90 protein-coding genes and 2 pseudogenes (1 of these 92 running past the window's edge) are annotated in these 115,343 nt (G+C 73.8%); 49 read left to right on the forward strand and 43 right to left on the reverse strand.

Annotated elements, in window-relative coordinates; translation table 11 throughout:
* Positions 1-1,707, reverse strand: a 1,707-nt coding sequence (locus ACZ6W9_RS07505; RefSeq protein WP_470116894.1) for a DUF4082 domain-containing protein, incomplete at its 3' end; no start/stop codon positions are given.
* Between the two features lie 698 nt (positions 1,708-2,405).
* On the opposite strand from ACZ6W9_RS07505, the gene ACZ6W9_RS07510 reads away from it, so the two are divergent.
* The gene (locus ACZ6W9_RS07510; protein WP_389960794.1) at positions 2,406-3,665 is read left to right on the forward strand and encodes a nucleotide sugar dehydrogenase; all 1,260 of its coding nucleotides are present in this window, start codon (positions 2,406-2,408) and stop codon (positions 3,663-3,665) included.
* A gap of 97 nt (positions 3,666-3,762) precedes the next feature.
* Here the strand turns inward: ACZ6W9_RS07510 and ACZ6W9_RS07515 are convergent, their stop codons facing one another.
* From ACZ6W9_RS07515 to ACZ6W9_RS07525, 3 genes are all read right to left on the reverse strand, one after another.
* Positions 3,763-4,191 (reverse strand): carboxymuconolactone decarboxylase family protein, encoded by a 429-nt coding sequence (locus ACZ6W9_RS07515; RefSeq protein WP_389960796.1) that lies wholly within the window; start codon positions 4,189-4,191, stop codon positions 3,763-3,765.
* A gap of 305 nt (positions 4,192-4,496) precedes the next feature.
* Entirely contained in the window at positions 4,497-4,739 is a 243-nt protein-coding gene (locus ACZ6W9_RS07520) for a DUF397 domain-containing protein (RefSeq protein WP_389960798.1), read from the reverse strand.
* Between the two features lie 9 nt (positions 4,740-4,748).
* Positions 4,749-5,576, reverse strand: coding sequence for a helix-turn-helix domain-containing protein (locus ACZ6W9_RS07525; protein ID WP_389960800.1), 828 nt, complete (start codon positions 5,574-5,576; stop codon positions 4,749-4,751).
* Positions 5,577-5,766: 190 nt separating this feature from the next.
* On the opposite strand from ACZ6W9_RS07525, the gene ACZ6W9_RS07530 reads away from it, so the two are divergent.
* Positions 5,767-6,174, forward strand: coding sequence for an ATP-binding protein (locus tag ACZ6W9_RS07530; RefSeq protein WP_389960802.1), 408 nt, complete (start codon positions 5,767-5,769; stop codon positions 6,172-6,174).
* 271 nt (positions 6,175-6,445) lie between these two features.
* Positions 6,446-7,450: pseudogene (locus ACZ6W9_RS07535) on the forward strand (M14 family metallopeptidase); the annotation flags it as partial.
* Positions 7,451-7,611: 161 nt separating this feature from the next.
* On the opposite strand, the gene ACZ6W9_RS07540 reads toward ACZ6W9_RS07535, so the two are convergent.
* The 3 genes from ACZ6W9_RS07540 to ACZ6W9_RS07550 form a co-directional block, all read right to left on the reverse strand.
* On the reverse strand, positions 7,612-8,421 hold the full coding sequence (locus tag ACZ6W9_RS07540; RefSeq protein ID WP_389960804.1) for a class I SAM-dependent methyltransferase: 810 nt from the start codon (positions 8,419-8,421) through the stop codon (positions 7,612-7,614).
* 355 nt (positions 8,422-8,776) lie between these two features.
* Positions 8,777-10,312, reverse strand: a complete 1,536-nt coding sequence (locus ACZ6W9_RS07545) for an aldehyde dehydrogenase family protein (protein WP_389960806.1) — start codon at positions 10,310-10,312, stop codon at positions 8,777-8,779.
* Between the two features lie 110 nt (positions 10,313-10,422).
* Positions 10,423-10,854, reverse strand: coding sequence for a cupin domain-containing protein (locus ACZ6W9_RS07550; protein ID WP_362929474.1), 432 nt, complete (start codon positions 10,852-10,854; stop codon positions 10,423-10,425).
* 232 nt (positions 10,855-11,086) lie between these two features.
* On the opposite strand from ACZ6W9_RS07550, the gene ACZ6W9_RS07555 reads away from it, so the two are divergent.
* The 13 genes and pseudogenes from ACZ6W9_RS07555 (at position 11,087) to ACZ6W9_RS07615 (ending at position 26,105) form a co-directional block, all read left to right on the forward strand.
* On the forward strand, positions 11,087-12,580 hold the full coding sequence (locus ACZ6W9_RS07555; protein ID WP_470116895.1) for an SWIM zinc finger family protein: 1,494 nt from the start codon (positions 11,087-11,089) through the stop codon (positions 12,578-12,580).
* Between the two features lie 73 nt (positions 12,581-12,653).
* Positions 12,654-14,195 (forward strand): DUF5691 domain-containing protein, encoded by a 1,542-nt coding sequence (locus tag ACZ6W9_RS07560; protein WP_470116896.1) that lies wholly within the window; start codon positions 12,654-12,656, stop codon positions 14,193-14,195.
* On the forward strand, positions 14,192-15,259 hold the full coding sequence (locus ACZ6W9_RS07565; protein ID WP_470116897.1) for an ATP-binding protein: 1,068 nt from the start codon (positions 14,192-14,194) through the stop codon (positions 15,257-15,259). Before ACZ6W9_RS07560 ends, ACZ6W9_RS07565 begins: the two co-directional genes overlap by 4 nt.
* A gap of 30 nt (positions 15,260-15,289) precedes the next feature.
* The gene (locus tag ACZ6W9_RS07570; RefSeq protein ID WP_470116898.1) at positions 15,290-17,914 is read left to right on the forward strand and encodes a DUF5682 family protein; all 2,625 of its coding nucleotides are present in this window, start codon (positions 15,290-15,292) and stop codon (positions 17,912-17,914) included.
* The gene (locus tag ACZ6W9_RS07575; protein ID WP_470116899.1) at positions 17,911-19,101 is read left to right on the forward strand and encodes a VWA domain-containing protein; all 1,191 of its coding nucleotides are present in this window, start codon (positions 17,911-17,913) and stop codon (positions 19,099-19,101) included. Before ACZ6W9_RS07570 ends, ACZ6W9_RS07575 begins: the two co-directional genes overlap by 4 nt.
* 252 nt (positions 19,102-19,353) lie before the next feature.
* The gene (locus ACZ6W9_RS07580; protein WP_470116900.1) at positions 19,354-20,358 is read left to right on the forward strand and encodes a polysaccharide deacetylase family protein; all 1,005 of its coding nucleotides are present in this window, start codon (positions 19,354-19,356) and stop codon (positions 20,356-20,358) included.
* Positions 20,355-21,188, forward strand: coding sequence for a formyl transferase (locus tag ACZ6W9_RS07585; protein WP_470116901.1), 834 nt, complete (start codon positions 20,355-20,357; stop codon positions 21,186-21,188). The genes ACZ6W9_RS07580 and ACZ6W9_RS07585 overlap by 4 nt, the downstream gene beginning before the upstream one ends.
* Positions 21,189-21,329: 141 nt before the next feature.
* On the forward strand, positions 21,330-22,682 hold the full coding sequence (locus tag ACZ6W9_RS07590) for an MFS transporter (protein WP_470116902.1): 1,353 nt from the start codon (positions 21,330-21,332) through the stop codon (positions 22,680-22,682).
* A gap of 108 nt (positions 22,683-22,790) precedes the next feature.
* A complete protein-coding gene (locus tag ACZ6W9_RS07595) occupies positions 22,791-23,804 on the forward strand; it encodes an enolase C-terminal domain-like protein (protein ID WP_389960826.1) in 1,014 nt (337 codons plus the stop codon).
* A gap of 155 nt (positions 23,805-23,959) precedes the next feature.
* Positions 23,960-24,217, forward strand: a pseudogene (locus ACZ6W9_RS07600) (type II toxin-antitoxin system RelE/ParE family toxin); the annotation flags it as partial.
* A 115-nt stretch (positions 24,218-24,332) separates the two neighbouring features.
* On the forward strand, positions 24,333-24,665 hold the full coding sequence (locus ACZ6W9_RS07605) for a helix-turn-helix domain-containing protein (protein WP_470116903.1): 333 nt from the start codon (positions 24,333-24,335) through the stop codon (positions 24,663-24,665).
* A gap of 54 nt (positions 24,666-24,719) precedes the next feature.
* Positions 24,720-24,968, forward strand: a complete 249-nt coding sequence (locus ACZ6W9_RS07610) for a DUF6221 family protein (protein WP_389960830.1) — start codon at positions 24,720-24,722, stop codon at positions 24,966-24,968.
* Between the two features lie 117 nt (positions 24,969-25,085).
* A complete protein-coding gene (locus tag ACZ6W9_RS07615; RefSeq protein WP_389960831.1) occupies positions 25,086-26,105 on the forward strand; it encodes an alpha/beta hydrolase in 1,020 nt (339 codons plus the stop codon).
* Positions 26,106-26,198: 93 nt separating this feature from the next.
* Here ACZ6W9_RS07615 and ACZ6W9_RS07620 read toward each other — a convergent pair whose 3' ends face one another.
* Complete coding sequence (locus tag ACZ6W9_RS07620) at positions 26,199-27,689, reverse strand: alpha/beta hydrolase family protein (RefSeq protein ID WP_470116904.1); 1,491 nt, start codon at positions 27,687-27,689, stop codon at positions 26,199-26,201.
* A gap of 177 nt (positions 27,690-27,866) precedes the next feature.
* Here ACZ6W9_RS07620 and ACZ6W9_RS07625 point away from each other — a divergent pair, with 177 nt between their 5' ends.
* Together ACZ6W9_RS07625 and ACZ6W9_RS07630 are read left to right on the forward strand one after the other, a co-directional pair.
* Positions 27,867-28,994 carry an exonuclease SbcCD subunit D gene (locus ACZ6W9_RS07625; protein WP_362929447.1) on the forward strand — a complete coding sequence of 376 codons (1,128 nt, stop codon included), beginning with the start codon at positions 27,867-27,869 and terminating at the stop codon, positions 28,992-28,994.
* Entirely contained in the window at positions 28,995-33,281 is a 4,287-nt protein-coding gene (locus ACZ6W9_RS07630) for an AAA family ATPase (RefSeq protein ID WP_470116905.1), read from the forward strand.
* A gap of 90 nt (positions 33,282-33,371) precedes the next feature.
* Here ACZ6W9_RS07630 and ACZ6W9_RS07635 read toward each other — a convergent pair whose 3' ends face one another.
* The 6 genes from ACZ6W9_RS07635 to ACZ6W9_RS07660 form a co-directional block, all read right to left on the reverse strand.
* Positions 33,372-34,721 carry a threonine/serine exporter family protein gene (locus tag ACZ6W9_RS07635; RefSeq protein ID WP_470116906.1) on the reverse strand — a complete coding sequence of 450 codons (1,350 nt, stop codon included), beginning with the start codon at positions 34,719-34,721 and terminating at the stop codon, positions 33,372-33,374.
* A 40-nt stretch (positions 34,722-34,761) separates the two neighbouring features.
* Positions 34,762-37,779 (reverse strand): coiled-coil domain-containing protein, encoded by a 3,018-nt coding sequence (locus tag ACZ6W9_RS07640; RefSeq protein WP_470116907.1) that lies wholly within the window; start codon positions 37,777-37,779, stop codon positions 34,762-34,764.
* A gap of 98 nt (positions 37,780-37,877) precedes the next feature.
* On the reverse strand, positions 37,878-39,170 hold the full coding sequence (locus ACZ6W9_RS07645; protein WP_389960841.1) for a helix-turn-helix domain-containing protein: 1,293 nt from the start codon (positions 39,168-39,170) through the stop codon (positions 37,878-37,880).
* On the reverse strand, positions 39,167-40,513 hold the full coding sequence (locus ACZ6W9_RS07650; protein WP_389960843.1) for a hypothetical protein: 1,347 nt from the start codon (positions 40,511-40,513) through the stop codon (positions 39,167-39,169). Before ACZ6W9_RS07650 ends, ACZ6W9_RS07645 begins: the two co-directional genes overlap by 4 nt.
* Positions 40,514-40,660: 147 nt before the next feature.
* Positions 40,661-41,497, reverse strand: coding sequence for an SDR family oxidoreductase (locus ACZ6W9_RS07655; protein WP_389960845.1), 837 nt, complete (start codon positions 41,495-41,497; stop codon positions 40,661-40,663).
* A 108-nt stretch (positions 41,498-41,605) separates the two neighbouring features.
* A complete protein-coding gene (locus ACZ6W9_RS07660) occupies positions 41,606-42,256 on the reverse strand; it encodes a TetR/AcrR family transcriptional regulator (RefSeq protein ID WP_389960847.1) in 651 nt (216 codons plus the stop codon).
* Positions 42,257-42,313: 57 nt separating this feature from the next.
* Between ACZ6W9_RS07660 and ACZ6W9_RS07665 the strand changes: the two genes are divergently transcribed.
* A complete protein-coding gene (locus ACZ6W9_RS07665) occupies positions 42,314-42,820 on the forward strand; it encodes a cupin domain-containing protein (RefSeq protein ID WP_389960849.1) in 507 nt (168 codons plus the stop codon).
* Between the two features lie 16 nt (positions 42,821-42,836).
* Here the strand turns inward: ACZ6W9_RS07665 and ACZ6W9_RS07670 are convergent, their stop codons facing one another.
* Positions 42,837-44,045 (reverse strand): sensor histidine kinase, encoded by a 1,209-nt coding sequence (locus tag ACZ6W9_RS07670; RefSeq protein WP_470116908.1) that lies wholly within the window; start codon positions 44,043-44,045, stop codon positions 42,837-42,839.
* Positions 44,046-44,339: 294 nt separating this feature from the next.
* Here ACZ6W9_RS07670 and ACZ6W9_RS07675 point away from each other — a divergent pair, with 294 nt between their 5' ends.
* Positions 44,340-45,797, forward strand: coding sequence for an MFS transporter (locus tag ACZ6W9_RS07675; protein WP_470116909.1), 1,458 nt, complete (start codon positions 44,340-44,342; stop codon positions 45,795-45,797).
* A 237-nt stretch (positions 45,798-46,034) separates the two neighbouring features.
* Positions 46,035-46,718, forward strand: coding sequence for a response regulator (locus ACZ6W9_RS07680; protein WP_389960855.1), 684 nt, complete (start codon positions 46,035-46,037; stop codon positions 46,716-46,718).
* Here the strand turns inward: ACZ6W9_RS07680 and ACZ6W9_RS07685 are convergent.
* The 8 genes from ACZ6W9_RS07685 to ACZ6W9_RS07720 form a co-directional block, all read right to left on the reverse strand.
* The gene (locus ACZ6W9_RS07685; RefSeq protein ID WP_470116910.1) at positions 46,706-48,820 is read right to left on the reverse strand and encodes a prolyl oligopeptidase family serine peptidase; all 2,115 of its coding nucleotides are present in this window, start codon (positions 48,818-48,820) and stop codon (positions 46,706-46,708) included. The two genes, ACZ6W9_RS07680 and ACZ6W9_RS07685, sit on opposite strands and share 13 nt — an antisense overlap.
* Positions 48,817-50,613: an ATP-binding cassette domain-containing protein gene (locus tag ACZ6W9_RS07690; protein WP_470116911.1), complete on the reverse strand. Its 1,797-nt coding sequence runs from the start codon at positions 50,611-50,613 to the stop codon at positions 48,817-48,819. The genes ACZ6W9_RS07685 and ACZ6W9_RS07690 overlap by 4 nt, the downstream gene beginning before the upstream one ends.
* A complete protein-coding gene (locus ACZ6W9_RS07695; RefSeq protein ID WP_389960861.1) occupies positions 50,610-52,322 on the reverse strand; it encodes an ABC transporter ATP-binding protein in 1,713 nt (570 codons plus the stop codon). The genes ACZ6W9_RS07690 and ACZ6W9_RS07695 overlap by 4 nt, the downstream gene beginning before the upstream one ends.
* A gap of 118 nt (positions 52,323-52,440) precedes the next feature.
* Positions 52,441-52,572, reverse strand: coding sequence for a SapB/AmfS family lanthipeptide (locus ACZ6W9_RS07700; RefSeq protein WP_362929415.1), 132 nt, complete (start codon positions 52,570-52,572; stop codon positions 52,441-52,443).
* A 42-nt stretch (positions 52,573-52,614) separates the two neighbouring features.
* The gene (locus ACZ6W9_RS07705; protein WP_389960863.1) at positions 52,615-52,743 is read right to left on the reverse strand and encodes a SapB/AmfS family lanthipeptide; all 129 of its coding nucleotides are present in this window, start codon (positions 52,741-52,743) and stop codon (positions 52,615-52,617) included.
* Positions 52,744-52,777: 34 nt separating this feature from the next.
* Positions 52,778-52,909, reverse strand: a complete 132-nt coding sequence (locus ACZ6W9_RS07710) for a SapB/AmfS family lanthipeptide (protein ID WP_362929411.1) — start codon at positions 52,907-52,909, stop codon at positions 52,778-52,780.
* A 7-nt stretch (positions 52,910-52,916) separates the two neighbouring features.
* Positions 52,917-55,625: a class III lanthionine synthetase LanKC gene (lanKC, locus tag ACZ6W9_RS07715; protein ID WP_470116912.1), complete on the reverse strand. Its 2,709-nt coding sequence runs from the start codon at positions 55,623-55,625 to the stop codon at positions 52,917-52,919.
* A gap of 365 nt (positions 55,626-55,990) precedes the next feature.
* A complete protein-coding gene (locus ACZ6W9_RS07720) occupies positions 55,991-56,680 on the reverse strand; it encodes a M50 family metallopeptidase (RefSeq protein WP_470116913.1) in 690 nt (229 codons plus the stop codon).
* 235 nt (positions 56,681-56,915) lie between these two features.
* On the opposite strand from ACZ6W9_RS07720, the gene ACZ6W9_RS07725 reads away from it, so the two are divergent.
* Positions 56,916-58,058 (forward strand): magnesium and cobalt transport protein CorA, encoded by a 1,143-nt coding sequence (locus ACZ6W9_RS07725; RefSeq protein ID WP_470116914.1) that lies wholly within the window; start codon positions 56,916-56,918, stop codon positions 58,056-58,058.
* A gap of 51 nt (positions 58,059-58,109) precedes the next feature.
* On the opposite strand, the gene ACZ6W9_RS07730 is transcribed toward ACZ6W9_RS07725, so the two are convergent.
* The gene (locus tag ACZ6W9_RS07730; protein WP_470116915.1) at positions 58,110-58,619 is read right to left on the reverse strand and encodes a hypothetical protein; all 510 of its coding nucleotides are present in this window, start codon (positions 58,617-58,619) and stop codon (positions 58,110-58,112) included.
* Between the two features lie 176 nt (positions 58,620-58,795).
* Positions 58,796-61,015, reverse strand: a complete 2,220-nt coding sequence (locus ACZ6W9_RS07735; protein WP_470116916.1) for a thiamine pyrophosphate-dependent enzyme — start codon at positions 61,013-61,015, stop codon at positions 58,796-58,798.
* Positions 61,016-61,212: 197 nt separating this feature from the next.
* Here ACZ6W9_RS07735 and ACZ6W9_RS07740 point away from each other — a divergent pair, with 197 nt between their 5' ends.
* Positions 61,213-62,283 (forward strand): hypothetical protein, encoded by a 1,071-nt coding sequence (locus tag ACZ6W9_RS07740; RefSeq protein WP_470116917.1) that lies wholly within the window; start codon positions 61,213-61,215, stop codon positions 62,281-62,283.
* Between the two features lie 449 nt (positions 62,284-62,732).
* Positions 62,733-63,233 carry a hypothetical protein gene (locus tag ACZ6W9_RS07745; protein ID WP_470116918.1) on the forward strand — a complete coding sequence of 167 codons (501 nt, stop codon included), beginning with the start codon at positions 62,733-62,735 and terminating at the stop codon, positions 63,231-63,233.
* 66 nt (positions 63,234-63,299) lie between these two features.
* On the opposite strand, the gene ACZ6W9_RS07750 is transcribed toward ACZ6W9_RS07745, so the two are convergent.
* Complete coding sequence (locus ACZ6W9_RS07750; protein WP_389960880.1) at positions 63,300-63,938, reverse strand: SACE_7040 family transcriptional regulator; 639 nt, start codon at positions 63,936-63,938, stop codon at positions 63,300-63,302.
* A gap of 101 nt (positions 63,939-64,039) precedes the next feature.
* Here ACZ6W9_RS07750 and ACZ6W9_RS07755 point away from each other — a divergent pair, with 101 nt between their 5' ends.
* From ACZ6W9_RS07755 to ACZ6W9_RS07775, 5 genes are all read left to right on the forward strand, one after another.
* Positions 64,040-65,608: a carboxyl transferase domain-containing protein gene (locus ACZ6W9_RS07755; protein ID WP_389960882.1), complete on the forward strand. Its 1,569-nt coding sequence runs from the start codon at positions 64,040-64,042 to the stop codon at positions 65,606-65,608.
* Between the two features lie 73 nt (positions 65,609-65,681).
* The gene (locus ACZ6W9_RS07760) at positions 65,682-67,706 is read left to right on the forward strand and encodes an acetyl/propionyl/methylcrotonyl-CoA carboxylase subunit alpha (RefSeq protein WP_470117188.1); all 2,025 of its coding nucleotides are present in this window, start codon (positions 65,682-65,684) and stop codon (positions 67,704-67,706) included.
* Positions 67,703-67,843: a hypothetical protein gene (locus ACZ6W9_RS07765; protein WP_470116919.1), complete on the forward strand. Its 141-nt coding sequence runs from the start codon at positions 67,703-67,705 to the stop codon at positions 67,841-67,843. The genes ACZ6W9_RS07760 and ACZ6W9_RS07765 overlap by 4 nt, the downstream gene beginning before the upstream one ends.
* Positions 67,843-68,796, forward strand: a complete 954-nt coding sequence (locus ACZ6W9_RS07770) for a hydroxymethylglutaryl-CoA lyase (RefSeq protein WP_470116920.1) — start codon at positions 67,843-67,845, stop codon at positions 68,794-68,796. Before ACZ6W9_RS07765 ends, ACZ6W9_RS07770 begins: the two co-directional genes overlap by 1 nt.
* Positions 68,796-69,959 carry an acyl-CoA dehydrogenase family protein gene (locus tag ACZ6W9_RS07775; protein WP_470116921.1) on the forward strand — a complete coding sequence of 388 codons (1,164 nt, stop codon included), beginning with the start codon at positions 68,796-68,798 and terminating at the stop codon, positions 69,957-69,959. Before ACZ6W9_RS07770 ends, ACZ6W9_RS07775 begins: the two co-directional genes overlap by 1 nt.
* Positions 69,960-70,064: 105 nt before the next feature.
* On the opposite strand, the gene ACZ6W9_RS07780 is transcribed toward ACZ6W9_RS07775, so the two are convergent.
* Together ACZ6W9_RS07780 and ACZ6W9_RS07785 are read right to left on the reverse strand one after the other, a co-directional pair.
* Positions 70,065-71,210 (reverse strand): DUF5685 family protein, encoded by a 1,146-nt coding sequence (locus ACZ6W9_RS07780; protein ID WP_470116922.1) that lies wholly within the window; start codon positions 71,208-71,210, stop codon positions 70,065-70,067.
* A 97-nt stretch (positions 71,211-71,307) separates the two neighbouring features.
* On the reverse strand, positions 71,308-71,457 hold the full coding sequence (locus tag ACZ6W9_RS07785; RefSeq protein ID WP_470116923.1) for a hypothetical protein: 150 nt from the start codon (positions 71,455-71,457) through the stop codon (positions 71,308-71,310).
* Between the two features lie 126 nt (positions 71,458-71,583).
* On the opposite strand from ACZ6W9_RS07785, the gene ACZ6W9_RS07790 reads away from it, so the two are divergent.
* Positions 71,584-72,945: a glycoside hydrolase family 6 protein gene (locus ACZ6W9_RS07790; RefSeq protein WP_470116924.1), complete on the forward strand. Its 1,362-nt coding sequence runs from the start codon at positions 71,584-71,586 to the stop codon at positions 72,943-72,945.
* 124 nt (positions 72,946-73,069) lie between these two features.
* Here ACZ6W9_RS07790 and ACZ6W9_RS07795 read toward each other — a convergent pair whose 3' ends face one another.
* Positions 73,070-73,594: a MarR family winged helix-turn-helix transcriptional regulator gene (locus ACZ6W9_RS07795; RefSeq protein ID WP_470116925.1), complete on the reverse strand. Its 525-nt coding sequence runs from the start codon at positions 73,592-73,594 to the stop codon at positions 73,070-73,072.
* A 78-nt stretch (positions 73,595-73,672) separates the two neighbouring features.
* On the opposite strand from ACZ6W9_RS07795, the gene ACZ6W9_RS07800 reads away from it, so the two are divergent.
* Positions 73,673-74,101: a DoxX family protein gene (locus ACZ6W9_RS07800; RefSeq protein WP_389960904.1), complete on the forward strand. Its 429-nt coding sequence runs from the start codon at positions 73,673-73,675 to the stop codon at positions 74,099-74,101.
* A 47-nt stretch (positions 74,102-74,148) separates the two neighbouring features.
* On the opposite strand, the gene ACZ6W9_RS07805 is transcribed toward ACZ6W9_RS07800, so the two are convergent.
* The 3 genes from ACZ6W9_RS07805 to ACZ6W9_RS07815 form a co-directional block, all read right to left on the reverse strand.
* On the reverse strand, positions 74,149-75,951 hold the full coding sequence (locus tag ACZ6W9_RS07805) for a hypothetical protein (protein WP_470116926.1): 1,803 nt from the start codon (positions 75,949-75,951) through the stop codon (positions 74,149-74,151).
* 64 nt (positions 75,952-76,015) lie between these two features.
* On the reverse strand, positions 76,016-76,966 hold the full coding sequence (locus ACZ6W9_RS07810) for a carbohydrate kinase family protein (protein ID WP_389960908.1): 951 nt from the start codon (positions 76,964-76,966) through the stop codon (positions 76,016-76,018).
* Positions 76,967-76,973: 7 nt separating this feature from the next.
* A complete protein-coding gene (locus tag ACZ6W9_RS07815) occupies positions 76,974-77,912 on the reverse strand; it encodes a pseudouridine-5'-phosphate glycosidase (RefSeq protein ID WP_470116927.1) in 939 nt (312 codons plus the stop codon).
* A 400-nt stretch (positions 77,913-78,312) separates the two neighbouring features.
* Here ACZ6W9_RS07815 and ACZ6W9_RS07820 point away from each other — a divergent pair, with 400 nt between their 5' ends.
* Positions 78,313-79,830, forward strand: coding sequence for a phytoene desaturase family protein (locus tag ACZ6W9_RS07820; protein ID WP_389960912.1), 1,518 nt, complete (start codon positions 78,313-78,315; stop codon positions 79,828-79,830).
* Positions 79,831-79,992: 162 nt separating this feature from the next.
* Here ACZ6W9_RS07820 and ACZ6W9_RS07825 read toward each other — a convergent pair whose 3' ends face one another.
* Positions 79,993-80,553 carry a TetR/AcrR family transcriptional regulator gene (locus ACZ6W9_RS07825; RefSeq protein ID WP_389960914.1) on the reverse strand — a complete coding sequence of 187 codons (561 nt, stop codon included), beginning with the start codon at positions 80,551-80,553 and terminating at the stop codon, positions 79,993-79,995.
* Between the two features lie 114 nt (positions 80,554-80,667).
* Between ACZ6W9_RS07825 and ACZ6W9_RS07830 the strand changes: the two genes are divergently transcribed.
* The 4 genes from ACZ6W9_RS07830 to ACZ6W9_RS07845 all read left to right on the forward strand — a co-directional run bounded on the left by ACZ6W9_RS07830 (position 80,668) and on the right by ACZ6W9_RS07845 (position 84,360).
* Complete coding sequence (locus ACZ6W9_RS07830) at positions 80,668-81,885, forward strand: cytochrome P450 (RefSeq protein ID WP_389960916.1); 1,218 nt, start codon at positions 80,668-80,670, stop codon at positions 81,883-81,885.
* Positions 81,882-82,103 carry a ferredoxin gene (locus ACZ6W9_RS07835; RefSeq protein WP_389960918.1) on the forward strand — a complete coding sequence of 74 codons (222 nt, stop codon included), beginning with the start codon at positions 81,882-81,884 and terminating at the stop codon, positions 82,101-82,103. Before ACZ6W9_RS07830 ends, ACZ6W9_RS07835 begins: the two co-directional genes overlap by 4 nt.
* A 113-nt stretch (positions 82,104-82,216) precedes the next feature.
* The gene (locus ACZ6W9_RS07840) at positions 82,217-82,939 is read left to right on the forward strand and encodes a response regulator transcription factor (RefSeq protein ID WP_389960920.1); all 723 of its coding nucleotides are present in this window, start codon (positions 82,217-82,219) and stop codon (positions 82,937-82,939) included.
* The gene (locus ACZ6W9_RS07845; RefSeq protein ID WP_470116928.1) at positions 82,936-84,360 is read left to right on the forward strand and encodes a HAMP domain-containing sensor histidine kinase; all 1,425 of its coding nucleotides are present in this window, start codon (positions 82,936-82,938) and stop codon (positions 84,358-84,360) included. The genes ACZ6W9_RS07840 and ACZ6W9_RS07845 overlap by 4 nt, the downstream gene beginning before the upstream one ends.
* Before the next feature lie 77 nt (positions 84,361-84,437).
* Here the strand turns inward: ACZ6W9_RS07845 and ACZ6W9_RS07850 are convergent, their stop codons facing one another.
* Positions 84,438-85,652: an ROK family transcriptional regulator gene (locus ACZ6W9_RS07850; protein WP_389960924.1), complete on the reverse strand. Its 1,215-nt coding sequence runs from the start codon at positions 85,650-85,652 to the stop codon at positions 84,438-84,440.
* Positions 85,653-85,795: 143 nt separating this feature from the next.
* On the opposite strand from ACZ6W9_RS07850, the gene ACZ6W9_RS07855 reads away from it, so the two are divergent.
* The 10 genes from ACZ6W9_RS07855 (at position 85,796) to ACZ6W9_RS07900 (ending at position 97,868) form a co-directional block, all read left to right on the forward strand.
* Positions 85,796-87,505 (forward strand): ABC transporter substrate-binding protein, encoded by a 1,710-nt coding sequence (locus ACZ6W9_RS07855; protein WP_470116929.1) that lies wholly within the window; start codon positions 85,796-85,798, stop codon positions 87,503-87,505.
* Positions 87,502-88,494, forward strand: coding sequence for an ABC transporter permease (locus ACZ6W9_RS07860; protein ID WP_470116930.1), 993 nt, complete (start codon positions 87,502-87,504; stop codon positions 88,492-88,494). The genes ACZ6W9_RS07855 and ACZ6W9_RS07860 overlap by 4 nt, the downstream gene beginning before the upstream one ends.
* A gap of 13 nt (positions 88,495-88,507) precedes the next feature.
* Complete coding sequence (locus ACZ6W9_RS07865; RefSeq protein WP_389960930.1) at positions 88,508-89,404, forward strand: ABC transporter permease; 897 nt, start codon at positions 88,508-88,510, stop codon at positions 89,402-89,404.
* Complete coding sequence (locus tag ACZ6W9_RS07870; RefSeq protein ID WP_470116931.1) at positions 89,397-90,434, forward strand: ABC transporter ATP-binding protein; 1,038 nt, start codon at positions 89,397-89,399, stop codon at positions 90,432-90,434. The genes ACZ6W9_RS07865 and ACZ6W9_RS07870 overlap by 8 nt, the downstream gene beginning before the upstream one ends.
* Positions 90,431-91,393: an oligopeptide/dipeptide ABC transporter ATP-binding protein gene (locus ACZ6W9_RS07875; RefSeq protein ID WP_389960934.1), complete on the forward strand. Its 963-nt coding sequence runs from the start codon at positions 90,431-90,433 to the stop codon at positions 91,391-91,393. The genes ACZ6W9_RS07870 and ACZ6W9_RS07875 overlap by 4 nt, the downstream gene beginning before the upstream one ends.
* Positions 91,390-92,430 (forward strand): sugar phosphate isomerase/epimerase family protein, encoded by a 1,041-nt coding sequence (locus ACZ6W9_RS07880; protein ID WP_470116932.1) that lies wholly within the window; start codon positions 91,390-91,392, stop codon positions 92,428-92,430. Before ACZ6W9_RS07875 ends, ACZ6W9_RS07880 begins: the two co-directional genes overlap by 4 nt.
* Positions 92,431-92,472: 42 nt before the next feature.
* Complete coding sequence (locus tag ACZ6W9_RS07885; protein WP_389960938.1) at positions 92,473-93,309, forward strand: PIG-L deacetylase family protein; 837 nt, start codon at positions 92,473-92,475, stop codon at positions 93,307-93,309.
* A 114-nt stretch (positions 93,310-93,423) separates the two neighbouring features.
* Positions 93,424-94,647: a bifunctional glycosyltransferase family 2/GtrA family protein gene (locus ACZ6W9_RS07890; RefSeq protein ID WP_389960940.1), complete on the forward strand. Its 1,224-nt coding sequence runs from the start codon at positions 93,424-93,426 to the stop codon at positions 94,645-94,647.
* Positions 94,644-97,046, forward strand: a complete 2,403-nt coding sequence (locus ACZ6W9_RS07895) for a glycosyltransferase family 39 protein (RefSeq protein ID WP_389960942.1) — start codon at positions 94,644-94,646, stop codon at positions 97,044-97,046. Before ACZ6W9_RS07890 ends, ACZ6W9_RS07895 begins: the two co-directional genes overlap by 4 nt.
* A gap of 111 nt (positions 97,047-97,157) precedes the next feature.
* The gene (locus ACZ6W9_RS07900; RefSeq protein ID WP_389960944.1) at positions 97,158-97,868 is read left to right on the forward strand and encodes a TetR/AcrR family transcriptional regulator; all 711 of its coding nucleotides are present in this window, start codon (positions 97,158-97,160) and stop codon (positions 97,866-97,868) included.
* Between the two features lie 125 nt (positions 97,869-97,993).
* Here the strand turns inward: ACZ6W9_RS07900 and ACZ6W9_RS07905 are convergent, their stop codons facing one another.
* The 7 genes from ACZ6W9_RS07905 to ACZ6W9_RS07935 form a co-directional block, all read right to left on the reverse strand.
* Complete coding sequence (locus ACZ6W9_RS07905; RefSeq protein ID WP_362943149.1) at positions 97,994-98,257, reverse strand: hypothetical protein; 264 nt, start codon at positions 98,255-98,257, stop codon at positions 97,994-97,996.
* Positions 98,258-98,324: 67 nt separating this feature from the next.
* Positions 98,325-99,176 carry a helix-turn-helix domain-containing protein gene (locus ACZ6W9_RS07910; protein WP_389960946.1) on the reverse strand — a complete coding sequence of 284 codons (852 nt, stop codon included), beginning with the start codon at positions 99,174-99,176 and terminating at the stop codon, positions 98,325-98,327.
* 146 nt (positions 99,177-99,322) lie between these two features.
* Entirely contained in the window at positions 99,323-99,535 is a 213-nt protein-coding gene (locus tag ACZ6W9_RS07915; protein ID WP_362943143.1) for a hypothetical protein, read from the reverse strand.
* Between the two features lie 266 nt (positions 99,536-99,801).
* Entirely contained in the window at positions 99,802-101,616 is a 1,815-nt protein-coding gene (locus tag ACZ6W9_RS07920; protein ID WP_470116933.1) for an acyclic terpene utilization AtuA family protein, read from the reverse strand.
* Between the two features lie 102 nt (positions 101,617-101,718).
* Positions 101,719-102,525, reverse strand: a complete 807-nt coding sequence (locus ACZ6W9_RS07925) for an enoyl-CoA hydratase-related protein (RefSeq protein WP_470116934.1) — start codon at positions 102,523-102,525, stop codon at positions 101,719-101,721.
* The gene (locus ACZ6W9_RS07930; protein WP_470116935.1) at positions 102,522-104,627 is read right to left on the reverse strand and encodes an acetyl/propionyl/methylcrotonyl-CoA carboxylase subunit alpha; all 2,106 of its coding nucleotides are present in this window, start codon (positions 104,625-104,627) and stop codon (positions 102,522-102,524) included. Before ACZ6W9_RS07930 ends, ACZ6W9_RS07925 begins: the two co-directional genes overlap by 4 nt.
* Positions 104,628-104,798: 171 nt before the next feature.
* Positions 104,799-106,331, reverse strand: a complete 1,533-nt coding sequence (locus ACZ6W9_RS07935) for an acyl-CoA carboxylase subunit beta (protein WP_470117190.1) — start codon at positions 106,329-106,331, stop codon at positions 104,799-104,801.
* 320 nt (positions 106,332-106,651) lie between these two features.
* Between ACZ6W9_RS07935 and ACZ6W9_RS07940 the strand changes: the two genes are divergently transcribed.
* Positions 106,652-106,879, forward strand: coding sequence for a hypothetical protein (locus ACZ6W9_RS07940; RefSeq protein WP_362943131.1), 228 nt, complete (start codon positions 106,652-106,654; stop codon positions 106,877-106,879).
* A 58-nt stretch (positions 106,880-106,937) separates the two neighbouring features.
* Here ACZ6W9_RS07940 and ACZ6W9_RS07945 read toward each other — a convergent pair whose 3' ends face one another.
* Together ACZ6W9_RS07945 and ACZ6W9_RS07950 are read right to left on the reverse strand one after the other, a co-directional pair.
* A complete protein-coding gene (locus ACZ6W9_RS07945; protein WP_389960952.1) occupies positions 106,938-108,878 on the reverse strand; it encodes a serine/threonine protein kinase in 1,941 nt (646 codons plus the stop codon).
* A 250-nt stretch (positions 108,879-109,128) separates the two neighbouring features.
* Positions 109,129-110,490, reverse strand: a complete 1,362-nt coding sequence (locus tag ACZ6W9_RS07950) for an FAD-binding oxidoreductase (protein WP_362943125.1) — start codon at positions 110,488-110,490, stop codon at positions 109,129-109,131.
* Between the two features lie 290 nt (positions 110,491-110,780).
* Between ACZ6W9_RS07950 and ctaD the strand changes: the two genes are divergently transcribed.
* Both ctaD and ACZ6W9_RS07960 read left to right on the forward strand, forming a co-directional pair.
* Positions 110,781-112,454 (forward strand): aa3-type cytochrome oxidase subunit I, encoded by a 1,674-nt coding sequence (gene ctaD, locus ACZ6W9_RS07955; protein WP_389960954.1) that lies wholly within the window; start codon positions 110,781-110,783, stop codon positions 112,452-112,454.
* A gap of 495 nt (positions 112,455-112,949) precedes the next feature.
* Positions 112,950-115,343: the 5' portion of an immune inhibitor A domain-containing protein gene (locus tag ACZ6W9_RS07960; protein WP_389960957.1), read on the forward strand. Its footprint extends 378 nt past the window's final position; 2,394 of the gene's 2,772 nt are visible here — the first part of the coding sequence; its start codon is at positions 112,950-112,952; its stop codon lies beyond the right edge, outside the window.

Below are 115,343 nucleotides of genomic sequence, written 5' to 3' on the forward strand. Positions count from 1 at the left end.
TGTGGCGAAGTTCACCTGCTGCCAGCCGGAGGTGGTCTCGTTGGTGAAGGTCGCGTTCGCGAGCAGGGTGCCGCCGCTGGTCCACAGGCTTCCGATGTGGGTTCCGTTGTTCTGCGGCGCCTTGTAGAAGCGGATGCCGGTGATGACGCCGTCCGTGGCGGGCTTGAACTTCACCCCGATCGTGACGTCCTGGGAGTCGGGCTGGGCCGGGACCGCCGGTGTGGCCGAGGCGTCCCACAGGCTGTTCGACGGTCTGAACACCACGTCGACCCAGTAGTTGGAGGACTGGAAGGTGCTCGTCGGGAAGGCGTTCGCCGGGCTGTAGGTGTACACGCCGTTGCCGCCCTCGGCGCCGTCCGCCAGACCGGTGAGCAGGCCGTTGACGTACGGCGCGGTGAAGTAGGGCCTGGTCACCGAGTAGCGGCCGCCGGTGTGGTAGGAGGCGACGTAGGTGGTGCCCGCGGTGACCGGGACCGGTGTGGCGAAGTTCACCTGCTGCCAGCCGGAGGTGGTCTCGTTGGTGAAGGTCGCGTTCGCGAGCAGGGTGCCGCCGCTGGTCCACAGGCTTCCGAAGTGGGTTCCGTTGTTCTGCGGCGCCTTGTAGAAGCGGATGCCGGTGATGACGCCGTCCGTGGCGGGCTTGAACTTCACCCCGATCGTGACGTCCTGGGAGTCGGGCTGGGCCGGGACCGCCGGTGTGGCCTTCTTGTCCCACAGGCTGTCCGACACGGACTGGATCAGCTCGGGCGACGTGCTCGGGGCGAAGTGGATCACGGCCTCGTGGTCGAAGGTGTCCCCGCCCAGGTAGACGGCGGTGATGTGATGGTCTCCCGCCGACAGGCCCGAGGTCGTGAACGTGGCCGGCGCCAGACCGCTGTGGTAGGCCGAGCCGATGATGGTCGGGCCGTCCTTGAAGACCACCTCGCCGGCGGGGACGACCGTGCCGCTGGTCGCCGCCACCGTGGCGGTGAAGGTGACCGGCCGGTCCACCCAGACGGGGTTGGGGGACGAGGCCAGGGTCGTGGTGGTCGGCGGGTCGTTCGGCACGGTGATGCGGGTGGCCGGCGGGCTCGTGGTGCCCTGGGTGCTGATCGTGCCGTTGAGGGCGAACACGCGGCCGAAGACGGCCGCGCCGCCGTTCACCGTGACCGAGTTCCGGTCCAGGAGGTTCCCCCGGAAGGTGGAGTACGTGCCCAGGGTCGTGTTGCCGCTGACCTGCCAGAAGAGGTTGTTCGCCTGCGCGCCGCGAAGGAGGCTGACGTTGCTGACGTTCGCCGTGGTGAGACTGGACGCCTGGAAGATGAAGACGGCGTCCGGGTCACCCTGCGCGTCGAGGGCGAGCGTGCCGTTGATCGCGAAGGTCCCGTCGGTGGAGTTGTAGACGCCCGGGTTCACGGTCGTCCCGCCCAGTTGCGGGGCCAGGGTGGCGTCGGGCGTCCGCCCGGCCGCGTTGTTGTAGGCGGCGACCAGATCGGCCCTGGCCTGGGCCGCGACGGCGTCGGCGCCGTGGATGGTGCCCGACACGGTGCCGGGGGGAAAGCCGACCACCGACGAGCCCGGGCTCACCCCGAGGTCCCCGGTGATCGAGGTGAGGTTGGTGTTGACGACCGCGGTTCCGGCCAGCGTCGCGAAGGGCGTGGCGCTGCCGATGCTCAGGGGCGGTGTCGCCGCCGCGCCGGACTGCGTCCCGGCGACCACGCCCAGCACGAGAGCGGCGGTGACGGACGTCCTCAGCCAGGCGCGGGGACCGTTCCGCGGCAGGACCTTCGACCGGCCGGCTCTCCCCCCGGGCGCGGTGGCGACCCGCCGCGCGGCGCGGCCGGCCGTCCGGCCTGGGCGCGCCAGTGGCCATCGGCGGCTCCTTCCGCGCCGTGGCTCCTGTGGCGCGGCGGTCATCCCGGTCCGCGGGTCGACGGCATCGCGATAGGGATCGGACATACGACACAACTCCTCGCTGGCTCCGTGCCGGGTCAGGCGTCCGGTGTGCCCCGTGGCCTGAAGCCGGCTGTGAGATCTCGCGGCGCCCGCCGGCTCGTGTGTCGTTCGCCGTGTCCGCGGTCCGGCGCGCCCACGGCGGGCGGTGCGGGAGAACGCGCGGATACGCCGTGCCGGCGGAGGGCGCCGCGCCGTACGCTGACGACTGTGCCTCGGTGCAGGTGCGTCCAGGTCTCCGGAAAAGCACGAAAGACGTCTTTTGGTGCGTCGATGGAATATAATTTACCCACCCGCCATTCCGCCCATTATTTGGTTTATGCGTTATGAATGGTGGTCTTTCCGCCGCGCCTCCGGCATCGTCCCGGTCCCGCCGGGGTACGACACGCCCGGGCCGCGGCCGAAACGGCGTCGCAAGCGCACCGGACTCTTACAGTCAGGGGTATATCGCTCTAAGTGACGGGGGTGCGGATATGGGGGAGAAGCTGGTCGTTGTCGGCCAGGGATACGTAGGGCTGCCGCTGGCGATGCGGGCGGTCCAGGCGGGGTTCGACGTGGTGGGCGTCGACGTCGACGACTGGCGGGTCAAACGACTGAACGCCGCCGAGTCGTACGTCGAGGACGTCGAGGACGAGACGCTGTCCGCGGCCCACCGCTCCGGCCGCTACGTCGCCAGCACCGACTACGCCGACGCCGAGGGCTTCGACGTCTGTGTGATCACGGTTCCGACACCCCTGCGCGAAGGTGTCCCCGACCTCAGGCACATCGGCTCGGCCGGCGAGTCGATCGCCCCGCTCCTGCGGCCCGGCGCCACGGTGATCCTGGAGTCCACCACCTACCCCGGGACCACGGAGGAGTACCTGCGGCCGCTGCTGGAGGAGGGGTCGGGACTGTGCACGCCGGAGGACTTCTTCCTCGGCTACAGCCCCGAACGCATCGATCCCGGCAACCCGCGCTGGCACCTGGAGAACACCCCCAAGGTCGTGTCCGGGATCGACCAGGCGTCCCTGCGGAAGGTCTCCGAGTTCTACGGGTGCATCGTGCGGGACGTCGTCTGCGTCTCCTCGCTCCAGGTGGCCGAGCTGTGCAAGCTCCTGGAGAACACCTTCAGGCACGTCAACATCGCCTTGGTGAACGAGCTCTCCATCTTCGCGCAGCAACTCGGGATCGACGTCTGGGAGGCCATCGACGCCGCCTCCACCAAGCCGTTCGGCTACCTGCGGTTCACCCCCGGCCCCGGCGTCGGCGGGCACTGCCTGCCGATCGACCCCTCCTACCTGTCGTGGAAGGTCAAGCGCGCCCTGGGGCACAACTTCCGCTTCGTGGAGCTGGCCAACGACATCAACGACCACATGCCCGACCACGTCGTGCACCGGCTCATCCTCGCGCTGAACCGGCAGGGCCGGCCGCTGCGGGACAGCCGGGTGCTCCTGCTCGGCCTGGCCTACAAGGCCAACGCCGGGGACTGTCGCGAGTCACCCGCGATCGAGGTGGCCAGGGCCCTGGTCAAGCTGGGCGCGGACGTGCGGGCCGCCGACCCCCATGTGGACGCCTACCTCGCGCCGCCCGGGATCGAGCTGGTCGCGGCGACCGAACGGGAGCTGTCGGAGGCGGACGCGGTGGTCGTCCTCACCGACCACGACCGCTTCGACTACGAGCAGGTCCAGCGGGTGAGCCCGTTCGTCTTCGACACGCGCCGCCGCTGCCGGGGGCCCAACGTCGAGCACCTCTGAACCGTCCCGGCCGTTCCCGTACGGCCCGCGCGGGCACGGGCGGCCGGGCTTCGCCGTCTCGCGCGGTGGGCCGTACGGCATGCCGCCGCGCGGTCCGCTACGCGCGCATGACGCGGGCGATCAGCTCCTCGACCTGGGTGTTGAGCCGGGAGCCGCGGGGCCACCCGGCGTAGTGGGTGAGGAAGATGACGATCTCGCGGAGCTCGTCCGGGGTCAGCTCGCCGGTCCGCAGCGCCGCGTCGAGCTGGATCTCCACCAGGTCGTCCATGCCCTGGCCGACGAGGAGGCCGAGCAGGAGGAGCCTGCGGTCGCGCATGCTCAGCCCCTCCCGGGACCACACCTCGCCGAACAGGTGCTCCACGGTCATGCCGAAGAAGTCACCGGCGCCTTCACCGGAGCCCCCGTCCCGCCCCGCACCGGCCGCCGCGGAGCCGTCGCCGGCGTCGTCACCGCCGTGGACCCGTCTCATGATCTCCAACCCGCGCGCCTGGCGGTCACAGGTGCTGTCGTCCGGACACTGGTTCATGCCGCCCTCCGGTCCGTCGCCAGCCGGCCGGGGACGAGCACGATGGATGGCGTCTCACCCCGTCCATCGTTGGTCATTTTCCGCGCCGGGAAAAGCCGTTGCCGACTTTCCATCCCAACATTTATCACTATGTCGTTTAAACGGGCGGTGGACGTTACATAACGATTGTCCCTTCCGTTTGCCGACGGTGGGAACGGAAGGGCCGGGAGCCCCCGAGGGGACTCCCGGCCCTGTTCATGGTGCCGGAGGGAACCTCCGGCCGGGCCGGGGGGACCGGCGGACCGGTCCCCCCGGAGGGAGATCTGTCAGCCGAACTCGCCGTCCTTGACCCCGCCGAGGAAGGCGTCCCATTCACCCTGGGTGAACGCCAGGGCCGGGCCGTCCGGATCCTTGGAGTCACGGACGAGGTAGAGCTCGTCCTCCTGGGCCTTGTGGGCTGCCACGACCGGGTCGCCGGGCACGATCGCCACTTCGACGCAGTTCCCTCCGGTACTGCGGCTGCTCTTGCGCCACGCGACGCTGGACAGATCCATGGTGGACCTCTGCACTCTTTCTTCCTATCGCTGGTTGGAACATTTCTTCGCCAGCTCCGCGATGAAGGCGGCCGAGGCGTCCGCCCTGAGAGCCATCGCGGTGAGGCTCCCGAACATGAGCGTGTACCGGCGCACCTCGTCCGGATCCTCCAGGACGAGCCCGCTCGCCGCCTGCTCCAGATAGACCAGGTCGAGATCGCCGGGCTCGGGAAAGCCCAGCAGGCAGAACGGGCCGTCCATCGCGGCGTGCGCCCCCGCGGAGAACGGGATGACCCGGATCTCCACGTTGGGCAGCTTGCCGAGATCGACGAGGTGCTCCAGCTGCTCACGCATCACCTTCGGTCCGCCGACCTGGCGGCGGAGCACCGCTTCGTCGAGCACGGAGACGAGCTGGATCGGCTCGCCGGGGCCGTGCAGCAACTGCTGGCGTGAGATGCGTACGGTGACCTTCTCGTCGACTTCAGGAGGGGCATGGGTCACTGTGGTCACCTCGATGACGGCACGCGCGTAGGCCTCGGTCTGCATCAGGCCGGGGACGACCAGTGGCTCGTAGGAGCGCACCACCGACGCCTCCGCCTCCAGTCCGATGTAGGAGTCGAAGCCAGGCTTCAGAGCCTGCCGGTGGCGATGCCACCAGCCACGCTGCCGGGCCTCCCTGGCCATCTGCACCAGGGTCTCCCGTGCCGCGCCCGTCACGCCGTACACATCGGTGAGGGCTGCCACGTCGGAGGGTTTGGGACGGGTGAGACCCGTCTCGTATCTCCATACGGTGGTGTCGGTGGAGCCGATCCGCTCCGCCACCTCCGCCCGTGACAGCCCGCTGTCCTCCCTCAACCGAGCCAACTCGGCCATGAGACGGCGATGCCGAGCTGTCGGGCTGCGCCGGGTAGCCATGCACGTATCTCCGTCCTTGGACAAGGAAACTGTGGAATTTCAATATGAGCTATTGAAGTCCCTGGTAGAACAGTTCACCGTGAGTGAGTGTGCCATCTCAGAGCGCGACGCGCATGGGAATGCGCGGGTCCGGGGAGCGAGGCCGATCATGACAACGCGGCAGCAGACGGTTCAACCTCGATTAACGCTCACCCTGCGGGGCGTCCCGGAGTCGGTGTCGGTGGCCCGGCGCCGGGTCCGGGAGCTCCTGGGGGAGTGCCATCCCGCGTACGAGGACGTCGTCCTCCTCGTCAGCGAGGTGGTCACCAACTCGGTCGTGCACTCCGGGTCGGGCGGCGGCGGCGCGGTCACGATGACCATGCAGGTCGGGGCCGGGGTCGTCCTCGTCGAGGTCTCCGACGCGGGCTCGGGCGCCTCGGCGCCCCACGTCCGCAACGACCCCGACGCCGAGAGCGGCCGCGGGATGTTCCTGGTCGACCTGCTCGCCGGCCGGTGGGGCGTCGACGACGGCTGCCACGGCGACCCCCGGACCCTCTGGTTCGAGGTCGACTTCTGACCGGTGACCGGCGGCGGGCGACCGGCGGTCACGTTCCGTGACCGTCTCGCGCGCCGGACCCCCGGTCGCCACCCGTGCCTGCGATCCGGGACCGTTCCCGGCTCCCCCCGAGCCGGTACGCCGGGGTCCGATGGTCCGGAGCCGCCCTTCCCCGGGCCCCGGACCGGGTACGCCGGAGCCGAAATCGGGGTCATCACCCGTCAACGACCCCGCCCGTCTCCCGCCGTGGACGCGTGACGACCGCTTGGATCGGGTGTCCGGGGGGAGACCGATGAGACACCGGCCGATCGTGGCATGCGCGCTCGTGGCCCTGACATGCCTGGGCGGAAGCGTCCTCCCCGCGCGGACTCCCCAGGCCCCGGTCCTCCGCGCGTCGCACGGCTCCCGGGCGGCCCCCTCCGGTTACCACTCCTACGCCGAGACGGCGGCGGAGGTCGCCCGGATCGTCGCCGCGCACCCCGGCATCGCCCGCAGCTCCGTCTACGGCACCTCCTACGAGGGCCGCGACCTGGTCGTCGTCAAGATCAGCGACAACGTCGCCGTGGACGAGGACGAGCCGGAGGTCCTGTTCACCCACCACCAGCACGCCCGGGAGCATCTCACCGTCGAGATGGCGCTCTACCTCCTCCGCCTGCTCACCGAGGGTTACGGCCGGGACCGGCGGATCACCGGACTGGTCGACGGGCACGAGATCTGGATCATGCCGGACCTCAACCCCGACGGCGGCGAGTACGACCTCGCGGGCGGCTCCCGTCGCGGCTGGCGCAAGAACCGCCAGCCCACCCCGGGCTCCTCCGCCGTGGGCACCGACCTGAACCGCAACTGGCCCTACCTCTGGGGCTGTTGCGGGGGCTCCTCCGGCTCGCCCGCCGCCCAGACCTACCGGGGCCCGGCGAACGGATCGGCCCCCGAGGTCAGGGCGGTCGCCGACTGGGTGCGCGGCCGCGTGGCGGACGGCGTCCAGCAGATCAGGGCGCACATCGACTGGCACTCCTACGGCGAGCTGGTCATGTGGCCGTACGGGCACACCCGCGCCGACACCGCCCCGGGCCTGACCCGGGACGACCGGGAGGCGTACGCCGCGCTCGGCCGGAGCATGGCCGCCGTCAACGGCTACACCCCCCGCCAGGCCGGGGACCGCTACATCACGGACGGCTCGCTCGGCGACTGGATGTGGGGCGTCTTCAAGATCTTCAGCTACACCGTCGAGATGTACCCGGCGCGCGGCGCCCCCGGTTTCTACCCGCCCGCCGGGCGGATCGGCCCGCAGACGGCCCGCAACCGGGAGGCCGTGCTCCGCTTCCTGGAGTACTCCGGCTGCGTCTACCGGATCATCGGCGAGGCGGCGCGGTACTGCGGCGCGGGAACGGACCCGGCCGCCGCCCCGGCTCCGGCCCGCGTCCCGGGCGCGCGTCCCGGCACGGGACGCGCCGACGTTCAGGCGCGGCAGACCAGCTCGCCGTGGAGCAGCGACAGCCAGCCGTCCTCGTCGCCCGCCCACCTCAGCCAGCCCTCGGACAGGCGGCGCAGGTCCTCCTCGGTGGCGGCCCCCGAGGAGAGGGCGTGACGGGCCATGTCCGAGCGCAGGATCCGTTCGGCCCACATCCCGCCCCACCAGGCCCGGTCCTCGGGCGTGGCGAAGCACCAGGTCGAGGAGGAGGGGGTGATGTCGGTGAAACCGGCCGCGCGCGCCCACGACAGCAGCCGCCGTCCCGCGTCGGGCTCGCCGCCGCACGCCCTGGCCACCCTCTGGTAGAGGTCCATCCACTCGTCCAGCTCGGGGAGCCGGGGGAACCAGGCGAACGCGGCGTAGTCGCTGTCGCGCACCGCCACGATCCCGCCCGGACGGCACACCCTGCGCATCTCCCGCAGGGCCCGGACCGGGTCGCCGACGTGCTGCAGGACCTGGTGGGCGTGGACGACGTCGAAGGCGTCGTCGGGGAAGTCGAGCGCGTGCACGTCGGAGACGGCGAACTCGACGTTGGACACGCCCCGCCGTCCGGCCTCCGCGCGGCCCAGCGCCAGCGCCTCCGCGGTGACCTCCACCGCGGTGACCGTCCCCGGCGCGACCCGCTCGGCCAGGTCCGCAGTGATGGTCCCGGGGCCGCAGCCGACGTCCAGCACGGACATCCCGGGCCTCAGGTGCGGCAGGAGAGGGGCGGCGGAGTTCTCGGCGGTCCGCCACCTGTGGGACCGCAGCACGGACTCGTGATGGCCGTGGGTGTAGACCGTGTTCTCGGCTGTCATGGGAGATCACTCTTTCGGTCGTCCGGACGCCGGATGGACCGACCGTAACAGGTATCTCATATGCCAAGAAAGAATGTCTCAGATAGTGAAATCACGACCGGCTGGGACAGGCTCGCGGGCCGTGCCGTACGGGTCGGTGGGCTGTGCCGTACGGGTGGGCGGGGGTGCCGTACGGGCCGTGAGAGGCCGCGCCGCAGCTCACGGCCCCCCACGTCTCCCGGCGCGCCTGACGGCCGCCGGGTGCGCGATGGCCCGGCCGTTTTCCGGACGTTCCCGGAGTACGGCACGGGCCATCGTGTCCCTCGCAAAGGGGATGCCGCTCTTCCGATGGGGAGAACCCCCCGGAACGGCAAAGTCAAAGACGGAAGTTCACATCCGGCACGATGTCCGCCACGTCCATCTGGGCCTTCTGTAGCCTGCCGGAGTGGTCCCAGTTCATCGCCTGCCAGCGGGTGAACTGGTCCAGCACCCACATCCCCGACTGGCGGCTGCCGTTGCCGGACCTGCCGTTCCCGCCGAAGGGCAGGTGAGCCTCGGCCCCGGAGGTGGAGTTGTTCACGCTGACCATGCCCGCGCCGATGCCCTCGCGGAACCGGAACGCCGTCGCGGGATCGGTGGTGTAGACGGAGGAGGAGAGCCCGTACCCGGGGCGGTTGGCCAGCTCCAGCGCCTCCTCCAGGGTCGAGAAGGAGGTCACGCCGATGATCGGGCCGAAGGTCTCCTCCAGGAACAGCCGGTCGTCGGGGCGCACGCCGTCCACGATCACCGGGTGGTAGTACAGGCCGCCCTCGCCGGTGAAGTCCCCGCGCGGATTGCCGGCGGTGATCCGCCCGGTCGCGCCGGAGACGACCTTGTGGTGCGGCCGGATCCAGCCGAGGTACTCCTCGTAGCGGGAGGCGAACCTGTGGTCCAGGAGCGGTCCGCACAGCACGTCGCCCGCCGGGTCGCCGATCTCCGCCGCGGCCAGCGCGCGCGTGAGACGGCCGAGGAACTCGTCGTGGACGCTCTCGTGCACGATGGCCGTGCCGAGGGAGGTGCAGCGCTGCCCGGCCGTGCCGAACCCGGAGAACAGCGCCCCCTCCACCGCCAGGTCGAGGTCGGCGTCGGCCGCCACCACCATCGGGTTCTTGCCGCCGAGCTCCAGGCAGGGCGACTGCAGGTGGCGTCCGCACAGCTCGCCGATCCTCCGGCCCACCTCGGTGGAGCCGGTGAACCCGACCTTGTGCACCGTGCCCTCGCCCAGCGCCGCCTCGAGGCCCTCGAACGCCGCGGCCCCGTCGGCGAACACCAGGTTCAGCACGCCGTCGGGCAGTCCCGAGGCGGCGAACAGCCGGTACATCGCCTCGGCGGACGCCGCGGCGTACTCGGCCGGCTTCCACACGACCGCGTTCCCGGCCAGCAGCGCGGGCACGAGATACCACGACGGCACCGCGACCGGGAAGTTGCCCGCCGTGATCACCGCGGCCACCCCGACCGGGACCCGGAAGGTGAACAGGTTCTTGTCCGGCATCTCCGAGGGCACCGTCTGCCCGTACAGGCGCCGCCCCTCGCCCAGGAAGAAGTCGCAGGTGTCGACGATCTCCCGGACCTCGCCCAGCGCCTCGGCGTACGGCTTGCCGATCTCGCGCGTCACCAGCCGGGCCAGGGACTCGGCGTTGGCCTCCACCAGCCGCCCGATCGACGCGATCACCCGCCCCCGGACGGGCGCGGGGACCCGCGCCCACTCCCGCTGCGCCGCCGCCGCCGTACGGCAGGCGGAGGAGAACGTCTCCGCGTCGGCCAGCCGGACCCGCGCGACCACCTCGTCGACGCGGGAGGGATTGATCGAGTCGTATTCCGTGCCGCCCGCCGCCTGCTCGCCACCGATCACGGAGCTGATCTCGCCGGTCACCGTCGACCTCCTCGTCTGGGTTCCTCTGACGGCATTCTCCCCGCGGCCGGCCGCGCCGTCACACCCCGGCGGGCACGCCGAGCCGCGGAGACCGGCCGGAAGGCCGCCGGTCAGATCATCCGGAAGTCGGCGAAGTCGAAACCCGGGGAGACCACGCAGCTCACCAGGACCCCCTCGTCCCCGGCGGGCCGGGCCGCCTGCCAGGTGCCGCCGGGGACCACCGCCTGGGGGACCTGGCCCTCCTCCACCCTTGGTCCGAGGACGACGGTTTCGGACGGCTGGCCCTCGTGGCCGCCGAGGACGAGGAGCAGCGGGCCGCCCCGGTGCCACAGCCACACCTCGTCGGAGCGGACCACGTGCGGGCGCGACTCCTCGCCCGGCTCCAGCAGGAAGTAGATCCCGGTGGCCGTGGCCCGGGGCCCGCCGTACCCGGGAGGGGCGACGTCGAGGGAGGACCGCCAGGTCTCCCGGTACCACCCGCCCTCCGGGTGCGGCAGCAGCCCGAGCGTCTCGGCGAGCGGCGGACGGGCGGGAACGGTCATCGGGCACCTCCGGCGCGGGACGGGCCCCGGCCGCTTCGCGGCGCGGGCGACGGACAGTCTGCCATCCCGGCCGCCGTCCCGGCGGCGCGGCGGCACGGGACGGGCGAACCGGGCCGCAGGCCGGGGCGGGGGAGCGCGGAGAAAGGGGGTGCCCCGGGGGAGGGGGACGCACCGGTGAAGGGACGAGTTCCCGGGGCGGGATTTGTCGGTGGGGCTGGCTAGCGTTCGAGGCGTGACCGAACGGTGGAACCGGGACCAGGTGCTGGCGCTCGCGCCCGACGCGTCGTCCCAGAAGGCGGCCCAGGGGGTCTCCTCGCCCGGGAAGTGGTCGGGCGCCGGGGCCACGGCGGGCGCGCTGTGGGGAGAGTGCAGGGGCAGCGGCTCCAAGCCCTACCTGGCGTGCGTGGACCTGTCCGAGCCCGCCTACCGCTGCAGCTGCCCGAGCCGGAAGTTCCCCTGCAAGCACGCCCTCGGGCTGCTCCTGCTGTGGTCGGCCGGCGGCGTCCCGGACGCCGCCGGACCCGCCGACTGGGCCGCGGAGTGGCTCGACCGGCGGCGCGACCGCGCGGCCAGGGCGGCGGTTCGTCCGCCCGCCCCCGCGGACGGCGACGGGACGGAGGCGTACGGCGACGCGGCCGAGGCCGGTGACGAGGCGGCGGAGGCCGGTGGCGGGGCCGCGGAGGCCGGCGGTCAGGCGGCCGGCGGTGGCCGGGCGGCCGGCGGTGCCACGGCGGGCGGCGCGGGCCGGGCGGGCGGCGCGGCCGTGGCGGCCGGGCCGGGCGGTCCCGCCGACGCCCGGCGGGCCGCGCAGCGCGAGCGGCGCGTGGCGGCGGGCCTGGCGGAGCTGGAGCGCTGGCTCGCCGACCAGGTCAGGCAGGGCCTCGTCGCCTCCCGGCGGCACGACCAGTGGGACGACCTCGCCAAGCGCCTCGTCGACGCCCAGGCCCCGGCCGTCGCCGGAGCCGTCTCCCGTCTGGGCGCGGTGCTGAGCGGTGACGACTGGCCCGCCCGCCTGCTGGGCGAGTACGCCCTGCTCCACCTGCTGGCCGTGTCCCACCGGCGCCTCACCTCGGCCGCCGCCCCGGCCGCGCTCGGGAGCGCGCTCCTGCGGACGGTCCGCGAGCGGGTCGGCTTCCCCGTCGCCAAGGAGGAGGTCCTGGCCGGTGAGACGGTCCGTGACCGGTGGGACGTCCTCGGGCGGCGCGACACCGAGCAGGACCGGATCACCGCCCGCCGGGTCTGGCTGCGTGGCCGGTCCACCGGCCGGGCCGCGCTCGTGCTGTCGTTCGCCCCGGTCGGCCAGGCACTCGACGCCTCCCTCGTGACCGGCACCACCGTGGACGCCGACCTGGCGTTCTACCCCGGCTCGTGCCCGTTGCGCGCCCTCGTCGCCGCCCGCCACGACCCCGCCCCCCACCTCTCCGCCGGCCCTCCGCCGGGTTCCACGGTGGACGGCGCGCTGGACGAGGTGGCCCGCGCCCTCGCCGCGGACCCCTGGACCGACTCCTGGCCCCTGGTGCTGGAGGCGGCGGTCCCCGCCGGGAGCACCCTGAGGGCGCTGGCCGGTCCGGGCGGCGCGCTGGCGCTGCACCCCTCCTGCGGCACGCCCTGGCGGCTGGTCGCGGCCTCCGGCGGCCACCCGCTGACCGTGGCCGCCGAATGGACCCCGGAGGGACTGCGTCCCCTCACCGCCTGGGACGGGGAAGGACAGGTGATCGTCCTGTGACCGCCCTCCCCACCTGTCATGTCCGTCCCGAACACCCCGGCTCGCGGGCCGGGGCGATCCTTGGGAGGTCCTGGTGAACGCCCCGCCCGAATGGGAGGAGCTGGTCTCCGCCGCCCTGGTCGGCACCGACCGCCGGCCCCTGGCCGGTTCGGCGGCCCCCGAGGCGGAGCTGCTCGAACGCGCCGCCGTGCACACCGTGCGGATGCGGGCGGGCCGCCGGCCGCCGGCCGCCGAGCCGGTGGACGCCGCCCCGCCCGAGGATCGGCCGGCGGTCTCCCGACCGGCGGCCGACCGGCTCGCCCGGATCCTCGGCGGCGAGCAGCCGAGACTGCTTCCCGAATGGCTGCGCGTCGCGGCCGGGCACGGTCTCCGCGTCCCGCCGCACCTGCTGCCCGAGCTCCTCGACCAGGCCGCCCGCGACCGGTCCCTCCGGTCCCACCTCGGCGTCCTCGCCGGAAGCCGGGGCCGGTGGCTGGCCGGTCTCAACCCCGCCTGGAGCTTCCTGCTGCGCGAGCCCACCGCCCCTGCCGCCGCCCCCGTCCCCGCTTCGGCCGGAGCCTCCGCCGGCCAGTCCGGAGCCTCCGCCGGCCCGGCCGGAGCCGGCGTCGTCCCCGGTTCCCCCGGTGATCCGCAGGGTCCCGCCCCCGGCGGCCCCGATGAACCGCGGCGCCCCGGCGGCGCGCCGGACGTCTGGGAGCTTGGCGCTCCCGGCGACCGCCGCGCCTTCCTGGCCGTGCTGCGGGCGGCCGATCCGGCGGCGGCCAGGAACCTGCTCACCCGGGGATGGACGAAGGAGACCCCCGACGACCGCGCGGCGTTCCTGGAGATCCTCGCCGACCGGCTCTCACCGGACGACGAGCCGTTCCTGGAGGCCGCCCTCGACGACCGCCGCCGGGAGGTCCGCCAGCTGGCCGCCGACCTGCTCACCCGGCTGCCCGGTTCACAGCTGGCCACGCGGATGGCCGAGCGGGTCACGGGGTGGTTCGCCGCCCAGGACGGCCGGATCAGAGTCACCCCGCCCGTCGCCTGCGACGCCGCGATGGAGCGCGACGGCGTCCGCGCCAGGCCGCCGCACGGCACCGGCGAGCGGAGCTGGTGGCTCCAGCAGGCGGTGGCGCGCACCCCGCTCGGGGTGTGGCCGCGGCTGCTCGGGCATCCGCCCGGTGAGCTCGTCCGCATGAGGATCGCCGACTGGGGCCGCGAGGTCATGGCGGGATGGGTGCGGGCCACCGTCCTGCAGGGCGACCCCGAGTGGGCGCGGGAGCTGTTCGACCACGACCCGCTCGCCGACCTGCTGACCGTACTGCCCGCCGCCGAGCGGGAGCGCGTCGCCGCCGGCTTCGTCAGGCGGCATGACCTCGACGGGCAGCTGATCATGGTGCTCGGAGGCGCCGCCGCGCCCTGGGGGCCCGAACTGGCCTCCGCCGTGCTGGAGAAGATCATCGAGGTCTCCGGCACGCAGCCCTGGAACCTCGGCGAGCTGACCAGGCTCGCCGGCGAGCGCGTCGACCCCGCCCTGTACGGCGAGGCCGAGCGGCTCTCGCCCGAACCGCCCGTCCAGGAGGTCGCCGCCCTCCTGCGTTTCCGCCACGACATGGTGAAGGAGCTTTCTTGACAACGGTTCTGCGGGCCCACGCCGAAGACCAGTTCGCCGACGAGCTGGAGATCCTCGCCAAGGGCGACGACCGGCCCCGGCCGCCGGGCTGGAAGCTGTCGCCGTGGGCGGTGACGACGTACGTCATGGGCGACGGCGAGACGATCACGCCCAAGTACATCGGTCCCCGGCGCATCGTGGAGGTCGCCGTGGCCACCCTCGCCACCGACCGAGCGCTGCTGCTGCTCGGCGTGCCCGGCACCGCCAAGACCTGGCTGTCGGAGCACCTGGCCGCCGCGATCAGCGGTGACTCGACGCTCCTGGTGCAGGGCACGGCCGGCACCGCGGAGGAGGCCGTCCGCTACGGCTGGAACTACGCCCGGCTGCTCGCCGAGGGGCCGTCGCGTGAGGCGATCACCCCGAGCCCGGTGATGCGCGCGATGGCCGAGGGGCGGATCGCCCGGGTGGAGGAGCTGACCCGCATGCCCTCCGACGTCCAGGACGCGCTGATCACCGTGCTGTCGGAGAAGACGCTGCCGATCCCCGAGCTGAACGAGGAGGTCCAGGCGGCGCGCGGTTTCAACGTCATCGCCACGGCCAACGACCGCGACCGGGGCGTCAACGAGCTGTCCAGCGCGCTGCGCCGCAGGTTCAACACCGTCGTGCTGCCCGTCCCGGCCACCGCCGAGGAGGAGGTGGACATCGTCTCGCGCCGCGTCGGGCAGCTCGGCCGCTCCCTGGAGCTGCCCGAGACCCTGACCGGTCTCGCCGAGATCCGCCGCGTCGTCACGGTCTTCCGCGAGCTGCGCGCCGGCGTCACCGAGGACGGCCGCACCAAGATCAAGTCGCCCAGCGGCACGCTCAGCACCGCCGAGGCGATCTCCGTCCTCACCGGTGGCATCGCCCTGGCCGCGCACTTCGGCGACGGGGTGCTGCGCCCCGCCGACGTCGCCGCCGGGATCGTCGGAGCCGTCGTCCAGGACCCGGTCTCCGACAGCGTCGTCTGGCGCGAATACCTCGAGACCGTCGTCCGGGAGCGCGAGGACTGGCGCGACTTCTACCGGGCCTGCCGCGATGCGGGCTGAGACGACGCCCCCGGTGGCCGGGAGCTGCCGATGAGCGTCTCGGTGCTGGGGATCCGGCATCACGGGCCGGGGTCGGCGCGGTCCCTGAGAGACGAGCTCGAACGTCTCAAGCCGGACATCGTGCTCATCGAAGGGCCACCCGAGGCCGACGCGCTGGCGGGGCTGGCCGCCGACCCGGACCTCGAACCTCCGGTCGCGCTGCTGGCCCACGTGCCCGGAGAGCCGTCCAGGGCGGCGTTCTGGCCGTTCGCGGAGTTCTCCCCCGAGTGGCAGGCGATCCGGCACGCCGTGCGGACGGGCGTCCCGGTCCGCTTCTGCGACCTGCCCGCGGCCCACGGGCTCGCCCTCGACCGGGACGACTCGCCGGACGGCGGCTCCGCCGGTGACGGCCCCGGCGCGGGCACGCCCGGATCAGGCACGCCCGGATCGGACGCGCCCGGATCGGACGCGCCGGGTGACGGCCCCGGTGAGGTCCGGCCCGGGGGCGTTCCCGATGACGGCTCCGGTGACGGCCCCGGCGCGGGCACACCCGGCGCGGGCACGCCCGGCGACCGGCCGCGGGAACGCGACCGGGACGCGGCGGAGTCCGGGCCGCCGGCCGTACAGATCGACCCGATCGCGGTCCTCGCCCGCGCCGCCGGCTACGACGACCCGGAACGCTGGTGGGAGGACGCGGTCGAGCACCGGGGCGACACGCCGTTCGAGGTGATCGCCGAGGCGATGACGGCGGTCCGCGACGGACACGTCCCCGACGCCCGCGAGGCCCGGCGCGAGGCGTACATGCGGCGCACGATCCGCAGGGCCGTCAAGGAGGGGTTCGAGCGGATCGCGGTCGTCTGCGGCGCCTGGCACGTCCCCGCCCTGACCGGTGTCCCGGGCGGGGGCGGCTCCTGGGGCGCCGGGCTGCCCCCGGCCAGGGCCGACGACGCGCTGCTGCGGGGCCTGCCCAAGGTCAAGGCCGAGATCACCTGGGTGCCGTGGACGTACGGCAGGCTGGCCGCCTGGAGCGGCTACGGCGCCGGGGTGACGTCGCCGGGCTGGTACCACCACCTGTTCGCCTCCGCCGACCGGCCGGTGGAGCGGTGGCTGACCGCCGCCGCCGGCGTGCTGCGGGACGAGGGACTGCCGGTCTCCTCGGCGCACGTCATCGAGGCGGTACGGCTGGCCGGGAGCCTGGCCGTGCTGCGCGGCCGGCCCCTGGCCGGGCTCGCGGAGGTCACCGAGGCCGCGCGGGCCGTACTGTGCGAGGGCGACGACCTGCCGGTGGAGCTGATCCAGCGGCGCATGGTCGTGGGGGAGCGGCTCGGCCACGTCCCCGACTCAACGCCGATGGTGCCGCTCCAGCGTCACCTGCGCGAGGAGCAGCGCCGGCTCCGGCTCAAGCCCGAGGCCCTCGACCGCGAGGTGGATCTCGACCTGCGCAGACCCCTCGACCTCGACCGCAGCAGGCTGCTGCACCGGCTGCGGCTGCTCGGCGTCGACTGGGGCGTCCCGGCGCGCAGCCGCGGCAAGGGCACCTTCCGCGAGTCGTGGACGCTCGCCTGGCGGCCGGAGTTCGACATCGACCTGATCGAGGCGGGCGCCTGGGGCACCACCGTCCCGGCCGCGGCCTCCGCCAGGGTCCGCGACCTGGCGGACGGCGGGTCGCCCTTGAGCCCGTCCGCGGCCGGTGCCCCGGGTCCGGCGGGTCCTGTCGTTCCCGGCGCGTCCCCCGGCGGCCCCGGTGCGCCCTCCGGTGGTCCCGGCGGCTCCGGCGGCTCCGGCGGTCGGGGCTCCGCCCGGGTGTCGCTGGCCGACCTCACCGGGCTCGTCGAGCGTTGCCTGCTGGCCGACCTGCCGGACGCGCTGCCGTACGTCCTCGACACGCTGGCGGCGCGGGCGGCGCTCGACGGCGACGTCACGCACCTGATGGCCGCGCTCCCGGCGATGGTGCGCGCCCGGCGCTACGGCGACGTGCGCGGCACGCCCGCCGGGGGCCTGGCCGCGATCGTCGACGCCCTGCTCACCCGGATCTGCGTCGGGCTGGGTACGGCGGTCACCGGCCTGGACGACGACGCCGCCCGCGACCTGCTGCGCCACCTCGACGAGGTGCACGCGGCCGTGGCCCTCCTCGACGGCGGCCCCGCCGCCCCGGCGTCCCCTTCCGGTCCTTCCGGTGGCGTCTCCGGTGACGAGGCGCCGCGCGGACGGTGGACGGCCGCGCTGCGCGGACTGTCCGGCCGTTCCGGCCTGCACGGACTGATCGAGGGCCGACTCACCAGGATCCTGCTGGACGCCGGGGACCTCGACGACGCGGAGGCCGGCCGGCGGATGGCGCTGTCCATGTCGGCGGGGCACCCCCCGGCCCGCGTGGCGGCCTGGATCGAGGGTTTCCTGTCCGGTGGCGGCCTGCTGCTCGTCCACGACGCCCGGCTGCTCGGGCTGGTCGACGGGTGGCTGACCGCTCTGGCCCCGGAGGTGTTCGTGGACGTGCTGCCGCTGCTGCGCAGGACGTTCGGCGCGTTCGCCGCGCCGGAGCGGCGCTCGATCGGCTCCCGTGTCCGGACGCTCGGCACGCGGGAGATCGCCGCCACGGCCGACGAGATCGACGAGGCACGCGCGGCCGGCGCGGTGCGGACCGTGCTGGCGCTGCTGGGAAGGGCGGAGAGCGCATGACCGCACAGGAGACGGGCGTGGATCCGGCGGACGACGAGAGGCTGCGCCGTTGGCGGCTCGTGCTCGGCGGGGACGCCGACGGCACCGGGTGCGCGCTGTCCGGCGCCGACGCCCGGATGGACGGCGCCCTGGCCGCCCTCTACAACCGCGACGGCGGCGAGGGGCCGGGGGAGCGGAGCGGCGGCCTGGGCGCCTCGGCGCCCCGGGTGGCGCGCTGGCTGGGCGACATCCGCTCCTACTTCCCCTCGACCGTCGTCCAGGTCATGCAGAAGGACGCCGTCGAGCGGCTGAACCTCACCCGGCTGCTGCTGGAGCCGGAGATGCTGGAGGCCGTCGAGCCGGACGTGCACCTGGTCGGCACCCTCCTCTCGCTGAACCGGGTGATGCCGGAACAGGCGCGAGAGTCGGCCCGGGCGGTGGTCCGCAAGGTCGTCTCGGAGCTGGAGCGGCGGCTCACCCAGAAGACCAGGGCGGCCGTCACCGGTGCGCTGGACCGCTCGGCGCGGACCCACCGGCCCAGACGGGCCGCCGACATCGACTGGGACCGTACGATCCGGGCGAATCTCAAGAACTACCTGCCCGACCGCGGCACCGTGGTGCCCTCCAGGCTCGTCGGGTACGGCAGGCGGCAGCGCGCCGTCCAACGCGAGGTCGTGCTGTGCATCGACCAGAGCGGGTCGATGGCGGCCTCCGTGGTCTACTCCAGCGTCTTCGGCGCGGTCCTCGCCTCGATGCGCTCACTGCGGACGTCGCTGGTGGTCTTCGACACCGCGGTCGTCGACCTCACCGACCGGCTTCACGACCCGGTGGAGCTGCTGTTCGGCACCCAGCTCGGCGGCGGCACCGACATCAACCGCGCCATCGCCTACGGTCAGGGCCTCATCACCCGGCCCACCGACTCCATCTTCATCCTGATCAGCGACCTGTACGAGGGCGGCGTCCGGGAGGAGATGCTGCGCCGGGTCGCGCAGATGACGGCGGCCGGGGTCCAGGTGATCGTGCTGCTCGCGCTGTCGGACGAGGGCGCGCCCTTCTACGACCGGGACAACGCCGCCGCGCTGGCGGCGCTGGGCGTCCCCGCGTTCGCCTGCACCCCCGACGCCTTCCCCGGCCTGATGGCCGCCGCGATCGAGCGGCGCGACATCGGCGGGTGGGCCGAGCGGGAGCTGGGCCGCACGGCCACCTGACCACCGATCCGTGCGGCCACCGATCCGTGCGGCCACCGGGCCGTCGGCCATCCGGCCACCAGGTCGCCCGGCCACCAGGTCGTGCGGCCACCTGACACCGGCGGGGACGGGAACGGAGGCCCTGTCCCCGCCGGACGCCGGCCGGCGGCCCCGGTGGATTTTTGGCCCATTCCAACGATGCGTTTGACTTTCCGGGCGAACTATGTGAATCCACCGTCTGATAGCGTCGCCGTCATGCCGGGATCATGTGTCGTGTCCATTGACACGGAATTCGCGTGGGGCGTCGACCCCTCCGGCCTGTCGCGTTATTCGTGGTTGTTCGACGAGGAGCCCCGGACCGTCCGCCGCCTGATCGACCTGCTGGACGAATATCTGATTCCTGCGACGTGGGCGGTCGTCGGGCGCCTTCTGCTGGAACCGGGCGGGGAAAGGCGGCGGACCCCCGAGAGCTGGTACCACGCGCCGTACATCCTGGACTGGATCCTCGGCGCACGCGCTCCGCACGAGATCGGCACCCACACCTTCAGCCACCTTCACACCGGGAATCCGTCGGTGACCCGTGAGGAATGGGTGAGCGACCTGGAAACGGCGGTCCGGACGGCCCGCGAACTCGGGGTGGACATACGTTCCATTGTTTATCCCCGCAACCAGGTGGCGTACACCGAAATTCTCCCTGATTTCGGAATCATCGCGTACCGGGGGGTCGAAAAGACCTGGTACGGCAGCGGCCGGGGCGGCCTGCATTTCCTGGACCGGGCCCTCGGAGTGGCCTCCCCGACCTATTCCCCGTCCGGGCTCAGAGAGGGCGACCGCCTGGTCAACATCCCGGCGTCACAGTTCCTCATGGGGGACAACGGCGTACGGAGGATGATCCCGCCCTCCTCCCGGATCAGGCAGGCCAGGCTGGCCCTCGACCGCGCGGCCCGGCGGGGGGAGATCTACCACCTGTGGTTCCACCCCTTCAACCTGGGCGGCGGCGGACGGATGTTCCAGACGCTGGAGCGGATCCTGCGGGACGTGGCCGCGCGCCGCGAGCGGGGAGAGCTGACCGTCGTGACGATGGGCGAGGCGGCCCGACTCGTCCTCCAGGAGACGGCCGGCCGAACCACGGGACGGCCCGATCACATCGTGGGAGGGACCGGCCACGCCACCGGACTGACCGGCAGCACCTCCGGGCGGACCGGCGACGCCTCCGGACGGGCCGGCCACGCCCCGGGACCGGCCGGCGACCCCACGGGGCGGCGGAGCCCGGCGTGAGGCCCGTGGTCGTCCTGGCCTCCCGCAGCAGGACGTCGTACCTGCTGATAAACCACCTGGCGGCCAGGTTCGACGTGGCCGCGGTGGTCTTCGAGAAGAAGCACCGCGGGAGGTTCCTCCGCCACCGGCTGCGCAGACTCGGCCCGCTCCGGGTGGCGGCGCAGCTGGCGTTCGTCCTCTACGACCGCCTGGTGATAGTGCCGAGGTCGCGCGCCGCCATCGAGCGGCTGCTCGCCGGCCACGACGTGCGCCCGCCCGACGGGCGGCTCAGGGTGCTGGACGTCGCCTCCGTCAACGGTCCGGAGGTGACGGGCCTCCTCCTCGCGGAGCGGCCCTCGGCGGTCGTGGTGTCCGGCACGGGCATCATCGCCGGACGGGTGCTCGGCCTCGCCCCGGCCTTCGTCAACATCCACACCGGCATCACGCCGAGGTACCGGGGGGTGCACGGCGGCTTCTGGGCGGTGTGCGAGGGCCGGGCCGACCTGGCCGGGACGACGATCCACCTGGTGGACCCCGGCGTCGACACCGGCGAGATCCTCTTCCAGGAGACCGTCTCCGTCGATCCCTTCGAAGACACCTACCGAACGCTTCCCGTGAAGCAGTACCTGGCCGCCCTCGACGCCATGGCGGAGGCCGTACGGCAGGTGACGAGCGGGCAGGCGCGGCCCTACCGGCGGTCCGACCTCGACAGCGAGCAGTGGTACACGCCCACGCTCCGCGACCACGTCCGGTTCCGGCGCGCGATGAGGGCACTCCGCGGGCGGACCGGCGACCGCTTCGCGCCGGAGGCGGTGCCCGCCGCGCAGGGGGATCCGCAGAGCCCGTCCTGACACCGGGGACCGCGGCCACGCCGGCCGTACGTCCGGTCCCGGCACCCGGGACCGGACGCCACGTCGACCGCAAGGTCCTAGGACCAATGACGGGGTGTACGGCCGACGCCGCGCGCGGGCGCCCGCCGTAATCTCCCTTCCGTGACTTCTGCAGCGACCGCCGTACCGGCGGAGGGAATCTTCGCCAGACGCCACCGCGCCCTGACCGTGGGCCTGGTGGCGATCATCACCCTTGTCGCGTTCGAGTACCTGGCGGTGGCGACCGCCATGCCGGTCGTGGCGGACGAGCTGCACGGGCAGGGACTGTACGCGCTGGCGTTCAGCGGGGCGCTGGCCGCCGGCGTGGTCGCCACGGTGCTGGGCGGGCGGTGGAGCGACGTCTCCGGGCCGGTCGCGCCGCTGTGGACCGGCGTGGCGACCTTCATCGCGGGCCTGGTGGTGGCGGGGGCCGCGCCGACGATGGACGTGTTCCTCGCCGGCCGGTTCGTCCAGGGGTTCGGCGGCGGCGTCTTCCAGGTCTCGATGTACGTGCTGGTCTCCCGGGCCTACCCGGCGACACTCCACCCCCGGGTGTTCTCCGTCTTCGCCACCGCCTGGGTGGTGCCGTCCATGGTCGGCCCTGCGGTCGCCGGATTCGTGGTGGAGAACACCGGCTGGCGCTGGATCTTCGGCGGCGTGGCCGTGCTCGTCCTCCCGGCCGCGCTGCTGCTCCTGCGTGGCCTGACCACCACGCCGATGTCGGAGCGGCCGCCGCGGGGGGAGCTGACCCCGATCGGGCGGCGACTGGGCTGGGCGATGCTGGCGGCGACCGGCGCGGCGCTCATGCAGTACGGCGGCGCGGCCCGCGGCGCGGGCCTGCTCCTGCTCCTCGCCGGCCTGGCGCTGCTGGCCGGGTCGCTGCCCCGGCTGCTGCCCGCCGGCGCGCTGCGCGCCGCCCGCGGCCTGCCCGCGGTGGTCGGGCTGCGCGGGATCGCGGCGGGCGCGATCATGGGCGGCGAGGCGTTCCTGCCGCTGATGCTCAACCAGCAGCGCGGCCTGACCCTCACCATGGCCGGCCTCACCCTGACCGGCGGCGCGCTGAGCTGGTCGTTCGGCTCGTGGGTGGTGGGGCGCAAGCGGATGGACCGGGTGCTCGTCCTGCGGTCGGGCATGGTGCTCATCACCGTGGGCCTCGCGCTGATGGCCGTCACCGTCTTCACGGCGGTCCCGGTCGCCGTCGCGTTCCTCGCGGAGATCATCGCGGGCCTCGGCATCGGCATCGTGTACCCGACGCTGTCGGTGCTGGTCCTGGAGCTGTCGAGGCCGGGGGAGGCGGGGGAGAACAGCGCGTCGATGGGCGTGGCGGAGTCGGTCTACACCGTCGTGTCGATCGCGGTCGCCGGCGCGGTGCAGGCCGTCCTCGGCGCCGCGACCCTGACCTATGTCCTCTCCTTCGTCCTCGTCGCCCTGCTGGCGGCGGCCGGGGCACTCGTCGCGGGCAGAGTCAGAACCTGATTACCGTTGGAGCATGGGAAGAACGCCGCTCTCCTCCGTGTTGAGACGCAAGTCCCGCCTCCGGGCGGGATTCGTGTTTCGGCGCTTCGGGGAGATCAAGGGGGTTTCATGCCGCGCGTACGTGAGCTAGAGGTGTTCCGGGTGGTCCTGCCGTACGGCAGGCGGCCCGAGAGCCTCATGGTCCGGCTCACCGACTACGGGGGCATGACCGGATGGGGCGAGGTCGTCGATCCCGACGCCAAGACGTGGGCGGCGATGGAGGAGGGGCTCGGCAGGGCGCTGATCGGCGTCGACTGGGAGCATCCCGACGAGCTGGGCGTGGTCCCCGGGGGCTCCGCCTCCGACATGGCCTGCTGGGACCTGTGGGCCCGGATGTGCGGCGTGCCGCTGTCCCACGCGCTGGGCGGCAACCGCACCTACCTGACCGCCACCGTCCGGATAGCCGCCGAGCGCGACCTGGACAGCCTGGTCGCCCGGGTGAACCGCCATGTCTGCGCGGGATACACCCACGTCACCCTGGACGTCCACCCCGGCTGGGACATCGAGCCGCTGCGCGCCGTCCGCCGTACGTACCCGGCGCTGGGCATCGGCGTGGACGCCCACGGCGCCTACACCGACGTCGGCGCGCTGGAGGCGCTGGACGGCTACGCGCTCTCCGCCATCGAGCGACCCTTCGCCGGGCCCGCCGGCTTCGCCGACCACGCCGACCTTCAGGAGCGGGTCGCCGCGCCGGTCCTGCTGGAGACGTCCTCGGTGGCCGGATTGTGCGAGGCGATCGCCGCGGGGGCCGGGCGGGCGCTGCTGCTGCGTCCCGCGGCCATGGGGTCGCTGCGCGAGGTGCGCCGGGCACACGACCATGCCGTCGCCGCGGGCTGGGAGATCTCCTGCGCCGGCGGGCAGGGCGGCGGGCTCGCGCGGGCGGCCACGGTCGCCGCGGCCAGCCTGCCGGGCTGCGGCCTGCCGTGCGACGTCGCCGAGCCGCCGCGCAGCGCCCAGATCGTGACGCCGCCGGTCGGAGCGTCCGGCGGGGTGGTGGCGGTGCCGCTCACCCAGCCGGGCCTCGGCCACAACGTCGACGAGACCCGCGTCCGCCGCCTGGCGAAGGAGTCGTACGCGGCCTGACGGCCGGCCGGGGCCCGCCCGGCCCGGTCCGGTTCCGGCGCTTCATCGGCCCGGCCATCAGTGTGAGTGGTTCCGCCATGCCAGAGATTCCGGCCACCCCGTCGACTTTTCCGTAACGACCCGGGCGCGGCATAAGGATAATTTATATTGGCTGCATGGCTTGGGAGATCACGCTGCACACCGAGGTGAACGCCTGGTTCCTCGACATCTGCAAGAACGACCCGGCCGCCGCGGAGAAGATCGAAGAGGCGCTGGACGAACTCGCCCTGCAAGGTCCGAAGCTCGGCCGCCCGCTGGCCGACCGGATCCACCACTCCCGCGTCCTGCACAACCTCAAGGAGCTACGCCCCCGGGTACCGGGCGGAGCGGAGATCCGCCTGCTGTTCGTCTTCGACCCCACTCGGGAGGCCATCGTGCTGGTCGCCGGCGACAAAACAGGAGAATGGAACCGGTGGTACCGCACGGCGATCCCCTGGCGGAGGAACGCTACGCCGCATACCGTATCGAGAAGGAAAAGGAGGAGCACCGATGAGCGAGTTCGTGAAGTGGTCCGACACCAAGGCCAGGCTTCGCGAGATCGACCCCGAGTGGGACTCCCCCGAGCGCGTCGCGGCACGGGAGGCCGGTCGCGAGCAGTTGCGAGCGGAACTGCGCGGCACCCAGCTCGCCGAGATGCGCAAGCGACTGGGCGTCTCCCAGAAGCTTCTCGCCGAGCGCATGGGGGTCTCCCAGGCGCGCGTGTCCCAGATCGAGCACGGCCGGATCGGCGGTCTGGACACCCTGCGTTCCTATGTCGTCGCACTGGGCGGGACGCTGGACGTGGTGGCGGACTTCGGCAACCACGCCGTGAGGGTCGCCTGAACCGTCTCCGGACGCGGGCGATGGGCGAGCGGCCCCTGTGGAATGGCGGGTGACGTGGATGAACTGATCATGTTCCTGCGCCGGCGCATCGACGAAGACGAGCGAGAATGGCGCAGCCCGCCTCGGAAGCTGAGGTCGATGGCCGCGAAGATGCTCGGTGACGTCGAGACGAGGCGACAGATGATCGACCGCATCTCCAACGGTGAGCGGACCCATGATGATCTCCTGACCTTGATGGCGCTCGCCGGACGCTATTTCGACCATCCCGACTTTCAATCGAAGTGGTGGACATATCCGGATTGATCGCTCGGGCGAGGGTGCTCCGGCTTCAGGATGATCAGGCGCGCTCTGTAGAGGACCGTAGAAGGCTGAGGCGAGGTCCGGTCGGCCCGCCGGTCGCCCTGAAATAGGATGCCGCGCATGTCCTCCCCCGAGACCGGACACGGTGCGGTCGATCCTGAAACCCCCGCCGGGGACCATGGCCGCGAGGGCGACGCCCCGGCGCACGACGTCCTCGGCCCCGGCTACGAGCTCACCGTCCTGCCCATGGCCGACGACGACGAGGGGAAGGTCGTCGCCACGCTGGTGCGCCGGCGCGCCGCGGAGCCCGCGCGCGGTGCCGTGCTGTACGTCCACGGGTTCACCGACTACTTCTTCCAGAGCCACCTGGCCGAGCACTTCGCCGCCGGAGGGTTCGACTTCTACGCCCTCGACCTGCGCAAGTACGGCCGCTCGCTGCTGCCGCACCAGACCCGCGGGTTCGTGCGCAGCGTCACCGAGTACTTCCCGGAGATCGACGAGGCGGTCCGGATCGTCCGCGAGCGGGACGGCCACGGCACGGTCGTCCTCAACGCCCACTCCACCGGCGGCCTGGTGACCGCGCTGTGGGCCGACCGGGTCCGCGGCCGCGGCCTCGTCCAGGGACTGATGCTGAACAGCCCCTTCCTCGACCTCAACGTCCCCGCCCCGCTGCGGATCGCGGCCGACCTGCTGAGGGGGCCGATGGCGAGGATGCCGCGGCGCGCCGTACTGCCCCTCGGCACCGCCACCGCCTACGGCACCAGCCTGCACCGCGACCACCACGGCGAGTGGGACTTCGACCTGGAGTGGAAGCCGATCGGCGGCTTCCCGGTGCACGCGGCCTGGCTGGCCGCGATCCGCCGGGCCCAGCGGCGCCTGCACGCCGGTCTGCGGGTGGACGTCCCGGTCCTGGTGCTCTGTGCCGCCAAGGGGCTGCGGCTGCGTGACTTCGCACCGGAGGCCCAGGCCGCCGACGTCGTGCTCGACCCCGAGCAGATCGCCCACTGGGCGACCAGGATCGGGCACCACGTGACGTGCGTGCGGGTGGCGGGCGGCGTGCACGACCTCGCGCTGTCGGCCGAGCCGGTCCGCGGGCGCGTCTTCACGGAGATGGACCGCTGGCTCGCCTGCTACGTCTGACCGAGCCGTACGGCCGGCCGCTCCCGCGGGCCTGTCTCCTGCACAAGGCCCACCAGGCCGTACGGCGCGCCGCCCCGGGCGGCCCCACCGGATCTACCAGGGGAAGGCGAACAGGCTGTAGTAGGCGCCGGCCACCAGCAGCACGCCGGTGCCGCCCAGCACCCCCGCCGTCGCCACGCGCTGCGCGCGGTTCGGCCGCCAGCCCTGCCCGATCCCGGAGGCGACCGCCGCGACGGCGGTGATCTCCTGCACCAGCATGAGCACCGCGAGGATCCGGATGACGAGCCAGCCCGAGAGCACCGCCGGCCACGCCCCCGCCTGGTTGACCGAGAACAGCACCAGCAACGTGAGGAACGCCGCCACCGCGGCCAGCAACCCCGCGCCGGTCCACGCCATCCGGCGCAGGCGGCGGCGGATCGGCGGCCACACCAGGGCACAGGTCTCGGCGTGCGGCCGCCGCCCGCGCAGCCGCACCACCATCTCCGCCACCGGCCCGGCGACGTATCCGGCGAGGGTCAGGAAGAGCGCGAGCGTCAGGACCGCGCCCCCGGCGTACCAGGGGGCGCTGGGCGGATCGCTGGCCTCGAACCGCTGGACGGGGGTGGCCCCGGCGACGCGCACGGCGGGCCGCGCGGTGCCGGGCAGGCCGGTGACCCAGTTGGCCAGGGTCGGCAGGTAGTCGCGGACGAACGGGCCGCCGTGGACCCGCATCCCGTGGTCGGCGCCGTCCAGGTAGCGGATCGTGTAGTCGGGGTTGCCGCCCGCGGTGAGCGCCTCGGTGAGCGCCCGGCTGCTCTCCACGAACGGGATCGACGGGTCGCGCGTGCCGTACAGGGCGAGGACCGGCTGGCGGACCCGGCGCAGTACGGGCGTCCCGTCGTAGCGCAGGAAGTTCATGTGGACGGCGCTCATCGCCCTGATGATGAGGTCGCGTACCCCGCCGGGCGCGTGCAGCCGGTCGAGCTGCTCGCCCATCGCCCAGGTGACCTGCCGCAGCGGGGAGACGTTGGGCGCCGACACCAGCACGGCGAAGGCGACGTCGGCGCTCCTGGCCGCCGCGATCGGGACCACCCAGCTGCCCTCGCTCACCCCCCACAGGCCCGTCCTGGCCGGGTCGACGTCGGGGCGCTCGCGCAGCAGGGTCAGCATGCGCAGCGCGTCGTCGGCGAGCAGGCCGAAGTCGCGGTCGCGGAAGTCGTAGCCGACCGTGCGCTTGTCGTAGGCCAGGGTGACGACGCCGGCCCTGGCCAGCCATTCGGCCTGGGTGGCGAACTCCCCGCGCAGCCCGGCGCCGGCCCCCTGGACGAACACCATGGCCGGGTGCCGGCCGGGCGTCAGCGGAGCCCGTACGGTGGCCTCCAGGGTCACGTCCCCGGCCTGGACGGTGATGTCCCGCGTGGTGATCGGGGCGGTCGCGGCCACCGGCCGGAGCTCGGCCGGGGGCTGGGCGGGCAGCGCACGGAAGACCGGCCCGGCGCTCAGCGGCGCGGGGTCGAACTGCGGTGGCAGGACGTAACCCACCAGCGCGAGAATGATCATGGCTATGCCTGCGGCGGCGCTCACCGCGCCCCGGCCAACCCGCATGCCGACCCGCTTCCCGATCGTCACCCGCCTCGCGGGAGGACCCCGCCCCCGGTGCGCGACCGGTACGGCCCCCCTGATCATCCAGGGTACCCAGCCCCGTGCCCGCGGGGTATGGGGCGTTTCCCATGTGACGCAAGTAGCCACATTTGCCTCCGTGGCCTGTTAGCTTCAGGTGACATGCGCCTGCTGCACACCTCGGACTGGCACCTGGGCCGTTCGTTCCACCGCGAGAGCCTCCTGGCCGCCCAGGAGGTCTTCGTCGACCACCTGGTCGAGACGGTCCGCGCCGAGAAGGTCGACGTGGTCGTGGTCTCCGGTGACGTCTACGACCGCGCGCTGCCCTCGGTCGACGCGGTGCGGCTGTGCGACGTGGCGCTGCGGCGGCTGGCCGCCGAGGGCGTCCGCACGGTGCTGATCAGCGGCAACCACGACTCGGCGCGCCGCCTCGGGTTCGGCGCGGACCTGATGGACGCCGCCGGGGTCCATCTGCGCACCGACCCCGGCCGGGCCGGTGAGCCCGTGGTGATCGACGACGTGGCGTTCTACGGCATCCCGTACCTGGAGCCGGAGCTGGTCCGCGGGCCGTGGGAGCTGCCCGAGCGCACCCACACCGCGGCCCTCGGGCACGCCATGTCGCTGGTCCGCGCCGACCTGGCGCGCCGGGGCGGCCGGTCCGTCGTCCTGGCCCACGCCTTCGTGACCGGCGGGCGGGCCAGCGACAGCGAGCGCGACATCAGCGTCGGCGGCGTCGCCCACGTCCCGGTCTCGGCCTTCGACGGCGTCGACTACGTCGCGCTGGGCCACCTGCACGGCCGCCAGACGATGAGCGGGACCGTCCGCTACTCCGGCTCCCCGATCGCCTACTCCTTCTCCGAGGAGGGGCAGGTCAAGGGCTCCTGGCTGGTGGACCTGGCGCCCGGCGGCGGGGTGAGCGCCGAGTTCGTCGAGGCGCCGGTGCCCCGTCCGATCCGCACGCTCAAGGGGCGTCTCGACGACCTGCTCACCTCGGCCGAGCACGCCCGCCACGAGGACCACTGGCTCCACGTGACGCTCACCGACCCGGTTCGGCCGAAGGGCGCCATGGAGCGGCTCAGGGCCCGCTTCGAGCACACCCTGGCGCTGTCCTTCGAGCCGGAGGGCGGCGTCCGCGAGACCGTGACGCAGCCGCGGCTGGCCGGCCGCGCCGAGATCGAGGTGGCGCTCGACTTCGTCCGTGAGGTGCGCGGCGAGGCCGCCGACGATCACGAGACCCGGTTGCTCCAGGAGGCCGTCGAGGCCTGCCGCATCAAGGAGGCGATGGCGTAGATGCGTCCGCACCGTCTGTGGATCAGCGCCTTCGGCTCCTTCCCCGGTGAGGAGGAGATCGACTTCGAGGCCCTCACCGAGGCCGGGCTGTTCCTGATCCAGGGCCCCACCGGCGCGGGCAAGACCACGGTGCTGGACGCGCTCTGCTACGCCCTCTACGGCAGGGTGCCGGGCAAGCGCGACAGCGCCAAGAGCCTGCGCTGCGACCACGCCCCGCCCGGCCGGGGGCCCAGCGTCGCGCTGGAGGTCACCGTCCGGGGGCGGCGGCTGCGGATCACCCGCTCCCCCGCCTGGCAGCGCCCCAAGAAGAAGGGCGTCGGCACCACGCGCGAGAACGAGAAGGCCGTGCTGCAGGAGCTCCTCCCCTCGGGGGAGTGGACGGGGCTGACCACCCGGGTCGACGAGGCCGGGGAGCTGATCGGCAACCTGCTGGGCATGAACGCCGACCAGTTCTTCCAGGTGGCGATGCTGCCCCAGGGCGACTTCGCCCGGTTCCTGCGCGCCGACGGGGAGGACCGCCGCCGGGTCCTGGAACGCCTGTTCACGGTACGGCTCTACGCCGCCGCCGAGAACTGGCTGGCCGAACGGCGGACCGAGGCCCACCGCGAGCAGCAGACGCTGCGCAGAGAGGTCGACTTCGCCGTCAAGCGCCTGGAGGAGGCCGCGGGCCCGGCCCTCCTCGCCGCCCTGACCGCCGCCCCCGAGGCGCCGGGGACGCCCGGCGGCGGGGACGCGGTGAACGGGGACGCCGCGGGAAGCACACGGGGCACCGGGGACGCCGGGGACACGGCGGACGGGGACGCCGCCGGGAGCACCGGGGACGCCGAGGGCATCCGGGACACCGAGGACATCGGAGACGCCACCACGGGGACCGGGAAGCCCGGGGACGAAGGGAGGCCCGGGGGCGAGGGGGACCTCGGGGACACCGGGGACACGACCGCCGCCCCCGTCCCGGCGCCGGACCCCGAGGACGACCCTCGGGGCTGGGCCGCCGCCCTGGAGGCGCTCGCCGCCCGGGAGGCCGCCCGGGCGGGCCTGGCCCGCGCCGACAGCGAGGCGGCGGTACGGCGGGCCCGCGCGGAGCTGGAGCGGGGCATGGCCCTGGCCGACCGGCGCCGCCGCCACGCCGACGCGCTGGCACGCGGTCACGCCCTGGAGGAGACCGCCGAGGAACGGGCCGACCTGGAGATCATCCTCGCCGAGGCGGCCCGCGCCGACCGGGTGCTGCCCTTCCTGCAGGCCGTCGAGCAGCGTGCCGGGGTCGCCGAGAAGGCCCGCGGCCTGGCCGCCGACGCCCTCGCCCGGGCACTGCCCCTGCTCGGACTCTCCGGCGACGACGCGGGCACCCCGAACGCCGAGAGCGCCCCGGACATCACGGCCGCCGTGGACGTCGCGTCCGGCGCGATCACCGCCGGCGGCGCGGCGGTCGCGGACGCCGTGGACGTCGCGATCGCCGCGGACGTCACCCCCGACCGCCTGACCGGACTGGAAGGCGATCGCCGCGCCGAGATCAGCCGGCTGGCGGAGCTGCGCGCCGAGGAGGCGCGCCTGGCGCGGATCCGCGAGGAGCGCGAGCGCGCCGCCGTCGAGATCGCCGATCTGGGCGCGGCCCAGGACGAGACCGACGCCCGTCTCGCGGTCCTGCCCGGCCTGCGCGAGGACGCCGAGGCCCGCCTGGCCGCGGTCCGCCTCGACGCGGCGCGCATCCCGGCCGCCGAGGCCGCCCGGCAGGCCGCCGCCGCCCGCCTGGCGGCGGCGGAGCACCGCGACCGCCTCGCCGCCGAGCTGGCGGACGCCCGCCGTGACGTCGCCGCCCGGCTCGCCGCCCTCCCGGACGCCCTCCGCCCGGCCGGAGGCCCCGCCGCCGCGGCCGCCCCCGGTGTGCCGGACGCTCCCGGCGCATCGGGCAGTCCCGGCGTATCGTCCGCTTCCGGCACGTCGGGCGGCCCCGCCGCGCTGCGCGAGGCGCTCGCCGTCCGTGAGCGCGAACGCGGCGAGGAACTGGCCGCACTGGAGGGCCTGCGGGCCGACGAGGACCGCCTGGCCGAGCTGGAGCACCTGCTGGCCGGCCTGGACGCAGAGCTGGCCGCCGCCGAGGCCCGGGAGGCCGCGCTCCAGGAGGCCCAGCGGGACCTCCCCGCCGCGCTGGGCGAGGTGTCCTCCCGGCTGGCCGAGGCCAGGTCGCGGGCGGCCCGGGTGCCCGCCGCGCGGGCCGCCGCGGACGCCGCCGCCGCCCGGCTCGACGCCGCCCGCCGCCGTGACGGGCTCGGCGTGGAGCTGGCGGAGGCCCGTACGGCCCTGGCCACGGCGACCGACCACGCGCAGCGGCTCCGCGACCGCCACCTCGACCTCCGCCAGGCCCGGATCGACGGCATGGCGGCCGAGCTGGCGGCCAAGCTCAGCCCCGGCGAGCCCTGCGCGGTCTGCGGCTCGCCCGACCACCCCGCCCCGGCCGCCCCCGCCGCCGAGGCCCCCACCGCCGAGGACGAACGCGCAGCCCAGAGCGCCTACGACGCCGCGGCCGAACGGCGCCGGGCCGCAGAGGTCACCGTCACCGCCCTGGACTCCCGGCTCGGCGAGGCACTCGCCGTCGCCGGAGACCTCCCGGCGGCCGGAGCCGAGGAGGCCGTCGGCGAGGCCCGCCGTGCGCTGGCGGACCTGTCCGCCGCCGCGGAGACCGAGGCCGCGCTCGCCGCGGAGGCCGACCGCCTCGCGGCCGAGCTGGACGACACGCGACGGCGGGCCGCCGAGGCCGCCCGCGCGCTGGCCGAGGGCGGCGCCCGCAGGTCGGGCTGGCGGGCCGAGCACGACCGGCTGACCACCAGGCTGGACGACGCCCGCGGCGCCGACCCCACGGTCCAGGCCCGCCGCGACCGGCTCGCCGGGGAGGCCGCGCTGCTGGCCGCCGCGCTCGCCGCCGCCGTCCGCGCCGCCGACGCCGAGACCGCCCACCGCGACGCGTGCGCCGCCGCCGTCGCCGCCATGCCGGTCGGCTCGGAGCCGGCCGCCGCCGGTCCGACCTTGGCGGACGCCGCGGCCGGGCTGGCGGAGGCCGAGCGGGCCCTGGCCCGGCTGCGGGAGTCCGTCGCCGCCGAACCGGCGCTCGCCGAGCAGGCGGACCGGATCGCGGCCGAGCTGGAGGCGGCGCGGGAACGCTCGCGTGAGCTGGCGGTCACCCTGGCCGCCCGCCGTACGCACGCCGACAAGCTCGCGGCGGAGGAGGAGCGGCTGGCCGCGCGCCTCGACGAGGCCCGCGGTGACGACCCGAGCCTGACCGACCGGCTGGATCGGCTGGCCGACGAGGCGGAGCTGCTCAGGGAGGCGGCCGAGGCCGCCAGGGAGGAGCGGGTCGCCGCCGCCGAGCTGGGGGCGGCCCGGACCCGCGCCCTGGCCTCCGTCGCCGAGGCGGGCTTCCGGAGCGCCGACGACGCCCGTTCGGCGGTCCGTCCGCTCGCAGAGCAGGAGGAGAAGGCCGCGCGGCTGCGCGGGCTCGACGAGGAACGCGCCGCCGTCACCGCCATGCTGGCCGACCCGGAGCTGGTCGCCGCCGCCGCGGAGCCCGAGCCCGACCTCGACGGGCTGCGCGGGGACCACGACGCCGCCGACGAGGCCCACGCCGGCCTGCGGTCCGCCCTGCACGGCGCCGAGGTGCGCCGGGAGCGGCTGGCCGCGCTCCGCGCCGAGCTGGAGGGGTGCCTGGACCGCTGGCTGCCCGCCGCCGAACGGCACCGCCTGACCGAGCGGATGGCCGCCCTCACCGGCGGCAACTCCACCGACAACCGGTGGAACATGCGGCTGTCGTCCTACGTCCTCGGCGAGCGGCTGCGCCAGGTGGTCGCGGCGGCCAACGAGCGGCTCGACCACATGTCCGGCGGACGTTACCTGCTGGAGCACAACCTCGGCCGCTCCGCCGGAGACCGCAGCAGGTCAGGCGGCGGCCTGGGCCTGCGGATCCTGGACGGCTGGACCGGCGTGGACCGTGACCCGGCGACGCTGTCCGGCGGGGAGAGCTTCATCACCTCGCTGGCGCTCGCGCTGGGCCTGGCCGACGTGGTGACCGCCGAGGCCGGCGGAGTGGAGATCGGCACGCTCTTCGTCGACGAGGGCTTCGGCACGCTCGACGAGGACACCCTCGACGGCGTCCTCGACATCCTCGACGGCCTGCGCGACGGCGGCCGGGCCGTGGGCATCGTCAGCCACGTCGCCGAGCTGCGCACCCGCGTCCCGGCGCAGCTGCGGGTCCGCAAGGAACGCCGCGGCTCCACCCTGTCCGTGACCGGCGTCTGACCTCCGGGACGACACGGCCGGGAGCCACGTGCGGGGCCGGTACGGCGGGCGGACCCGAGCCCACGGCGGCCGATCCGAGGGACGGCGCGATCAGGAGCCGCGGGTGCGGCGGGCCGCCGGGCGCGGGATGAACGGCCTGCGTGCCCGCCGGGCGGCCGGCCGTACCCGCCGGGCCAGGTCGGATCCGGTGACCGCCCGCACGACCTCCGCGCCGAGCATGACCCCGGCGCCCAGGGCCAGGGCGGTCGACAGGGCCTGCAGCAGGCTGGACATCCCCGCGTCGGCGTGACCGAGGTTGGCCTCCAGCATGCCGCGGTACAGGGCCGTTCCCGGCAGCAGCGTGCCGATCGCCGGAACCGTGACCACCAGCGACGGCACCCGGGCCGCCCTGGCGTACGCCGCGCCGAACAGGCCCACGGCCGCCGCGGCGACGGCCGTCGCCAGCACGACCGGGACGTCCCAGCCGCACAGCAGCACGAAGACCACCCACGCCAGCGTGCCGCCGATCACCGCGGCCGCCAGGTGCCGGGGCGGCACGAGCAGCGCGACCGCGAACGACAGCGTCACCCCGGCCGATCCCAGCAGCTGCGCCGGCTCCAGCAGCAGCGGCGCGGCCGGCACGTCCTCCACGCTCAGCGGCACGCCCAGGCGGACCGCGGTGTACAGGGTGACGCCGATCCCGGAGACGACCGCGGTGAGGATGAAGAAGACCTCGAACAGCCGGCCCGTCGCCGTGACGTACTCGCCGGCGATGCCGTCCTGCACGCAGGCCACCATCAGCCGTCCGGGCAGCAGCGCGACGACCGCGCCGACCACCACCGCCTCGGCTCGCACCTGCACGCCGAGCGCGATCAGCAGCACCGCGGCCAGCGAGCCCAGCATGGCCGCCACCGCGATCTGGAAGAACTCGGCCACGCCCCGGCCCGCCAGCCACGCGCTGGCCCGGTCGCCCAGCACGGTGGCGGCGAACGCGGCGAGCGCGACCCGCGCGCCGCCGCCGACCAGGATGCTCGCCGAGGCGGCCACCGCCGCGACCGCCGTCACCAGGAACCAGTCCGGGTACACCCGCACCCGCCGGGTGATCCGCCGCAGCCGAGCCTCCGCCTCCTCCAGCGGCAGCTCTCCCGCGGCGGCCTCGGCGACCAGGGCGTGCACCGCGATCAGCCGGTCGTAGTCGGGCAGCCGGCGGCGGACCCGCCGCTCGACGGTGACCGGCACGCCGCCGTCCGCCGGGACGTGCGACAGCGTGATGGCCGACAGGTTGACGTCGGCCTCGCTGTGCGGCACGCCGTACGCGTCGGTGATCCGGCGCATGGCGCCGGAGACCGTCTCGTTGGACTCGCCGCTGCCGAGCAGTAGTTCGCCCACGCGCAGAGCCAGAGCCATGGTCAGGTACAGGTCACGCCGCGGAGGTGCCTGCTCCAGCGGTGTCGACGACACCGTTTCCCCCGATACTTCCGAAATAGAACCTGCGCAGAGGCTATCTGCTCACCGCCGCCGACAGCGCACGCACCCGCTCGGCGTGACGGTCGTGACCGATGACCACCGGCGGCTCGTTGTACGGCATCGCGTCGGAGGACCGGCGCAGCTTGACGTACTGGCCGCAGGCGTCGACCGCGTAGGGCTCCATGTCGTCCTGCAGCGCGCCGATCACCGTGATCCCGTACGTCTCACCGATCCGGCGGAACAGCGCCACGGCCTCCCTGCGGTGCTCCTTGCCGAGGTTGCGGCCCAGCTCGTCCAGGACGAGGCACAGGTGGCCGCCGCCGGAGGAGGCGATCGCCGCCGCGCAGACCAGCTTCACCGCCTTCTCGTCCATCAGCGCGGTGTTGGCCCGGCGGTTGTACGGCACGTAGCCCTGCCCCTCGCCGCGCCGCCACCTGGGCGTCACCCGCCACGCCCAGCGCTGCTCGGGGTCGGCGGGCGCGGGCGGCACAGGGAAGTCCAGCGTCGCGCCGTAGCCGCCGTAGGCCAGGTCGAGCCGCTCGAACTCCTCGGCGACCCGCGCCAGCCGCGCCTTGACGGCCGCGGTCAGCGCGGCCCGGTGCACGGCGGTGGACTGCGCCGCCTCCTCCGCCCCCTTGGCGGCGGCGGACAGGTCGCGGCGGCGGGTCTCCAGCTGGGTCTCGATCTGGCGGCGCTGGTGGCGCTCGTACTCCTCCTGACCACGGAGGTAGGACGCCAGGGCCGCGCAGACGCCGGGGAACGTGGCCTGCTCGCGCGCGGTGCGCCCGGCCCCGGGCTCGGTCCGCTCCCTGATCAGGAACCGCAGTTCCTCGGGCATCTCCTCGTCCTCGCCGGGGAAGGTGCCGCGCAGCGCCTCGTCGAGGTGACGCTCGGCCGCCCGCCACCACTCCTCGGCCGTCAGCGGGCGCTCGTCCTCGCCCAGCGCCTCCAGCCACTCGCCGGCCCCGGCGACCGTGCCGCCCCAGTCGGCGGCCATCGCGTCCAGCGCGAGCGCGTCGCGGTCGGACCGCACCTTCGCCGCCTGCTCGGCGGCCTGGTCGCGCTCGGTCTCGTGCCGCGCCCGGCGGCCCTCCAGCCGCTCGATCTCCATGCTCCTGGTGCGGGCCCGGAAGTCGAGCGCGGCGACCTCCCGCTCGGCCTCGGCCACCTGCGGCGCGGTCTCGGCCAGGGCCTCGACGAGCCCGGTGAGCACCTCGCGCCGCTCGGCGAGCCGCCGCTCGACGTCGGCCAGCCGTACCGCGGCGCGAGCCCCCTCCAGCCGCCGGGCGGCCTCCGCCATGCCGTCCTCGGCGGTCCGTACGGCCTCGGCGGCGGCCTCCTGGACGTCCCGCGCCCGGTGCAGCCGCTGCTCGGCGGCCTTGATCCGGGCCTCACGGCCGGTGGCGACCGCCTCGAACGACCCGACGACCGTGATGCCGGCCGCGCTGACCAGCACCGACCCGGGCAGCGTGGCCAGCGTCCGCGCCGCCTCGGGGAGGTCGGCGGCGTCCACGATCACCGCGTGCTCCTGCGGCCAGCCCCGGGCGGCCAGCAGAGCCCCGACAGCGTGGTCCGCCGCGGCCTCCTCGTCGCGGGCCTGCTCGGCGACGTCGATCGCGTCGAGCAGACCGGTCGCCCGGAGCCCGGCCGCGGCGAGCGCGTCGAGCTGCGCCGCCGCCGGGCCGCCCTCGGCGTCGTCCAGCGCGGCCTTCGCCTCGTCCACCTCGCGGTCGGCCACGCCCAGCGCCTTCAGCGCCTCGTTGAGGACGACCCTGGCCCGCTCCAGCTCGGTCTCCGCCGCCGCCACGTCGCGGCCGTCGGCCAGCCGCCGCCGCTCCTCCAGCCCGGGGACGCGGGCGCGCAGCTCGTCGGCGGCGTTCTCCGCCACCGCCCGGTCGGCGTCCAGCTTGGCCGCGCGGGCCTGCAACGCGGCCAGCTCCCTGCGGGCCCCGGCCAGGGAGCGCTCCAGCGAGTCGTCCCGGAGCGTGGCGATCTCCGCCTTCACCGTCTCGATCGCCTCGGCCGCGCGGCCGCCCGCCTCGCGCAGCCGCTCCAGCTCGGCGGCGAGCGCCTCGTCCCGGCGGGCCGCGTCGGCGAGCCTGCGCGCCAGCCGCCCCCGCCAGGAACGCATCGCCCCGGCCAGCCGGACCCGCGCCCGGTCACGCCGGTCGAAGGTCGAAAGCAGCGCCCGGGACTCCTCCTCGAAATCCGTCAGCAGCTCCGCGGCCCGCGTCGCCCGCACCCGCCTGGCGTGCTCGTCGCGCCGAGCCTCCCGCTCCTGGTCCAGCTCGGCGTCCAGGCCGGTCAGCGCGGCGATCGCCTCGAACACCCGCTCCGGGGAGATCTCGTTCAGCGGCTGCGACAGCAGGTTCGTGGCGACCTTGCTGCGCACCGAGGTGGACAGGAACGACACGCACCTGACGCGGTCGCCGTACAGGAACCGCGTCAGGTCGCGCGCCACCACGTCGCGGCGGCCCGCCGAGCGCGGCAGCGACGCCCACACCTCGTCGGCCAGCGCCACCCGCTCCGCCTCCGAGGGCGCCGCGGCGAGCCTGATGCCCGGGGTTACCCGGATCTCCAGGTGCGGGGCCTCCTGGTTGACCCGCAGCCACACCGTGACCGCGTCGTCCACCGAGCCGGGCGGGGCGAAGACGCCCACGATGTAGCCGTGGTCGGCGCTGGCCCACGTCCCGGCGCCGCCGCCCGCCGCCAGCTCGGCGTTGAACAGCAGCTCCGCCACCGCCTTGGCGCCGGAGGCGAAACGCCACTGCTCGTCACCGAGCAACGCGGTGATCATCGCGATGAACGACGACTTGCCCGCGCCGTTGGAGTCCTTCGGGCCCGCCCCGGCCACCACGATCAGCGTGCCGGGCACGATCGGCACCGGGTGGGTCGACAACCGCGAGATGTTGACCGCCTGCACGGCGACCAGCACGCGGTCGCCGACCACGTCGTGGTCGGGCGCGGCGGGCCTGACCTCCACCGGCACCAGTCCGATCTGGCTGCCACGCGCCCGCGCCGCCGCCGTCTCAGTCGCACTGGACGGTTTCACGGCCGTGCTTCCCGTGGTACTTCCCACGGTGTCCTCGACGGGGCGGTCGGCCGCGCGGCGGCCCCTCGCGCCCCGTCCCGCCCGCTCCGGCTGTCCGGTCACCCCTGGTATTCCCTTCCTCGACGGTTCGCCCGAATGGCGGCGGCCAGCGGGGTGTGCGGCCCCGCGGCCAGGATGAGCTCCTCCTGCAGGCGGCGCCTGGCCGCCGGGGTCAGCCGGTGGAACTGCGGGCCGGGGACATAGCCGCCCGCCTCCTCACCGGCCTTCACCTGCGTCACCAGGCCCGCGTGGCGCAGCGTCCGCAGCGCCGCGTCCAGCGCGCCGACCGGCAGCCGGGTGTGCCGCCGCAGCTCCTCCACCGGCGCGGGGAACGGCGACAGCCAGCTGTCGGCGGGCAGCACGCCCTCGGCCCGGGGGATCGCCACCGAGTGGACCAGCACCAGCGTCAGCACCGCCCGCTCGGCCTCGCCGACCGCCCCGCTCACCGCGGCGCCCACCTCGTCGGCGTATCCCGAGATCCACGTCTCGCGGCCCTGGACGAGCACCCGGCCGCGCCGCCGCAGCATCTCGGCGACCGTACGGCGCGGCGCCGGGTCGCGCAGCGCCGGGAAGCGGGCCTCGTGGACCGGCTCGGCGGCGTGCTCGACCGCCATGAACGCCGCGACGATCTCGGCCCTGCGCCGCTCGTCGAACGCCTCCAGCAGGTCGGCGTCGAGGTCCGCGGCGGCGGTGACCTCCGAGGCCGCCGCGACCTGCCCGCCCGCCGCGCCCGCAGAGACCTCTTCAGGCTTCCGGGGCTCCCCGGCGTCCCCGTCCGGGCCGTCCGTCGCCTCCCGGGCCTCCTCGCCGTCCCCGGCGAGGACCGGGAGCACGGCGGGCCGGACGGCGCCCTCCGTGCCGGAGGGCAGGCGGCGCAGCAGCTCCCGGAGCTGCGCGTGGGACTCGGCGGGCCAGGACGCGCAGCGCGGGCCGAGCCGTACCACGCCGGCCTCCACCGTCAGCCAGGCCGAGTCGTGCAGGCGGCGCAGCGCGCCGACGGCCCAGTTGCGCATCAGGTCGTCGCCGCGCCCGATGAGGGCGCGGTAGGCGGAAAGCACCTCGTCCACCGGCGCGGGCGAGCCCGGCCACGGGTCGGCGGCGAGGTCGGTCCAGCAGCACCTCAGCGCCGCCGCCAGCACCCGCCGGGTCTCCCCGGAGCGTTCCACCGTCGTCGGCGCGACCTGGTACTCCTCCAGCAGTGACGGCGTCGCGCCGTCGGGCCAGGCGGGCAGCGCCGTACCCGTGCCGTCGCCGAGACCGGCCCGGAGCATGCCGGCCGGGGCGGGCTCGCCGGGGCCCAGCGGCAGCGGCCCGGCGGACCGGGCACGCGCGTGCGTCAACTCGGGCGTCATCGTCCGTCCTCCCCGGGCTTTCCGAACCCTCCGGACGGCCGCGCACCGCTTCGGGCGTCCCGTCCGTGCTTCCCGGACGGCCGCGCCCCGGCTCGGGCGCCGTCTCCGTCCTCAGCCTTCTCCGTCCCCACGTCCGTCCTCTCCAGGCGGCCGTGTGACAGCCACGCGGGTTCCGCGCCGGGGGCCGCGGTCAGGCCGTCGGACCAGCGCAGCCGGTAGGGCGACTCCGGGCGCAGGTCCGCCGAGACGAGATCGGCCAGCAGGCGGCGCGCCGGGACCCACTCGCCGCCCGCGGCGAGCACCTCCTCCAACGGCGCGGACGGCCGCCCGGCGAGGACCGACTCGGCGACGGCGGCCAGGCGGCCGAGGACGGCGTCACCGGTTCCGGCGTCGTGGGAGCCCGCGGGCCCGGGGTCGGGCACGACCGAACGCGGGGGAGTGGGCTGCGCCGGAGCCGGGCGAGGGCTCTCGTCCACCGCCCGGACGATCGCCGCCGGGTCGTGCCAGGGCGCCGGGGCGTCGAAGGCGAAGCCGTCCAGCACGGCCGCGAGCCGCTCCCTGTCGGCGGTCTGCGCGAACGTCCGCCAGGTCTCGGCGGGCAGCAGCGTGAGGTTCCGCGTCGTGCCGGCCGAGTCGGCCAGGCGGCCCGCGGCGCGGCGGGAGGCGTCGCTGTAGGCGTAGATCGCGGCGCGCAGCTCGGTGCAGGTGCGGTCGAGCTCGGGCCAGCGGGTCAGGATGGTCGCGTGCAGGCTCTGCGCCCGGCGGGCGATCTCCTCGGTGCCCCACAGCTTGGGGGCCTGCTCGCGCAGCTCCTCGATGGTGCCGCCGACCAGTGTGATCAGCTCCAGTGCCCACAGCCGGAAGGCCCGCGACAGGTTCCGCGCGCTGAGACGCGCCTCCTCCATGGTCGTGCGGGGGTCGGCGACGTTGAGGTCCTCCAGCGCCAGCAGCCGGTGCATCTCCGACTGGCCGCCGTCGGCCATCATCCGCCGGACGAACATCAGTCCCACCACGCTGGTGAACGACGCCCGGTAGCGGAGCTGGTTGGGCTTGGGGAACACCTCACGGATCGCGCCGAGGCCCTTGAGCACCCGCAGGCGGTTCTCGAACATCTCCACCGGATAGGCGCGGCAGACGTGGCGCATCTGCTCGTGGGTGAGCCACTCCTCACCGGCCTCGGCGAACGCCGCGAACAGCGTCTCGGCGATGTCGACCAGCACCGGGTCGTCCACCACCGCGCCGCTGTCGCGGGCGAGCGCGGCGAACATCCGCCGGTAGGTCGACAGCACGGACTCCTCGGTGAGGGCCGCGTCGAGAGTGATCTCCTGGTCGGTCTCTGGCACGCCCAATACCGTAGGGCCTCGCCCCGACATCCCCGTCCCGGGCGGCCTGCCGCCTGTTCACCGGCCGCCCGTTCACCGCTCGCCCGTTCACCGCTCGCCCGTTCACCGCTCGCCCGTTCACCGGGCGTCCGTTCATCGGGCGTCCGTTCACCGGCCGCCGGACGGCGGCGGCTGGACGGGGACGCGGGGCGGCACCCCGTTGCGGAGCGACCAGCCGCCGTCGCTGACGATCGTCTGGCCGGTGATCCAGGAGGCCTCCTCACCGGCCAGCCACCGCACCAGCCCGGCGGTCTCCTCGGCCGTGCCCCACCGGCCCCGCGGATGCCGGCCGGACAGCCACTCCCGGTCCTCGGGCGAGGCGTATCCCGTGTCGACGGGCCCGGGGTTCACGCAGTTGACGGTGATGTCGCGGACGCTCAGCGAGGCGGCGAGGCTCGCCGTCAACTGCTGCACGGCGCCCTTGGTGGCGATGTAGGGCAGCTCGGTGGGCATCGGCTCCAGGTGCTGGCCGGAGGTGAAGGTGACGATCCGCCCGCCGTCCAGGCCGGGCTGGGCGGCGAACTCCTGCACCAGCAGCAGGGTCGCCCGGACGTTGACCGCCCAGCACAGGTCGAGCTCATCGGCGGTCAGCTCGCCGAGCCCGGCCTCGGAGCTGCGGGCGTGGTTGACGACCAGGACGTCCACCCGGCCGAACCGCTCGCGGGCGGCGGCGACGATCCGGGCGGGCGCCGCGGGGTCGGCCAGGTCGGCCGCCAGGTGCGCCACCGCTCCGGCGCCCTCGGGCAGCTCCTCCCGCAGCGCCGCGACGACCCCCTCCGCGCCCAGCGGGTCGGCGCCCCAGGGCTGTTCGGCGTCGTGCGGGGACCACGAGCAGGCCAGGACGTTCATCGGCGCGGAGGCCAGCTCACGGGCGACGGCGTAGCCGATGCCGACGCGCCGGCTCACCCCCGTGACGATCGCGGTCCTCATCGGGGCAGGGGTCATCGTGTTCTCGTCTCTCGCTGCGGACGGCATGGCGGCCCATCATCACGCCGAAATCGCAGAAACGTCCATCCGTCAACGACGGGACGCCGGCCGGGCCGGCGGTCCGCGTCACCGGGGGAGCAGCGCGTCGCGCATCATGCCGGCCAGCCAGCCGCAGAAGGCGTCCGGCGTCCAGCCGCACCCGGTGACCATGGCGTGGTGGTGGGCCGGGTCGTTGAGGAACCACAGGACGTCGACGGCCCGCCCGGAGTCGAGCTCCGGGCGCAGCGGGCCGAGGCTCGCCGCCCGCTCAACCACCATGCGCGCCCCCGCCCGCCGGTTGGCCTGGAGGGAACGCCACAGTTCGGTCACCTCGGGTGCGGCGTCCGCCGCCCGGCGCACGGTCTCGAAGATCGGCGCCGCGCGGCCTCCGATCAGGACGCAGACCCGCGCGTACGCGTCGAGGACGGCGGCCGGGGTGGCGGCGTCCCAGACCGGGCGGAACCACGGGCGCTCGGCCACGGGGACGGGGGCGTCGTCCCCGGCGAGGGCCTGGTCGAGCACCTCCTTCAGCAGCGCGGGCTTGGAGCCGAAGGCCGAGAAGACGGTGGGCCGGGCGACGCCGGCGGCGGCGGCGACGTCGGCCAGCGAGGTGGCGACGTAGCCGTGCGCGACGAACAGCTCGCCGGCGGCGGTGACGATCGCCCGGCGGGTGCGCCGGGCGCCGTCGGCCCGGACGGAGGAGCGGTACGGCCTCCTCCCCGGCTCATCCTTGACCATGACGGGAATACTAGCGTTATATTCACTATACCGTTGTCTGTTGAAAAGTAGGCGGCCATGACCCCAACCTCCGCAGCCCGCCCCTACGTCCGCACCTCCGGGGACGGCCCGTCGATCCGGTTCCTCGGCGGCCTCGCCACCGTCAAGGCCGGGGGCGCCGAGACCCGCGGCCGCCTCACGGTCGTCGAGTTCGTCAACCCACCCGGTTTCGCGCCCCCTCTCCACCGGCACCTCCGGGAAGACGAGATGTTCTACGTGCTGTCGGGCACCGCGACCTTCCACTGCGAGGGCGAGATCCTGCCCGCCGGGCCCGGCGACTTCGTCCTCCTCCCCGTGGGGCTGCCCCACAGCTTCGTCGTCGATCCCGGGGAACCGCTGCGGACCCTGCAGATCACCACGCCCTCGGGCTTCGAGGACTTCGCCGCGGAGGTGGGCGAGCCCGCGGACGGGCGGCCGTCAGACCCTCCCGTGATCGACCCCGTCGCCCTCGGCCACGCCGCCGCCCGTCACGCGATCGAGATCCTCGGCCCGCCCCCGGGGCACGACGGGCCTCCGCGCTCCTGACAGGGCCACCCGTGGATCACGACGGCCCCCCGAGGCGAGGTTCGGCGCGTACGGGCTGTTCGAGGGGAAGTTCGGCGCGTACGGTGAAGCCGCCCTCGGCGCGCGGCTCCGCCCGCAGCCGGCCGCCGAGCGCCGCGACGCGCTCGCGCATGCCGAGCAGGCCCGTCCCGGGCACGGGCGGCGCGGCCGGGTCGGCCCCGCCGTCGTCGTCGACCTGCACGACCAGCTCGTCGTCGGCGTAGTCGACGCGCACCGCCGCGGCCGCCCCGCCGGCGTGCCGGGAGACGTTGGTGAGCGCCTCCTGGACGATCCGGTACGCGGCCCGGTCCGTCTCGGCCGGCAGCTCCCGCCGGGTCCCGGAGACCGTCACCGTGACCGGCAGCCCGGCCGAGCGGGCCCGCTCCACCAGATCGCCGAGCCGGTCGAGCCCGCTGGGCGCGACCCCGGCACCGGAGGCGTCGGAACCGCCGGGACGGCCCGGATCGCCGGGGCGGCCGGGGTCGCGCAGCACCTCCAGGGCGGCGCGCAGCTCACGCATGGCGTCACTGCCTGCCTCCTGGATGGCCAGCAGCGCGGGCGGCACGTCCTCGCCGCGCTTGCGCGCCAGGTGTACGGCCACCCCGGCCTGGACCTTGATGATCGAGATGCTGTGGGTGAGCGAGTCGTGCAACTCCCTGGCGATGCGCAGCCGCTCCTCGCCCGCACGGCGCCGGGCCACCTCCTCACGGGTGCGTTCGGCCTCGGCGGCCCGCCGCTCGGCCTCCGCCAGGTACGCCTGCCGGTGCCGGGTCACCGTCGCCGCCACGCCCGCCGCCACGAACCAGCCGACCAGCAGCGAGGTGTCCTCGAGGATCCGCACAAGCCCGCCGGCGCCGGGGAGCCGCACCGCCAGGTCCACACCGAGGAAGACCACGCCCGCCAGCGCCGGGGCCGTCCGATGGCCGGTCCGGACCGCGGCGAACACCGAGATCAGCACGGGGAAGGCGGCCGGCGGGCCCGGCTGGAGGCGCGCCGTGAGCACGAGCATGCAGGCCGTACCGGCGAACAGCGACACCAGGGGCGCCCGCCGCCAGGCGAGGAGCGCGAGCGAGCCGGCGAGGGCCGCCGCGAGATCCACCGCGCCCGCGCCCGGCGTGCCGAACACGACGGCCGACAGCAGGGCGGCCATCACCGCGGCGAGCACGCCGTCCTGGGCGAGCGGCCGCCACCGCTCCATAGGTCTCATCCGTGCAGATTACGATCTGCCGGGCCGGAGGTCGTCCCCGGTACGTCGCAGCGAATCCCTACTCCCCAGGATGTAGCCGGGCCGGTCCCGTCTCTCCCGGTGCCAGGTGAATGAGCCTTCCCGGGCACGACGACCACCGGCCGGTCCCGGCAGCACGATGTCCGGCATGCACACGATCCGAGCAGAGAGCGGGCTCCGCCACGTGAGCCCGGAGAGCCGCCGGCCGTCACCGTTCCCGCCCGGACCACGCACGGGCGGTTCCGCGGTCACGGGGAGCACGCGGAGGGCCGAGCAGTGCTGAGAGACGCGGGAACCGCGGGAGGACGGACCGTCCGGCCGGGGATCACCCTCGCCGCGGTGGCCGTCGTGCAGTTCATGGTGTCGCTGGACCTGTCGGTGGTGAACGTCGGGCTTCCACGGATCGCCGCCGGCCTGGGGTTCAGCGCGGTGGGCCTGACCTGGGTGATCCACGCCTACGCGCTCACCTTCGGCGGGCTGCTCCTCCTGGGCGGCAAGGCCGCCGACCGGTACGGCCGCAGGCGCGTCCTGCTGTCCGGACTGGGACTGTTCGGCCTCGCCTCGCTCGCCGGCGGCTTCGCCCAGGAACCGGGTCACCTGATCGCCGCCCGCGCCGCGCAGGGCGTCGGGGCCGCCGCGCTGGCCCCGGCGGCCCTGGCGCTGCTCACCGCGACGTTCCCGTCGGGCAGGGACCGCGTCCGGGCCTTCGGGGTGTGGAGCGCGACGAACGCCGCCGGCGGCGCCCTCGGCGTCCTGATCGGCGGCGTGCTCACCGAGTACGCCGGATGGCGCTGGGTGATGTTCGTGAACCTGCCGATGGCCGCGGGCGCGCTGGCCCTGGCCTGGCGCGGCGTCGCCGCCGGCCCGCCCCCGGCCCGCGGCGGCCGCCCGGACGTCCCCGGCGCCGTCCTCGCCACCGCGGGCATGACCCTGCTGGTGTTCGGCGTCGTCCGCACCGACCGGTACCCGTGGACGTCGCCCGTCACCCTGATGACCCTGGCGGTCGCCGTCGCGCTGCTGGCCGCGTTCGTCCACGTCGAGCGGACCACCGCCCGCGAACCGCTGCTCCGGCCCGGTCTGTTCGCCAACCGCTCGGTCTCCCGCGCGAACGCCTACAACCTCCTGGTCGGGGCCGCCATGACCTCGTCCTTCTACTTCATGTCCCTCTACCTGCAACGCGTCCTCGGGACCGGACCGGCCCTGGCCGGGATCGAGTTCCTGCCGTTCGCCCTCGGCGTGGTCGCCGGCTCCGTGCTCGCCGTCAAACTCGGCTACCGCCTCGCGCCGCGGACCCTCATGGTCGCCGGAGGGCTGCTGACCGCGACCGGCTTCGCCTGGTTCGGCCTGATCAGCCCGGACGGCGCCTTCGTCACCGACGTCCTGGGGCCCTCGATCGTCGCGAGCGTCGGCTTCGGGCTCTGCCTCGCGCCGCTCGTCTCCACCGCCACCGCCGGCGTCGCGCCCCACGAGACCGGTACCGCCTCGGGCCTGCTCAACAGCTCACGCCAGATCGGCGCCTCGCTCGGGCTGGCCGTCCTCGGCACCGTCGCGCACGACCGCACCGGCCGGATCGCGACGCCCGAGACCCTCACCGCCGGGTACGCGCTCGGCATGACGATCGGCGCCGTGCTTTTGGCCGCCGCCGCCCTCGTCGCCCTCACCCTCCCGCGCCGGACCGGCCCGCCGTCACCGGCCGGGCAGGCCGGCGGCCGAAGGAAAAAAACCCCCGTATGACGACCGTCGCCCCGATCGACCTCTTCGCGTCCGTCGCCCGCCTGTAACCTCCGGAGCCACCTGCGCCTCGCGGAATCCGCGCAGGCAGGGGAGCGATGAAGGCCGGGAACCTCCCGCGGATACCACCGGGGGAGTACGGCGGCGGCGCGACCCCGAGCGGATGAAAGGCGGCCGGCAGGGCTCTACCGTGTCCGGTATGAGGATCATGCCCCAGTGGTGCCCGGCCGGAGGCCTGTCGTGATCCGGGTGCTCCTGGTCGACGACCAGCCGCTCATCCGCGCGGGGTTCCGCGCCCTGCTGGAGGCCGAGGACGACCTCCAGGTGGTCGGCGAGGCGGGGGACGGCGTCCGCGGCCTCGCCCTGGCCCGCGAGCACCGGCCCGACGTCGCGCTCGTCGACGTGCAGATGCCGGTGATGAACGGCATCGAGACGACCCGGCGGATCGCCGCCGACCCCGCCCTGGCCGGGGTGCACGTCGTGATCCTCACCAACTACGGCCTCGACGAGTACGTCTTCGACGCGCTGCGCGCGGGCGCCACCGGGTTCCTGGTCAAGGACACCGAGCCGGCCGACCTGCTGCACGGCGTCCGCGTCGCGGCGCGGGGCGACGCGCTGCTCGCCCCGGCCGTCACCCGCCGCCTGATCGGCGAGTTCGTCGCCCGCCGCCCGCTGACCTCCGCCACCGGGCTGGACGTCCTGACCAACCGGGAACGCGAGGTGATGGCGCTGGTGGCGCACGGCCTGTCCAACGACGAGATCGCGGCGCACATGGTGATCAGCCCGGCCACCGCCAAGACCCACGTCAGCCGGGCGATGACCAAGCTGGCGGCCCGCGACCGCGCCCAGCTCGTCGTCCTCGCCTACCAGTGCGGCCTGGTCACGCCGGGACGGCCCGGCGCGCTCCCCGGTCAGGGCGCCTGACCGGCGCCGTCCACGCCCGGCGGCGCGTACGGCGCCGGCCCGGGAAACCCCGCGAACGGCTCCGATGCGACGCCCGTCCCGAGCCCCGGGCCGGGCTCCGGGGCGAGCCGGAGGCCGGTGTGCTCGGCGAGGAAGGCCAGCAGGTCGCCCGCCAGCCCCACCGACCGGCTCGCCGAGCGCGCCGCGTGCCCGACGCCCTCCTCGTGGCGCAGCAGCACCGGCCGTGTCCCCGAGGTCGCCCACTGCAGCGCCGCGCACAGCTTGCGCGCGTGCATGGGGTCCACGCGGGAGTCACCGCCGAAGGCGGCCAGCAGCGTCGCCGGGTAGTCCACGCCCTCGCGCACCCGGTGGTAGGGGGAGTAGCCCAGCAGCCAGCCGAGCTGTTCCGGGTCGTCGGCGGAGCCGTACTCCGACCGCCAGGACGGGCCCAGACCGGACCGCTCGTAGCGGGCCATGTCCGTCAGCGGGGCCGAGCAGACCGCGGCGGCGAACAGGCCGGGCCGCTGCGTCAGCGCCGCCGCGGCCACCAGCCCGCCGTTGGACTCGCCGCACAGGCCCAGCCGGTCCGGGGCGGTCCAGCCCTCGGCGACGAGGTGCTCGGCCACCGCGACCAGGTCGTCGACGGCGTTCTGCTTGCGGTCGAGCGCCCCGTCGCGGTGCCAGGCCGCGCCCTCCTCACCGCCGCCGCGCAACTGGGCCAGGACGAACACGCCCCCGGCCTCGACCCACGGCAGGATGTACGCCGAGTACGAAGGCGTCATCGGCCGGCCGAACCCGCCGTAGCCGTACAGCACCGCCGGGCGAGGGCCGTCGCCGGGCCGGGCGAGCACCACCATCCGCACCGGCGTGCCGTCCCGCGAGGCGCAGACGAGCCGCCGGGAGACGATCCCGGGCACCTCGACGGCGCCCGGCGCGGCGGCCCACGGCGTGGTCCGCCCGGTGCGGGTGTCGTAGCGGTGCACGCCCGTCGGCCTGACGCCGTCGGTGTAGGTGAACCACACCTCGGGGCCGCCCTCGGGGCGGGTGAACATCCGCCCGGCCGCGCCGAGGCCGGGCAGCGGCACCTCGCCCAGCCTCCCGCCGGTGGCCGGATCGTGCACGGCGATCTCGCTGACCGCGTGCCGGGTACGGCCGACGAGCAGCACCGGCGCGCCGGGCTCCCCGGCGAACGCGAAGTCCCCGGTCACCGCCTCCGGGTCGGGGCCGACCAGCTCCCGCCAGCCCGCCACGCCGGGCCGCGCCGGGTCGGCGACGCACAACCGGCCCCGCGGGGCGTCCAGCGTGGTCAGCAGGTACAGCCGCCCGTCCGGGCCCACCGCGGGCACCGTCACCGCGGCCGCCCCCTCCTGGACCACCCGCAGGCCGGGGCGCTCCGGCGGCCCGGCCGACAGATCGGCCAGCCACAGGTCGTTGCCACCGCCGGAGGCCGCCGAGACCGTCAGCCAGCGGCCGTCGGCGCTCATCCCCAGCCCGTAGGACCGCTCGTCGCCGCAGACCACCACGTCGTCGTCGGCGGGGGCGCCCAGCAGGTGCAGGCACACCCGCCGCGAGCGCACGTAGAAGAACGCCTTCCCGCCGGGCAGCCAGACCACCGGCGAGTAGCGGCAGCGGTCGATCGGTCCGTCCACCGGCCGCCCGGTGGCGACGTCGAGGACCCGCAGCTCCGAACGCTCGTCGCCGTTCCTGGAGAGCTGGTAGGCCAGCAGCCGCCCGTCCAGGTCGGGCTGCCAGGAGTCGAGGACGGTCAGCCCGGACGGATCGAGCTCCGCCGGGTCGAGCAGCGCCCGCTCGGCCCCGTCGGGACCGGCGGTGTACAGCACGGCGTGCTCCTGGCCCGCCTCGCGGCGCAGGAAGAACCGGCGCCCGCCCCGCCACAGCGGTGGTCCCGCCATCCCCGCGGACATGAGCCGCGCCACCCGCCCGTGCCACGCCGCGCGCCCGGCGAGCGCGTCCGCGTGGCCGCGCCACAGCCTCTCCTGCGCGGCCAGCCACTCCCGCGTCCGGGGATCGCCGGCGTCCTCCAGCCACCGGTAGGGGTCGGCCACCGCGCGCCCGTGCGGGTGGTCGACGATCGGCTGCCGCTCGGCGGGGGGATAGATCACGGCACCATCTCCTGTGGTTTCGCGGGGTCCCAGTGGCCGACCAGGTCGGCGTAGAGGGGAGAGGCGGCGAGCAGCTCCTCGTGCCCGCCGAGCCGCACGCTGGTGCCGTCCATGACGAGGATCCGCCGCGCCCGCGTCGCCGACGTCAGCCGGTGCGCGATGACGACGAGGGTGCCGCCGCGGCGGGCGAACGCCTCCTCCGCGCGGGCCTCCGCCGCCGGATCCAGGTGGCACGTCGCCTCGTCGAGGATCACCAGGCGGGCCGGGGACAGGTGGGCGCGGGTCAGGGCGACGAGCTGCCGCTCGGCCGGGGACAGCGCGCCGGAGGACACCTCGGCGTCGTAGCCGCCCAGCCGTTCCGCCAGCGCGGTCAGGCCCACCGCGCGGGCGGCGGCGTCCAGCTCCTCACGCGACGCCGGCGAAAGATAGGTGAGGTTGTCCCGCAGCGTGCCCCGGAAGACATAGGCCTCCTGGGGGATCAGCACCCGGCAGGCCGGGTCGAGCCGGTCGGCCGGGACGCCGCCGACCTCCACGCGGCCCGCGCCGGGCCGGAGCACCCCCGCCAGCAGCGCGCCCAGCGTCGACTTGCCGATGCCGCTGGGCCCCACCACGGCGAGGTGGTCGCCCTCGGGGATCGACAGGTCCAGCTTGGAGATGACCGGCTCGGCGTGCGGGCCGTACGCGAAGGTGACCCCGCGCAGCTCGGCGCGGACGTTCCGTACGGCGACCCGCCCGGCGGGACCGTACGGCGCCGCCGCGGGACCGGGGGAGGGGGACGGCGGGCCGGCGGGGAGGGCGGGACGCTCGAAGGCGACGGCCGCGGGAGCGGGGAGGGCGGGGGAGACGGGGCCGGGTGGGGCGTCCGGCCGCAGGATGCGGTCCAGCGACACCCGCAGCCGGACGCCGCTGATCCCCAGCCCCTGCACGAGGTTGCCCAGCGCCGGGGCCAGCGACTGCGTCACGTACGCCAGCGCGCCGAGGATCACCCCGGCCCCGGCGCCCCGCGACAGCAGCCAGGGGGCGCCGGCCAGGATCAGCAGGACCGGCAGCCGGCCCCCCACCGCCAGCGACAGCGTGCGCAGGGCGGTCACCCGGGCCAGCGACCGTCCCGCGGCGGCCTGCTCGGCCACCCGCGCGCCGACGGAGGCGGCGACCCTGTCCTCCGCCGCGCAGGCGGTGATGTCGCGCAGGGCGCCCACCGCGCCGGCCAGCGACCCGGCGGTGCGCTCGTCGGCCAGCAGGAATTCCCGCTGCCGCCGGGCCATGGCCGGAAGCGACAGCAGGAACAGCCCGACGCCGGCCGTGAACGGCGGCAGCACCAGGACCAGCACCTCGGGGACCAGCGCGCTCAGCCCCAGCACCACGCTCACCACGGTGAAGGCGAACGACCTGACCACCGTGATGACCGAGGCGAAGGCGTCACGGGCCAGCTCCACCTGGAGGTTGGACCGGGCCACGGCCGCGGTGCCCGGCCCGTGCCCGGCGGCGGACGCGCGGTCCAGCGCGCCCTCCACGACGTGGCCGAGCAGGTCCTCCCGGAACGGCTCCACGATCGCGGCGACGGCCAGCACGACCTGCCGTGCGCCCGCCGCGCCCACCAGCCAGGCGGCGGCGAGGACCGCCAGCCAGGCGAAACCGGTGCCGGGCCGGCCCGCGGCGAAGCCGTCGTCGATCGCCCGCGCCACGGCCAGGCCCACGACGAGGGCGGGCGCGGTCTCCGCCACCGACCACACGGCGAGCCTGACGAGCAGGCGCGGGTCGCGGCGAAGCGCCCGGCGGACCGGGCGGTTCACGGCGTCCCCCGCACGGGTGCGGAGCCGGGAGGCGTGTCGTCCACCTGGAAGACGGCGCGATAGGCCGGGTCCTCCCACAGCGTCGGGTGCGTGTCGTAGCCGCGCACCCGCCCGCCGTCCAGCCAGATCACCCGGTCCGCCGCCGCCGCGGTCGCGGCGCGGTGCGTCACGACCAGCCGGGTACGGCCGCCGAGCCGCCCGGCCAGCGCCGCGGCGACCTGCCGCTCGGTGACGGTGTCGAGGCTGGAGGTGGCGTCGTCCAGGACGAGCAGCCGTCTCCCGTGCGCGAACGCCCGCGCCAGCCCCAGGCGCTGCCGTTCCCCGCCCGACATCGGGGCGTCGTCCAGAGGCGTGCCGTATCCCAGGGGGAGCCGCCGGACGAACGCGTCGGCGCACGCCTCCCGCGCGGCCCGGCGCACCGCTCCCGGGTCCGGCTCGTCCAGGCCCAGCCCGACGGCGTCCTCGACGGTGTCGCCGACCAGCGCCGGGCGTTCGAAGGCGTAGCCGGCCGCCCGGCGCAGCGCCCCGGCCGACAGCCGGGGCAGCGGCACCCCGTCCAGCAGGACCGTCCCGGCGGCGGGGTCGGCCAGCCGCCCGGCGAGCGCGGCCAGGACCGACTTGCCGCTGCCGGAGCGCCCGACCACCGCCACCGAGCAGCCGCCCGGGACGATCAGGTCGATCTCGCCGAGCCCCTCGGCGCGCACGCCGCGCAGTTCCAGCGTTCCGGGACCGGCGGGCAACGGGCTCTCCCCGTGGGCCCGCGGCGTCCCGGCGGTCAGCTCCGTGATGCGGCCCGCCGCGGCGCGCGCCCGCGCCAGCCGGGCGACCTGGCCGAGCGCCGAGCCGATGCCGGCGCCGAGCACGACGTAGCGGGCGGCGGAGTACAGCTCGCCGGCGGTCAGCCCGCCGTCGGCCAGCCGCAGCCCGCCCACCGCCAGCACCGCCACCTCCAGCAGCGGCACCACGGCACCCGCCCGCACACCGGCGCTCGCGTTGGCCCGCCACATGTCCATGGCGTGCCCGCGCAGCCGGGGCAGCGCGGCCAGCACCCGGGCCTTCTCCACCGCCTCGGTGCCCGCGGCGGCGATCGTCCGGGCCCCGGCCAGCGCGTCGACCAGGCGGGCGGCGATGTCGCCCTGCGCCTCCTGGTAGCCGCCGGCGATCGAGGTGCCGGCCCGCAGGAACGCCCGCAGCACGAACGTGATCAGGACGAGGCCGCCGACCAGGGTCAGGGCCAGCCGGACGTCGATCAGGGCGAGCGCGACGATGCCGCCCGCCGAGGGGATCACCAGCGCCGCCGCGGTGACGAGCGCCTCCGGGGCCCGCCCGGCCTCCTCCGCGTTCACCCCCATCCGGGTGACGAGATCACCCTCGGAGAGGCGGCGGGTCAGCGCGGGCCCGGCTCCGAGGACGTGCCGCAGCATCCGCAGGCGCAGCCACGCCGTGGCCTGGGCGCCGCTCACCCCGGCGCCCCAGACGCCCAGGGCGTCGCAGGCGACCGCCCCGGCCACGAGTGCCGCGCAGACGCCCGCCCAGGTCCAGGCCCCGCCCGCCGGGCCGGCCGCGACCAGGGCGTCCACCGCCCGGCCCAGCGCGTAGGGGAGCGCCAGCTCGGCCAGCGCCCCGGCGACGGAGGAGACGGCGAGGACGCCCAGCCAGGGGCCGCCGCGCCGTACGGTCTGGGCGAGCAGCCGGTCCGCCGTCCGCACCGGTCCCTCCTTCGCTCGAAAGTCCTGGGGCCCGTCCGGCGGGGCTCGGAGAAACCCCGTGGAACGGGCCGTGCCCGGGACGGCCGCCGTCATCGGCCGACCCGGGCACGGGGTGTCACTAGTGGCAGAGCAGCAGGCTCAGGTTGCTCGGCGTGTAGGACTCGCAGCCCAGGACGGTGAGCGAGCTGCCGCCGCCACCGCCGTGGCCGCCGCCGGGGGTCTCGAGAGCCTGGAGGTCGAGAAGAACCATTTTCTTACCTCTTCCTTGTGATTCCTGGTGATCCGGGGACGACTAGTGGCAGAGCAGGGCGCTCAGGTTGCTGGGGGTCTGGGACGCGCAACCCAGGACGGTCAGCGTGCTGCCGCCGCCACCGCCGCCACCGGTCGGAGCCTCGAGAGCCTGAAGGTCGAGAAGAACCATGGTGTTACTCCGTTTCTGGCGATCGGGAAGAGGATCAGTGGCAGAGCGCCACGCTGAGGTTGCTCGGCGTGTGGGACTCGCAACCGAGAACGGTCAGCGAGCTGCCGCCACCGCCACCGCCACCCCCGGTGGGGGCTTCCAGGTTCTGGAGGTCGAGAAGTACCATGCTGTTGTCACACCTCCTTCGAAGGCTCGCGGGGGGAAAGCCGCTCGGCGGATTCGTGCGCGGGCAGTGCCATGGACAGGGCACCCGCGCCGCCGGGCGGCTCGACAAAGGGGAGGAGCACCCGCCGGTCGCCCAGCGCGGAGCTCATCGCGAACAGGACTCCGGCCGTGCCGGTCGCGAAGTCCATCGAAAGCCTGAGCAGCTGGTCACCGGGGAAGGCCAGGCCGTCGCCGTACGACAGCGCGTGCCAGCCCAGTCCCCTGATCTGCTCGGCGAGGTCTGTGGCGGTCCCGGAGCCGGCGGAACCCATGGGGCCCGCGGAGCTCGCGCCGCTGCGGGCGGGGTCGCCCGGCGAGAGTTCCGTGGACTCCTCCGGCTCCGGGACCGCGGCCAGGGCCGCGATCATGCCGGCCCGGCCGGTGAACAGCCCCGGCTGGACGTAGTAGCGGCTCCGGGCGGCGCGCATGCAGTCGCGCAGCGCGGTCCGGAAGCCGTCGTCGTCGCGGTGGGCCAGGTAGCGGGCGAGGGCCAGGCCGATGCCGACCGACCCCTCGTCCAGGTAGGGCAGCGTGCGCCACCCCTGCGTGACCTGCAGCGAGCCGTCCTGGACGGTGACGCAGCGCCGCAGGTCCTGCCGGAGCGCCACGGCCGCCAGGTCGAGCAGCCCGGCGTCGCCGGTCCGCTCGTAGGCGTGCAGGAAGAGGAGGGCGGGCCCGGACGAGCCGTACATCAGCCCGGCCCGCGGGTTGCCGCCGCCGCTGGTCTCCGGCACGTCCTCAACCCCGCCGAGCCGGTCGGCGCAGACGCCGACGGCACGCAGCGCCAGGTCGGCGAGCGCCTGCTCGCCGGTCGTGCCGGCCAGGTGCAGGAGGTTCAGCCCGACGCCGGCCAGACCCCCGAACAGGCCGGGCTCCAGCACCTCCCACTTCTCCCGCATGGCCACCTCGACCGCGTCGAGCGCGTCCTGGCGGTGCCCGAGCCGGTCGAGGACGTAGGCGACGCCGTGCAGCCCGTCGTAGAATCCGACGCCGGTCCCGGAGACGGGGGACGCCGCGCGGCGGCGCAGCCACTCCACGTGCTCGGGACGGACCTCGGCCCCGGCGGCGTCCAGCGCGTAGAGCACGCCGGCCGCGCCGTAGGCGAGGTTCAGGCCGCCGCTCGGCCTGAACTGGGCCACGTCACCGGGGAAGAGACGGTCGTCGCGCCCGGGGGTGGCGCTCGCCAGGATCGCCCGGCACATGGCGTCCCGCAGCGCGGGCCAGTCGCCCGGGGCGAGCCGGGGGAGGGGCCGCGGCGTCACCGGGTCGTCGCCGACGATGGTGCGGACCGCCTCCCGGACCACCTCCGGCGGCACCGGGAAGGTCTCGACGACCAGCTCGGCGAGCTGGAACACCTTGGCCCGGTCGAGTGACTGGGTGACGGTGAGCTGCGGCGCGAACAGTCCGAAGCACAGGCAGGCCAGCGCGTACTCGTCGATCTCGACGCCCTGGCGGCCGCGCGGCGCGTTGAACGCGGGATGGCCCAGGGCGGCGCGGCCGCGCTCCTCGGCGAGGGTCGCCACCTCGTAGTCGATCATCACCAGGCGGCCCTCGGCGGTGATGAGGATGTTGTTGGGGTGCAGGTCGCCGAAGACCACGCCGCGCTCGTGCAGCGCGCCGACGGCCCGCCGGACCGCCGGAAGCGTCTCCATGACCCACGCGGTGTACTCGGCGAGGGTCCCGGCGTCGCAGCCGGCCCGGGTGAGGGGATAGCGCTGCACCAGTTGCCGCTGCAGGGGGTTGCCGTCGACGAACTCCTGCACCAGGAAGTGGTGCTCGCCCAGGACGAAGTAGTCGATCAGCTCGGGCACGCAGTCCAGCCCGGCCAGACGCTCCAGCATGTCGCGCTCGTGTCCCAGGCGCGCCACGGCGTCGCGGCCTGCGGCGTCGAGGCCGGCGTGCGGGCGGGCCTCCTTCAGCACCACGCGCCTGCCCCCGCGGAGCTCCCGCCCGAGATAGACCCCTCCGCCGTTGGAGAAGTGCAGGACGCTCTCGATCTCGTACGGCAGGCCGCCCGTGGTGACCGCGTTGCGGGCCGCGAGGTGCGACTCCAGGAACTCCGGCAGCGTCACCCAGGACGGCACGGAGAAGGACGGCCCGCGCACGTCGGGCACCAGCCGCCCGTCGGCGTCCTCGATCGCGTACACCGTCTCGCCCTTGTCGTCCAGGCAGTACCGGGTGGCGAAGCCGCCGTAGCGCACGAAGAGCGGGCCCTCGCCGTAACGCAGGTCACTGAGGATGTAGGGGCCGGAGACGCCGCGGAGCAGCTCGTGCAGCTCCTTCAGCGTGAGTTCCAGCTGCGCCTCGTCCACGGGGTAGATCGTCACCAGCTTGCCGCTGGACCCGCGGGGGGCCGCCTTGGAGTTCAGCATCGTCACGACCGGCCGGCTGCGCAGGAACTTGAACGCGATCCCACGGGGCACGCAGTAGTCCCAGACCAGCTCCATCGCCCGCTCGGCGTCGTCCAGGCACGCCGACACGTGGATCTTCCAGCCCTGCTTCGGCGTCCTCGCGTCGCCGGGCGCGTAGTGCATCCACGTGTCCGTCGGCTGGTGCGCCCAACCCTCCGGCACCTCCCGGCCGGCGAGCGGGAAATCGGGGTGCTCGCTCCGGTCACTGTCGAGAGTGTCGTAGAAGATCGGGTCCGCTAGGCAATAAAGCTCATAGTGGTCATTCACGGCAATCTCCCTGCTGTCTTCCAGGGGAGAGAATTCCGGATAACCCGAGAAATAACCAGTTACAAGCTACACGTCTCACCCGTGTAAATCTCACGAGTCAAGTCATGACATTTGGTCTGACCTGGGCTTATGTGAGGGATGCGAAAGTTGTTCAGAAAAACTTTCCGCGCTTCCAGGTCGGAGACCGAAGAGGTTGTCGTTCTTGACCGAAATTACCACGTTCAATGTGAGTATGAGGGTATATATCGGGTAACAGAGTTGGTTTGCCTATCCGGCCCGTCACTGAGCGTGACGGGCCGCCGGAACGGCCGGACGGATGATCGCGGGCGGGAACCCGGGCCGGGCGGATGATCGCGGACGAGACCCTAGGCCGGCCACGGCAGCGGGTTCAGCAGCCACGCCCCGCCCGCCAGACAGGCGAACGCCACCAGCAGGAACAGCAGCACCCAGAACCCGCCGGGCAGGAAGGTCAGCCGGGCGAGCTGGTCGGCGTCGGAGTCGGGGGCGTGGCCCCGACTCCGCTTGCGCCGCAGCTCCAGGATCGGCCGGACGCCGCCGAACAGCAGGAACGACACGGCCAGACAGGAGAGGACCGCGTCCACTTCCGGCGGGGAGTACCACGTGACCGCGAAGATCGCCCCACCGGTCGCCAGCAGGCTCACCGCGCCGAACAGGTTGCGGATCAGCAGCAGCATGCCGGCGAGCAGCCCGATCACCACCGCGATCAGGATCGCCACGTGCCCGTTGGCGGTCAGCCAGGCACCGCCCACGCCCAGCAGGGAGGGGGTGACGTAGCCCGCGGCGGCGGTCAGGATCATCCCGGGCCCGCGCGGTTTGCCCCGGGTCAGCGTGACCCCGGAGGTGTCGGAGTGCAGCCGGATGCCCTGGAGCTTGCGCCGGGTGAGCAGCGCCGCCAGCGCGTGGCCGCCCTCGTGCGCGATGGTGATCAGCCCCCTGGTCAGGTGCCACGACCTGGACCACACCACCGTCGCCAGCGCGACCGCCGCCGAAAGCAGCACGACCCACGGGGGCGGCCCCGCCTGGGTCGCGGTCAAGGATTCCAACACCTCGTTCAAAGTTCACTTCCCCTCAACGTCGCCGGAGCAAAGGGTCCCATGACGCTTGGTCTACCGGCGATAAGGTCGAAAGGAGACGAGGCCGGATCCGGGCGCCGGCCGCTCCGGCCTGCGGCGCGGACCGCGTCCGCGAGGTTTCCCGGCGACCGCCCGGGTAGACGGCGCGGGCACGCACAGGATCGGGGCGCCCGGCGGGGCGGACGAGGAGGAGCAGGTGGCTGACCGGCGGATACTGGGCATGCGGAGCCGGGTGCGCGGCCGCCCCGATGTCGACCGCGACTCCCCCGAGCGGTCGATGGACCCCCGTTCCGCCGAGGCCGAGCCGATCTCCACCCGGTCGCACGTCATCGACAACGCGATCTACGTCGACGGGCGGCGGGCCGCCACGCCGGGATCGCTGCCCGAGGCGTTCGAGTGCCTGAAGAACACCCCCGGCAGCATGGCCTGGATCGGCTTCTACCGTCCCGAGGACGGGGTGATCTACAACGTCGCCGAGGAGTTCGACCTGCACGAGCTGGCCGTCGAGGACGCCATCGTCGCCCACCAGCGTCCCAAGGCCGACCGCTACGGGGAGACCCTCTTCGTGGTGCTGCGCCCGGCCCGCTACGTCGACGAGGTCGAGGAGGTCGACTTCGGCGAGCTGCACCTGTTCGTCGGCCGCAACTTCGTGATCACCGTACGGCACAGCGAGGCGCCGGACCTGTCCCAGGTCCGCCGGCGCATGGAGGCGGACCCCGAGCTGCTCCGCCAGGGCCCCCAGGCGGTGCTCTACGCCGTCGTGGACGCGGTCGTGGACGGCTACGCGCCGGTGGTGGCCGGCCTGCAGAACGACATCGACGAGATCGAGGTGCAGGTCTTCGGCAACGAGCCCGGCGTCTCCCGCCGCATCTACGAGCTGTCCCGGGAGGTCATCGAGTTCCAGCGGGCCACCCGGCCGCTGCTCGGCATGATAGAGGGGTTCATCGCGGGTGCCGACAAGTACGGGATGGACCAGGAGTTGCAGCGCTACCTGCGCGACGTCGCCGACCACGCCATCACCGTGTCGGAACGGGTCAGCGGCTTCCGGCAGATGCTCCACGACATCCTCGTGGTCAACTCCACCATGGTCGCCCAGGCCCAGAACGAGCACATGACCAGGCTCACCGAGGCCAGCAACGCGCAGAACGAGGAGGTCAAGAAGATCTCCGCCTGGGCCGCGATCCTGTTCGCCCCCACCCTCGTCGGCACCATCTACGGCATGAACTTCGACCACATGCCGGAGCTGCACTGGGTCTTCGGCTATCCGTTCGCGGTGCTGCTGATGGCGGCCGTCTGCGTCACGCTGTACCTCGTCTTCAAACGCCGCGACTGGCTGTAGGACCGCTCGACGGGGGCCCGGGCCGTGACCCCGGGCCCCCGCAGCGGGACATCAGCTCAGCTTCGCCAGAATCAACTCCAGCTTGCCGTCCATGGAGTCCATCCGGCTCTCCATGGCGCCCACCCGGTCGGCCAGGCCGTCGACCTTCTTCTCGAGGCCGTCGAACCTGTTCTTGAGGCCGTCGACCTTCTTCTCCAGGCCGTCGAATCTCTTCTCCAGGCCGTTGACCTTGGTTTCGAGGCCGTCGACCTTCTTCTCGAGGCCGTCGAACCTGTTCTCCAGGCCGTTGACCTTGGTTTCGAGGCCGTCGAATCTCTTCTCCAGGCCGTCGAACCTGTTCTCCAGGCCGTCGACCTTCGTCGAGAGCGTGGAGAGGTCCTCCTTGGTGGCCATCCTGTTGAGGATCTCCTCGAACATCGGGACGGTGTACGTCATGACCTCCTCCCGGATGATCTTGGGGAGATCGTTCAGCGTCTCCTTGATGTCGGCCAGATCCGAGCTCGTCCTGAACGCCCAGGACTCGAGGTGCGAGACGCGCCTGCGGGTGCTCTTCAATGCCACGTCGGGCATGGTACCTCCTGGTTTTCCTCAGCGGAGGGCCGCCTGACCGGGGGGCGGGCCGAAAATCCGGAACTGTGCGGAATCAATTGAACACGTTCCGGAGTGGATCGCGGGCGTGTTCGATGATTTCCGGGGTGCGGCCGGACGACCGGTTCCCCCAGAGACGCGGCGGAGGGTCAGCCGAGCAGTTTGCGGGCGGCGGCTTCGATCTCGTCCTCCGACAGCAGCACGTGACGCGAGGCGTCTCCCAGGGGGACGAAGCTGTCGGAGGAGGTGACCCTGGCGATCCTGCCGGTGAAGCCCGCGTCCAGCAGTTCGGCGACGACGCCCTCGGAGACCCCGCCGGTACGGCGGGTCTCGTCGGCGATCAGCACGTTGCCGGTCAGCTCGGCCGCGCGCATCAGGTCGTCCACCGGGAGCGGGGACAGCCAGCGCAGGTCCACGACCCGGCAGCCGTAGCCCTCGGCGGTGAGCCGTACCGCGGCGCGCAGGCTCATCCGCACCCCGTTGCCGAACGTGACGATGGTCAGGTCGCGGCCCTCGCCGTAGCTGCGGGCCCGCCCGATCGGGACGTGCGTCTCGGCCCAGCGCGACGGCGGGGCGTACGGCGAGAGCCAGCCGTTGTCGCCGTCGTCGAACAGGTCGCGGGTGTTGTACAGGGCGATCGGCTCCAGGAAGACGCAGACGCCGCCGTCGGTGCGGGCGGCGGCCAGGCAGGTGCGCAGCATCGAGGCCGCGTCGTCGGGCCGGGCGGGGGAGGCCACGACCAGACCGGGGATGTCGCGCAGGGCGGCGACGGAGTTGTCGTTGTGGAAGTGACCGCCGAAGCCCTTCTGGTAGGCGTAGGAGGCGACGCGGACCACCATCGGGTTGCGGAAGGCGCCGCGGGAGAAGAAGGACAGCGTCGCCGCCTCGCCCCTGATCTGGTCGAGGGCGTTGTGCAGGTAGGCGAGGTACTGGATCTCGGGCACCGGCAGCAGCCCGGAGACGCCGGTGCCGAGCGCGAGGCCGAGGACGGCCTGCTCGTCGAGGAGGGTGTCGAACACCTGGCCCGCGCCGAAGCGCCGCTGCAGTCCCCGGGTGACGCCGTAGACGCCGCCCTTGCGGGCGACGTCCTCGCCGAACACCAGCATGCCGGGGTCGGCGGCCAGGGCGTCGGCCAGGGTTCGGTTGATCGCCTGGGAGAGGGTCAGCGGCCCCTCCCGCTCCGGGAGCCTGCCGCCGAACGCCTTCTCCCGGGACGACGCGGCCGTGGAGATGGCCGAGGCGGCCGCGGCGACCCGCTCGGGTGAGCGGGGGGCCAGTGGTTCGACGACCTCGGAGGCGGAGGCGAGCCTGGGCCGCCGCGAGCTCTCCAGCGCCATCTTGAACAGGTGCTCGCGCATCGTCTCGTAGTGCGCGAGGATCTCGTCGGGCGTGGCCAGGCCCGCCTCGACCAGCAGCCGGACCGTGGCGACGAGGGGGTCGCGCCGCAGGTCGGCGTCGATCTCGCGCTTGGTCCGGTAGGACATCTCCACGTCGGAGCCGGCGTGGCCCATCAGCCGTACGGTGCGCAGGTGCAGCAGAGCCGGGGAGCGGCGGGTCCGGACGTGCTCGGCGGCGGCGGCCGCGACGTCGTGGACGTCGGCCAGGTCGCAGCCGTCGGCCGCGAAGTACGGCAGCAGCGGGTGGCGGGCGGCCTCCACCCATCCTTCGGGGGTGCGCACGCTGATGCCCAGGCCGTTGTCCTCGCAGACGAACAGCAGGGGCAGCCTCAGCCGCTGGTAGGCGGTGTAGGCGGCGGTGTTGAAACCGGACAGGGCGCTGGCGTGGTTGACCGAGGCGTCGCCGAGGCCGCAGACCGCGACGGCGTCCTCCGGCCAGGCGCCCGGCACGCCGAGCGCCCGGGCGCGCTCGATGGCGAACGCCACGCCGACCGCGCGCGGCAGGTGGCTGGCGATCGTGGAGGTCTGCGGGATCACGGCCAGCTCGGGGTGGCCGAAGACCTTGTGGCGGCCCCCGGCGATCGGCTCCTCCGCGGCGGCGGTCAGGCCGAGCAGCACGTCGCGCAGCCCTTCCTCGGGCAGCCGTCCGGCCATCGCCGACCTGGCGAGGTAGAAGGCGCCGGAACGGTAGTGCAGGAGCGCGGGATCGGTGGGGCGCAGCGCCGCGGCGACCGCGGCGTTGCCCTCGTGCCCGGCGGAGCCGATGGTGTAGAAACCCTCGCCCCGCTCGCGGAGCCGGCGCGCGGTGACGTCGAGGAGCCTGCTGCCGAGCTGGAACTCGAACAGCTCCCGGCAGCGGGCCCCGGTCAGGGCGGTGCCGTCCCGCACGGGGAGGGCGGGATCCCGCGGCGTCCCCGCGGCGAGGGCGGTCACGGCCTCGGCGAAGTGTGTCTCAACAGTGTCGCGCGCCACAGCTCGATTATGTCCTCCGAGCTGGGCGCCGTCCCGCGCTTGGCCTCTTTGACCTGCCGGATAAGGGTGGAACGGTCTAACTGACAAGGATTTTTGACAGTTTGTCATGTTTAACAACCCTTGACCTGTCTAGTACGTCTACTTGAAGTACGACGTGGCACCCTCATGCCGCGTTCAACCAACGGGAGGACACCCGAATGTTGCAACGCACCAGAGCTGCCGTCGCGCTGACCGTGGGCGTCGGGGCACTCGCCCTGGCCCCCTCCGCCATGGCGGCCACAACGGTCGCGGCGGTCGCGGCGGACCCCGTCGTCGCCAGTGTGAAGGTCGACCCCGACCCGATCGTGGTCACCGGATCACCGGTCGGGGCGGAGTTCACCTTCACCACCTCGGGGGCAGGAAAGGTCGACTTCAAGATCAAGGCGCCTGGCGGGGACTGGACGTCCCTGGAGGTCAAGCCCGCTCCGCACGGCCTCGAGTCGAAGTGGACGGCGACGAAGACCTTCGACGTCAGGAGCCGCGAGGGACAGTGGAGCTACCTCGCCGTCGCCCACGGGGAGGACGGTAAGGAGGACTCCAAGAGCGGCCGGTTCACCGTCGACGTGAAGCGGCACCACCAGCGTCTCGACACCAGGATCGCCGAGTTCAACGCGTGGCCCGAGCCGGTGCGCAAGGGCGGCAGGCTCAACGTCAACGGGCGTCTGCTCGTCGACGGCCGGCACGGCTGGCACGGCTACGCGGACCGCACGGTCGACATCCTCTTCCGCGCCGACGGCTCCTCGCGGTGGGAGAAGGTCGGCTCCGACCGGACCGACCGGTACGGCAGGTTCTCCGAGAGCGGCACCGCCGAGCGGTCCGGAACCTGGCGGGCCGTGTTCGACGGCGGCCGCGGCGTGGAGGGGGCCTACAGCGGCACCGACCACGTGCGGGTCCTGGAGCCCGAGCCCGAACGCGGCGCCAGTCGTGTCATCCAGTTCAACGCCTCGCCGGAGCCCGTCCGCCACGGCCGGTACCTGAGCTTCACCGGCAGGCTCCAGATCGACGACTCCGGCTGGGAGGGCTACCGCGCCAAGGTGGGCCTGTACTTCAAGCCCGCGGGGTCGAGCAAGTGGAGCCACGTCAGGAACACGTGGTCCAACGGCTCCGGCCGCCTCTACACCAAGGCCAAGGCCTACCGGTCGGGGCACTGGAAGTTCGTCTTCGCCGGTGACGACGACTTCCGTCCGGACTCCAGTGGCAGCGACTACGTCAGGGTGATCAGGCACTGACGTCCGCTCCGGCGCCGCCCCCGCCAGGGGCGGCGCCGGCCGGTCCGGATGCGGCCCGGGCGCTTCGGCGTCCGGGCCGTTCCCATTCCCGGCTCCATGCGCCTCCGTGCCGGCCGGGACGGATCGGGGTCCGGTGGGGCCAGGCGGCTTTTCATCCCCCTGGGGAAATCCCGCATGATGGCGGGTTTTTTGGTGCACCCTTGGCCGTTCGCCCGGTGATTTCCCGCTCTAAATCCATTCATGTCGGAATCCACCTCTACGGCCGCGATGGCCTGGTCTTATATCTGAATACAGTGATATTCCTCCCCAATCACTCATGCGCCGATCGAGATGATCGGTAACTTTTATCGGGGAAGCCATCCGCCTTTCTGGGGGTCGTTTTGCCGTCAGCAAACATGGCCGGTGCGAGCATCTATTCAGAGCATCACCGATCATGACAAGGGGGAGGAATGCTCCGAAAACTTATTCCGCTTCTGGCTGCGATCACCGTGGCCGGATCGATGGCCGCCACCTCGGCGGCGGCGGAGGCCGCGTCCGCGCCCGCCGCCCGCGCGGGGGTGGCCGAGGGGGCGGCCGCGGCGAAGGGGGACGCCAAGGAGGCCACCTGCCAGCCCGGCTCGCCGTGCGCGTACGTCAACTGCGGCCCGGGTCGGGTCTGCGTGCCCCATCCCAGGCAGTGCCTGACGCTGCCCTGCCCGCAGTACGACTGCGTGCCCTCGGGCTACCCGAGGCCGCCGGTGTACTACCCGCCGTATCCGTATCCGAGGCCGCCGGTCTACTACCCGCCGTACCCGTACCCGAGGCCGCCGTACCCGCCGGTGGGGTACCCGCCGTATCCGAGGCCGCCGTACCCGCCGGTGGGGTACCCGCCGTATCCGAGGCCGCCGTACCCGCCGCCGTACCCGCCACCGCACCCGCTGCCGCGCCCGATGACGGCTCCGGGCAGCTGACACCCCGGCAGGCTCGGCGGCCCCGCCTGAGTCGTTGACGGCGGCGGACCCACGGGTCCGCCGCCGTTAGCGTTCCTTAACCACGACCGTGGCGAGCGCCGCGCGGGCCATCCCGCGCAGCAGCCTGGCCATCAGCTCGGGCGCGAGGTCGCCCGCGCTGTGCGGCGTGGAGTTGAGCAGCCCGAAGACGGCGTGGGTGGCGGCGCGCAGCCGCGCCGCGGGGCAGGAGGGATAGATCTCGCTCAGCACGGTCACCCACTCCTCCACGTACAGCCGCTGCAGGCGCCTGATCCGGCGCCGGGCGGGCTCGGGGACGTTGCCGAGCTCGCGATCGTGCACGGTGATCAGCGCCGGATGGCTGAGCGCGAACTCGATCTGCCCGTTGAGCAGGGCGTCCAGGGCGTGTTCGGCGTCGGGGGCCTCGGTGACGCACCTTCCCGCCGAGGCGTGCAGGCGCTCGCTGACGTCCAGCAGCATCTCGGCCAGCAGGGCCTCCTTACCGCTGAAGTGCCGGTAGAGGGCGGGGCCCGAGACGCCGACCGCGCCGCCGATGTCCTCGATGGACACACCGTGGAAGCCGCGCGCGGCGAACAGCGCGGCGGCGGCGTCGAGTATCTCCACGCGTCGCGAGCCGCGGGCGCGAGCGGAGGGCGGAGCGGTCGTCACACCCGCATGGTAGACGCTGACGTTAACGATGACTAACATCTTCGGTGAAGACGACGTTGTCATCCACCGGCCCGCGGCGACGCGGCCGGGCGGCGGTCGCGGTCGTGACGGCCGGGCCGCCGCGCCGAAGAGGAGAGCGCATGAGTGGCTGGCCGGTGCTGCGAAGCACCTGCGATCCGGGCGGTGACGCCTTCAAGGGCAACGCCGAGGTCAACGAACGGCTGGTGGCCGAGCTGCGCGAACGCGTCGCCGTCGCCGCGCTGGGCGGCCCGGAGCGGTCGCGGGCCAGACACGTCTCACGCGGCAAGCTGCTGCCCCGCGACCGGGTCGACACCCTCCTGGACCCGGGGTCGCGCTTCCTGGAGCTGTCCCAGCTCGCGGCGAACGGGATGTACGGCGGCGACGCCCCGGCGGCCGGGATCATCACCGGCGTCGGCCGCGTCTCCGGCCGAGAGTGCGTGGTCGTCGCCAACGACGCCACCGTCAAGGGCGGCACCTACTACCCGATGACGGTCAAGAAGCACCTGCGGGCCCAGGAGGTCGCCCTCCACAACCACCTGCCGTGCGTCTACCTCGTCGACTCCGGCGGCGCGTTCCTGCCCCGGCAGGACGAGGTCTTCCCCGACCGCGAGCACTTCGGCCGGATCTTCTACAACCAGGCCACCATGTCGGCGCGCGGCATCCCGCAGATCGCCGCCGTCCTCGGCTCCTGCACGGCCGGCGGCGCCTACGTCCCGGCGATGAGCGACGAGGCGGTCATCGTGCGGAACCAGGGCACGATCTTCCTGGGCGGGCCGCCGCTGGTGAAGGCCGCCACCGGCGAGGAGGTCACCGCCGAGGAGCTCGGCGGCGGCGACCTGCACTCGCGGGTCAGCGGCGTCACCGACCACCTGGCCGAGGACGACTCCCACGCGCTGCGGATCGTCCGCGACATCGTCTCCACCCTCGCCCCGCGCACCCCCGCGCCGTGGGAGCGCGCCGCCCCGGAGGAGCCGGCGCACGACCCCCGCGACCTGTACGGGATCGTCCCGGCCGACACCCGCACACCGTACGACGTGCGCGAGGTCATCGCTCGGATCGTGGACGGCAGCCGGTTCGGCGAGTTCAAGGCCGAGTACGGCGCCACCCTCGTCACCGGCTTCGCCCGCATCCACGGCCACCCGGTGGGGATCATCGCCAACAACGGCATCCTGTTCGCCGAGTCCGCCCTCAAGGGCGCGCACTTCATCGAGCTGTGCGACCGCCGCTCCATCCCCCTGGTCTTCCTGCAGAACATCAGCGGGTTCATGGTCGGGCGGGCCTACGAGGCCGGCGGCATCGCCAAGCACGGCGCCAAGATGGTCACCGCGGTCGCCTGCGCCAGGGTGCCCAAGCTCACCGTGGTCGTCGGAGGCTCGTTCGGCGCGGGCAACTACGCCATGGCCGGACGGGCCTACTCGCCCCGGTTCCTGTGGATGTGGCCGAACGCCCGCATCTCCGTGATGGGCGGCGAGCAGGCCGCCAACGTGCTGTCCACGGTCGGCGACGCCGACCCCGACGCCATCCGCAGGCAGTACGAGGACCAGGGCAACCCCTACTACTCCACCGCCCGGCTCTGGGACGACGGCGTCATCGACCCCCTCGACACCCGCACCGTCCTGGGCCTGGCCCTGTCCGCCGCGGCCAACGCCCCCCTCGACCCCGTCGGCTACGGCGTCTTCCGGATGTGAGTGCCCCATGACCAACCCTGCAGCCAACGACCCGACCGGCCCGGGGGCCGCCCGCCCCGGGGCCGGGCCCGGGATGTTCGACACCGTCCTGATCGCCAACCGCGGCGAGATCGCCCTGCGCGTCATCCGGACGCTCCGGCGGCTCGGCGTCCGCTCCGTCGCCGTGTACAGCGACGCCGACGCCGGCGCCCGGCACGTCCGCGAGGCCGACGTCGCGGTCCGCCTCGGCGGCGGCTACCTCGACATCGACCGGATCCTGGCCGCCGCCGAGGCGACCGGCGCCCAGGCCGTCCACCCCGGATACGGGTTCCTGGCGGAGAACGCCGTCTTCGCCCGGCGCTGCGCCGAGGCCGGGCTGGTGTTCGTCGGCCCGCCGCCCGGGGCCATCGAGGCCATGGGCGACAAGATCCGGGCCAAGGAGACCGTGGCCGCGGCCGGGGTCCCCGTCGTGCCCGGCGGAGCCGAACCCGGCGACGACCTCGTCGCGGCGGCCGAGCGGGTCGGCTTCCCCGCGCTGATCAAGCCGTCCGCGGGCGGCGGCGGCAAGGGCATGGTGCTCGTGCGCTCCGCCGGGGAGCTGCCCGAGGCGCTGGCGTCGGCCCGCCGTACGGCCGCCGCGGCGTTCGGCGACGCGACCCTGCTGATCGAGCGGTTCGTGGACAACCCCCGCCACATCGAGATCCAGGTGATGGCCGACGCGCACGGCAATGTCGTCCACCTCGGCGAGCGCGAGTGCAGCCTCCAGCGCCGTCACCAGAAGATCATCGAGGAGGCGCCGTCCCCGCTGCTCGACGACGCCGCACGGGCCCGCATGGGCGCGGCGGCGGTCGAGGCGGCCAGGGCCGTCGGCTACGTCGGCGCCGGCACCGTCGAGTTCATCGTCCAGGGCGCCACCGGCGACTACTACTTCATGGAGATGAACACCCGCCTGCAGGTCGAGCATCCGGTCACCGAGCTGGTCACCGGCCTGGACCTGGTCGAGCTGCAGTTGCGGGCCGCCGCCGGCGAGCCGCTGCCGCTCACCCAGGAGGAGGTGCGGCTGCGCGGCCACGCAGTGGAGGCCCGTGTCTACGCCGAGGATCCCTCCCGGGGCTTCCTGCCGACCGGCGGCCGGGTCCTGGCGCTGCGCGAGCCCGAGGGCGTCCGGGTCGACTCCGGCCTGATGACCGGCGGGACGGTCGGCAGCGACTACGACCCGATGCTGTCCAAGGTGATCGCCTGGGGTCCCGACCGGGCGAGCGCGCTGCGGCGGCTGGACGGGGCGCTCGCCGGGACGGTCGTTCTCGGCGTGCCGACCAACGTCTCCTTCCTGCGCGCCCTGCTCACCCACCCCGAGGTGGTCTCCGGGGCCCTCGACACAGGTCTGGTCGAGCGCCATCTCGGCGAGCTCGCCGCGGGCGGAGCCGTACCCGCCGACGTGCCGGTCGCCGCAGCCCTGCTCCTGCACCACGAGCGGACGCCCGCCATGCCGGCCGACCCGTGGGACGTGCCCGACGGCTGGCGGCTCGGGGACGCGGCGTGGACCGCGTGGCGGCTGGAGAGCCGCGACGGCGTGACCGAGGTGCGGGTGCGCGGGCTCCCCGGGTCTCCCGCCGGGGCCGAGGTGCGCCCGGCCGCCGGTGGGGCCGGTGAGGGCCGGGACGCCGGGGCCGCCGGGGCTCCGGAGGACGCCGGAGCCGTGCGGGCGACGCTGGTCCTGGACGGCGACGACCTGCTCGTCACCCTGGACGGGGTCCGCAGGCGCTACGCCGTCGCCCGCGACGGCGACACCGTCTGGCTGGGCCGCGACGGCGCCTCCTGGGCCCTGACCCGCCACCACCTCGGCGACCCTGGGGACCGCGCGGGCGCGGGCGGAGCGGCCGACGGGGTGGTCCGCAGCCCCATGCCCGGCACGGTCCTGGTGGTCAAGGCCGGGGTCGGAGAGGGCGTCGCCGAGGGCCAGCCGCTGGTCATCGTCGAGGCGATGAAGATGGAGCACACCGTGACCGCGCCGGTCGCCGGCGTCGTCGCCGAGCTGCCGGTGCGGGCGGGCCAGGCGGTCGAGATGGACGCCGTGCTGGCGGTCGTCCGGCCGCGGGACGAGGAGGAGCGGCGGTGACGCGCGAGCCGTACACGGCGGGACGGAACCCGATGCGCGAGCCGTACGCGGCGGGGCGGAAACCGATGCGTGAGCCGTACGCGGTGGAGCGGAAGCCGATGCGCGAGCCGTGCACGACGGCGGGACGGGAGGCGTGATGCGTGAGCCGTACGCGGTCCGGGAGGCCGGGCTGCCCGACCGGGTCACGGTCTACGAGGTCGGGCCGCGCGACGGGCTGCAGAACGAGAAGGCGGTCGTGCCCGTCGAGGTCAAGGCCGAGTTCGTCGCCCGGCTGGTCGCGGCCGGGCACCGGGTGATCGAGACGACCAGCTTCGTGCACCCCAGGTGGGTGCCACAGCTCGCCGACGCCGCCGAGCTGCTGGGCCTCGTCGAGAAGGTCCCCGGCGTGCGCTACCCGGTGCTCGTCCCCAACGAGCGCGGCCTGGACCGGGCGCTGGAGCACGGCGTCGAGGAGATCGCGGTCTTCGCCAGCGCCACCGAGACCTTCGCCCGCCGCAACCTCAACCGGACGCTCGCCTCGCAGTTCGAGATGTTCGAGCCGGTCGTGGCGCGGGCGCTGGAGCACGGCCTGCGGGTGCGGGCGTACGTGTCGATGTGCTTCGGCGACCCCTGGGAGGGCCCCACCCCGGTCCGCCAGGTCGTCGAGGTCGGCCGCAGGCTGCTCGACATGGGCTGCTTCGAGCTGTCGCTCGGCGACACGATCGGCGTCGGCACCCCCGGGCACGTCACCGCGCTGATCGGCGCGTTCGGCGGGCCCTCCGGGCTGGCCGTGCACTTCCACGACACCTACGGTCAGGCCCTGGCCAACACCCTGGCCGCGCTGCGGGCGGGCGTGACCGTGGTCGACGCCTCCACCGGCGGCATCGGCGGCTGCCCGTACGCCGGGAGCGCCACCGGCAACCTCGCCACCGAGGACCTGGTGTGGATGCTGCACGGCCTCGGCGTCGAGACGGGTCTCGACCTCGCCTCGCTGGTGGAGACCAGCACCTGGCTGGCCGCGCGACTCGGCCGTCCCAGCCCTTCCCGGGTCGTCCAGGCGCTGGGGGAGACCCCCACCGGCGCCGCGGCCGGCCACGACGTCAAGGAGTGATGACGATGCCCAAGCTCGGAGACGAGTACGAGGAGCTGCGCAAGACCGTCGAGGCGTTCGCCCGCGACGTGGTCGCCCCGGTGATCGGGGACTTCTACGAGCGCGAGGAGTTCCCCTACGACATCGTGCGGCAGATGGGCGCGATGGGCCTGTTCGGCCTGCCGATCCCCGAGGAGCACGGCGGCATGGGCGGCGACTACTTCGCCCTGTGCCTCGCCCTGGAGGAGCTGGCCCGCGTCGACTCCAGCGTGGCCATCACCCTGGAGGCCGCGGTGTCGCTGGGCGCGATGCCGATCTACCGGTTCGGCACCGACGCCCAGCGCGCCGAGTGGCTGCCCCGGCTGGCGGCGGGCGAGACGCTCGGCGCCTTCGGCCTCACCGAGCCGGGCGGCGGTTCCGACGTGCCCGGCGGCATGCGCACCACCGCCGTGCTGGACGGCGACGAGTGGGTGATCAACGGCTCCAAGGCGTTCATCACCAACTCCGGCACCGACATCACCGGCGTCGTCGGGGTGGCCGCCATCACGGGCAGCCGCCCGGACGGCAGGCCGGAGATCTCCACGATCCTGGTGCCGTCGGGCACGCCCGGCTTCACCGTCTCCAAGAAGTACTCCAAGGTCGGCTGGAACGCCTCCGACACCCGCGAGCTGTCCTTCTCCGACTGCCGGGTCCCGGTGGCCAACCTGCTCGGCGAGCGGGGCAGGGGCTACGCCCAGTTCCTGCAGACCCTCGACGAGGGCCGCGTCGCCATCGCCGCCCTCTCGGTCGGCCTGGCCCAGGGCTGCGTGGACGAGTGCCTGCGCTACGTCCGCGAGCGCCAGGCGTTCGGCCACCCGATCGGCCACTACCAGGCCATCCAGTTCAAGATCGCCGACATGGAGGCCAGGACCCACACCTCCCGCCTGGCCTACTACCACGCCGCCGAGCGGATGCTGGCCGGGGAGCCCTTCAAGAAGGAGGCGGCCATCGCCAAGCTCGTCTCCAGCAACGCCGCGATGGACAACGCCCGCGACGCCACGCAGATCTTCGGCGGGTACGGCTTCATGAACGAGTACCCGGTCGGCCGCTTCTACCGCGACGCCAAGATCCTGGAGATCGGCGAGGGCACCAGCGAGGTCCAGCGCATGCTCATCAGCCGCGAACTGGGCCTCGCCGACCTCTGAGCCACCGCGCCGGCGCCGGTGGCCGGAGCGCCGCTCCGGCCACCGGCTCGTTGACGTGGCGCACGTAGCCGATGCGCCTGAGACGGCGGCGGGTGTTCCGTACGGCTAGCAGTCGCAGCCGCAGCCGTCGCAACCGCAGCCGTCGTCGCCGCAGCAGTTGCAGCAATCACAGCAGTCGCAGCAGCTCCCGCAGTCCGGGCACCCGTCGCAGCCGCAGTCGCAGCGGTCCCAGCACGACTTGTAGCGCTCCTCGTCCCACGGCGGCCGGTACAGCCCGCAGGTGCAGCAGGTCATCGCGGCGCACGCGATCGACAGCAGGCCCCCGGGGTCGGGCTTGAGGCGCGGGTCGCGCGGCGGCGCCTCGGGAGGCCCCGGCACCCCGGGGACCTCCTGCCGCTCCCGGCCCGCCAGGGCGAAGACGCGGTCGGCCGAGCGCCGGGTCTCCTTCACCAGCAGCGCCCGCACCAGCGTGCGCCGCTCCAGGTCCAGGTCGGCCACGGCCAGTTTCAGGCCGAGCAGCGCGTCGTCGGCGTGCCGCCGGGCGGCGGCGAGATCGGTGCCGGAGGCCGTCAGCGGGTTGTAGGCGCCGGAGGCCCGGTCGCCGCCCAGGTCCTCCACCGCGTCGAGCAGGTGGGCCAGGCGGCCGAAGTGGCGTCCCGCCTCCATGAGGGCCTCGCGGTTGTGCGGTTTCCCGGCGAGCAGCGCCGTGTGCCCGAAGGCGGCGGCGACCGCCTCCTCGGCGGGCGCGGTGAGCTCCAGGAGCCCCAGGCCCGGGGTGCTCTCCAGCCGTGCCTGCGCCTCGGCCGCGCGCAGCAGCGGCTCGGGGACGAACCCGAGGTCGCCGGCCGTACGGGCGCCCGCGGCGGACCAGCGGGCGGCGACCTTACCGGCGGCGAGGGCCACGGGGCGGCGGGCGTAGGCGCCGTCGCCGTCGGCGATGTGGTCGGCGACCTTGCCGGCCGCCAGGATCAGCGAGACCGCCGCGGCCAGCCGTACCCCCTCGGCCTCGGCGACGTCGGCGCCCTTGAACCCGCGCAGGGCGCAGGCCCCGGCCCGGCGGCGCGCGGCGGGGGTGGTCGCCTGCGCCTCGGTGAGGACCGAGACGAGCAGGCCGTCGTAGTTGGTCACCAGCCGGGCGGCGTGGCCGTGCTCGTCCCGCAGGGCGAGGCAGAGCCCGCACAGGTGCGCCATCCACTCCTTGAACAGCCCGCCGCACATCCCGTGCCGGCACGGCCGAACGATTCCGAACACATGAGCTCCCTGGTGCGAATGGGATAAATGGTGCCATCTATCGGTCGCACCGGGTGCATGGGAAGAGGGCTCCGCGGTGATCCGGATGCGCGCGCCGTCAGACCTTGACGACGCCGGCTCCCCGGCCGCAGAGCACGGCGAGGTCGTCGGGATCCGAGGCGAGGACGGTGACGGGGCCGGGGTCGCGCATGGCGTCGGTTGCGGCCGGGCCGTGGTCTTCGTCTTCGGGGAGAAGTGAAACTTTCAACGGTTACGGGGGTCGTAGTCGCAGGTCGGGGGTGCGGGACGGCAGGGACGGACCGTGTTCACTGGAGGCGGGGGAGACGGACTCGTTAATGTGGGAGCGCTCCCACCCCCTGCTCAAGGAGTCCCCATGCGAAGAAGGCCGATCCTCGCCGCGCTCGGCGCGGCCCTGGCCGTGGCGACCGGCGTCGCGGCGTCCGTGGCGTCGTTGGCCTCCGGTGCCGCCGCGGCCGACTCCCCCTTCTACGTCGACCCGGAGACCGGCGCGGCCAAGTGGGTCGCGGCCAACCCCGGCGACTCCCGCGCGCCGGTCATCCGCGACCGGATCGCCGCCGTCCCGCAGGCCCGGTGGTTCACCACGACCAACACCTCCACCGTGCGCGGCCAGGTGTCGGCGTTCGTCGGCGCCGCCGCGAGCGCCGGCAAGACGCCCATCCTGGTGGTCTACAACATCCCCAACCGCGACTGCAGCGGCGCCAGCGCCGGCGGCGCGCCGAGCCACACGGCCTACCGGCAGTGGATCGACGAGGTCGCCGCGGGCCTGCAGGGACGCCCCGCGTCGATCATCCTGGAGCCCGACGTCCTGCCGATCATGACGAGCTGCATGAACTCGTCCCAGCAGCAGGAGACCAACGCCTCCATGGCGTACGCCGGCAAGAAGCTCAAGGCCGCCTCGTCGGCGGCGAAGGTCTACTTCGACATCGGCCACTCGGGCTGGCTGTCCGCCTCCGACGCCGCCGCCCGCCTGAGGGCCGCCGGCATCGCCGACAGCGGTGACGGCTTCTCCCTCAACGTCTCCAACTACCGCTGGACCTCCACCGAGGTCGCGTACGCCAAGAACATCATCTCCGCCACCGGGATCTCCCGGCTGCGCGCCGTGATCGACACCAGCCGCAACGGCAACGGCCCGCAGGGCAGCGAGTGGTGCGACCCCGGGGGGCGGGCGATCGGCACGCCGAGCACGACCAGCACCGGCGACTCGGCGATCGACGCGTTCCTCTGGATCAAGCTTCCCGGCGAGTCGGACGGCTGCATCGGCCCGGCCGGGCAGTTCGTGCCGCAGCGCGCCTACGAACTGGCCATGGCGGCGCCGCAGCCCACCGTCCCGCCCACGGTGACCCCCACGCCCACGGTGTCCCCCACCTCCACCCCGACCCAGACACCCACGACGCCTCCGCCCGGCGACCGGACCTGCACGGCCGACTACAAGGTCGTCAGCTCCTGGCAGGGCGGCTTCCAGGCCGAGGTGACGGTACGGAACACCGGCGGGCAGAGCATCAACGGCTGGACGGTGAACTGGACCTTCCCCAGCGGTCAGACCATCACCCAGCTCTGGAGCGGTAAGTACACCCAGAGCGGTTCCGCCGTCACGGTGAAGAACGTCGACTACAACGGCGCCCTCCCCTCCGGCGGCACCACGTCCTTCGGCTTCACCGGCAACGCGCCCGGGACCTCCGGCGCGCCGGCCTCGGTCGGCTGCGCCGCCGCCTGACCCGGCGGCGCGGCCCCTGCCGGTACGGCTCGCGCGGACCACGCGCCCCCGCGCGCGGGCCGTACCGGCTCCCGTCCCGCGGCCCCCACGGCGCCGCGGGGCGGGCTTTCGCGTGCCTGCGTGCCTACGTGCCCGCCGTGTCCGCCCCGGTCCCGGTCCCGGTCCCGGCCCCGGCCCTGGCCCCGGCCTCGGAGGGTGACGCCATCGCCGCCGCGGCCCTGGACATGATCCGCGTCATGCCGGCCAGTTCCTCGGGGGTGAGCCGGTCGATCAGGAACGCGCGGACGACGGCCACGTGGCCGGGGGCGGTCTTCTCCAGGCAGCGCATGCCCTGGTCGGTCAGCACGGCGAGGACGCCCCGCTCGTCGGACGGGCAGGCCGCCCGCTCGACGAGACCGCGTTTCTCCAGCCGGCCGACCTGGTAGGTGAGCCCGCTCTTGGAGACCACGGCCCTGCGTGCGAGCTCGGTCATGCGCATGCGGCGCCCGGGGGCGGCGGAGAGCTTGGCGAGGATCTCGTACTGGGCGTGGGTCAGCCCCGAGTCGGCCTTCAGCTGCTCCTCGATGCGCCGTTCGAGCATGTGCGAGGCGGTGAGATAGGCCATCCAGGCGCCCATCTCGGCCTCGCTCAGCCATGGGGTGTCCTTCACGGACCCAGTGTACGGGTTGTTCAAATTTGAACCAGCGGCTAGGTTGTTGTTCAAATTCGAACTGACAGAGGAGTGGCAATGCTCGACAGGATTCGGCCCTTCGCCCTGCTGCTGGGGAGGATCGGCATCGGAGTGATCTTCCTCGTCCACGGGTGGCAGAAGTTCACCACCATGGGGATCTCCGGGACGACGGCGTTCTTCGAGCAGATCGGGATCCCGCTGCCTGGCCTGGCGGCCCCGGCGGTGGCCGTGCTGGAGGTCGTCGGCGGGATCGCGTTCATCGTCGGCGCGGCGCTGCCGGTGTTCGGCGTCCTGCTCGCCCTGGACATGGCCGGCGCGATCGTCTTCGTCCACGGGGCCAACGGGTTCGCGGCCGACAAGGGGGGATACGAGTTCGTCCTGGCCCTCGCCGCGGCGGCCCTGGCCATCGGCTTCAGCGGCGGCGGGGCGCTGGCCGTGGACGGCCTGTGGCGGCGGGGCCGCCGGACCGAGGCCGTGACCGTCTGAGACGGCCCGCCCGGCCGTGAAAAGGGCCCGGGCGGGCCGGGGGAGGCTCAGCCGGGGAGCTGGGCCTCCAGGCGGTAGCCGTCCACGGTGACGTACACCTGGTCGCCCGGCCGGGCGTTCAGGCGCATGAGCACCGGCTGGAGCGAGTCGAAGACGGGCTGGTCGCGCCAGACCAGCACCACCGCGTTGTCGCCGGGGCCGGTCACCGACAGGAGCGTGCCCGGACGCATGCCGAGCCTGGTGGCGTACCCCTCGGGCACCGCCACCGGGCCGCCCCGCAGGTGCTCGCTGGTCACCTCGATCCGCTGCCAGCGGCTCGGGTCGGTGCCCGGACCGGAGGAGCTCGGCGGACCGGACGGCGGGTGCAGCGGGGTCCGCCGGCTGGAGACCAGGTGCGGGCGGCCGTTGCCGGACAGGGCCGACAGGGTCGCCAGCGCGGCGCGCGGGTCGATGGAGCCGGGGTTGACCTGCGGGATCGGCTGACCGCCGCGATGGTTGTTGTGGGCGTTGGAGCCCGGGGTGCGGCGCGGGAGCTGACCGCCCTGGCCGGGGGAGCCGGCGCCGCCCTGCTGCGGGGAGCCCTGGTTCCCGGCCGGGGAGTTGTTCAGGGCGACCAGCCACGCCGGGGCGGAGTGGGCGCGGATGCCGAGCTGGCGCTCCATGAGCGCGACCACGTCGGCGTCGGACGGCTGCCCGGCCAGCAGCTGGCGGGTCCGGTCGCGCAGGCCGCCGAGATCCCCGACGACCAGCCAGCCGTCCTGGAGCCGCCGGTCGGGCATGAGCGTGACCAGCACCCGCCACAGCGGCGTGCGGAGCGTGGGGACCTCGACCGGGTGCGCCGGGTCGGCCGCGATGAGCTGCTCCTCGGTCGCCGCCGAGCCCAGCCACTCGGTGAGCCCGAACATGTGACCGGTGAGCGGGGCCGACTCCGGCGAGCGCAGCCACAGCAGGATGCGCTCCTCGGCGGTGCGCTGGGCCGCCGACAGGGCGTCGCGGCCGGCGTTGAGCCTGTGGGCGAGCGCGCGCAGGCTGATCGGGTCGACGGCGAACAACCGTTCCACGGCGACCGCGAGCTCCAGCGGGTTCCAGTCGCGGAACATGTTCTCCACCAGGCGGACCAGCGGGTAGTCGCTGAGATCCACCTGCGGCCGCGCCGGCGCCTGCGCCGCGACGGGCTCGGCCTGCGGCATGGCCGCCGCGGCGGGCTGCGGCGCGCCGGGAGCGGGGGACTGGGCGGGCACCGAGACGGCGGGCGGCGCGGCCGGCGTGGACGGCGCGGCCGGGGCCTGCCGTTCGGGGGCCGCCGAGGTCGCCGGGGTCGCCGCCGGGGCGGCCGTCCGCTCGGCCGTACGGTTCTCCGCGGTCGTTCCCGCAGCGGTCCCGGCCTGCTCCGCGAGCCCGGGAACCCCGGAGACCGCAGAGATCCCGGGAACGCGTCCCAGCACCTCGTGGAACACGGCCGTCACCACGGCCTCGGGGCCGGCCTGGCCGGGCGTGCCGCCCAGGTCGGCGGAGGTCAGCCGGCGCAGCCGGGACCAGCCGCCCAGGGCGGTGATGGCCGCGCGGGCCGGCTCCGGCCATCCGGGCAGGGTGGGATCGACGGTGTGCACGTGCAGGGCGGGCAGCACGTCGCTCAGCGGCAGGTGATCCCAGCGCGACACGGAGAGCCGGGCGAGCCGGTCGCAGATCCAGTCGAGCCCGGCGGTGCCGAGGGCCTTGGTGAGGGTGACCGAGGACCACCAGCCGGCGGGCAGGCGGGGATCGGAGAGGGCTTCGGCGACCTGCTGCGGCCTGCTCCAGCGCAGGGCCGGTACCAGATCACTCAGGCAGATCGATGAATCGGCATCCATCGGTGGACCGCAACCTCCCCAAAGTGACGCATGTGGCTAATGGTGCAGCTTACGCCGCAAGCTATCAATTGGTGATAAGAGGATAAAGCTCGTTGGTACCCACTTCGGACCCGGAGACGCGCGGCCGTCCGCCGACGGCGGTCACCGCCTCGGCCCCGGCCCGGCGTCCCGCGTCCAGCGCGGCCTCGTCGTCAGCCCCTCTCAGCAGGGCGGTCAACAGGCCCGCGGCGAACGCGTCACCGGCCCCGGTCGAGTCAACCACTTCCGCGGGCAGTCCGGGAACCCGGGCGGTCAACTTTCCGCCGCGGGCCATCAGCGCCCCCCGGGAGCCGAGTTTCACGGCGGCGGCGCCGTACCGCAGGCTCAGCCGTTCGGCGGCGCCCTCGGCGGAGGACTCGCCGGTGAGTAGACGCGCCTCGTCGAGGTTCGGGATGACCATCCGGGCGGACAGGGTCTCCTCGACGAACCGCTCGGCGCCGAAGGACCGCAGGAACCCGGTCGAGGCCGGATCGACGCTGGCCGTGACGCCGCGCCGGGCGGCCTCCGCCAGGGCCACCCGGGAGAGCTGGAGCCCCGGCTCGGCGAACAGCGTGTAACCCGAGAGGTGCAGGTGGCCGACCCCGTCGAGCAGGCTCTCGTCCCAGTCGTCGGTGCCGATGTGCCCGCCCGCGCCCCGGTTGGTGAGCATGGAACGCTCGCCGGTCACGTCGACCATGGCGATGACCACCGCGGTCGGCCGCTCGGGGTCCACCCGCAGGTGCGGGCGCACCCCCCGGCGCCGCAGCTCGGCGGCGTGCCACTCGCCCGTGTCGAAGCCGACCCGCGTCAGGATCCGCGCGTCGGCGCCCAGGTGGGCGGCCCAGGAGGCCGTGTTGGCCCCCGAGCCGCCCGGACGCAGCACGATGTCGGCGGCCGTGTCGGTCCCGACGGCGAGGTGGGCCAGGGCGGTGCCCCCGTGGAGCGCGACGACGTCGGTGACCACGTCACCGATGACCAGCAGGCCGGTTGTGCTCACGGTTTCCTCAGTTTCCCCGGCTCCACGCCGCCGCGATCAGCCCGGCGACGCGGGCGTTGCCCCGCACGGCCGCGAGGTTGGCCTCCAGGGAGGCGCCGTCGGTGCCCTTGACCAGGTAGTCCAGCAGGAACGGGGTGATCGCCTGACCGCTGACGCCCTGCCGTTCGGCCGCCTCCAGCGCCTCGGCGAGCACCCGGTCGTGCAGGGCCGGGTCGAGCTGCCGGTCGCGCGGCACCGGGTTGGCGACGATCAGCGCGGTCTCCGGCCCGCCGAGCGCGTCCTGGGCCCGCATGACGCCCGCCGCCTCCTCGGGGGTCTCGATCCGCCAGTCCACCCGCTCGCCGGAGGTGTGCAGGTAGAAGCCGGGGAACTCGCCGGTGCCGAAACCGGCGACGGTGACCCCGCGCGTCTCCAGCCGCTGCAGGGTGGCCGGCACGTCCAGGATCGACTTCACCCCCGCGCAGACGACGGTGATGCGGGTACGGCTCAGCATGTCGATGTCGGCCGACTCGTCCTGGGTCTCGACCCAGCCGCGGTGCACGCCGCCCAGACCGCCGGTGGCGAAGACCCGGATGCCCGCGCGGGCCGCGAGGAACGAGGTCGCCGACACCGTCGTCGCGCCGCTGACCCGCAGCGCGGCGGCGGCGGGCAGGTCGCGGAAGCCGAGCTTGCGCAGCCCCGGCTCGGTGGCGATCCGCTCCAGCCCGCCCTCGTCCAGGCCGATGCGCGCCACCCCGTCCAGCACCGCGATCGTCGCGGGCACCGCCCCGGCGTCCCGGACGATCCGCTCCAGCTCGGCCGCGACCTCCAGGTTGCGGGGCTGGGGCAGGCCGTGGGAGATGATCGTGGACTCCAGTGCCACGACCGGGGCGCCCCGTTCCAGTGCCTCGGCCACCTCGCCGGACGGTCGGAGCACGCTTTCGATGGGCTGCTGGGTGGTACTCATGAGCGGTCTCTGTCTCCCTGTGCGGGCCGGCTCGTCGCCCTTTTGGAACGGTGTAACCGGGATTGCTGCTTCCGGGACGATCACGTTACGGCCGTCCAGGAGGGACGTCCACCCGTGGAACCGCCGGGAACGCCACGTCCGCGCGCCGGTGGCGCGGTGCGGGGCGTGGCCGGGGCCCCGTTCCCCTTCCGGGGCCGACGCCTCCCACCGGCGGCGGGAGGCCGGCGGCGGGAGGCCGGCGGCGGGTGACACCTGCCTCCCATCGGAGAGGTACCCGCCTTACCGTCTGAGCGGCAATGAGAAGTGACCTATAGACCGTTTTGTCACCTTCGCTATATGGTGCCGGACATGGCCGGGCGTCGCCCCCCACCGCCTCCGAGAGCCTTTCGAGGGATGACGAGTGTTCCGTTCCCGGTATGACGCAGTGATCGCGGGCGGCGGCCACAACGGCCTGGTCGCCGCCGCCTACCTCGCCCGCGCGGGCCGCCGCGTCCTGGTGCTGGAGCGCCGGGACCACGTGGGCGGCCTCGCGGTGTCGGCGCGGGCCTTCCCCGGCGTGGACGCCCGCCTGTCGCGCTACTCCTACCTCGTCAGCCTGCTGCCCTCGAAGATCGTGTCCGACCTCGGGCTCCGGCTGGAGCTGCGCCGCCGCCGCTACGCCTCCTACACCCCCGTCGGGAACACCGGACTGCTGGTCGACCACGGCGACGAGGCCCGCACCGCGGCCTCCTTCGCCCGGGTGACCGGGGGTGAGACCGACCTCGCGGCCTGGCGGCGCTTCTATGCGCTGACCGGGCGCGTCGCCGGACGCGTCGCGCCCACCCTGCTGCGTCCCCTCATGGACCGCCAGGCCATGCGCGGCCTCGTCGGCGAGGAGGCGTGGCGGGAGCTGTTCGAGCGGCCGATCGGCGAGGTCGTGGACGAGCGCTTCGCCGACGACACCGTACGCGGGGTGGTGCTCACCGACGCCCTGATCGGCACCTTCGCCGACCCCCGCGACGACGGCCTGCTGGCCAACCGCTGCCTGCTCTACCACGTGATCGGCGACGGCACCGGTGACTGGAACGTCCCGGTCGGCGGCATGGGCGCGGTCTCCGGCGGCCTCGCCGACGCGGCGCGCTCGGCCGGCGCCGAGATCCTGACCGGCGCCGAGGTCCTCGCCGTCGACCCCGCCTCGGGCGAGGTCGCCTTCCGCGACGCCGGTGGCGAGCACACGGTGCGCGGCGAGCGGGTCCTGGCCAACGTGCCGCCGGCCGTGCTGGCCCGGCTGCTCGGCGGCGACGGGATCGCGCCGGAGGGGGCGCAGCTGAAGGTCAACATGGTGCTGTCCCGGCTGCCGCGCCTGCGGGACGCCGAGGTGGACCCGGTGGCGGCCTTCAGCGGCACCTTCCACATCAACGAGGGCCGCGACCTGCTCGCCCGCGCGTACGCCGAGGCGTCCGCCGGGCGGATCCCCGCCCTGCCCCCGGCCGAGGTCTACTGCCACTCGCTGACCGACCCGTCCATCCTCGGCGCCGGCCTGCGCGCCGCCGGGGCGCAGACGATGACCCTGTTCGGCCTGCACATGCCGGCCCGGCTGTTCCGGGAGGACCCGGCCGGGGCGCGCGAGGCCGCGCTGCGGGCCACCCTCGCCTCCGTCGACTCCGTGCTCGCCGAGCCGATCGAGGACTGCCTGCTGCGGGCCCCCGACGGGAGCCCGTGCCTGGAGGTGAAGACCCCGGTGGACCTGGAGGACGAGGCGGGACTGCCCGGCGGGCACATCTTCCACCGGGACCTGTCGTGGCCGTACGGCGAGCCGGGCAAGTGGGGGGTGGAGACCGCCTTCGAGCGCGTCCTGCTCTGCGGCGCGGGCGCCCGGCGCGGCGGCGGCGTCAGCGGCATCCCCGGCCACAACGCCGCCATGGCCGTCCTGTCCTGAGCGCGGTCCCGCCCTGAGCGTCGTCCTGTCCTGAGCGTCGTCTCGCCCTGAGCGTCGTCTCGCCCTGAGCGTCGTCCCGTCCTGAGCGCGCTCCCGCTCAGGACGGGGCCTTCGGCGCGCCCCGGCGACCGGTGGGCGGGCCGTACGGTGTGCCGCCGGGGCTCAGCCGCCGGTGACCAGTCTCGTGGCGACGGTCAGCGCCGTCGCCGACTGCTCCTTCTCGGGCAGGTCCATGCCGAAGATCGACAGCGGGACGGTGCCCAGGATGAGGGCGATCACCGCCAGACGCGCCTCGAACTGCCGGACGGGGTCGTCCCCGGGACCGCTCAGCACCGAGATCAGCGCGATCATGCGCCGCCGCATCTCCTCACCGGCCGGCAGCCCCGCCATGACGTCCTGGTTGACCTGGGCGAACCGGACGAGCGGCCGCCACTGGTCCTCCAGGAGCGCGGCGATCCGGCGCAGGACCTCCACCCTGGCCTCGGGCGTGCCCGGCTGGGCGCCGGCCCACTCCACGATCTCCTCCATCGAGGCGGTGAGATCCTCGATGACGCCGTTGAGGATGTCCTCCTTGGCCTTGAAGTGGTAGTACAGCGCGGGCCTGGTGATGTCGAGCCGCTCGGCGACCTCCCGCAGTGAGGTCTTCTCGTATCCCCGCTCGGCGAACAGCTCCAGCGCGACCTGCTGGATCCGTTCCCTGGTGTCGCTGCGCCGGGCACCCATCACCGTTCCGCCACTTCCCTCGCGCTTTCTCCGGGACATGCTTGACGGCCGTGCCCTCTTTTACTTACTTTCATGTAAGTAAGTTCAGTGGCCCGGCTCGTGAGGAGTACAACTATGGCCCAGAGCTTCCCCGTTCCGCGCACCTGCCCCTTCGCGCCCCCGGCCGAGTACGCCGAGCTCCGCGAGCAGGCCCCCCTCGTCGAGGCGGAGCTGCCCGGCGGACCGGTCTGGCTGGTCACCCGGCACGCCGAGGCGCAGCGGGTGCTCACCGACCCCCGGATCAGCACCTCCCCGGCCACCCCCGGCCACCCCGTCACGAAACTGTCCGCTGAGCAGCCCTCCGAGGAGGAACGGCGGGCGTTCGCGAGGTTCCAGGCCGGCCAGTTCATCGACATGGACCCTCCCGAGCACGACGTCTACCGGCGGATGCTCATCCCGGAGTTCAGCGTCCGGCGCATCAGGGAGATGCGGCCAGGCATCCAGGAGGTGGTCGACCGGCTCATCGACGACATGCTCGGCAAGGGCTCCCCGGCCGACCTGGTCGAGGCGTTCGGGCTCGCCGTGCCGTCCCTGGTGATCTGCGACCTCCTCGGCGTCCCCTACGCCGACCACGAGTTCTTCCAGTCCAGGACCCGCGCGATGGTCACCGCCGCCCTCGACGACATGCGGGCCGCCCGCGCCGCGGGCATCGAGATCTGGGAGTACCTCGACCGCCTGGTCACCGCGGCCGAACGCTCGCCCGGTGACGGCCTCATCGGGCGGCTGGTGACCGCGCGCCGCGAGACCGGCGAGCTGGACCACGACGCGCTGGTCGGCATGGCGTTCCTGCTGCTGATCGCCGGGCACGAGACCACGGCCAACATGATCCCCCTCGGCGTCCTGACGCTGCTGCGCCACCCCGTCCAGCTCGACGCGCTGCGCGCCGACCCGGCCGGCTGGCCGGACGCCGTCGAGGAACTGCTGCGCTTCCACTCGATCGTCGACTGGGTCGCCTTCGACCGCGTCGCCACCGAGGACATGGAGATCGGTGGTCAGAAGGTCCGGACCGGCGAGGGCGTCTTCGTGCTCGGCGCCTCCGCCAACCGCGACCCCCGCGCCTTCGACCGGCCCGACGAGCTCGACATCCGGCGCGGCGCCCGCAACCACCTGGCGTTCGGCTACGGCGTCCACCAGTGCCTCGGGCAGAACCTCGCCCGCGCCGAGCTGGAGATCGCCTACCGCACCCTCTTCGAGCGGATTCCCGGCCTGCGCGTCGTCGGCGAGGACGCCGAGCTGCCGTTCAAGTACGGCGGCCCCATCTTCGGCCTGCACTCGCTCCGGGTGGCATGGTGACGGCCGCGCGCGTGGCCGCCGACCGCGACCGGTGCATCGGCTCCGGGCAGTGCTCCCTCGCCCTGCCCGAGGTCTTCGACGCCGACGAGGAGGGGCTGGTCACCGTGGACGGCGACGCCGCCGCGCGGGTCGGTCCCGCCCGCCTGCGCGGCGCCGTACGGCTCTGCCCGGTCCGGGCCCTGGCCCTGGAGGAGGTCCCGGCACCGGGGGTCCCCTGACACCGGGGGTCTCCGGTGCCGAGGGAGCGGGAACCGGGGGAGGGGCGGACGGGGAGCGGGGGAGAGGGCGGGCGTTCATCCGGCTCTCATGTGGGGCGTCTAGCGTGGGGGCCATGGGTGACGGCAGGGCGGCGCGGGTGCTGGTCGTGGACGACGAGCCCGCGCTCAGGGAGGCGCTGCAGAGCAGCCTGGAGTTCGAGGGCTACCACGTCGGCGTCGCCCCGGACGGCCAGGAGGCGCTGTCGGTCCTCGCCGGGGAACCGTACGAGCTGGTGCTGCTGGACGTGATGATGCCCCGCCTGGACGGCCTGACCGCGTGCCGGCGGCTCCGGGCGGCCGGCAACCACGTGCCGGTGCTCATGCTCACCGCCCGCGACGCCGTCGGCGACCGGGTGTCCGGGCTGGACGCCGGGGCCGACGACTACCTCGTCAAACCGTTCGAGCTGGACGAGCTGCTGGCCAGGGTCAGGGCGCTGCTGCGCCGCGGCGCCCTGGCCGTCCCCGCCGCACCCGGCCCCGGCGGCCCCGGCGGCGTCGTGCTGGCCTGCGGCGACCTGCGGATGGACACCGCGGGCCGGGAGGTCACCCGGGCGGGCGAGCGGCTGGAGCTGACCCGCACCGAGTATCTGCTGCTGGAGCTGTTCATGCTGCACCCGCGGCAGGTGCTCACCCGCGAGCAGATCCTCAACGACGTGTGGGGCTTCGACTTCGAGCCGTCGTCCAACTCCCTCGACGTCTACATCATGTACCTGCGCCGCAAGACCGAGACGGGCGGCCGCCCCCGGCTGATCCACACCGTCCGGGGCGTCGGCTACGTCCTTCGGGCCGCGCCGTGAGACGCCGCTCCCTGCGCTCGCGGCTGACCCTGCTGGTCGCGGCGGCCGTCGCGCTGGCGATCGCGGTGTGCGCGGGCGCCTGCTGGTTCATCGTCCGCGGCGCGCTGCTGAACCAGGTGGACCGTTCCCTGCTGGAGAAGCCCAAGGGGCCCCCGGCGGGCGCCCAGTGGATGCAGGACTACTGCGCGGGCCGCCTGCCCGCCCTCCCCCCGCTGCCCGATCTGCCCGGCTCCGGCCCGGACACGCTCCAGGAACGCATCAGGCCGCCGCGGGTCCTCCCGGTGCAGGTGATCGACGATCGGGGGGGCAGGTGCGTCGTCGGCGGGCTCGCCGTCACGGTGACCCCGGCCGACCGCGCCCTGGCCGCCGCCCCCGAGGGGACGCGGACGCTGCGGGACGGCGCCGCCGAGGACGGCACCCCGATGCGGGTGCTCACCACGAGCGCCGGGTCGGGCCTGGCCGTGATGGAGTCGCGGCCGCTGGCCGAGTTCCAGTCCACGCTGACCACGCTCGCCTGGATCCTCGCCGGTGTGGCCGCCCTCGGCGTGGTCGGCGCCGCCTCGGCCGGGCTGCTGGTCTCCCGTACGGCGCTGCGCCCGGTCGGCCGGCTGGCCGAGGCCGTCGAGCACGTCGCCAGGACCGAGGACCTCGGCACCCGGATCCCCGTGGAGGGCACCGACGAGATCGCCCGCCTCGGCGCCTCGTTCAACGCGATGACGGCGGCGCTGGCGGGCTCACGCGAACGGCAGCGGCGGCTGATCGCCGACGCCGGGCACGAGCTGCGCACCCCCCTCACCAGCCTGCGCACCAACGTCGACCTGCTGCTGCGCAGCGAGAAGACCGGCCGGCCGCTGGCCCCCGAGCCGAAGCGCAGGCTGCTGGCCGGCCTCAAGGCCCAGTTCGAGGAGATGTCGACCCTGGTGGGGGACCTGCTCCAGCTCTCCCGGGGGGAAGGGGACCACGAGCCGCACGTGGAGTTCGCCTTCCACGAGGTCGTCCGGGCCGCCGTCGAGCGGGCCGTCCTCCGCGGTGCGGATATCACCGCCGAGCTCGACTCCTGGTACGCCGAGGGCAGCGCCTCCCTGATGGAGCGGGCCGTGCTCAACCTGCTGGACAACGCCGCCAAGTTCGGTCCCGGCCGGGTCGAGGTGCGCCTGCGCGGTGGCGAGCTGACCGTGCGCGACCACGGTCCCGGTATCCCCGCCGACGAACTGCCGCACGTGTTCGAGCGCTTCTGGCGCTCGCCGGCGGCGCGCGGCCTGCCGGGCTCCGGTCTCGGGCTGGCGATCGTGGCCCAGGCGGTCGCGGAGGCGGGCGGGACGGTACGGCTCGGCAACGCCGCGGACGGGGGCGTGGTGGCGGCCCTCGGCCTGCCGGGCGCCGCTCGTCCCCGGAGCCCCGCTCCGGCGTCGCCGCGCTGATCCGGACCGGTGGAGCCGCCGCGCACAGGGGTTTCGTTCCGCGGCGCCCGCCGGGCCGGGCGCCGGGGGGCCGGGGATCAGCGTTCCGCGGCGCCCGCCGGGCTGACCCGGCGCAGCAGCTCGTCGCGCACCCGGCTCGACGCGACCGCCTCGGCGCCGCGCAGCGCCGCGTCCGCCCCCAGCGCGGAGGAGACCACCGGCGTCGCGGTCTTGACGAGCCGGGCGAGTTCGGCGCGGACCGGGTCGAGCAGGGCGTGCCTGCCTCCTACGGTCCCTCCCAGCACGACCAGGGCCGGGTCGAGGACGGCGGCGGTCACCGCGACGGCGCCGGCGAGGTGCCGCGCGACCCGGCGGACGGCCCGGACGGCCCGCTCGTCGCCGCGCGCGGCGGCGCCGAACACCGCGTCGGGGCCGGTCTCCGGCAGGCCCTCCGCCGTGGCGTACTCGGCGAGGGCCTGTTCGGTGACCGAGTGGTGCAGCCGTCCGGAGTCGCGGATGCCCGGATCGTCGAGGGAGCGGTGGCCGAGGGGCATGCGGGAGATCTCCCCGGCCGCTCCGGTGGCCCCCCGGTGGATCTCGCCGTGCATGACGACACCCATGCCGAGTCCGCGCCCCACGGAGATGTAGACGAAGTCGTCGACGTCACGGGCGACGCCCGCGGCCCGCTCGCCCAGGGCGGAGAGGTTGACGTCGTTCTCCACGGTGGCGGCGCCCCCGAACAGCTCGACGATCGCGTCGATGGACGCCTGGTCGAAGGCGGGCAGCGCCGAGGGGAGGTCGCGGTGCAGGACACCGCCCGCATCGACGACGGTCGGCACCGAGACGACGCCGTGCCATACCTCCGGGCGGGACGCCCTCGCGTGGGCGAGGGCGCGATCCAGCAGCCCCCGCACCTGGAGGTGGAGCGGGGCGCCCCCGGGCACCCGCTCGGCGGGGGCCTCCACCAGGGCCACCCGTTCGCCGCGCAGGCCCAGCAGTGACACCACGAGGCCGACCGAGGTGACGGACACGGCCGCCGCGAGACCGCCGCCGGCCGGGCGGACCTCGTAGAGCGCGGCGGCGGGTCCCTTGCGGGAGGTGTCACGGCCGGTGGCGCGCACGATCCCCGACCGTTCGAGGTTCGCCACGGCACGGCTGATCGTCGGCAGCGCCAGGCCGGTGCGCTCGGCCAGGTCGACGCGGGTCAGCGGGGTGTCGTGCAGGAGCTGTACGACGACGGAGCGCTCGTTGAGGTTGCGGAGCACGGTGGACGCCCCCGACGGCAGCGCCGCCGCCTGTGGTTGGCGGGACATGGCCACGATCATATATCTCGAACACACTGTTAGTACTTTCTTCGGAAAACCATTGACCTCGTGAGGGGTGTGACATTAGCGTCCAGCAATTAATACGAACAGTGTGTTATAGCTAGGGCGGGAGCCCTGAACGGAGGTGCGACATGGTCGTCGATCCTCGGCGGTTCGACCGCCGGACTCTCCTGCGCGGCGCGGGCGCCCTGGGCGCCGCCGCGTTCACCGCCTCGCTCACCGGCTGCACCGAGACCGGTGCGGGCCAGGGCGCGAAGGCCGGCGCGGGCAGTGCGCCGCTGCTCACCGTCGCCTCCGAGCAGGGCTCGACGCTCGCCAGGAACTTCAACCCGTTCGCCGCCAGCTCGCGCTGGGCGGCGCGGTTCTGCGTCTACGAGCCGCTCATGATCTTCAACCACGTGACGGGCGCGCTGGAGCCCTGGCTCGCCACCGGCTTCACCTGGTCGCAGGAGAACACGGTGCTCACCATGAAGCTCCGCGACAAGGTCACCTGGTCCGACGGCAGGCCGTTCACGGCCGAGGACGTCACGTTCACCTTCGACCTGCTGAAGCGGCACAAGGGACTCATCGGATACGCCACGGGCGCCGTCGCGAACTACGTCGAAGCCGTCCGGGCCCCCGACGCCGGGACCGTGGAGTTCACCTTCAAGAAGGCGTACACGCCCGCGCTGCACGACATCGCGCAGCAACTCCTCGTTCCCCGGCACATCTGGTCGGCCGTCGCCGACCCCGTCACCCACACCAACCCCGACCCCGTGGGCACCGGCCCGTTCACGCTCACGGCCTTCCGCCCGCAGATGTACGAGCTGCGCAGACGCGACGGCTACTGGCAGCCGATCGCGATCCCCGGTCTACGGGTGCCGACCTACGCCGGCAACGACCAGATCAACTCCGCGCTGGTGAGCGGGCAGGTCGACTGGGGCGGCCTGGTGCCCGACCCCGACCGGACGTTCGTCGCGAAGGACAGGCGCAACAACCACTACTGGTGGCCGCGGATCTCCGACATCTTCCTGTTCGTCAACACCACCAAGGCGCCGTTCGACGACCCCGCGGTCCGCAAGGCCCTCAGCATGGCCCTCGACCGCCGCAAGATGGTCGACATCGCCGTATGGGGCAAGAGCGAGCCCGCCAACGCGGTCGGCATCGCCCGCGACGCCTACCCCGGCTGGATCGACGAGTCCCTGACGAGCACCCACGCCGAGCTCGTCACCCGCGACGTCGCCGCGGCGAACGCCGCGCTCGACGCCGCCGGGCTCGCCAGGGGCGCCGGCGGCAGGCGCACCGGCAAGGACGGCGAGCCCGCCTCCTTCGACCTGGTCGTCCCCAGCGGCTGGACCGACTTCGTCGCCGTGGCGCAGATCGTCACCCAGAACCTCGCCGAGGTGGGCGTCACGGTCAAGCTGCGCACGATCGGGTTCGACCAGTGGACCTCGGCCGTCTACAACGGGCGCTTCGACGTCACCCTCGGACCCGGCGAGCGCGGCGCGTCCCCCTTCGGTTACTTCCGCGCGATGATGTCGAGCTTCACCCGGCGGCCCGTCGGGGAGACCAGCAACCTCAACTTCCACCGCCTGGCCGTACCCGAGGCCGACGAGCTGCTGGAGAGGTTCGCCACCGTCTCCGACGCCGCCGAGCAGCGGAAGATCGGACGCGAGCTGCAGAAGCTGTTCGTCGAGGTCTTCCCGGCCGTCCCGCTGTACGAGCAGCCCGAGTGGGGGGCCTACAGCTCCCGGCGCTTCACCGGCTGGCCCGACGCCGGCGCCCCCTACGCGCCGCTGCGCAACTCCCCGCGCTTCCCGACGCCGCTCCTCGTCTACCCGAAACTGAAGCCCGCCACATGATCTTCCTGCTGCGCAGGGCGGCGTTCTACGCGGTCGCGGGGTTCGTCGCCGTCACCCTCAACTTCCTGCTGCCCCGCCTGATGCCGGGCGACCCGGCGACGACGCTGTTCGCCGGCTACGCCGACCAGCTCGGCCCCGACGACCTGGCCTCGCTCAAGGAGGCGTACGGCCTGTCGGACGCGCCGCTCCTCGCGCAGTACGCCGACTACCTGCACAACCTCCTCGGCGGAGACCTCGGCACCTCCCTGTCGCAGTTCCCCACCCCGGTCGCCGACCTCATCCGGGACGGCCTCGGCTGGTCGCTGCTGCTCGGCACCGTCAGCGTGCTGATCAGCTTCACCGCCGGCACGCTGCTCGGCTCCTTCGCGGCCTGGCGGAGGGGGAGCCGGTTCGACACCGTCGTGCCGCCGCTGACGATGTTCGTCGGCTCGTTCCCCTACTTCTTCCTCGCGCTGCTCGTGCTCTATCTGTTCGCGGTCCGGTGGCAGGTACTGCCGCAGGGCTACGCCTACGGCATGGACGTCGCGCCCGGCCTCACCCCGGAGTTCCTCGGCAGCGTCGCGACCCACCTGCTGCTGCCCGCCACCACGGTCGCGCTGGTCTCCGTCGGCGCGTGGGTACTGTCGATCCGCAACACGATGATCGGCGTCCTCGACGAGGACTACCTGACCATGGCCGAGGCCAAGGGTCTGCGGACCTGGCGGGTGATGGGCCACTACGCGGCGCGCAACGCGATCCTGCCGACCGTCACCTCTCTCGGCCTGGCCGTCAGCCACGTCTTCTCCGGGCAGCTGCTCACCGAGGTCGTCTTCACCTACCCCGGTCTCGGCAACCAGCTCTACGCGGCGGTCACCACCCACGACTACCCGCTGATGCAGGCCCTTTTCCTCATGATCACCATTTCCGTCCTCGCCGTGAACTTCGTGGTCGACGCGCTCTACGCGGCGCTCGACCCTCGGGTGCGCGGCGCGGCCACCGCGAGCTCCTAAGGAGGTGTTCCCCATGCGGAAGGTGACAGCGTTCCTGCGCGGCGACCGCCGCGCCGTCGTCGGCGCCGCGGTCTTCGCCCTCATCGCCTGCGCCGTGCTCCTCGCACCCGTCCTGGCGCCCCACACCACCACCTGGTCGGACGGCGGGCCGTTCAGCCCGCCGTCGGCCGCCCACCCGCTCGGCACCAACGGCCAGGGCCAGGACGTCCTCAGCCACGTCCTGTACGGCGGCCGCACCTCTCTCGGCATGGCCCTCGTGGTCGGAACCGGCACCACGGTGATCAGCGTCGTCGCGGGCCTCGTCACGGCATTCCTCGGCGGCGTGGCCGACGAGGCGATCTCGCTGGTGGTCAACGTGGTCCTGACGATCCCGAGCCTGCCGCTGATCATCGTCCTGGCGGCGTTCCTGCCACCCGGCACGGGCACCATCGTGCTCGTCCTCGTGGCGACCGGCTGGGCGTTCGGCGCCCGGGTGGTCCGCTCGCAGGCGCTGACCCTGCGCCGGCGCGACTTCGTCGCCGCCGCCACGGTCGCGGGCGAACACCGTCGGCGCACCATCTTTGTGGAGATCATGCCGAACATGGCCTCCGTCATCGCCGCCTACTTCTGCGGTCAGGTCGTCTTCGCGCTGACCGCCGGCTCGGCGCTGGAGTTCCTCGGCCTCGGCGACGCCGACCAGCCGTCGTGGGGGACGATGCTGTTCTGGGCGCAGAACGACTCCGCGCTGCTGCAGGGCGCGTGGTGGACGTTCGTCGCGCCCGGCCTCGGCATCGCGCTGACCGCCTCGGCGCTCGCGCTGGTCAACTTCGCCATCGACGCCGCCACCAACCCCCGGCTGCGGGTCGCGGGCGGCGGCGCCACCCGCCGCCCCCGCGGCTTCCGCCGGGCCACGGCGGTGCGGCGTGGCTGAACCACTGACCGCCGGGACGGCCGCGCCGCCGACCGGCCTGCTGTCCATCGAGAACCTGACCGTCGACTTCCACACTCCGCGCGGTATCGCCCGCGCCGTCGACGGGGTGAGCCTCGGCCTGTTCCCCGGAGAGATCCTCGGGCTGGCCGGGGAGTCGGGCTGCGGCAAGTCGACGCTGGCCATGGCCGTACCGAGGCTGCTGCGCGACCCCGCCGTCATCACCGGCGGCCGCGTCCGCTTCGGCGGCGACGGCGACGGCGACGGCGAAGGCGAAGGCGTCGACCTGCTCGGCCTGTCCGACGAGGGACTGCGGCGCGTCCGCTGGCGCGACATCGCCGTCGTGTTCCAGAACGCGATGAACGCCCTCAACCCGGTCCTCCGCGTCGAGGCCCAGCTCGTCGACGTCATCCGCACCCACGAGCGGACCGGCCGCCGCGAGGCCCGCGAACGCGCCGCCCGGCTGTGCGGGCTCGTCGGCATCGGCGCCGACCGGCTGCGCGCCTACCCGCACGAACTGTCCGGCGGCATGCGGCAGCGTGTCGCCATCGCGATCGCCCTGGCCCTGCGGCCCAGAATCCTCATCATGGACGAGCCGACGACGGCCCTCGACGTCGTCGTCCAGCGGGAGATCATCGCCGAGGTGCGGAGACTGCAGGAGCGGCTCGGCTTCGCCGTCCTGTTCATCACGCACGACATCTCCCTGCTCGTCGAGATCAGCGACCGCATCGCGATCATGTACGCGGGTGAGGTGGTCGAGCTGGCCGGCGCCCGGACGATCCTCGACGACCCCGCCCACCCCTACACCCGGGGCCTGCTCGCGTCCTTCCCGACGCTGCACGGCGACGACACGCGGCTCACCGGCATCCCCGGAGCCCCGCCTGACCTCGTCGACCCGCCCCCGGGCTGCCGGTTCGCTCCGCGCTGCCCCTCGGCGCACGACCGCTGCCGCGCCGAGCGTCCCGTCCCGGTCACCATGGACGGCCGCGACGTGGCCTGCCACCTGTACGGCCCGGCGGAGGTGACCCCGTGACCTCCCCCCTCCTCCAGGTGGAGGGTCTGACCAGGCACTTCACCATCGGCCGGGGCCGGCGTGCCCGCGTGCTGCGGGCGGTGCACGACGTGTCGTTCGAGGTCGGCGCCGGCGAGATCGTCACGCTGGTCGGCGAGTCCGGCAGCGGCAAGTCCACGACGGCGCGGCTCGTCGCCCGCCTGGACCGGCCGACCGGCGGCACGATCAGGCTCGACGGCACGGACGTCCTGACCGGTGAGCCGCGCCGGGCCTCCCCGGCCTACCGGCGAGCCGTGCAGATGGTCTTCCAGGACCCGTTCGGCTCGCTCAATCCCGTTCACACCGTCGGCCACCACCTTCGGCGGCCCCTCATCCTGCACGGCCACGACCCCGGCGACGTCGCCGGCCTGCTCACCACCGTCGGGCTGGACCCTTCCCTGGCGGGGCGTCACCCGCACGAGCTGTCCGGCGGGCAGCGGCAGCGGGTGGCGATCGCCAGGGCGCTCGCCGTCCGCCCCCGGCTCATCGTGGCCGACGAACCGGTGTCCATGCTCGACGTCAGCGTGCGCGCCGGCGTGCTCAACCTCATGGAACGGCTGCGCGCCACCCGGGGCACGGCCTACCTGTACATCACCCACGACCTCGCCTCCGCCCGCTACCTCGGCGGCCGGATCCTCGTCATGTACGCCGGGCACGCCGTCGAGGGCGCCGATGCCGCCACCCTGGTGGAACGGCCCGCCCACCCGTACACGCGCCTGCTGCTGTCGGCCGTTCCCGACCCGCGCCGCGAGCACCGCGGCGCGGAGCCCCCGGCCGCTCCGGCGGGCGCGGCGGCCGCTCCGGCGCCGACGGGCTGCCCGTTCACCGCCCGCTGCCCGCTCGCCACCGCCCGCTGCGCCGCCGAACGGCCCGCCAGGACCGACCTCGGCGGCGGCCACTGGGTGCGCTGTCACGCGGCCGAGGAAGGAAGAACCCGATGACACGCATCGGCGTGTGCGGGCTGAAGTTTCCCGAGGCGGCCGAACTCGGCCCCGAGGGCGTGCTGTCGGCGGCGGCCGAGCTGGGCCACCACGGCGTCTTCTTCCGCACGATCCTGCACATGAGCCCCGACCTCGACCCCGGACGGCTGGCGGCGCTACGGCAGCAGGCCGACGACCTGGACCTCTACCTTGAGACGGGGCTCGGCAAGGTCAACCCGTTCAACACGGCCGAGGACCCGTCGATCCGTCAGGTCGGCGACGGCGACTACCTGCTCGGCGCGCGCCGCATGATCGAGGCGGCGGCCGCGATCGGCTGTGCCGACCTGTGGGGCGACACGGCCAACTACCAGCACTTCCGCTGGGGCCTGCACGCCATCGACCGCTTCCGCACCGACGTCACCTGGGAGGAGCAACTGGAGGCCACCCGCCGCCTCCTGCACCGGCTCGCCCCGGTGCTGCGCGGCCACGGTGCCCGGGTCAACCTGGAGACCCACGAGGAGATCACCACGTTCGAGCTGGTCAGGCTCGTCGAGGACGTCGGGCCCGATGCCGTCGGCGTGACCCTGGACCTGGCCAACGTGGTCGTCCGCGGTGAGGACCCCGTCGAGGCCACCCGCCGCGTCGCGCCGTACACACGCCAGACGCACATGCGCGACCTCGTGGTGACCTTCACCGGCGACGGGCTCGAACGCCAGAACCGCGCCTGCGGCGACGGCGTCGTCGATCTCGCCGCCGTCCTGTCCCTGCTGCTCGAACATGCGCCCCAGGTCAATCTCACCATCGAGAACACCAAGGGGCGCGACCGCAACGGCATCCAGATCTTCGACCGGCGCTGGCAGGACCTCCACCCCGACCTGCCACTGGCCGACCTGGCCGGGCTCGTCCGCCTGGCGAGCGTCGCCGAGCGCCGCATGGCGGCGGGCGAGCTGACCCCCGTCGACTCCTACTACGCGCCTCCCCTGGGGACGGAGTGGGAACGCGCGTTCCTGCGCCGCAGCGCCGACCACCTGACCACCCTGCTGTCCCGGCTCACCTGAAGCTCACCCGAAGTTCACCGAAGCCCATCCGAAAGGCGTCACATGCACCGCAAGCTCCGCGTCATCGTCATCCTGGCCCACCCCGACGAGCCGGAGGAGTACGTCGGCGGCACCGCCGCGCTCTACGCGAAAGCCGGGCACGCCGTGAAGTTCATGACCCTCACCAACGGGTCCGCGGGCCACTGGGAGGTGGACGCGGGCCCCCTCGTCGCCCGCCGCGCCGCCGAGGGGACCGAGGCGGCCGAGCGGCTCGGCGTACTGCAGTACGAGATCCTGCCGATCGACGACGGCTCCCTCATCCCGACCCTGGAGGTACGGCAGGCCGTCATCCGCGCGATCCGCGAATGGCGGGCCGACGTCGTCATCTCCTTCCACCCCGACGGCGCGGGCCACCCCGACAACCGCGCCGCAGGCCAGATCGTCCGCGACGCCATGCCGTTCGTCGGGCTGCGGAACATCCTGCCGGCCGTGCCACCGCTCGCCCGCCGTCCGCTCTACCTGCTGACGGTCGACTACGGGACGCACCCGCAGCACCGCCACGACATCGCGATCGACACCACGCCCGCGATCGAGGAGAAGCTGCTCGGCTGCGACGCGCACGTCTCACAGTTCTACGAGTTCACCCCCTACTGCAACGGGCTGCTCGACACCGTTCCCACCGACTGGGCCGGACGCCGGGAGTTCCTGCTGGAGCACTGGTCGACGTACCTGCACGCCGCCGAGGACATGCGCCCCGCCCTGGCCCGCTGGTACGGCGACAAGCACGCCGAGGGCGTCGAGTACGCCGAGACGTTCACCGTCTCCCCGTACAACCGGCTCCACTCCGACGACGAGTTGCGCGCCCTGCTGCCCCTGCCGGCCGGCGGGGAACCGGCGTAGCGGTCCAGGGCGCCCTCCGGGAGGGAGACGGGGGAGAAGGGGGGCGACGGGCTTCTCATCCGGCGTTCATCGGCGGCTCAGCCGGTTCCAAGCCCGGGCCACGATGGTGGGCGCATGCAGACAGCACTCAAGACGCGCCTGGTCGAGGTGGTCGTCCCGGTGTACAACGAGCAGCGCGCCCTGCCGGCGAGCATCAGGCGGCTGCACGCGTACCTGACCGACACCTTCCCCTACGGCTTCCGCATCACGATCGCCGACAACGCCAGCACCGACGCCACCTGGGAGATCGCCACACGTCTGGAACGCGAGCTGCCGTGCGTGCGGGCCGTCCGCCTGGACGCCAAGGGCCGCGGCCGGGCGCTGCGGCGGGTATGGTCGGGCAGCGACGCCGACGTCGTCGCCTACATGGACGTCGACCTGTCCACCGGCCTGGAGGCGTTCCTGCCGCTGGTCGCCCCGCTGCTGTCGGGGCACAGCGACCTGGCCATCGGCACCCGGCTGGCGAGGAACGCCGACGTGGTCCGCGGCCCGAAGCGGGAGCTGATCTCCCGCGCCTACAACCTGCTGCTGCGCTCGGCGATGGGGGCCGGCTTCTCCGACGCCCAGTGCGGGTTCAAGGCGGGCCGTACGGAGGTCGTCCAGGCGCTGCTTCCGGCGGTCGAGGACGAGGAGTGGTTCTTCGACACCGAGCTGCTGCTCCTGGCCGAGGGGCACGGCCTGCGCATCCACGAGGTGCCGGTCGACTGGGTGGACGACCCCGACAGCCGGGTGGACATCCTGCGCACCGCCCTGGACGACCTGCGGGGGATGGCCAGGGTGGCGCGCAGGACCCTGTGGGACGCGGCCCGGCTGCCGGTGCCGCCGCGGGTCCGCTCGGCCCGCCTCCCCCGGGGCATGGCCCGCCAGCTCTCCGGCTTCGCCGTCATCGGTGTCCTCAGCACCCTGGCGCACCTGGGGCTGTTCGTCGCCCTGCGGCAGGTGATGCCCGCGGTGGCGGCCAACGCGGTGGCGCTGCTCGTCACCGCCGTCGCCAACACCGCCGCCAACCGGCGCTTCACCTTCGGCGTCACCGGCCGCGCGGGCGCCCTGCGCCACCAGCTGGAAGGCGGTCTGGCGTTCGCCGTCGGGCTGCTGCTGAGCACCGGTGGCCTGGCGCTGCTCGGACGGCTGCTGCCGGGCGCCTCCGCCACGGCCGAGGTCGTCGCGCTCGTCGCGGCCAACGCTCTGGCCACGCTGGTCCGGTTCCTGCTGCTGCGGGCCTGGGTCTTCAACCCGCGCCGGACGGGCCGGTCCGGTCCCGCCGGGACGCCCGGCTCCTCCGGGGAGGCCGTCCGATGAGCGCCCGCGTCACCCCCGGGGGAGCCCCCGGCGCGCCGTCGGGCTCCGGAGGGGGTATCCTCCCGGCCGGATCGCCGGAGACCTCACCCGATCCCGCCACCACGCCCGCCGATCCCGCCACCACGCCCGCCGCGGCGCCGCCGTCCGGCGGGAGGTTCCGCGCCGCCGTACGGCGGGCGGCCCTCGGGGCCCCCGGCGACCCCCGCTGGGCGCGGCCCGGCCTGTGGGCGGTGCTCGCGCTGGCCGCCGTCCTGTACACCTGGGCGCTCGGCCGCAACGGGTACGCCAACGACTACTACGCCGCCGCGGTCCTGTCGGGGACCAAGAGCTGGAAGGCGTTCTTCTTCGGCGCGCTGGACGCCGGGTCGTTCATCACCGTGGACAAGCCGCCCCTCGCGCTGTGGGTGATGGGGCTGTCGGCGAGGATCTTCGGGTTCGGGACGTGGAGCATGCTCCTGCCCCAGGCGCTGGCCGGCGTCGCGGCGGCAGGGATCCTGCACTCCGCGGTACGGCGCGCGCTGCCCGGTACGGCCGGCCACGCGGCCGCCCTGCTCGCCGCCCTGGTGATGACGCTGACCCCGATCACGGTGGCGATCAACCGGGACAACAACCCCGACACCCTCCTCGTCCTGCTGCTGGTGGCCGCCGCGTGGCTCTGCCAGAAGTCGGTCCGCAGCGGCCGGACGCGCACCCTGGTGCTGTCGGCCGTCGCGGTCGGGCTGGCCTTCAACGTCAAGATGCTCCAGGCGTACCTGGTGGTCCCGGTCTTCGCCGCGGTCCACCTCTTCCTGGCCCCCGGTACGGTGGCCCGCCGCCTGGGCCGGCTGCTCGCCGCCGGTGCGGCGCTGGTGGCCTCCAGCGCGTGGTGGATGGCGATCGTGGACCTGTGGCCGGCCGGAAGCCGCCCCTACGTCGGCGGCAGCTCCGACGACTCGGTCTGGGACCTGGTCGTCGGCTACAACGGCCTGGGCCGGATCTTCGGCTCCGGGGGAGGGGCGCGGGGCCGCGGCGCGGCGGGGAGCCCGCCCCCGGGCGTGCCCGCGGACCTGCCGGAGGGACTCACCCGGGCTCCCGGGGGCGCCCCCGGCGGGTTCGGCGGCACGTCGGGCGCCGGGCGCCTGTTCAACGACATCCTGGCCGGGCAGATCTCCTGGCTCCTGCCGTTCGCCGTGCTCGCGCTGGTGGCCGGGCTCGTCCTGGCCTTCCGCGGCTCCCTGCGCGGCGCCCGTACGGCCCTGCTGCTGTGGGGCGGCTGGCTGGCCGTTCACTACGTGGTCTTCAGCTTCGCCGAGGGCATCTTCCACCCGTACTACACCACCGCCATGGCCCCGGCGGTCGCCGCGCTGACCGGTGTCGGCGGGGTGCTGATGTGGCGGGCGGCCCGGCGTTCGCGGGCCTGGGCCGCGGTGCTCGCGGGCGGCCTCGCGGTCACCGGGGCGTGGTCCTTCGCGGTGCTGCGCCGCAGCCCGGACTTCGTTCCGTGGCTGGCGTGGGCGGTCGCCGCGATGGCGGCGGTCGCGGCGGTGACGCTGCTCCTGGTCCGCCTCGGCGGGCGCGCCCGGCGGGCGGCCGCGGTGACCGTACTGGTCACCGGCCTGTTCGCCGGTCTGGCCGGTCCCGCCGCGTACGCGCTGACCCCGCTGGGCTCGCCCGTCATGGGCACCAACCCCACGGCCGGCCCGGCCGGAAGCGGCATGCCGGGGACGCCGGGGATGCTGATCCGCTACCCGGGGACGCCCGGCGCCCGGGACGGCGGCTCCGGGGGCGGTTCCGGAGCCGGTTCCGGCGACCGTCCCCCCGGCGGGGCGGGAGAACGCCTCCCCGGCGACGCGTCCGGGCCGCGCCTGATCAGACTCGGTCCGGCCGGACTCGACGCCGACCTGCTCGGCTACCTGGAGCGCAACCGGGGTGGAGCGACCTGGCTGGTGGCCGTGGACAGCGCGCAGAGCGCCGCGTCGGCCATCCTCTCCACCGGCCGGCCCGTCATCGCGATGGGCGGCTTCGGCGGCTCGGACCCGGCCATGAGCGTGGACAGGCTCAGGGAACTCGTCTCCACGGGGCGACTTCGGTATGTGCTGCCCGGCGGCAGCCCCGGCGGATCCGGTGGGTCCGGCGGGTCCGCCGGTTCGGGCGCGTCCGGCGAGTCCGGCCGCTCCACGGGAACGGCCGGGGGCTCCGGCGCTCCGGATGCGGCGGGCCCGTCAGGCGGGACCGGCGGGCCCGGAGGGGGCCGGGGGAACTCCGAGGCGCTCGCCTGGGTCCGGGCCAACTGCGCCGTCGTCCCGGCGGCCGAATACGGCGGGGCCGGAGGCGGCGGGACCGGAGATGGCGGAGCCGGAGACGAGGGGGCCGGAGGCGGCGGGACCGGAGAGGACCGGTCCCTCTACCGCTGCGGCTGAGCCGCCGGGGACGGGCCGGAATCCGGTGCGGAACCGGTCCGGATATCCTTGACTGAACACTCAGTCAACAGCATCCGGACCGGTGTCCCGCGCTCCTGTTACTCTTGCGCAGTGCAGAGCGGAGACGGAGCGCGGGGCAGCCGCGCCGACCAGGCCGACCAGCGGAGGGCGGAGCTGCTCGAAGCGGCCCGGCGGGTCGTGCTCGAACGGGGCCTGGCCAGCACCCGGGTCGCCGACATCGCCCGGGCGACGAACGTGAGCGGCGGTCTGATCCACTATCACTTCGCCACCAAGAACGACCTCATCACCGAGATGCTCCGCAGCACCAGCGAGGCCGAGGTCCAGCGGCTGAGGGAGATCGGCGCCGGTCCCGGCGGCTCCGTCGAGAAGCTCGACCGGATCCTGCGCTTCTACATCCCCGCCTCCCGGTCCGACCAGAGCTGGATCCTCTGGCTCGACGCCTGGGCCGTCGGGGTGCGCGAGCCGCACGTCCGCGACATCCTGCTGGAGCTGGAGAGCGGCTGGATCGAGACCCTCTCCCAGGTGATCGCCGAAGGGGTGGAGCGGGGCGAGTTCGTCTGCGACGACCCCCAGGGGGCGGCCGAGCGGCTCGACGGGATGCTCGACGGCCTGGTGGTCCGCTACACCCTGCACACCGGGAACATGTCGCGTGGCCGGCTCCTGCACCACGCCCGGGTCGCCGCGGCCCGCGAGGTCGGGCTGAGCCCCTCGGTCTTCCCCGCCTCCGAGATCCCGGAGGAGACCGGCGGCTCCGGGGCGACCGCCGGGCCGGAAGGCTCCGCCGGGCCCGAGCCGGTCTGAGCCCGGCCGCCCGGTCGCGCGAACCGGCTCGCCCGGGATCGTGCCCGAACCTGAACCCGTACCCGAACCCGTGCACCGGACTCGGAGGCCCGGCGGAGCCGGGTCGTACGGCCCGGTCGCGCGGATCAGGCGGGCATGGCCGCCAGCAGGAAGGCCAGGCGCGCGGCGGCGCCCTCGACGTTGTCCGCGTCACCGAGCCGGTAGCCCCACGAGGTGATGAAACCCCCGTCGGACGAGCACGTCACGGTTTCGGAGAGGGTGGCGCTGAAGCGGTTGCGGACGCACACGTACGCCGGGTCTCCGAACGACATCCTCTGCACCGACAGGTCGGCGTGCAGCCGGGTGGCCGTGGCGAACCTCTCCAGGCAGGACAGCGTGTCGAGCATCATGCGTCACCTCCGTCGTCGAACAGAGAATTGCACGATCTTGGCCCCCTGATCAAGCAATTGCGGGGGATTAATCCGTAGATTGCCGGAGAAGGTCGTCCAGCACCCGCGCCATCACCGTCCTGGCCTGCTCTCCGAAGGCCGCCACGCCGTGAAGCTCGTCGAACGTCGTCTCGTAGAACTCGACGTCCTCGGGGTCGCGCAGGAGGAGCTCACGGGTCCTCGTCGGCACCGCGACCTGCTCCCTGTCGTAGATCCAGAAGCCGTTGAGCAGCGCCGAGGGCAGGGGCGCCTCGAAGGGGATGACGCCGAACTCCACGTTGGGCAGCGTGGTCACGGCGAGCAGCCGGTCGATCTGGCCCCGCATCACCTCGGGCGACGCCAGCCGGTAGCGCAGGGCGGCCTCGGGCAGGACGAAACGGAACGTCTTGCCCTGGTCGTAGAGGATCTCCTGGCGCTTCATGCGCACCCGGATGGCGGTGTCGATCTCGTCCGGTGACCGGTAGATGCGCTTCAGCCGGGTGAAGACGCCCCGCGCGTACTCGGTGGTCTGCAGCAGTCCGACGACGATGCCCGGCTCGAACACCCGGAACAGCGAGGTCCGCATCTCCCGGTCGCGGATGTCCTCCTGCAGCGTCGCCAGGCCGTTGCGATTCCGCTGCCTCCAGGAGTCCTGGCGATCCAGCAGTGCCCTGACCTGCTCGGCCAGCTCCTCGACCACGCCGGGGTCGGCCTGGAGTGCGCGTCCCCACCGGGTGACGTCGTCCTCGGTCGGGGTCTGGCGGGCGTTCTCCAGACGGGAGACCTTCGACGCCTGCCACCTGAGCCGCTCGGCGAGATCCTTGCCGGACAGGCCGGCCGACTCGCGGAGCCGCCGCAGTTGCAGGCCGAGCTCGGTCCGGCCCTCCTGGAACCCGTTCACCCGTCGTCTCCTCCGCCGGCCGTACAGGCCGGACGCCGCCGCTCGCACCGGGGCCGGTCCCTTTTACAGGCGCGCGGCCGTCACATGACCGCACGAGGTTAGACCCGGAAGAACCGATCATGCCATAGCGCGTGGCGCAATTGTGATCAATCCGAGGGCAGCACCCGCCGGGCGATGTCCACGAGCAATTCCCTCGGCACCTCGACCGCGGTCTCGCCGTCGAGGACGTGCAGCAGATCGGCCAGCGCCACGGGGTCGGTGACGTGGAGGCCCTGGACGACGATGGTGCCGCGGTCGGTCTCGTAGAGGGAGGGGCAGGCGCCCGCCTCCGATGTGGAGCCGAGGAACCGCAAACGCATGAGTCGATCCTTCCCTAGGCGACGATCATGTCGCAATTGCGAGCAATCCTAGGGTTGCGGATGCGCTTTCCGTGGTTCTGAGCACAGAAAAACCGAATTGTTGTTGGTCCGTATCCGGCGGCGAATCGCGTCCGGCCACGGGTCGTGCCCGATGACGAGCCGTTTCGGGCGGCGGGCCGTCCCGGGGAGGGCCGGTCGAATGGCACCGGGCGGTGCCGGGGCCGCGGAGGACCGGGTCGCGTTCGATGACGGGACGGCGCGGCACCTCACAGCAGGGCGCGGGGGACGTCCGTGAGAGCGGCGCGCAGTTCCTCGCCGAGCGCCTTGGCCTGGGCGTCCAGGCGGGTGCCGGCCGAGACGCCCCGCCCCAGCAGGCCGTGGACGACGAAGTTGAGCGCGAGGAGGTTCGGCAGCTCGAAACGCTCGATCCGCAGACCCGCGACGGACGGGAGGAGCCGGGCCAGGCGCTCGGCCGTCAGGTGACCGGCCAGCCACCCGAACCGCTCGGGCGTGCTCACCCACACCCCCAGGTTGGCGTCGCCGCCCTTGTCGCCCGACCGGGCGCCCGCGATCGTCCCCAGCGGAACCCGCGCCGTCACCGGATCGTCCTCCCCGACGGGCGGGATCCGTGCCGTCACCGGGCCGTCCTCCGCGCCGGGCGGGATCCGTGCCGTCACCGGGGCGCCTCCCACTCCCACCGGGCCCCGCTCCGCCGGTCCGCCGTCCCAGCCGATCTCCTCGCCGTCGAGCCGGACCCGGGGCCGTACGGTCTCCGCCGGGACCAGGGCGGGCCGGTAGACGCCGTACGGCGTGGCGTTCCCCGGCGGGGTCAGGGCGTAGCACCCCGGATAGCTCGCCAGGGCCGTCTCCACGACGGCCGAGGAGAAGACGCGCCCGGCCTTCCCCGGGTCGGCGTCCAGCACCGTGACGCGGAGCAGCGCCGTGCCCCCGGACGGACCGGTTCCGTGGGCGTCCCCCGCCGGAGCGGCCGGACCGGTGAGAGCCGGGTCGCCCGCCGGTTCGGCGCCGAGCGGGACGAGTTCGACGTGGACCTCGTCGAAGGTCTCCTTCGGCGCGCGGGCCCAGACGGCCTCCTCGGCGAGGCGGGCCTTGGCCTCGATGTCCAGGCCGGTCAGGACCAGGGTCATGGTGTTGCGGTATCCGGCCGGGTAGGTGACCGCCACCTTCAGGTCCGGCGGCGGGGCCTCGCCGCGCACCCCGGAGATCCGGACCCGGTCCGGCCCCCGCTGCTCCAGCCGGATCGTGTCGAACCGCGCCACCGCGTCGGGGCCGAGGTAGCGCGGGGAGCCGATCTCGTACAGCAGCTGCGCCGTGACGGTCCCGACCGACACCAGGCCCCCGGTCCCGGGATGCTTGGTGACCACGCATGAGCCGTCGGCCGCGAGCTCCACCAGCGGGAACCCGCAGCGCGCCGGGTCGGGCACCTCCCCGAAGAAGGCGTAGTTCCCGCCGGTCGCCTGGCAGCCGCACTCGATGACGTGCCCGGCGACCACCGACCCGGCGAGCGCGTCGTGGTCGCCGGGCCGCCAGCCGTACCGCCAGATCCCCGGGCCGGTGACCAGCGCGGCGTCGGTGACCCGGCCGGTCACCACCACGTCCGCGCCGGCCGACAGTGCGGCGGCGATCGGCCGGCCGCCCAGGTAGGCGTTGGCGGTCAGCGGTGTCGTGGTCAGCGGCTCCCCGGTCTCCGGGTCGCGCATGCCGCGCGGGTCACGGCCGGACAGGTCGTCCCCGGTGACGTGCGCGACCCGTACCCGCAGCCCGAGCCGGTCCGCCAGATCGGCCACCGCCCCGGCGCATCCGGCCGGGTCGAGGCCGCCCGCGTTGGAGACGATCCGGATGCCACGGTCCACGCACGTGCCGAGGACCTCCTCGAGCTGCCGCAGGAAGGTGGTCGCGTACCCGGGGCGGCCCTTCGCGCGGTTCCCGGCCAGGATCAGCATGGTCAGCTCGGCGAGCCAGTCGCCGGTGAGGACGTCGATCGGGCCGCCCTCCACCATCTCCCGGGCGGCCGACAGGCGGTCGCCGTAGAAGCCGGAACAGTTCGCGACGCGCAACATCGGACCTCCTGCGAAGACCGCGGCGGACAGGACAGGGCGGGCAGGACAGGGCGGGAGGGGACGTGGCGCGGGCGGGACACCGTACGGCCGGCCGGAAGGCCGTCAGGCGCCCGGCGGCACCCAGGACGCCGGGCGCTTCTCCATGAACGCGGCGATGCCCTCCTGGCCCTCGGCGGAGGTGAACCGCTCGGCCGACAGCTCGGCCATGCGGCGCATGCCCTCCTCCAGCGGCATCGCCGGCACGGTCCGCACCAGCCGCTTGGTCAGCGCGAGCGCCTCGGGGCCGCCGCGCAGCAGCATGCCGGCGTAGTGGGCGACCGTGCCGTCCAGTTCGGCCTCGGGCACGGCGCGGGTGAGCAGGCCGATCTCCTGGGCGCGGGCGGCATCGAAGGTCTCCCCGGTCATGAGGTACTCGGCCGCGGCCCGCGGGTCGAGCCGCCGCAGCACGGTCACCGAGATCATCGCCGGGACCACGCCGAGCCGCACCTCGGTGAACGCGAACGACGCCGTGTCCGGCGCGATCGCGAAGTCGCAGGCGGCCACCAGGCCCAGCCCGCCGGCGCGGGCGGTGCCGTTCAGGCGGCAGATCACCGGCTTGGGGCTCTCCCAGACCAGGCGCATGATCTCCGGGAAGGACGCGGTGACCGGGGCGTTCCCGGCCGCCCCCGGGCCGATCCGCTGCTCCTTGAGGTCGGCGCCCGCGCAGAACACCGGACCGGTCCCGGTCAGCACGATCACCCGCACGCCGTCGTCGGCGAGCGCCCGGTCGAGGTGGCCGCGCAGCTCGCCCAGCAGCCGCACCGACAGCGCGTTGCGGTTGCGCGGCGAGTCGAGCGTGATCGTCGCGATCCCGCCGGCCGCCTCCCCGCGCACCAGGGGCTCCACCGGCCGCTCGTCAACGACGTTCATCCGCCACTCTCCTCGATCACTGCCAGCACGGCGCCCGCCTCTACCCGGTCGCCCGGGGCGACGTTCACCGCGGAGACCGCGCCGGAGGCCGGGGCGGCGACGCGGTGCTCCATCTTCATCGCCTCCAGCACCAGGACCGTCTGCCCGGCGGTGACGAGATCGGCGGGCTTGACCTCGACGCGAAGCACCGTACCGGGCATGGGCGCGAGCAGGGAGCCCGGGGCCGTGCGCCCGGCCGGCTCGGGCAGGCGGGGCAGCGGGGTGAGCCGTACCGGGCCGAGGGGGGAGTCCACGTGCGTCACGCCGTCGTAGCGGGCGACGGCGAAGCGGTGCCGTACGCCGGAGGTCTCCAGGACCACCAGGTCGGGGGCGGCGGAGACCAGAATCGTGTCCGGCAGGCCCTCGGCCCGCAGCCCGTCCCGGGTGATCAGGTAGGAGACCCGCGCCTCGGCGAAGTCCGTACGGCGGGGCTGGGAGACCACGTTGCGCCACCCGGCGGGCAGCCCCGCCTGGACGGGGGCGGCGGCGCGGTTGGCCGCGGCCTGCGCCAGGGCCGCGGCCAGGGCCGACAGGGGCAGGACGGGCGGGCCCTGGCCCGCGCCGGGCGGAGCGGCCGGCACGGCGGCCGACGGGACGGCGGCGGTCCCGGTGGGCATGGCGGGCCCGGCGGACCCGGTGGACGCGTCGGGTTCGGTGAGTGCGGCGGTCAGGTCGTGCTCGGCGAGGAAGCCGGTGTGGGTGTCCCCGGAGCGGAACGCCTCGTGCCGCAGGACCCGCACCAGCAGGTCGCGGTTGGTGACGAGGCCGTGGATCCGCGCGGACGCCAGGGCCGCGGCGAGCCGGCGTACGGCCTCGGCCCGGTCGGGGGCGTAGGAGACGACCTTGGCGAGCATCGGGTCGTAGTGGACGCCGATCTCGCAGCCGTCCTCGACGCCGGAGTCCAGCCGCAGGCAGCGGGACGCGCCGGGCGGCGGCGGGGCGAAGCGGACGTCCACCCCGGGGATGTCCAGGAGGTGCAGGACACCGGCCTGTGGCAGCCAGTCGCGCCCGGGGTCCTCGGCGTACAGCCGCGCCTCGACGGCGTGGCCCGACGCCCGCGGGGGCGCCTCGGGCAGCCGCGCGCCCTCGGCCACCCGGATCTGCAGCTCGACCAGGTCGACGCCGTACACGCACTCGGTGACGGGGTGCTCGACCTGCAGGCGGGTGTTCATCTCCAGGAACGCGACGGTGTCGCCGGAGACGAGGAACTCCACCGTGCCCGCCCCGACGTACCCGACGGCCCTGGCGGCGGTGACCGCCGCGTGGCACAGCCGGACCCTGGCGGCGGGGGAGATCGCCGGGGACGGGGCCTCCTCGATCACCTTCTGGTGCCGCCGCTGGATCGAGCACTCCCGCTCGCCCAGCGCCCACACCGTCCCGTGGCGGTCGGCCATGATCTGGACCTCGACGTGCCGGGCCCGCTCCAGCAGGGGCTCGACGAAGACCGTCCCGTCCCCGAACGCCGCCTCGGCCTCCCGCCGGGCCGACTCGACCGCGGCGGCGAGGTCGCCGCCCGGCTCCACGACCCGCATCCCGCGCCCGCCGCCGCCCGCCGACGCCTTCACCAGCAGCGCCCCCCGGCCCGCGGAGGCCGGCCCGTGCTCGATCAGGGCCCGCACGTCGCGTTCGAGGTCGCCGGCGGAGCCGTCCGGCCCGGCGGTGAAGCCGGGGAGCACCGGGACCCCGGCCGCGGCCATCAGCGCCTTGGCCTGGATCTTGGAGCCCATGGCGGCCACGGCCTCCGGGGGCGGGCCGACCCACGTCAGGCCGGCGTCCAGCACGGCCCGCGCGAACGCGGCGTTCTCCGACAGGAAGCCGTAGCCGGGGTGGACCGCGTCGGCCCCGGCCCGCAGGGCCGCCTCGACGATCCGCGCCGCGGACAGGTAGGTGGCTGCGGGCTCGGCGCCGGGCAGCCGTACGGCGTGGTCGGCCTCGGCGGCGTGGGGGGCGCCCGCGTCGGCGTCGGAGAACACCGCGACGGTCTCGATGCCGAGGTCCCGGCAGGTACGGAGGACCCGGCGGGCGATCTCACCGCGGTTGGCGACGAGGAGGCGTCCGATCACCGGCGGCCTCCCGGCCGCGGGCGCCGTGCCGGGCGCGCGGCGGACGGCCCGGCGGCCGCGCGGACCGCCGGGAGGGCGACCGGGTTCCCGGCGGGAACCGGTCCTCCCTTGTGCGGAGGGGATACCGGAAGGGGCGCCGCGGGGGCCGCCGGGAGGGTCAGGGTCACGGGCTCACATCCGGAAGACGCCGAAGCCCGCGGGCTCCGGGACGGGGGCGTTGCCGACGGCCGACAGGCACAGGCCGAGGACGGTGCGGGTGTCGCGGGGGTCGATGACCCCGTCGTCGTACAGGCGGCCGGACAGGAAGAAGGGCAGCGACTCGGCCTCGATCTGCCGCTCGACCATCTCGCGCATGGCCGCGTCGCCCTCCTCGTCGTAGTCCTGTCCCCTGGCCCGCGCCGCGGCGCGGCCCACGATGGACAGCACCCCGGCGAGCTGCGCCGGCCCCATGACGGCCGACTTCGCGCTCGGCCAGGTGAACAGGAACCGGGGGTCGTAGGCCCGGCCGCACATGCCGTAGTTGCCGGCGCCGTAGGAGGCGCCCATGACGACCGTGAGGTGCGGGACCGTCGAGTTGGCCACCGCGTTGATCATCATGGAGCCGTGCTTGACGATGCCGCCGCGCTCGTAGTCCGTGCCGACCATGTAGCCCGTGGTGTTCTGCAGGAAGACCAGCGGCGTGCGGGCCTGGTTCGCGAGCTGGATGAACTGGGCGGCCTTCTGGGACTCCTCGCTGAACAGCACGCCCCGGGCGTTGGCCAGGATCCCGATCGGGTGGCCGTGCAGCCGCGCCCAGCCGGTCACCAGGCTCGTGCCGTACAGGGGCTTGAACTCGTCGAACCCGCCGCCGTCCACGATCCGCACGATCACCTCGCGCGGGTCGAAGGGGACCCGCAGGTCCTCCGGCACGATGCCGAGCAGCTCGTCGGCGTCGTGCCGGGGCTCGCGCACGGGCCCGGGGGCCGGGCCCGCCCGGCGGTGGTTGAGGTTGCGCACGATCCGCCGCCCGATGCGCAGCGCGTCGTGCTCGTCGGCGGCGAGGTGGTCGGCGAGCCCGCTGACCCGGGCGTGCATCTCGGCGCCGCCCAGCGCCTCCTCCTCTGCCTCCTCCCCGGTGGCCATCTTCACCAGCGGCGGCCCGCCCAGGAAGACCTTCGCCCGCCCGCTGACCATCACCACGTGGTCGCTCAGCCCGGGGACGTAGGCGCCGCCGGCGGTCGAGCTGCCGAACACCAGGGCGATGGTCGGGATCCCGGCGGCCGACAGCCGGGTCAGGTTCCGGAAGACCCGCCCGCCGGGGATGAAGATCTCCTTCTGGGTCGGCAGGTCGGCCCCGCCGGACTCCACCAGGTTGATCAGCGGCAGCCGGTTGGCCAGGGCGATGTCGGCGGCGCGGAGCGTCTTGCGCAGCGTCCAGGGGTTGGTGGAGCCGCCGCGCACGGTGGGGTCGTTGGCGACGATCACGCACTCGACGCCCTCGACCACGCCGATCCCGGTGACCACGCTCGCCCCGACGGGGAACTCGGTGCCCCAGCCCGCCAGTGGCGAGAGCTCCAGGAAGGCCGAGTCGGGGTCGACGAGCAGCTCGATCCGCTCCCGGGCGAGCAGTCCGCCCCGCGCGCGGTGTCGCTCGACGTACTTCGGGCCGCCCCCGGCGACCGCCCTGGCGTGCTCGGCGTCGAGTTCGGCCAGCTTGGCGAGCATCGCCGCGCGCCGCGCCCGGTAGTCGTCCCCGGAGATGTCCGGCCCGCTCACCGGGCGTCCCGCCCGGTGTCCGTCCGCCTGCCCCGCCTGCCGCGCGCCGGGCGCCTCCGCCCGGCCACCGTCCCAGAGTTGACGATCACTCCAGCAAGGTAGCCGACGCTCCGGCGCTCCGACAGGGGCGATGACACGTGTTGCGGCGGAAGCGGAGAATACGCGCCGGAACGGCGGCGGGAACGTTTGCTCCGGCCGGTCCGTGGCACCTGGAGATCATGAACCTATCGAGGAAGCAAAGGCATCTTCTGTTCGGTGCGTTCGGGCACATGAAGCCGTCGAGGGCGATACGGACCGTCCTCCTCTTCGCCGTGTCGGGCACCGTGCTGTCGATCGTCCTCTCGGTCCTGCTGGACGACATGATCCTGGGCCTCGTCCTCGGGTACGGCCTCACGGGCGGGGCGACGCTGTCGTACGCGTTCTGGGACCGCGGGAGGACCGCGGAGCGGGAGCGCGGCGGACGGGTGAACGCCGCCCGGAGGCCGCTCGGGACCTGACGGGCGCGGTGCCTCCGTCGGACCGGTCCCGTCCGGGGCCGGTCCGGCGTCTTCCGGGTCAGCCGCAGTGGCTCCAGCCGCTCTTCCATGACGCCGAGCCGTACGAGCCGCCCCAGATGACGCACTTCTTGGCGCCGGGGAGCCGCACCGGCCCGGCGTAGGCGGTGTAGGAGCCCGGGTTGCCGCCGGAGGAGCCGCCCTTCACCTGGAGGATCGCGTTCATGGAGATCTTCCCCGGGACCACGTACTTCGACATGGTCACCACGCAGTTGCGGCCCGCCCCCGAGTTGTAGAGCAGGTAGACGGTGGCCGAGGACGACAGGGCGTGGGAGTCGATCACCTTGTAGCCGGAGCCGCAGACGCCGGTCGCGGTGTAGGGGTTGGGCTTCGGCGCGGGCTTGGGCTTGGACGTCGTGGCGCTCGGTTTCGGCTTCGGCGCGGTCGTCGGCTTGGTGGTGGCCCGCGGCGGCGCGGTGGCCGGCTTCCCGGTGGAGCCGGTGGAGTCGGACGACGGGTCGCCCGGCTCCACCGTGTCCTGGTCCGCGGTCTGCCGCGGCTGCCCACGGTCACCGGAGCCGCCGCCCGCTTCGGTGGCCGTCGGCTTGGGCGTCCTGGGCGGCTGGGGCGCGACGGTCCGCTCCCGGCCGGCCCGGACGGTGGGCGAGGGGCTCGGCTTCGGCGCGGGCGACTCCCACGCCGCGGGCGGTTCGTCGGGCATGAGCTCGGACTCCGGCTGCTCGGGCTCTCCGGCCTGCCGGGTGGGGTTCGCCTCCGCGCTCCTGGACGCCTCGGCGGCCTCGGCGGCGGAGGTCCGCTCGTCGCCGTTGAGGATCACCACGGTGCCCGTGGCGACCGCCAGCGCGGCCACGCCCGCCACGCTCGCGAGCAGGAGGCCGCTCGGCCGGCGCGGCTTCGGCGCGGGCCTGCCCGGCCGGGACGGATCACCGGGGACGGCCGGGCCGGGAGCGGCACCGGGGCGGGAGGCCCCCGAGCCGGCCGGACCGGGGGCGCCGCCGGGGTGCGGGAGGCCGGAGACGGCGCCGGGACGCGGGACGCCGGGGTGTGGGGGACCGGCGGCGGCCGGGGTGGAACCCGGCGGACCCGGCCGGGCGGGGGCGGGCGGAGGCGGCACTGCGGACGGGGTCTGCGCGGCCCGGTCCCGAGCGGCCTGGTCCCGAGCGGCCTGGTCCTGGGCGGCGGGACGGCCCCGCCCGCGGGCGGGGGAGGGGATCGTCGAACCCATCAGGTGGCTCACCAGCTCCTCGGCGGTGGGCCGCGCCGCCGGGTCCTTGGACAGGCACGCGGTCACCAGGGAGTGCAGCTGCCCCTCCAGCGCGCCGAGGTCGGGCTCGGCGGTGAGGATCCGGTTCATCACCACCGGGATGGAGTCCGCGCCGAACGCGGGCTTGCCGGTCGCGGCGAAGACCATCGTGACGCCCCAGGCGAACACGTCGGCCGCGGCCGTCACCTCGCCGTCGCCGAGCTGCTCGGGGGCGAGGTAGGACGGCGTGCCCACGGCCGTCCCGGTGGAGGTCAGGCCGGGGGAGTCGAGCGCTCTGGCGATGCCGAAGTCGATCACGACGGGGCCCTCCGGCCCCATCAGCACGTTGGCGGGCTTGAAGTCCCGGTGCAGGATCCCCGCGCGGTGGATCGCCGACAGCGCGGTGGCCGTGCTCATCGCGAGGCGGTCGAGCGCGGCCCCCCGGCGCGGCCCCTCGGTGAGGACCAGCTGCCGCAGCGACGGCCCCGGCACGTACTCGCTGACGACGTACGGCTGGCTGCCCGCGAGGTCGGCGTGGAGCACCGAGGCGGTGCAGAACCGGGCGACCCGCTGGGCGACCGAGACCTCCCGCAGGAACCGTGACCGCGCCTCGGGGTCGGAGGCCAGGCCGTGATGCAGGAGCTTGACGGCGACCTGCTCACCCGCCGGTCCGCGCCCGAGGAAGACGACCCCCTGACCGCCCTCCCCCAGACGGCCGGTCAGCTCGTACTGGCCCAACCGCGGGGGATCCCCCGCTGCGAGCGGCTCTACCACAACGACCCCCGACAAAAGCCAAAAAATAGGTTTATCTGGGGCAGCACGCTACCAGCGTGAGCACGGGGACGGATGTTTTCCGCCACACCTCACCGGTCACCGCCGGTCCGGGCGGGCCGCCGGGGCCTTCCCGGCCTCGGCGAACGGGCGCTCCGCCGTACCCGGGCCCGCCGGGGCCACCCGGGTCGCCGGGCGGCCCCGGCGGGCGAGCGGCTCAGATGGCCTTGCCGGGGTTGAGGATGCCGAGCGGGTCGAAGAGATCCTTGATCCCGTGGTGCAGCTCCTCGGTGACCGGCCCGGTCTCCAGCGCCAGCCAGCGCCGCTTCAGCAGCCCGACGCCGTGCTCGCCGGTGAGTGTGCCGCCCATGGCCAGCGCCTCCCGGAAGACCTCGTCGGCCGCGGCCCACACGTTCGGCGGCGGCTCGGTCAGGGCGTGGTCGAAGATGAAGACCGGGTGCAGGTTGCCGTCGCCGGCGTGGGCGACCGTGGCGATCAGCGCGTCGTGCCGCGCCGCGATGGCCTCGATCTTCTCGATCATGAACGGCAGTGCCGAGCGCGGCACGCACACGTCCTCCACCAGGCACTTGCCCAGCCGTTCCTTGGCCTGGTAGGCCATCCGGCGGACTCCGATCAGCTCCTGGGCCTCCTGGGGGGTGGAGGAGACCGCCACGAAGGACGCCCCGTCGGCCTCGCACAGCTCCGACATGCGCGCGGCGACGGCGTCGGCGTCGGCGGAGTCCGCCTGCCCGATCAGCATCGCCTTGGTGGCCGGCTCCAGCCCGATGTTGCGCCAGGCGTCGACGGCCTCGAGCGTGGTCCGGTCGAGCATCTCCAGCAGCGAAGGCTGGCACCCGGCCGCGATGATCGCCGAGACCGCGGCGGCGGCGTCCCGCAGGGAGGTGAACTCGGCGGCGATCGTCGCCGGGTAGGAGGCGGGGGCGCGGCGCAGCCGTACGGTGGCCGCCGTGATGATCCCGAGCGTCCCCTCCGAGCCGACGAACAGGCCGGTCAGGTCGTAGCCCGTCACGCCCTTGACCGTGCGCCTGCCGGTGTCGACGACCCGCCCGTCGGCCAGGACGACCTCCAGGCCCAGCGCCGAGTCGCGGGTCACGCCGTACTTCACGCACCGCAGCCCGCCCGCGTTGGTGGCGAGGTTGCCGCCGATCGTGGAGATCTCGTAGGAGGAGGGGTCGGGGGCGTACATCAGCCCGTGCTCGCGGGCCGCCCTGTCCAGGTCTGCGGTGATGACGCCGGGCTCCACCACGGCGATCTCGTCGGCCGGGGACAGCTCCCGGATCGCGGTCATCTTGTGCAGGGCCAGCACCACGCCGCCGTCCACCGAGGTGGCTCCGCCCGCCAGGCCGGTCCCGGCGCCCCGGGGCACCACCGGCACCCGGTGGCGGGTCGCCCACCGCATGACGGCCACCACGTCGTCGCGGCTCTCGGCCAGCACGACGGCCAGGGGCTTGCCCGGCTCCAGGAAGGTCCGGTCCCGGGCGTAGGAGTCGGTCACGTCGGGGTCGGTCAGGATCTTTCCGGGTGCGAGCGCGGCGGTGAGTTCGGCGATAGCAGTCACAAGGGGACTTTAAGCCCTCGGGCCGAGCCGCCCTGACCGGGCGTCGGCCCCGGGGCTCCGCCGGGGGGACCCGGGGGTGGACGCGATCCGGCCCGATGCAAGAATTCGGGAAATAAGGGCGAATTCTCCCTGTAAGTGTAGATTTTGGGCTTAATTACCTTAACGAGACGATTAGTTGACTATGTAGCTACTCGCGCCGCGTGTTCGGGTTATCCGCACCGGGCAGAGGGCTGGTGAACGAACGGGGAGTTCCGCCGTATCCGGCCGTCGCCAACCGGAAGGAGCCGGCTGTGACAACTGTGCAGCAGCGGCCCGCGCTCGCGCCCACCGCCAAGGGTTCCCTGATCGTGTCGTGGCTGACCACGACCGACCACAAGATCATCGGAAACCTCTATCTGATCACGTCGTTCGCGTTCTTCGTGATCGCCGGGCTCATGGCGATGGTCATCCGCGCGGAGCTGCTCCAGCCGGGCCTCCAGTTCGTCAGCCAGGAACAGTACAACCAGATGTTCACCATGCACGGCGCGGTGATGCTGCTGCTGTTCGCCACGCCGCTGTTCGCCGGATTCGCCAACGCGATCATGCCGCTGCAGATCGGCGCGCCCGACGTGGCCTTCCCCCGGCTGAACATGGTGAGCTACTGGCTGTTCCTGTTCGGCGGGATCATCGTCATCTCGGGTTTCTTCACCACCGGCGGCGCGGCGAGCTTCGGCTGGTTCGCCTACACCCCGTTGTCGAGCACGGTCAGCTCGCCCGGAGCCGGCGGCGACCTGTGGATCATCGGCCTGGTCACCGCGGGTCTGGGCACGATCCTCGGCGCGGTCAACTTCATCACCACGATCATCTGCATGCGCGCCCCCGGCATGACCATGTTCCGGATGCCCATCTTCACCTGGAACGTGCTGCTCACCTCGATGCTGGTGCTGATGGCCTTCCCGGTGCTGGCCGCCGCGATGATGGCCCTGTTCATCGACCGGAAGCTCGACGCCCAGATCTACGCCCCCGAGACCGGCGGGCCGATCCTGTGGCAGCACCTGTTCTGGTTCTTCGGCCATCCCGAGGTGTACATCATCGCGCTGCCGTTCTTCGGCATCATCACCGAGGTCATCCCGGTCTTCAGCCGCAAGCCCGTCTTCGGCTACATCGGTCTGGTCGGCGCGACGATGGCCATCGCGGGACTGTCGATGACCGTGTGGGCGCACCACATGTTCCCGACCGGCCAGGTGCTGCTGCCGTTCTTCTCGTTCATGTCCTTCCTCATCGCGATCCCGACCGGGGTGAAGTTCTTCAACTGGACCGGCACGATGTGGCGCGGCCACCTGACCTTCGCCACCCCCATGCTGTTCGCGGTCGGCTTCCTGGTCACCTTCCTGCTCGGCGGCCTGACCGGCGTCATCCTCGCCTCGCCGCCGCTGGACTTCCACGTGACCGACTCCTACTTCGTGGTGGCCCACTTCCACTACGTCGTCTTCGGCACCGTGGTCTTCGCGATGTTCGCGGGGTTCTACTTCTGGTGGCCGAAGCTGACCGGGCGGATGATGAACGAGACGATCGGCAAGATCCATTTCTGGCTGCTGTTCATCGGGTTCCACACCACCTTCCTGGTCCAGCACTGGCTCGGCGTCGAGGGCTTCCCGCGCCGCTACGCCGACTACAGCGCGATCGACGGCTTCACCGGCCTGAACATGATCTCCTCGATCGGCGCGTTCGTCCTCGGAGCCTCCACGCTGCCGTTCTTCTACAACGTCTGGTGGTCCTTCCGCCACGGGGAGCGGGTCACGGTGGACGACCCCTGGGGGTTCGGGAACTCCCTGGAGTGGGCGACCTCCTGCCCGCCGCCGCGGCACAACTTCACCTCGCTGCCGCGCATCCGCTCCGAGCGCCCGGCCTTCGACCTGCACCACCCCAGGGTGAAGACCCAGCCGCGCCAGCTCGACCCGACCGCCCCGCAGGAGGAGATCTGACCGCCCGGCCCCTCCCGTCCTGACGCCGCGCCGGCGTCGCCCCGTCGCCCCGTCGCCCTGACGCTCCGGCACCCCGGTGCCGGGGCGTCGCCGTGTCCCGGCACCCCGTGACGCCCGCCGTACGGCCGGCCCGTCCGTGACGCCCGCCGTACGGCCCGCGCCCCCGTGACGCCCGTCCGCCGTGCGCCCCCGTCCGCCGCGTGATCCTCCCGCCATGCGGACTGTCCCATACGGCGGCCCCCGTACGGCCTGCTTCCCCCCGCCCGGCCCGCACGCCGGTGGCTCACCGCGCCCGACCTGCCGATTGACCATCAATAAAGGATCAAGGAGCGACATAACGTATTTACGCGACAAAAGGCTCTCAATTACAGTTTCGCAACATAAAGCCGACGTCTTTACTCTTGCTTTACCTTCTCGTCTAACGTCCCCGTCGGCGCGTGCACACGGCACGCAGGGATGTCCGCGCCCGGCGAACCCGGGCAGGGAGGGTATGCGTTGTCCAGTAGAGGCAGAGGCATCCGCAGGCGCGTTCTCGCGCTGGTGCCTGTGGTCGGCCTGGCCGCCGCGGGACTGGCCGTCGGCGGCCAGTCGGCGCAGGCCGACACTTCGGTCGCCCGGTACCAGCCGTCCGCGGCCGATTACTACATCAACTACGCGCCGCCCAGGGAAGAGCCGGAGGTGGCCGACCCGGCCGTCCCCGGCTCGCGCGCCAAGGCGCGTCAGGCCATCGCGGCGAAGAAGGTCAACCGCAAGTATTCCGAGGGCAACCCCGCCGCGGCCCGGGTGCTGGCCGCCCGCGAGGCCCAGGCGATCAGGACCGGGCTCAACCCGGCCGAGTTCCTGTTCAAGAAGTCGAAGGTCGTCAAGCAGGCCAAGCTCCTCACCCTCCTGGTGGAGTTCAACGACAAGGCCAACGACGACTTCTCGGGCTTCAGCCGTCCCAAGAGCGTGACCGAGGACGAGTGCGTGACCGAGCCTCCGGGCACGCTGATCAACGGTCCGCTGCACAACAAGATCCCCGACCCGGCGAAGCTGCCGCACAAGGACAACAACAGCTTCTGGGTGCCGGACTTCAGCCCCGAGCACTTCAACAAGATGCTTTACAGCTCCAAGGGCATCACCGAGCGGGTCCGCCCCGACCTGACCGACCCCCGGGACGGCCGCAAGGGCATCGACATCTCCGGCTCCACCATGAAGAACATGTACGAGGAGATGTCCAAGGGCGCCTACACCGTCAGCGGTCAGGCGAGCCCGTGGATCAAGGTCCCGCACTCCGAGGCCTACTACGGCGCCCGCGCCTGCGGCCAGGAGCCCCAGGACATGACCGGCCACCCGAGCAACCCGCTCGGCCCGGGCCAGCTCGCCATCGACGCGGTGAACTCCCTCGCCGCCGCCGACCCGAACTTCCCCTGGGCCGACTACGACGTCGAGGACGTCGCCGACGCCGACGGTGACGGCAACTTCGCCGAGCCCGACGGCGTCGTGGACCACCTGGTGCTGGTCCACGCCGGCAAGGACAAGTCCTCCGACGGCGGCGCCGAGGGCCCCTACGCGATCTGGGCGCACTCCAGCGCGGTGGCCGGCGGCTACAAGGTGCCCGGCAAGGACGTGAAGATCTCCAACTACATCGTCCAGCCGGAGGACTCCGGCGTCGGCGTCTTCGCCCACGAGTACGGCCACGACCTGGGCCTGCCGGACCTGTACGACACCACCGGCCAGGGGTCCTCAGCGGTCGACTTCTGGGACCTGATGTCCAGCGGCTCGCACAGCGGCCCGATCTTCCAGTCCATGCCCACCCATATGGGCATATGGGACAAGTGGGTCCTCGGCTGGGCCAACCCCAAGGTTTTCAACGCCGGTGACTCCTCCCGTCTCGTGACGATCGGCCAGGCGTCGCGCACGCCCAAGCTCACCCAGGACGGCGTCCGGGTGAACGTGCCCAGCGCGCCGCTGAAGATGATCGCGCCGCACAGCGGCACCAAGATGTGGTGGTCCAACCTCGACCAGGAGTGGGCCGACGTCAAGCTCGCCCGCGACGTCCAGGTCCCGGCCGGCTCCGACGTGAAGTTCTGGCTCTGGAACAACTACGAGATCGAGCAGGACTGGGACTTCGGCTTCGTCGAGGCGTCCACCGACGGCGGCTCCACCTGGAGCCAGCTGAAGGTCTACACCGAGGGCGGCGCCCTGGTCTCGACCGATGACGCCTACCCCGACCCCAACAAGAACCTCGCCAAGTTCAACAACCGCAAGTACGGCCTCACCGGCGACACCAACGGCTGGCGGCACGACTACGTCGACCTGACCCCGTACGCGGGCAAGGACATCAAGCTGCGCCTGGTCTACGACACCGACGCGGCCTTCACCCCGCGCAGCTGGCACGTGGACGACTTCGCGCTCACCAACGGCGGCCAGACCGTCTGGAGCGACGACGTCGAGGGCGGCAACAACGGCTGGACCACCAGCGGCGGCACCTTCACCAACACCCACGGCCAGGGCTGGATCGTCAACGACGGCTACCGCGAGATCTCCCGCTTCTACCTCGCGGAGTGGCGCAACTTCGACGGCTTCGACAAGGGCCTGCAGCACACCTACACCACCAACTACTCCCGTGACGGCGCGTGGAAGGTGGAGAAGGTCAAGTACAACGCGCCCGGCCTGCTGGTGTGGTACCGCGACTCCACCTACACCAACAACTCCATCGTCAACAACCTGGATCTGGCGCCGAGCATCGGCTCCAAGGGCAGCCTCCTCCTGGTCGACTCCCACTTCGACCCGCTCCGCCGCAACGGCGAGGCGGCCGAGAAGGACCCGACCGTGCTGAAGAACCTGCCCGGCCGTATGCAGAGCTCGAACGCGGCCTTCTCCTTCGGCAAGACCTACCCCTTCACC

The organism is Streptosporangium sp. NPDC053982, assembly GCF_055585205.1.

Excerpts from the sequence above, each read along its gene's own strand:
- ACZ6W9_RS07510 (WP_389960794.1), top strand. The coding sequence starts at position 2,406 with ATGGGGGAGAAGCTGGTCGTTGTCGGCCAGGGATACGTAGGGCTGCCG.
- ACZ6W9_RS07515 (WP_389960796.1), bottom strand. The coding sequence starts at position 4,191 with ATGAACCAGTGTCCGGACGACAGCACCTGTGACCGCCAGGCGCGCGGG.
- ACZ6W9_RS07525 (WP_389960800.1), bottom strand. The coding sequence starts at position 5,576 with ATGGCCGAGTTGGCTCGGTTGAGGGAGGACAGCGGGCTGTCACGGGCG.
- ACZ6W9_RS07530 (WP_389960802.1), top strand. The coding sequence starts at position 5,767 with ATGACAACGCGGCAGCAGACGGTTCAACCTCGATTAACGCTCACCCTG.
- ACZ6W9_RS07540 (WP_389960804.1), bottom strand. The coding sequence starts at position 8,421 with ATGACAGCCGAGAACACGGTCTACACCCACGGCCATCACGAGTCCGTG.
- ACZ6W9_RS07550 (WP_362929474.1), bottom strand. The coding sequence starts at position 10,854 with ATGACCGTTCCCGCCCGTCCGCCGCTCGCCGAGACGCTCGGGCTGCTG.
- ACZ6W9_RS07570 (WP_470116898.1), top strand. The coding sequence starts at position 15,290 with ATGAGCGTCTCGGTGCTGGGGATCCGGCATCACGGGCCGGGGTCGGCG.
- ACZ6W9_RS07575 (WP_470116899.1), top strand. The coding sequence starts at position 17,911 with ATGACCGCACAGGAGACGGGCGTGGATCCGGCGGACGACGAGAGGCTG.
- ACZ6W9_RS07595 (WP_389960826.1), top strand. The coding sequence starts at position 22,791 with ATGCCGCGCGTACGTGAGCTAGAGGTGTTCCGGGTGGTCCTGCCGTAC.
- ACZ6W9_RS07605 (WP_470116903.1), top strand. The coding sequence starts at position 24,333 with ATGAGCGAGTTCGTGAAGTGGTCCGACACCAAGGCCAGGCTTCGCGAG.
- ACZ6W9_RS07615 (WP_389960831.1), top strand. The coding sequence starts at position 25,086 with ATGTCCTCCCCCGAGACCGGACACGGTGCGGTCGATCCTGAAACCCCC.
- ACZ6W9_RS07620 (WP_470116904.1), bottom strand. The coding sequence starts at position 27,689 with ATGCGGGTTGGCCGGGGCGCGGTGAGCGCCGCCGCAGGCATAGCCATG.
- ACZ6W9_RS07625 (WP_362929447.1), top strand. The coding sequence starts at position 27,867 with ATGCGCCTGCTGCACACCTCGGACTGGCACCTGGGCCGTTCGTTCCAC.
- ACZ6W9_RS07630 (WP_470116905.1), top strand. The coding sequence starts at position 28,995 with ATGCGTCCGCACCGTCTGTGGATCAGCGCCTTCGGCTCCTTCCCCGGT.
- ACZ6W9_RS07645 (WP_389960841.1), bottom strand. The coding sequence starts at position 39,170 with ATGACGCCCGAGTTGACGCACGCGCGTGCCCGGTCCGCCGGGCCGCTG.
- ACZ6W9_RS07655 (WP_389960845.1), bottom strand. The coding sequence starts at position 41,497 with ATGACCCCTGCCCCGATGAGGACCGCGATCGTCACGGGGGTGAGCCGG.
- ACZ6W9_RS07660 (WP_389960847.1), bottom strand. The coding sequence starts at position 42,256 with ATGGTCAAGGATGAGCCGGGGAGGAGGCCGTACCGCTCCTCCGTCCGG.
- ACZ6W9_RS07665 (WP_389960849.1), top strand. The coding sequence starts at position 42,314 with ATGACCCCAACCTCCGCAGCCCGCCCCTACGTCCGCACCTCCGGGGAC.
- ACZ6W9_RS07670 (WP_470116908.1), bottom strand. The coding sequence starts at position 44,045 with ATGAGACCTATGGAGCGGTGGCGGCCGCTCGCCCAGGACGGCGTGCTC.
- ACZ6W9_RS07700 (WP_362929415.1), bottom strand. The coding sequence starts at position 52,572 with ATGGTTCTTCTCGACCTCCAGGCTCTCGAGACCCCCGGCGGCGGCCAC.
- ACZ6W9_RS07705 (WP_389960863.1), bottom strand. The coding sequence starts at position 52,743 with ATGGTTCTTCTCGACCTTCAGGCTCTCGAGGCTCCGACCGGTGGCGGC.
- ACZ6W9_RS07710 (WP_362929411.1), bottom strand. The coding sequence starts at position 52,909 with ATGGTACTTCTCGACCTCCAGAACCTGGAAGCCCCCACCGGGGGTGGC.
- ACZ6W9_RS07740 (WP_470116917.1), top strand. The coding sequence starts at position 61,213 with ATGTTGCAACGCACCAGAGCTGCCGTCGCGCTGACCGTGGGCGTCGGG.
- ACZ6W9_RS07745 (WP_470116918.1), top strand. The coding sequence starts at position 62,733 with ATGCTCCGAAAACTTATTCCGCTTCTGGCTGCGATCACCGTGGCCGGA.
- ACZ6W9_RS07750 (WP_389960880.1), bottom strand. The coding sequence starts at position 63,938 with ATGTTAGTCATCGTTAACGTCAGCGTCTACCATGCGGGTGTGACGACC.
- ACZ6W9_RS07755 (WP_389960882.1), top strand. The coding sequence starts at position 64,040 with ATGAGTGGCTGGCCGGTGCTGCGAAGCACCTGCGATCCGGGCGGTGAC.
- ACZ6W9_RS07760 (WP_470117188.1), top strand. The coding sequence starts at position 65,682 with ATGTTCGACACCGTCCTGATCGCCAACCGCGGCGAGATCGCCCTGCGC.
- ACZ6W9_RS07770 (WP_470116920.1), top strand. The coding sequence starts at position 67,843 with ATGCGTGAGCCGTACGCGGTCCGGGAGGCCGGGCTGCCCGACCGGGTC.
- ACZ6W9_RS07775 (WP_470116921.1), top strand. The coding sequence starts at position 68,796 with ATGACGATGCCCAAGCTCGGAGACGAGTACGAGGAGCTGCGCAAGACC.
- ACZ6W9_RS07790 (WP_470116924.1), top strand. The coding sequence starts at position 71,584 with ATGCGAAGAAGGCCGATCCTCGCCGCGCTCGGCGCGGCCCTGGCCGTG.
- ACZ6W9_RS07800 (WP_389960904.1), top strand. The coding sequence starts at position 73,673 with ATGCTCGACAGGATTCGGCCCTTCGCCCTGCTGCTGGGGAGGATCGGC.
- ACZ6W9_RS07805 (WP_470116926.1), bottom strand. The coding sequence starts at position 75,951 with ATGGATGCCGATTCATCGATCTGCCTGAGTGATCTGGTACCGGCCCTG.
- ACZ6W9_RS07815 (WP_470116927.1), bottom strand. The coding sequence starts at position 77,912 with ATGAGTACCACCCAGCAGCCCATCGAAAGCGTGCTCCGACCGTCCGGC.
- ACZ6W9_RS07825 (WP_389960914.1), bottom strand. The coding sequence starts at position 80,553 with ATGGGTGCCCGGCGCAGCGACACCAGGGAACGGATCCAGCAGGTCGCG.
- ACZ6W9_RS07830 (WP_389960916.1), top strand. The coding sequence starts at position 80,668 with ATGGCCCAGAGCTTCCCCGTTCCGCGCACCTGCCCCTTCGCGCCCCCG.
- ACZ6W9_RS07840 (WP_389960920.1), top strand. The coding sequence starts at position 82,217 with ATGGGTGACGGCAGGGCGGCGCGGGTGCTGGTCGTGGACGACGAGCCC.
- ACZ6W9_RS07850 (WP_389960924.1), bottom strand. The coding sequence starts at position 85,652 with ATGTCCCGCCAACCACAGGCGGCGGCGCTGCCGTCGGGGGCGTCCACC.
- ACZ6W9_RS07855 (WP_470116929.1), top strand. The coding sequence starts at position 85,796 with ATGGTCGTCGATCCTCGGCGGTTCGACCGCCGGACTCTCCTGCGCGGC.
- ACZ6W9_RS07860 (WP_470116930.1), top strand. The coding sequence starts at position 87,502 with ATGATCTTCCTGCTGCGCAGGGCGGCGTTCTACGCGGTCGCGGGGTTC.
- ACZ6W9_RS07865 (WP_389960930.1), top strand. The coding sequence starts at position 88,508 with ATGCGGAAGGTGACAGCGTTCCTGCGCGGCGACCGCCGCGCCGTCGTC.
- ACZ6W9_RS07880 (WP_470116932.1), top strand. The coding sequence starts at position 91,390 with ATGACACGCATCGGCGTGTGCGGGCTGAAGTTTCCCGAGGCGGCCGAA.
- ACZ6W9_RS07885 (WP_389960938.1), top strand. The coding sequence starts at position 92,473 with ATGCACCGCAAGCTCCGCGTCATCGTCATCCTGGCCCACCCCGACGAG.
- ACZ6W9_RS07890 (WP_389960940.1), top strand. The coding sequence starts at position 93,424 with ATGCAGACAGCACTCAAGACGCGCCTGGTCGAGGTGGTCGTCCCGGTG.
- ACZ6W9_RS07895 (WP_389960942.1), top strand. The coding sequence starts at position 94,644 with ATGAGCGCCCGCGTCACCCCCGGGGGAGCCCCCGGCGCGCCGTCGGGC.
- ACZ6W9_RS07905 (WP_362943149.1), bottom strand. The coding sequence starts at position 98,257 with ATGATGCTCGACACGCTGTCCTGCCTGGAGAGGTTCGCCACGGCCACC.
- ACZ6W9_RS07915 (WP_362943143.1), bottom strand. The coding sequence starts at position 99,535 with ATGCGTTTGCGGTTCCTCGGCTCCACATCGGAGGCGGGCGCCTGCCCC.
- ACZ6W9_RS07920 (WP_470116933.1), bottom strand. The coding sequence starts at position 101,616 with ATGTTGCGCGTCGCGAACTGTTCCGGCTTCTACGGCGACCGCCTGTCG.
- ACZ6W9_RS07925 (WP_470116934.1), bottom strand. The coding sequence starts at position 102,525 with ATGAACGTCGTTGACGAGCGGCCGGTGGAGCCCCTGGTGCGCGGGGAG.
- ACZ6W9_RS07935 (WP_470117190.1), bottom strand. The coding sequence starts at position 106,331 with ATGCTCGCCAAGCTGGCCGAACTCGACGCCGAGCACGCCAGGGCGGTC.
- ACZ6W9_RS07940 (WP_362943131.1), top strand. The coding sequence starts at position 106,652 with ATGAAGCCGTCGAGGGCGATACGGACCGTCCTCCTCTTCGCCGTGTCG.